The sequence below is a fragment of the Campylobacter sp. CFSAN093224 genome, from assembly GCF_012897395.1.
GTDB classification, from domain to species: Bacteria; Campylobacterota; Campylobacteria; order Campylobacterales; family Campylobacteraceae; genus Campylobacter_D; species Campylobacter_D jejuni.
The window spans coordinates 171,570-286,912 of record NZ_CP040607.1 but is presented as its reverse complement, the minus strand read 5'-3'; the positions used below and the strand labels follow the sequence as shown (position 1 = coordinate 286,912).

General features: G+C 30.4%; 121 protein-coding genes and 4 pseudogenes (2 of these 125 cut by a window edge). 70 read left to right on the top strand and 55 right to left on the bottom strand.

Annotated features, from left to right (window positions below):
• The 4 genes in view from lysA to FBF11_RS01490 are tightly spaced (at most 43 nt apart) and all read right to left on the bottom strand, a layout consistent with a single transcriptional unit that may run on beyond the window.
• On the bottom strand, positions 1-184 hold the beginning of the coding sequence (lysA, locus tag FBF11_RS01505; RefSeq protein WP_002858733.1) for a diaminopimelate decarboxylase. The gene continues 1,025 nt to the left of window position 1, outside the view; only the first 184 of its 1,209 coding nucleotides appear in the window; the start codon lies at positions 182-184; the stop codon falls past the left edge of the window.
• 43 nt (positions 185-227) lie between these two features.
• The gene (locus FBF11_RS01500; protein ID WP_002875401.1) at positions 228-1,286 is read right to left on the bottom strand and encodes an LptF/LptG family permease; all 1,059 of its coding nucleotides are present in this window, start codon (positions 1,284-1,286) and stop codon (positions 228-230) included.
• 1 nt (position 1,287) lies between these two features.
• Positions 1,288-1,833 carry an aminoacyl-tRNA hydrolase gene (gene pth / locus FBF11_RS01495; protein WP_002858659.1) on the bottom strand — a complete coding sequence of 182 codons (546 nt, stop codon included), beginning with the start codon at positions 1,831-1,833 and terminating at the stop codon, positions 1,288-1,290.
• Complete coding sequence (locus FBF11_RS01490; protein WP_002791314.1) at positions 1,830-2,366, bottom strand: 50S ribosomal protein L25/general stress protein Ctc; 537 nt, start codon at positions 2,364-2,366, stop codon at positions 1,830-1,832. Before FBF11_RS01490 ends, pth begins: the two co-directional genes overlap by 4 nt.
• A 133-nt stretch (positions 2,367-2,499) precedes the next feature.
• On the opposite strand from FBF11_RS01490, the gene FBF11_RS01485 reads away from it, so the two are divergent.
• Genes FBF11_RS01485 through bioD form a run of 3 tightly spaced genes read left to right on the top strand, consistent with a single transcriptional unit; the run spans position 2,500 to position 3,770 of the window.
• A complete protein-coding gene (locus FBF11_RS01485; RefSeq protein WP_057097118.1) occupies positions 2,500-2,838 on the top strand; it encodes a multidrug efflux SMR transporter in 339 nt (112 codons plus the stop codon).
• A gap of 2 nt (positions 2,839-2,840) precedes the next feature.
• Entirely contained in the window at positions 2,841-3,155 is a 315-nt protein-coding gene (locus FBF11_RS01480) for a multidrug efflux SMR transporter (protein WP_002857436.1), read from the top strand.
• Between the two features lie 9 nt (positions 3,156-3,164).
• The gene (bioD, locus tag FBF11_RS01475) at positions 3,165-3,770 is read left to right on the top strand and encodes an ATP-dependent dethiobiotin synthetase BioD (protein ID WP_002816248.1); all 606 of its coding nucleotides are present in this window, start codon (positions 3,165-3,167) and stop codon (positions 3,768-3,770) included.
• Here the strand turns inward: bioD and FBF11_RS01470 are convergent.
• Positions 3,757-5,040: an adenosylmethionine--8-amino-7-oxononanoate transaminase gene (locus tag FBF11_RS01470; protein ID WP_002816247.1), complete on the bottom strand. Its 1,284-nt coding sequence runs from the start codon at positions 5,038-5,040 to the stop codon at positions 3,757-3,759. The genes bioD and FBF11_RS01470 overlap by 14 nt on opposite strands.
• Positions 5,041-5,107: 67 nt before the next feature.
• On the opposite strand from FBF11_RS01470, the gene FBF11_RS01465 reads away from it, so the two are divergent.
• The 7 genes from FBF11_RS01465 to FBF11_RS01435 are packed head-to-tail and all read left to right on the top strand — an operon-like array spanning position 5,108 to position 10,287.
• Positions 5,108-6,250, top strand: a complete 1,143-nt coding sequence (locus tag FBF11_RS01465; RefSeq protein WP_002816245.1) for a pyridoxal phosphate-dependent aminotransferase family protein — start codon at positions 5,108-5,110, stop codon at positions 6,248-6,250.
• Positions 6,247-6,858 (top strand): DUF452 family protein, encoded by a 612-nt coding sequence (locus FBF11_RS01460; protein WP_002816243.1) that lies wholly within the window; start codon positions 6,247-6,249, stop codon positions 6,856-6,858. Before FBF11_RS01465 ends, FBF11_RS01460 begins: the two co-directional genes overlap by 4 nt.
• Positions 6,855-7,541: a malonyl-ACP O-methyltransferase BioC gene (bioC, locus tag FBF11_RS01455; protein WP_002816240.1), complete on the top strand. Its 687-nt coding sequence runs from the start codon at positions 6,855-6,857 to the stop codon at positions 7,539-7,541. The genes FBF11_RS01460 and bioC overlap by 4 nt, the downstream gene beginning before the upstream one ends.
• 50 nt (positions 7,542-7,591) lie before the next feature.
• Entirely contained in the window at positions 7,592-8,341 is a 750-nt protein-coding gene (gene modA, locus FBF11_RS01450; protein WP_002857589.1) for a molybdate ABC transporter substrate-binding protein, read from the top strand.
• Entirely contained in the window at positions 8,338-8,739 is a 402-nt protein-coding gene (locus FBF11_RS01445) for a molybdenum-pterin-binding protein (RefSeq protein ID WP_002857328.1), read from the top strand. Before modA ends, FBF11_RS01445 begins: the two co-directional genes overlap by 4 nt.
• Positions 8,732-9,406, top strand: coding sequence for a molybdate ABC transporter permease subunit (modB, locus tag FBF11_RS01440; protein WP_002857391.1), 675 nt, complete (start codon positions 8,732-8,734; stop codon positions 9,404-9,406). Before FBF11_RS01445 ends, modB begins: the two co-directional genes overlap by 8 nt.
• Positions 9,403-10,287 carry a sulfate/molybdate ABC transporter ATP-binding protein gene (locus FBF11_RS01435; RefSeq protein WP_057042179.1) on the top strand — a complete coding sequence of 295 codons (885 nt, stop codon included), beginning with the start codon at positions 9,403-9,405 and terminating at the stop codon, positions 10,285-10,287. Before modB ends, FBF11_RS01435 begins: the two co-directional genes overlap by 4 nt.
• A gap of 84 nt (positions 10,288-10,371) precedes the next feature.
• Here FBF11_RS01435 and FBF11_RS01430 read toward each other — a convergent pair whose 3' ends face one another.
• Positions 10,372-11,145: an OXA-61 family class D beta-lactamase OXA-193 gene (locus tag FBF11_RS01430; RefSeq protein ID WP_002783228.1), complete on the bottom strand. Its 774-nt coding sequence runs from the start codon at positions 11,143-11,145 to the stop codon at positions 10,372-10,374.
• A gap of 219 nt (positions 11,146-11,364) precedes the next feature.
• Between FBF11_RS01430 and panB the strand changes: the two genes are divergently transcribed.
• From panB to panD, 3 genes are read left to right on the top strand one after another with little or no spacing between them, the layout of a single operon-like run.
• Complete coding sequence (gene panB, locus FBF11_RS01425) at positions 11,365-12,189, top strand: 3-methyl-2-oxobutanoate hydroxymethyltransferase (protein ID WP_057042180.1); 825 nt, start codon at positions 11,365-11,367, stop codon at positions 12,187-12,189.
• 10 nt (positions 12,190-12,199) lie between these two features.
• Complete coding sequence (panC, locus tag FBF11_RS01420) at positions 12,200-13,048, top strand: pantoate--beta-alanine ligase (protein ID WP_052775807.1); 849 nt, start codon at positions 12,200-12,202, stop codon at positions 13,046-13,048.
• Entirely contained in the window at positions 13,045-13,425 is a 381-nt protein-coding gene (gene panD / locus FBF11_RS01415) for an aspartate 1-decarboxylase (RefSeq protein ID WP_002857482.1), read from the top strand. The genes panC and panD overlap by 4 nt, the downstream gene beginning before the upstream one ends.
• A gap of 109 nt (positions 13,426-13,534) precedes the next feature.
• Here panD and FBF11_RS01410 read toward each other — a convergent pair.
• The 3 genes and pseudogenes from FBF11_RS01410 to surE all read right to left on the bottom strand — a co-directional run bounded on the left by FBF11_RS01410 (position 13,535) and on the right by surE (position 15,401).
• A pseudogene (locus FBF11_RS01410) lies at positions 13,535-13,992 on the bottom strand (GNAT family N-acetyltransferase).
• Entirely contained in the window at positions 13,976-14,635 is a 660-nt protein-coding gene (locus tag FBF11_RS01405; RefSeq protein ID WP_002860322.1) for a tRNA cyclic N6-threonylcarbamoyladenosine(37) synthase TcdA, read from the bottom strand. Before FBF11_RS01405 ends, FBF11_RS01410 begins: the two are co-directional and overlap by 17 nt.
• Positions 14,625-15,401 carry a 5'/3'-nucleotidase SurE gene (surE, locus tag FBF11_RS01400; RefSeq protein WP_002854555.1) on the bottom strand — a complete coding sequence of 259 codons (777 nt, stop codon included), beginning with the start codon at positions 15,399-15,401 and terminating at the stop codon, positions 14,625-14,627. The genes FBF11_RS01405 and surE overlap by 11 nt, the downstream gene beginning before the upstream one ends.
• A 254-nt stretch (positions 15,402-15,655) precedes the next feature.
• Here surE and FBF11_RS08430 point away from each other — a divergent pair, with 254 nt between their 5' ends.
• The 11 genes from FBF11_RS08430 to FBF11_RS01350 all read left to right on the top strand — a co-directional run bounded on the left by FBF11_RS08430 (position 15,656) and on the right by FBF11_RS01350 (position 25,687).
• Positions 15,656-15,877, top strand: coding sequence for a glycerol-3-phosphate transporter (locus tag FBF11_RS08430; protein WP_002857419.1), 222 nt, complete (start codon positions 15,656-15,658; stop codon positions 15,875-15,877).
• Positions 15,868-16,827, top strand: coding sequence for an MFS transporter (locus FBF11_RS01395; protein ID WP_002857303.1), 960 nt, complete (start codon positions 15,868-15,870; stop codon positions 16,825-16,827). Before FBF11_RS08430 ends, FBF11_RS01395 begins: the two co-directional genes overlap by 10 nt.
• Positions 16,828-17,090: 263 nt before the next feature.
• A complete protein-coding gene (gene peb3 / locus FBF11_RS01390) occupies positions 17,091-17,843 on the top strand; it encodes an AcfC family glycoprotein adhesin PEB3 (protein ID WP_002857286.1) in 753 nt (250 codons plus the stop codon).
• Between the two features lie 96 nt (positions 17,844-17,939).
• Positions 17,940-19,034 carry a lipid-A-disaccharide synthase gene (gene lpxB / locus FBF11_RS01385; protein ID WP_002858730.1) on the top strand — a complete coding sequence of 365 codons (1,095 nt, stop codon included), beginning with the start codon at positions 17,940-17,942 and terminating at the stop codon, positions 19,032-19,034.
• 11 nt (positions 19,035-19,045) lie between these two features.
• A complete protein-coding gene (gene greA / locus FBF11_RS01380; RefSeq protein WP_002858660.1) occupies positions 19,046-19,531 on the top strand; it encodes a transcription elongation factor GreA in 486 nt (161 codons plus the stop codon).
• A 9-nt stretch (positions 19,532-19,540) separates the two neighbouring features.
• Complete coding sequence (locus FBF11_RS01375) at positions 19,541-20,299, top strand: UDP-2,3-diacylglucosamine diphosphatase (RefSeq protein ID WP_323468479.1); 759 nt, start codon at positions 19,541-19,543, stop codon at positions 20,297-20,299.
• Complete coding sequence (locus FBF11_RS01370) at positions 20,292-21,248, top strand: chemotaxis protein (protein ID WP_002851778.1); 957 nt, start codon at positions 20,292-20,294, stop codon at positions 21,246-21,248. The genes FBF11_RS01375 and FBF11_RS01370 overlap by 8 nt, the downstream gene beginning before the upstream one ends.
• Positions 21,249-21,251: 3 nt before the next feature.
• Complete coding sequence (locus FBF11_RS01365; protein WP_002851649.1) at positions 21,252-23,561, top strand: chemotaxis protein CheW; 2,310 nt, start codon at positions 21,252-21,254, stop codon at positions 23,559-23,561.
• Between the two features lie 4 nt (positions 23,562-23,565).
• Positions 23,566-24,087, top strand: coding sequence for a chemotaxis protein CheW (locus FBF11_RS01360; protein ID WP_002826355.1), 522 nt, complete (start codon positions 23,566-23,568; stop codon positions 24,085-24,087).
• A complete protein-coding gene (gene serB / locus FBF11_RS01355) occupies positions 24,087-24,710 on the top strand; it encodes a phosphoserine phosphatase SerB (protein WP_057096843.1) in 624 nt (207 codons plus the stop codon). The genes FBF11_RS01360 and serB overlap by 1 nt, the downstream gene beginning before the upstream one ends.
• Complete coding sequence (locus tag FBF11_RS01350; RefSeq protein WP_057042185.1) at positions 24,710-25,687, top strand: transaldolase; 978 nt, start codon at positions 24,710-24,712, stop codon at positions 25,685-25,687. Before serB ends, FBF11_RS01350 begins: the two co-directional genes overlap by 1 nt.
• On the opposite strand, the gene FBF11_RS01345 is transcribed toward FBF11_RS01350, so the two are convergent.
• The 10 genes from FBF11_RS01345 to FBF11_RS01300 all read right to left on the bottom strand — a co-directional run bounded on the left by FBF11_RS01345 (position 25,688) and on the right by FBF11_RS01300 (position 35,718).
• The gene (locus FBF11_RS01345) at positions 25,688-26,110 is read right to left on the bottom strand and encodes a hypothetical protein (RefSeq protein ID WP_002851686.1); all 423 of its coding nucleotides are present in this window, start codon (positions 26,108-26,110) and stop codon (positions 25,688-25,690) included.
• Entirely contained in the window at positions 26,107-29,376 is a 3,270-nt protein-coding gene (gene carB, locus FBF11_RS01340) for a carbamoyl-phosphate synthase large subunit (protein ID WP_002851917.1), read from the bottom strand. Before carB ends, FBF11_RS01345 begins: the two co-directional genes overlap by 4 nt.
• Before the next feature lie 260 nt (positions 29,377-29,636).
• Positions 29,637-30,386, bottom strand: a complete 750-nt coding sequence (gene mreC, locus FBF11_RS01335; protein WP_002864583.1) for a rod shape-determining protein MreC — start codon at positions 30,384-30,386, stop codon at positions 29,637-29,639.
• Positions 30,376-31,416 carry a rod shape-determining protein gene (locus FBF11_RS01330; RefSeq protein ID WP_002851700.1) on the bottom strand — a complete coding sequence of 347 codons (1,041 nt, stop codon included), beginning with the start codon at positions 31,414-31,416 and terminating at the stop codon, positions 30,376-30,378. The genes mreC and FBF11_RS01330 overlap by 11 nt, the downstream gene beginning before the upstream one ends.
• A gap of 11 nt (positions 31,417-31,427) precedes the next feature.
• The gene (gene clpX / locus FBF11_RS01325; protein WP_002864582.1) at positions 31,428-32,651 is read right to left on the bottom strand and encodes an ATP-dependent Clp protease ATP-binding subunit ClpX; all 1,224 of its coding nucleotides are present in this window, start codon (positions 32,649-32,651) and stop codon (positions 31,428-31,430) included.
• Positions 32,644-33,435 (bottom strand): acyl-ACP--UDP-N-acetylglucosamine O-acyltransferase, encoded by a 792-nt coding sequence (gene lpxA, locus FBF11_RS01320; protein ID WP_002851756.1) that lies wholly within the window; start codon positions 33,433-33,435, stop codon positions 32,644-32,646. The genes clpX and lpxA overlap by 8 nt, the downstream gene beginning before the upstream one ends.
• Positions 33,435-33,875: a 3-hydroxyacyl-ACP dehydratase FabZ gene (fabZ, locus tag FBF11_RS01315; RefSeq protein ID WP_002851782.1), complete on the bottom strand. Its 441-nt coding sequence runs from the start codon at positions 33,873-33,875 to the stop codon at positions 33,435-33,437. Before fabZ ends, lpxA begins: the two co-directional genes overlap by 1 nt.
• Before the next feature lie 93 nt (positions 33,876-33,968).
• Entirely contained in the window at positions 33,969-35,060 is a 1,092-nt protein-coding gene (locus FBF11_RS01310) for an epoxyqueuosine reductase QueH (protein ID WP_002851939.1), read from the bottom strand.
• Entirely contained in the window at positions 35,060-35,515 is a 456-nt protein-coding gene (bcp, locus tag FBF11_RS01305; protein WP_002851665.1) for a thioredoxin-dependent thiol peroxidase, read from the bottom strand. The genes FBF11_RS01310 and bcp overlap by 1 nt, the downstream gene beginning before the upstream one ends.
• Positions 35,512-35,718: a 4-oxalocrotonate tautomerase family protein gene (locus FBF11_RS01300; RefSeq protein WP_002851942.1), complete on the bottom strand. Its 207-nt coding sequence runs from the start codon at positions 35,716-35,718 to the stop codon at positions 35,512-35,514. Before FBF11_RS01300 ends, bcp begins: the two co-directional genes overlap by 4 nt.
• A 174-nt stretch (positions 35,719-35,892) precedes the next feature.
• Here FBF11_RS01300 and ilvE point away from each other — a divergent pair, with 174 nt between their 5' ends.
• The 6 genes from ilvE (at position 35,893) to FBF11_RS01270 (ending at position 42,542) form a co-directional block, all read left to right on the top strand.
• On the top strand, positions 35,893-36,807 hold the full coding sequence (ilvE, locus tag FBF11_RS01295) for a branched-chain-amino-acid transaminase (protein WP_002851928.1): 915 nt from the start codon (positions 35,893-35,895) through the stop codon (positions 36,805-36,807).
• A 12-nt stretch (positions 36,808-36,819) separates the two neighbouring features.
• Positions 36,820-37,908: a prohibitin family protein gene (locus tag FBF11_RS01290; RefSeq protein WP_002854522.1), complete on the top strand. Its 1,089-nt coding sequence runs from the start codon at positions 36,820-36,822 to the stop codon at positions 37,906-37,908.
• An 11-nt stretch (positions 37,909-37,919) separates the two neighbouring features.
• A complete protein-coding gene (locus tag FBF11_RS01285; protein ID WP_002851753.1) occupies positions 37,920-38,450 on the top strand; it encodes a DUF2393 domain-containing protein in 531 nt (176 codons plus the stop codon).
• On the top strand, positions 38,450-38,959 hold the full coding sequence (locus FBF11_RS01280) for a DUF2393 family protein (protein ID WP_002851831.1): 510 nt from the start codon (positions 38,450-38,452) through the stop codon (positions 38,957-38,959). Before FBF11_RS01285 ends, FBF11_RS01280 begins: the two co-directional genes overlap by 1 nt.
• 480 nt (positions 38,960-39,439) lie before the next feature.
• Positions 39,440-40,015: a cytochrome c3 family protein gene (locus FBF11_RS01275; protein ID WP_002854648.1), complete on the top strand. Its 576-nt coding sequence runs from the start codon at positions 39,440-39,442 to the stop codon at positions 40,013-40,015.
• A gap of 10 nt (positions 40,016-40,025) precedes the next feature.
• Positions 40,026-42,542: a molybdopterin guanine dinucleotide-containing S/N-oxide reductase gene (locus FBF11_RS01270; RefSeq protein WP_002871921.1), complete on the top strand. Its 2,517-nt coding sequence runs from the start codon at positions 40,026-40,028 to the stop codon at positions 42,540-42,542.
• Between the two features lie 23 nt (positions 42,543-42,565).
• On the opposite strand, the gene zupT is transcribed toward FBF11_RS01270, so the two are convergent.
• Complete coding sequence (zupT, locus tag FBF11_RS01265; protein ID WP_057096844.1) at positions 42,566-43,441, bottom strand: zinc transporter ZupT; 876 nt, start codon at positions 43,439-43,441, stop codon at positions 42,566-42,568.
• A 192-nt stretch (positions 43,442-43,633) separates the two neighbouring features.
• On the opposite strand from zupT, the gene FBF11_RS01260 reads away from it, so the two are divergent.
• Together FBF11_RS01260 and FBF11_RS01255 are read left to right on the top strand one after the other, a co-directional pair.
• On the top strand, positions 43,634-45,631 hold the full coding sequence (locus FBF11_RS01260) for a methyl-accepting chemotaxis protein (RefSeq protein ID WP_168977447.1): 1,998 nt from the start codon (positions 43,634-43,636) through the stop codon (positions 45,629-45,631).
• An 80-nt stretch (positions 45,632-45,711) separates the two neighbouring features.
• On the top strand, positions 45,712-46,422 hold the full coding sequence (locus FBF11_RS01255) for a class I SAM-dependent methyltransferase (RefSeq protein ID WP_057096852.1): 711 nt from the start codon (positions 45,712-45,714) through the stop codon (positions 46,420-46,422).
• Between the two features lie 5 nt (positions 46,423-46,427).
• On the opposite strand, the gene FBF11_RS01250 is transcribed toward FBF11_RS01255, so the two are convergent.
• From FBF11_RS01250 to eptC, 5 genes are read right to left on the bottom strand one after another with little or no spacing between them, the layout of a single operon-like run.
• On the bottom strand, positions 46,428-49,691 hold the full coding sequence (locus tag FBF11_RS01250; RefSeq protein WP_057096851.1) for a type ISP restriction/modification enzyme: 3,264 nt from the start codon (positions 49,689-49,691) through the stop codon (positions 46,428-46,430).
• A 9-nt stretch (positions 49,692-49,700) separates the two neighbouring features.
• Positions 49,701-50,696, bottom strand: a complete 996-nt coding sequence (gene pyrC, locus FBF11_RS01245; RefSeq protein WP_052822828.1) for a dihydroorotase — start codon at positions 50,694-50,696, stop codon at positions 49,701-49,703.
• Positions 50,697-50,704: 8 nt separating this feature from the next.
• Positions 50,705-50,932, bottom strand: a complete 228-nt coding sequence (locus FBF11_RS01240; protein WP_002870142.1) for a replication/maintenance protein RepL — start codon at positions 50,930-50,932, stop codon at positions 50,705-50,707.
• A complete protein-coding gene (locus FBF11_RS01235) occupies positions 50,929-51,285 on the bottom strand; it encodes a diacylglycerol kinase (RefSeq protein ID WP_002859416.1) in 357 nt (118 codons plus the stop codon). Before FBF11_RS01235 ends, FBF11_RS01240 begins: the two co-directional genes overlap by 4 nt.
• A complete protein-coding gene (eptC, locus tag FBF11_RS01230; RefSeq protein WP_057096850.1) occupies positions 51,282-52,820 on the bottom strand; it encodes a lipid A/FlgG phosphoethanolamine transferase EptC in 1,539 nt (512 codons plus the stop codon). Before eptC ends, FBF11_RS01235 begins: the two co-directional genes overlap by 4 nt.
• A 117-nt stretch (positions 52,821-52,937) precedes the next feature.
• Between eptC and FBF11_RS01225 the strand changes: the two genes are divergently transcribed.
• Positions 52,938-53,696, top strand: a complete 759-nt coding sequence (locus FBF11_RS01225) for an exodeoxyribonuclease III (protein WP_002867799.1) — start codon at positions 52,938-52,940, stop codon at positions 53,694-53,696.
• 18 nt (positions 53,697-53,714) lie between these two features.
• Here FBF11_RS01225 and FBF11_RS01220 read toward each other — a convergent pair whose 3' ends face one another.
• Genes FBF11_RS01220 through moaC form a run of 3 tightly spaced genes read right to left on the bottom strand, consistent with a single transcriptional unit; the run spans position 53,715 to position 55,579 of the window.
• Positions 53,715-54,875, bottom strand: coding sequence for a hypothetical protein (locus tag FBF11_RS01220; RefSeq protein WP_079744467.1), 1,161 nt, complete (start codon positions 54,873-54,875; stop codon positions 53,715-53,717).
• Positions 54,865-55,128: a DUF493 family protein gene (locus FBF11_RS01215; RefSeq protein WP_002852023.1), complete on the bottom strand. Its 264-nt coding sequence runs from the start codon at positions 55,126-55,128 to the stop codon at positions 54,865-54,867. The genes FBF11_RS01220 and FBF11_RS01215 overlap by 11 nt, the downstream gene beginning before the upstream one ends.
• Positions 55,106-55,579, bottom strand: a complete 474-nt coding sequence (gene moaC, locus FBF11_RS01210; RefSeq protein WP_002851725.1) for a cyclic pyranopterin monophosphate synthase MoaC — start codon at positions 55,577-55,579, stop codon at positions 55,106-55,108. The genes FBF11_RS01215 and moaC overlap by 23 nt, the downstream gene beginning before the upstream one ends.
• A 92-nt stretch (positions 55,580-55,671) precedes the next feature.
• Between moaC and FBF11_RS01205 the strand changes: the two genes are divergently transcribed.
• Positions 55,672-55,827, top strand: coding sequence for a highly acidic protein (locus FBF11_RS01205; protein ID WP_002851965.1), 156 nt, complete (start codon positions 55,672-55,674; stop codon positions 55,825-55,827).
• 2 nt (positions 55,828-55,829) lie between these two features.
• Positions 55,830-57,140 (top strand): MFS transporter, encoded by a 1,311-nt coding sequence (locus tag FBF11_RS01200; protein ID WP_052799307.1) that lies wholly within the window; start codon positions 55,830-55,832, stop codon positions 57,138-57,140.
• On the opposite strand, the gene cheQ is transcribed toward FBF11_RS01200, so the two are convergent.
• Positions 57,109-57,588 carry a cheVAW transcriptional regulator CheQ gene (cheQ, locus tag FBF11_RS01195; protein ID WP_002851877.1) on the bottom strand — a complete coding sequence of 160 codons (480 nt, stop codon included), beginning with the start codon at positions 57,586-57,588 and terminating at the stop codon, positions 57,109-57,111. The genes FBF11_RS01200 and cheQ overlap by 32 nt on opposite strands.
• Before the next feature lie 27 nt (positions 57,589-57,615).
• A complete protein-coding gene (gene cheP, locus FBF11_RS01190) occupies positions 57,616-58,473 on the bottom strand; it encodes a cheVAW transcriptional regulator CheP (protein WP_002851703.1) in 858 nt (285 codons plus the stop codon).
• Between the two features lie 481 nt (positions 58,474-58,954).
• On the opposite strand from cheP, the pseudogene FBF11_RS08615 reads away from it, so the two are divergent.
• The 3 genes and pseudogenes from FBF11_RS08615 to FBF11_RS01175 all read left to right on the top strand — a co-directional run bounded on the left by FBF11_RS08615 (position 58,955) and on the right by FBF11_RS01175 (position 60,033).
• Positions 58,955-59,520: pseudogene (locus FBF11_RS08615) on the top strand (FIST N-terminal domain-containing protein).
• A complete protein-coding gene (locus tag FBF11_RS01180; protein WP_168977446.1) occupies positions 59,496-59,642 on the top strand; it encodes a histidine kinase in 147 nt (48 codons plus the stop codon). Before FBF11_RS08615 ends, FBF11_RS01180 begins: the two are co-directional and overlap by 25 nt.
• A gap of 190 nt (positions 59,643-59,832) precedes the next feature.
• Positions 59,833-60,033: a hypothetical protein gene (locus tag FBF11_RS01175; RefSeq protein ID WP_227944531.1), complete on the top strand. Its 201-nt coding sequence runs from the start codon at positions 59,833-59,835 to the stop codon at positions 60,031-60,033.
• Positions 60,034-60,090: 57 nt separating this feature from the next.
• On the opposite strand, the gene rplT is transcribed toward FBF11_RS01175, so the two are convergent.
• Positions 60,091-60,444: a 50S ribosomal protein L20 gene (gene rplT, locus FBF11_RS01170; protein ID WP_002851731.1), complete on the bottom strand. Its 354-nt coding sequence runs from the start codon at positions 60,442-60,444 to the stop codon at positions 60,091-60,093.
• 93 nt (positions 60,445-60,537) lie between these two features.
• Positions 60,538-60,729, bottom strand: a complete 192-nt coding sequence (gene rpmI, locus FBF11_RS01165; protein WP_002777995.1) for a 50S ribosomal protein L35 — start codon at positions 60,727-60,729, stop codon at positions 60,538-60,540.
• A 158-nt stretch (positions 60,730-60,887) separates the two neighbouring features.
• Between rpmI and FBF11_RS01160 the strand changes: the two genes are divergently transcribed.
• From FBF11_RS01160 to FBF11_RS01145, 4 genes are all read left to right on the top strand, one after another.
• Positions 60,888-62,054 carry a hypothetical protein gene (locus FBF11_RS01160; RefSeq protein ID WP_002868387.1) on the top strand — a complete coding sequence of 389 codons (1,167 nt, stop codon included), beginning with the start codon at positions 60,888-60,890 and terminating at the stop codon, positions 62,052-62,054.
• A gap of 136 nt (positions 62,055-62,190) precedes the next feature.
• Positions 62,191-62,592, top strand: coding sequence for a hemerythrin domain-containing protein (locus tag FBF11_RS01155; protein ID WP_002868201.1), 402 nt, complete (start codon positions 62,191-62,193; stop codon positions 62,590-62,592).
• A 177-nt stretch (positions 62,593-62,769) separates the two neighbouring features.
• Positions 62,770-63,951 carry a NifS family cysteine desulfurase gene (locus tag FBF11_RS01150; protein ID WP_057096848.1) on the top strand — a complete coding sequence of 394 codons (1,182 nt, stop codon included), beginning with the start codon at positions 62,770-62,772 and terminating at the stop codon, positions 63,949-63,951.
• 9 nt (positions 63,952-63,960) lie between these two features.
• Positions 63,961-64,932 (top strand): iron-sulfur cluster assembly scaffold protein NifU, encoded by a 972-nt coding sequence (locus FBF11_RS01145; protein WP_002840050.1) that lies wholly within the window; start codon positions 63,961-63,963, stop codon positions 64,930-64,932.
• A gap of 22 nt (positions 64,933-64,954) precedes the next feature.
• On the opposite strand, the gene FBF11_RS01140 is transcribed toward FBF11_RS01145, so the two are convergent.
• Together FBF11_RS01140 and FBF11_RS01135 are read right to left on the bottom strand one after the other, a co-directional pair.
• Positions 64,955-66,838: a mechanosensitive ion channel family protein gene (locus tag FBF11_RS01140; protein ID WP_002859402.1), complete on the bottom strand. Its 1,884-nt coding sequence runs from the start codon at positions 66,836-66,838 to the stop codon at positions 64,955-64,957.
• Entirely contained in the window at positions 66,835-67,470 is a 636-nt protein-coding gene (locus tag FBF11_RS01135; protein WP_002859401.1) for a carbonic anhydrase, read from the bottom strand. The genes FBF11_RS01140 and FBF11_RS01135 overlap by 4 nt, the downstream gene beginning before the upstream one ends.
• A gap of 159 nt (positions 67,471-67,629) precedes the next feature.
• Here FBF11_RS01135 and FBF11_RS01130 point away from each other — a divergent pair, with 159 nt between their 5' ends.
• From FBF11_RS01130 to FBF11_RS01100, 7 genes are all read left to right on the top strand, one after another.
• Positions 67,630-68,325 (top strand): Bax inhibitor-1/YccA family protein, encoded by a 696-nt coding sequence (locus FBF11_RS01130; RefSeq protein WP_002851668.1) that lies wholly within the window; start codon positions 67,630-67,632, stop codon positions 68,323-68,325.
• Between the two features lie 103 nt (positions 68,326-68,428).
• Positions 68,429-68,800 carry a preprotein translocase subunit SecG gene (gene secG, locus FBF11_RS01125; protein ID WP_002873227.1) on the top strand — a complete coding sequence of 124 codons (372 nt, stop codon included), beginning with the start codon at positions 68,429-68,431 and terminating at the stop codon, positions 68,798-68,800.
• Between the two features lie 9 nt (positions 68,801-68,809).
• Complete coding sequence (gene frr / locus FBF11_RS01120) at positions 68,810-69,373, top strand: ribosome recycling factor (protein WP_079264024.1); 564 nt, start codon at positions 68,810-68,812, stop codon at positions 69,371-69,373.
• 2 nt (positions 69,374-69,375) lie between these two features.
• Complete coding sequence (pyrE, locus tag FBF11_RS01115; RefSeq protein WP_002873225.1) at positions 69,376-69,984, top strand: orotate phosphoribosyltransferase; 609 nt, start codon at positions 69,376-69,378, stop codon at positions 69,982-69,984.
• Entirely contained in the window at positions 69,985-70,395 is a 411-nt protein-coding gene (locus tag FBF11_RS01110) for an RDD family protein (protein WP_002851998.1), read from the top strand. It abuts the gene before it with no gap.
• A 13-nt stretch (positions 70,396-70,408) separates the two neighbouring features.
• Positions 70,409-71,431, top strand: a complete 1,023-nt coding sequence (locus FBF11_RS01105) for a ribonucleotide-diphosphate reductase subunit beta (RefSeq protein WP_002860621.1) — start codon at positions 70,409-70,411, stop codon at positions 71,429-71,431.
• On the top strand, positions 71,418-72,791 hold the full coding sequence (locus FBF11_RS01100; RefSeq protein WP_079742840.1) for a nicotinate phosphoribosyltransferase: 1,374 nt from the start codon (positions 71,418-71,420) through the stop codon (positions 72,789-72,791). The genes FBF11_RS01105 and FBF11_RS01100 overlap by 14 nt, the downstream gene beginning before the upstream one ends.
• Here FBF11_RS01100 and FBF11_RS01095 read toward each other — a convergent pair.
• Positions 72,760-73,308 (bottom strand): gamma carbonic anhydrase family protein, encoded by a 549-nt coding sequence (locus FBF11_RS01095; RefSeq protein WP_057042259.1) that lies wholly within the window; start codon positions 73,306-73,308, stop codon positions 72,760-72,762. The two genes, FBF11_RS01100 and FBF11_RS01095, sit on opposite strands and share 32 nt — an antisense overlap.
• An 88-nt stretch (positions 73,309-73,396) precedes the next feature.
• Here FBF11_RS01095 and FBF11_RS01090 point away from each other — a divergent pair, with 88 nt between their 5' ends.
• The gene (locus FBF11_RS01090) at positions 73,397-74,026 is read left to right on the top strand and encodes a protein-L-isoaspartate(D-aspartate) O-methyltransferase (protein WP_002874477.1); all 630 of its coding nucleotides are present in this window, start codon (positions 73,397-73,399) and stop codon (positions 74,024-74,026) included.
• Between the two features lie 19 nt (positions 74,027-74,045).
• Here FBF11_RS01090 and FBF11_RS01085 read toward each other — a convergent pair whose 3' ends face one another.
• The 11 genes and pseudogenes from FBF11_RS01085 to FBF11_RS01005 form a co-directional block, all read right to left on the bottom strand.
• Entirely contained in the window at positions 74,046-75,233 is a 1,188-nt protein-coding gene (locus tag FBF11_RS01085) for an aspartate aminotransferase family protein (RefSeq protein ID WP_079263674.1), read from the bottom strand.
• 3 nt (positions 75,234-75,236) lie between these two features.
• Positions 75,237-76,082 (bottom strand): acetylglutamate kinase, encoded by an 846-nt coding sequence (gene argB, locus FBF11_RS01080; RefSeq protein ID WP_002864194.1) that lies wholly within the window; start codon positions 76,080-76,082, stop codon positions 75,237-75,239.
• Between the two features lie 3 nt (positions 76,083-76,085).
• On the bottom strand, positions 76,086-76,532 hold the full coding sequence (locus FBF11_RS01075) for an N-acetyltransferase (RefSeq protein WP_002851934.1): 447 nt from the start codon (positions 76,530-76,532) through the stop codon (positions 76,086-76,088).
• A 9-nt stretch (positions 76,533-76,541) separates the two neighbouring features.
• The gene (gene argC, locus FBF11_RS01070) at positions 76,542-77,570 is read right to left on the bottom strand and encodes an N-acetyl-gamma-glutamyl-phosphate reductase (protein WP_002868207.1); all 1,029 of its coding nucleotides are present in this window, start codon (positions 77,568-77,570) and stop codon (positions 76,542-76,544) included.
• An 80-nt stretch (positions 77,571-77,650) separates the two neighbouring features.
• Positions 77,651-81,112 (bottom strand): annotated as a pseudogene (locus FBF11_RS08400) (S6 family peptidase).
• A gap of 41 nt (positions 81,113-81,153) precedes the next feature.
• Positions 81,154-82,245, bottom strand: coding sequence for a DNA adenine methylase (locus tag FBF11_RS01030; RefSeq protein ID WP_002857221.1), 1,092 nt, complete (start codon positions 82,243-82,245; stop codon positions 81,154-81,156).
• 38 nt (positions 82,246-82,283) lie between these two features.
• On the bottom strand, positions 82,284-82,802 hold the full coding sequence (gene infC / locus FBF11_RS01025) for a translation initiation factor IF-3 (RefSeq protein ID WP_002851726.1): 519 nt from the start codon (positions 82,800-82,802) through the stop codon (positions 82,284-82,286).
• The gene (gene thrS, locus FBF11_RS01020; protein ID WP_168977445.1) at positions 82,799-84,607 is read right to left on the bottom strand and encodes a threonine--tRNA ligase; all 1,809 of its coding nucleotides are present in this window, start codon (positions 84,605-84,607) and stop codon (positions 82,799-82,801) included. The genes infC and thrS overlap by 4 nt, the downstream gene beginning before the upstream one ends.
• A 130-nt stretch (positions 84,608-84,737) precedes the next feature.
• On the bottom strand, positions 84,738-85,541 hold the full coding sequence (locus FBF11_RS01015; protein WP_002869496.1) for an undecaprenyl-diphosphate phosphatase: 804 nt from the start codon (positions 85,539-85,541) through the stop codon (positions 84,738-84,740).
• A 73-nt stretch (positions 85,542-85,614) separates the two neighbouring features.
• A complete protein-coding gene (locus FBF11_RS01010; protein ID WP_079263604.1) occupies positions 85,615-87,612 on the bottom strand; it encodes an oligopeptide transporter, OPT family in 1,998 nt (665 codons plus the stop codon).
• Positions 87,613-87,795: 183 nt separating this feature from the next.
• The gene (locus FBF11_RS01005) at positions 87,796-89,142 is read right to left on the bottom strand and encodes an SLC13 family permease (protein WP_002854418.1); all 1,347 of its coding nucleotides are present in this window, start codon (positions 89,140-89,142) and stop codon (positions 87,796-87,798) included.
• 247 nt (positions 89,143-89,389) lie between these two features.
• Here FBF11_RS01005 and FBF11_RS01000 point away from each other — a divergent pair.
• From FBF11_RS01000 to purF, 7 genes and pseudogenes are all read left to right on the top strand, one after another.
• Positions 89,390-89,731 (top strand): annotated as a pseudogene (locus FBF11_RS01000) (DUF4878 domain-containing protein).
• Positions 89,715-90,320 carry a YiiX/YebB-like N1pC/P60 family cysteine hydrolase gene (locus FBF11_RS00995; RefSeq protein WP_079744468.1) on the top strand — a complete coding sequence of 202 codons (606 nt, stop codon included), beginning with the start codon at positions 89,715-89,717 and terminating at the stop codon, positions 90,318-90,320. Before FBF11_RS01000 ends, FBF11_RS00995 begins: the two are co-directional and overlap by 17 nt.
• A gap of 63 nt (positions 90,321-90,383) precedes the next feature.
• Positions 90,384-90,731 carry a hypothetical protein gene (locus FBF11_RS00990; RefSeq protein ID WP_002851849.1) on the top strand — a complete coding sequence of 116 codons (348 nt, stop codon included), beginning with the start codon at positions 90,384-90,386 and terminating at the stop codon, positions 90,729-90,731.
• Between the two features lie 134 nt (positions 90,732-90,865).
• The gene (locus tag FBF11_RS00985) at positions 90,866-91,987 is read left to right on the top strand and encodes a hypothetical protein (protein WP_002851609.1); all 1,122 of its coding nucleotides are present in this window, start codon (positions 90,866-90,868) and stop codon (positions 91,985-91,987) included.
• Positions 91,987-93,168: an AAA family ATPase gene (locus tag FBF11_RS00980; protein WP_002868214.1), complete on the top strand. Its 1,182-nt coding sequence runs from the start codon at positions 91,987-91,989 to the stop codon at positions 93,166-93,168. Before FBF11_RS00985 ends, FBF11_RS00980 begins: the two co-directional genes overlap by 1 nt.
• Positions 93,169-93,230: 62 nt before the next feature.
• Positions 93,231-93,959: a 4-hydroxy-tetrahydrodipicolinate reductase gene (gene dapB / locus FBF11_RS00975; RefSeq protein ID WP_057096846.1), complete on the top strand. Its 729-nt coding sequence runs from the start codon at positions 93,231-93,233 to the stop codon at positions 93,957-93,959.
• Position 93,960: 1 nt separating this feature from the next.
• Positions 93,961-95,298: an amidophosphoribosyltransferase gene (purF, locus tag FBF11_RS00970; protein WP_002851896.1), complete on the top strand. Its 1,338-nt coding sequence runs from the start codon at positions 93,961-93,963 to the stop codon at positions 95,296-95,298.
• A 2-nt stretch (positions 95,299-95,300) separates the two neighbouring features.
• Here the strand turns inward: purF and fliI are convergent, their stop codons facing one another.
• The gene (gene fliI, locus FBF11_RS00965; RefSeq protein ID WP_002851735.1) at positions 95,301-96,686 is read right to left on the bottom strand and encodes a flagellar protein export ATPase FliI; all 1,386 of its coding nucleotides are present in this window, start codon (positions 96,684-96,686) and stop codon (positions 95,301-95,303) included.
• Positions 96,686-97,258, bottom strand: coding sequence for a GTP cyclohydrolase I FolE (gene folE / locus FBF11_RS00960; RefSeq protein ID WP_002851990.1), 573 nt, complete (start codon positions 97,256-97,258; stop codon positions 96,686-96,688). Before folE ends, fliI begins: the two co-directional genes overlap by 1 nt.
• Positions 97,259-97,401: 143 nt before the next feature.
• Here folE and tig point away from each other — a divergent pair, with 143 nt between their 5' ends.
• The 10 genes from tig to FBF11_RS00910 all read left to right on the top strand — a co-directional run bounded on the left by tig (position 97,402) and on the right by FBF11_RS00910 (position 106,183).
• Positions 97,402-98,736 (top strand): trigger factor, encoded by a 1,335-nt coding sequence (tig, locus tag FBF11_RS00955; RefSeq protein WP_002851938.1) that lies wholly within the window; start codon positions 97,402-97,404, stop codon positions 98,734-98,736.
• A complete protein-coding gene (clpP, locus tag FBF11_RS00950) occupies positions 98,736-99,320 on the top strand; it encodes an ATP-dependent Clp endopeptidase proteolytic subunit ClpP (RefSeq protein WP_002806309.1) in 585 nt (194 codons plus the stop codon). Before tig ends, clpP begins: the two co-directional genes overlap by 1 nt.
• Before the next feature lie 35 nt (positions 99,321-99,355).
• Positions 99,356-99,883, top strand: coding sequence for a peptide deformylase (gene def / locus FBF11_RS00945; protein ID WP_002851936.1), 528 nt, complete (start codon positions 99,356-99,358; stop codon positions 99,881-99,883).
• The gene (locus tag FBF11_RS00940) at positions 99,880-101,385 is read left to right on the top strand and encodes a YifB family Mg chelatase-like AAA ATPase (protein WP_002851902.1); all 1,506 of its coding nucleotides are present in this window, start codon (positions 99,880-99,882) and stop codon (positions 101,383-101,385) included. Before def ends, FBF11_RS00940 begins: the two co-directional genes overlap by 4 nt.
• 1 nt (position 101,386) lies before the next feature.
• Positions 101,387-102,085, top strand: a complete 699-nt coding sequence (locus FBF11_RS00935; protein ID WP_002826913.1) for an NYN domain-containing protein — start codon at positions 101,387-101,389, stop codon at positions 102,083-102,085.
• The gene (locus tag FBF11_RS00930) at positions 102,069-103,439 is read left to right on the top strand and encodes a bifunctional ADP-dependent NAD(P)H-hydrate dehydratase/NAD(P)H-hydrate epimerase (RefSeq protein WP_002851837.1); all 1,371 of its coding nucleotides are present in this window, start codon (positions 102,069-102,071) and stop codon (positions 103,437-103,439) included. Before FBF11_RS00935 ends, FBF11_RS00930 begins: the two co-directional genes overlap by 17 nt.
• A complete protein-coding gene (purN, locus tag FBF11_RS00925; protein WP_002851620.1) occupies positions 103,430-103,996 on the top strand; it encodes a phosphoribosylglycinamide formyltransferase in 567 nt (188 codons plus the stop codon). The genes FBF11_RS00930 and purN overlap by 10 nt, the downstream gene beginning before the upstream one ends.
• A 71-nt stretch (positions 103,997-104,067) precedes the next feature.
• Positions 104,068-104,787, top strand: coding sequence for a TerC family protein (locus FBF11_RS00920; RefSeq protein ID WP_002851673.1), 720 nt, complete (start codon positions 104,068-104,070; stop codon positions 104,785-104,787).
• Positions 104,780-104,989 (top strand): alkylphosphonate utilization protein, encoded by a 210-nt coding sequence (locus FBF11_RS00915; RefSeq protein WP_002851709.1) that lies wholly within the window; start codon positions 104,780-104,782, stop codon positions 104,987-104,989. The genes FBF11_RS00920 and FBF11_RS00915 overlap by 8 nt, the downstream gene beginning before the upstream one ends.
• 9 nt (positions 104,990-104,998) lie before the next feature.
• Complete coding sequence (locus FBF11_RS00910; RefSeq protein ID WP_002851935.1) at positions 104,999-106,183, top strand: metallophosphoesterase; 1,185 nt, start codon at positions 104,999-105,001, stop codon at positions 106,181-106,183.
• A gap of 12 nt (positions 106,184-106,195) precedes the next feature.
• On the opposite strand, the gene FBF11_RS00905 is transcribed toward FBF11_RS00910, so the two are convergent.
• The 7 genes from FBF11_RS00905 to FBF11_RS00875 all read right to left on the bottom strand — a co-directional run bounded on the left by FBF11_RS00905 (position 106,196) and on the right by FBF11_RS00875 (position 113,937).
• Positions 106,196-107,554 carry a hemolysin family protein gene (locus tag FBF11_RS00905; RefSeq protein ID WP_002851723.1) on the bottom strand — a complete coding sequence of 453 codons (1,359 nt, stop codon included), beginning with the start codon at positions 107,552-107,554 and terminating at the stop codon, positions 106,196-106,198.
• Between the two features lie 98 nt (positions 107,555-107,652).
• A complete protein-coding gene (locus tag FBF11_RS00900) occupies positions 107,653-108,858 on the bottom strand; it encodes a putative transporter (RefSeq protein WP_010891843.1) in 1,206 nt (401 codons plus the stop codon).
• 45 nt (positions 108,859-108,903) lie between these two features.
• On the bottom strand, positions 108,904-109,650 hold the full coding sequence (locus tag FBF11_RS00895) for an energy transducer TonB (RefSeq protein WP_052798727.1): 747 nt from the start codon (positions 109,648-109,650) through the stop codon (positions 108,904-108,906).
• A 1-nt stretch (position 109,651) separates the two neighbouring features.
• On the bottom strand, positions 109,652-110,062 hold the full coding sequence (locus FBF11_RS00890) for a biopolymer transporter ExbD (protein WP_002851714.1): 411 nt from the start codon (positions 110,060-110,062) through the stop codon (positions 109,652-109,654).
• Positions 110,049-110,810: a MotA/TolQ/ExbB proton channel family protein gene (locus tag FBF11_RS00885; RefSeq protein ID WP_002857636.1), complete on the bottom strand. Its 762-nt coding sequence runs from the start codon at positions 110,808-110,810 to the stop codon at positions 110,049-110,051. Before FBF11_RS00885 ends, FBF11_RS00890 begins: the two co-directional genes overlap by 14 nt.
• 11 nt (positions 110,811-110,821) lie before the next feature.
• Positions 110,822-113,089 (bottom strand): TonB-dependent receptor, encoded by a 2,268-nt coding sequence (locus FBF11_RS00880; RefSeq protein WP_002857295.1) that lies wholly within the window; start codon positions 113,087-113,089, stop codon positions 110,822-110,824.
• On the bottom strand, positions 113,086-113,937 hold the full coding sequence (locus FBF11_RS00875) for a ChaN family lipoprotein (protein ID WP_002851704.1): 852 nt from the start codon (positions 113,935-113,937) through the stop codon (positions 113,086-113,088). The genes FBF11_RS00880 and FBF11_RS00875 overlap by 4 nt, the downstream gene beginning before the upstream one ends.
• 221 nt (positions 113,938-114,158) lie before the next feature.
• Here FBF11_RS00875 and FBF11_RS00870 point away from each other — a divergent pair, with 221 nt between their 5' ends.
• The 3 genes in view from FBF11_RS00870 to FBF11_RS00860 are tightly spaced (each overlapping or abutting the next) and all read left to right on the top strand, a layout consistent with a single transcriptional unit that may run on beyond the window.
• A complete protein-coding gene (locus tag FBF11_RS00870) occupies positions 114,159-114,290 on the top strand; it encodes a lipoprotein (protein ID WP_002859376.1) in 132 nt (43 codons plus the stop codon).
• Positions 114,287-115,291 (top strand): Fe(3+) ABC transporter substrate-binding protein, encoded by a 1,005-nt coding sequence (locus tag FBF11_RS00865; protein WP_002880032.1) that lies wholly within the window; start codon positions 114,287-114,289, stop codon positions 115,289-115,291. Before FBF11_RS00870 ends, FBF11_RS00865 begins: the two co-directional genes overlap by 4 nt.
• Positions 115,291-115,343: the 5' portion of an iron ABC transporter permease gene (locus FBF11_RS00860; RefSeq protein ID WP_002852018.1), read on the top strand. The gene runs 1,564 nt beyond the window's last position; 53 of the gene's 1,617 nt are visible here — the first part of the coding sequence; it begins with the start codon at positions 115,291-115,293; its stop codon lies beyond the right edge, outside the window. The genes FBF11_RS00865 and FBF11_RS00860 overlap by 1 nt, the downstream gene beginning before the upstream one ends.

The following is a 115,343-nucleotide window of genomic DNA, read 5'->3' as shown; positions in this document are numbered from 1 at the left end:
CACTATCTAAATTTGCAAGCATTTGCAACAAACTTAAATTTGAATTGGCTTTTACAGCGTAAAAAATTTGAGATTTTCTTGCCTTAAAAGCCTCTTTGAGATTTAAAAAACGCTCTTTTATGAAATCAAAATTGTAAATATAAAAAGGAGTATTAAATTCTTGCTTTAATTGTTTATAATCCATATTTAACCTTTAATTTTTATAATTTTACTACACAAAGCTTAATTTATCGATGCTTATAATACATATAAGCACTTAAACAACCCAAAATTATAATAGGCACTACAATGCCAATTTCACTTGCAATCACACTATTTTCGCTTAATCTAGTAAGCAAAAACAAGACTCCCCAAATCATCAAAGTCACTACAAAAGCTATAAAAGTTACAAAAGCAAGATTAAAAAATCTTGCTATTACAGGAAAAAAATAATACATAATAAGCATTAAAAATGGTGCAAAAAAAGGAGTAAAAACAAATTTATAAAGATTGATTTTAAGAGTATCTGTATTGACATTTTGCGCCTTAAAAAGCTCAAAACTTTCAAGTGCGTCAGATATTGAATAATCACTATTACTAGCAACCCCTTCTATAATCTTTGGTTTAAAACCCTCAAGTGATTTAAGCTCGGAGAAATCTTGTATCTTTAAACCATCATTAGCAAGTTCATAATTTTTAGGTAATAATGTAATATTACCATCTCGCAAAATCCAGCTTTCACCTTCAAAATGGGCATTTTTAGCACTTACAAAAGAGCTTAAATTTAAATCATTAATATTAAAAATTTTTATATTTTGAGCACTATTTTGTCCATTGTTTATCTTTGAAATATAAACAAAATTATTGTTAAATTTCAAAAACACTTCTCCACTTTGATTCATAATAGTGCCATTTTTCAAAATATTTCTCTTATAATCATTTGCATAAGCAAAAGAAGTAAAATTCAATCCTATATAAATACAACAAAAAAATAAAGCCCATAAAAAAGGAAATAAAATAACATAATTTCTACTCAGTCCTAACGCATAAAGACTTACAAATTCATTTGCTCTGATCATAGAAATCAAAGAAACTACCAAAGCAAAAATCAAAGAAATGGGTAATACATAAGGCACTGCCGAAAAAGATAAAAACATAACATAAAGCAAATCAAGATTTGCGGCTTTTGGTAGATCTTTAAAATTTAAGAGCAAATCAATACCGCAATAAAAACCAAGTAAAGAAAAAAATATAATAAAAAAATTTTTTAAATAAATCCCTGAAATAAAACGAAAAAATATCCACATCTTAAGCCTTTAGGCTGTATTTGGATGATATAGCAGACAAATCATCATTTTCAATAAGCTCAAGCAAAGCTTTTTTTGCATGCTCTAAAACTTTGCTTAAAGTTATTTCTTCTTCGGATTTAAATTTACCTAAAACATGGGAAATCACATTTTCACCCTTTCCCACTCCTATACGCACTCTTTCATAGTCATTTCCACATAAAGTATCTATGCTTTTAAGCCCATTATGTCCACCACTTGAACCGCCTTTTTTAAAGCGCAAGGCTCCTAAATTTATATCTATATCATCATGGATAACTATCATTCTTTCGCATTTATAAAAATCATTCACTGCTTTTACGCTAAGTCCTGAATTATTCATATAAGTACTAGGTTTAAGAAGAAGTAAAGAAGAACCTATTTTAAAAAGCTCTCCTTTAAATTTAGAGTTTGTAAGATTTGTAAAATTGCTTTCTTTTAAAAGTAAGTCAATTAGCATAAAACCGACATTATGACGGGTATTTTCATACTCTACGCCTATATTGCCAAGCCCTACGACTAAAATCATCTAGCTTTTTCTACACCTACAACCGCTACTCTATCAGCATCAATCATAGTTACTCCCGCAGGAACTACAATATCACGAACAAGTAAAGCATCACCCACATCAAGTTTACTTACATCAAGTTCGAAGAAATTTGGTAAATTTTCAGCTGCACATTTTACTTTTAATCTTCTTTTTGATTGAATTAAAACACCTTTATTTTTAAGACCTATAGCTGTTCCTGTGATTTTAACTGGAACCATGTATTTAGAAATCACACCTTTTTGCGCAACTTTTAAATCCACATGTTTAAGTTCTGCAGTTACAGGATCTTTTTGATAATCCACAACTACAACGCTTAAAGTTTGAGAACCTACTTTTACATCAAAAATTAAAGTAGTTTTTTTACGAACTTCCTTAATAAACTCATTTACTTTAAAAGCGGCATTGATGTTTTCTAATCCTTTTCCATAGATGTTTGCAATTAGATAACCATCTCTTTTTAAAGCTTTAGCAGCTTTTCTACCGATACTCTCTCTAACGATACCTTCTAACATCTTTTATCCTTTCTTAAAAAATGAGCTTTGATTATATCTAATTTTGGCTTATGGAAAAGTAAATTTATAGCTTCTTTTAATTTCTTTAAGATATAATTTGTTTTACAAATATTATGTTAATTTAAGGCTTCATGTGAATGAAAAATTCAATATCAATATAGCTTGGTTTTTAATAATCTTAGGCGGGATTATAGAATGTTTTTGGGTCAGTGGACTTAAGTATTCTACAGAAATTTGGCACTATATTTTAACAGCCATTGGGGTTTGTATTTCTTTTACTTGCTTTTTAAAAGCTTGTGAAAGACTTGAAGTAAGTATTACTTATAGTGTTTTTGTAGGCATTGGCACTATTGGGGTGGTTTTAAATGAAATGTTTATTTTTAACGAGGCTGTTTCTATAATTAAACTTGTGCTTATAGTGATTTTACCTTTAAGCATTATAGCCCTTAAATGGATAAGCAAGGAAGCTTAAATATGGAATGGTTTTATTTGTTTTTAGCTACTGCTTGTGAAATTTTTGGCGTGGTGATCATGAAAGAACTTGTAAGCACTAAAAATAAGCTTTACCTTTTGGCTTTGATAGTGTGTTTTGGATTTTCTTTTACTTTTTTAAGTTTAAGTATGCAAAATATCGCTATGAGTGTTGCTTATGCTATATGGACAGGAGCTGGAACTGCTGGTGGGGTAATGATAGGAGTACTTTTTTATAAAGAAAGTAAAAGTTTTTTAAAACTTTTTTTAATCACTGTGATTATTGCTTGTACAGTAGGTTTAAAATTTCTTTCTTAAGGATTTTTTGTGCAAATTTATGTGAGTGGAATACATACTGATGTAGGAAAAACACATTTTAGTGCAGCTTTTTGTGCGAATTTTAACTATGATTATTTTAAACTCATTCAAGCAGGAACTCCAACAGATAGTGAGTTTATTGCAAAATTTAGCCCAAAAACAAAGATTTTTAAAGAAGGTATTTTTTTGCAAACTCCAGCTTCTCCTCATCTTGGAAAAATCAAAGAAAAGCTTGATTATAAAGCCTTAGATATCATTTTACCAAAAAGCAAAAACCTACTTATTGAGCTTGCGGGTGGGCTTTTTTCTCCTATGGATGAAAATTACACTATGATTGATTTTGTGAATATTTTCAAACACCCTACGATTTTGGTAGCAAAATACTATCTTGGAAGCATTAATCATATCTTGCTTAGCATTGAAGCTTTAAAGCAAAGAAATATCAATCTTTTAGCCCTTGTAATGATGGGTAAAAAAGATATCTTACAAGATGATTTTATAAAAAATTATGCAAAAATTCCTATAATCAATCTTGATTTTTTTGATGAAAATAGCATTTTAAATAAAGATTTTAAAGAGCAAATGCAAGAAATTTTACAACTTAAAATTCCTTAAAAATCTGCTCTAAACTCTCTAGTACATAAACGATTTGTTCTTTTGTGATGATGTAAGGAGGCATAAAATAAATCGTATTTGCTAAAGGTCTTAAAAGCAAACCTTTTTCTAAGGCTTTTTGAAATACAAAAAGTCCTACGCGTTTATACTTGGTGCTTAAAATATCAAAAGCACTGATCATCCCGCAAGTTCTAAAATTACCCAAAAAGTCAAATTTTTCAAGTCTTGAAAATTCTTTTTTGATAAACTCGCTTAAAATTTGATTTTTTACTAAAATATTTTCATCCTCAAAGATATCTAAAACCGCATTTGCTGCCGCGCAAGCTAAGGTATTTCCCGTATAGCTATGAGAATGTAAAAAAGCCTTTTGGCTTTCATAAGTATCATAAAAAGCATTATAAATTTCATCTCTTGTAAGCACTACAGAAAGTGGCATAAATCCACCCGTTATCCCTTTTGAAAGGCAGATAAAATCGGGGCTTTGTTTGCATTGATGTAAGGCAAACAAAGTTCCTGTGCGTCCAAAGCCCACTGCAATTTCATCAAAAATCACTTGCACTCCAAATTTATGGCAAAGCTTTATGGCCTCATCAATAAACCTTGCTTCATACATATGCATATTTCCTGCACATTGTACCAAGGGTTCAAGTATAAAAGCACAAATTTCACTTGCATTTTTTTCTAAAATATCTTTTAAAATTTCAAGCTCTTTAGTGTAGTCTTTGCCTTGTGGCACAGGCGTGCTTAAACACTCTAAAAGCAAGGCTTTGTAAGTATCTTTATAAAGCGCTACATCGCCCACACTTAAGGCTCCTAAGGTTTCACCATGATAAGAATTGCTTAAAGATAAAAATTTACTTTTTTTCACTCCCTTATTTAAATGATAATGAAAACTCATTTTAAGTGCTACTTCAATAGCACTTGATCCATTATCTGCATAAAAACATTTGTTAAAATTCCTGCCTACTTTTTCGCAAAGTCTTGCAGAAAGCTTGATAATGGGCTCATGTGTAAAGCCTGCTAAGATCACATGCTCTAGCTCATCAACTTGTTTTTTAATGGCATTTGCGATTTTTTCATTACAATGACCAAAAAGATTGACCCACCAAGAACTCACACAATCCATATAAGCTTTATCATCAAAATCATAAAGCCATACACCTTTTGCTTTTTTTATAGGAATTAAAGGTAGGGTTTCGTGATCTTTCATTTGTGTGCAAGGGTGCCAAATGTGTTTTAAATCGAGATTTTTTAAGATTTGATTTTGCATTATAACTTCTTTTTTAAAAATATTTTGGCAAAATAATACTTTAAATTTTTAAATTTACAGGAAAAAAATGAAGCTTGAAAAAATTTTGCAAGATCTAGAGCAAAATCACAATCTAAGAACTCTAACACCTTTAAAACATGAAAATAAATTTGTTTATAAGCAAGATCACAAACTTTTAAATTTAGTAGGAAATGATTATCTTTATTTGGCGTCTTCCAAAGAGTTAAAAGCTGAGTTTTTAAACACCCTAAAAGAACAAGATTTGTTTTTTTCAAGTTCGAGTTCAAGAAGTTTGAGTGGAAATTTTGAAATTTATGAAAAATTAGAAAGTTTTTTAAAGACTAAATTTAAAGATAAGGAAATTTTACATTTTAATAGTGGCTATCATCTAAATATCTCTTGTATAGCAGCACTTTCTAGCGTTTCTAAGACGCTTTTTCTAACCGATAAATTTATTCATGCAAGTATGATTGATGGCTTAAGACTTGGCAGGGCTGATTTTTTTCGTTTTCATCATAAAGATATGAATCATTTAGAGAGTTTAATCCAAAAACATTATGAAAATTATGAAAATATCATCGTTTTAAGCGAAGCTTTGTTTAGTATGGATGGAGATTTTAGCGATTTTAAAACTCTGTGTGAGCTTAAAAGGCGTTATGATAAAATTAAGCTTTATATAGATGAAGCACACAGCGTGGGTTGTTTTGATGAAGAGGGTTTGGGGCTTGTTAAAAAACTAGCCTTAGAAAATGAAGTGGATTTTTTGGTTTTTACCTTTGGAAAAGCCCTTGCTTCCATGGGTGCTTGTATAATATGTGATGAAAAATATAAGAAATTTTTCATCAACAAGGCTAGAGCTTTTATTTATTCTACAGCCTTGCCACCTATTAATGTAGCTTGGACGCAATTTATTTTTAAAAAAATGCCTTATTTTAAGAAAGAAAGAGAAAAATTAGAGCTTTTAAGCACTTTTTTTAAAAGTAAATTGCAAGAAAAAAATCACATCGTTTTAGGCGATGCTTATATTATTTGCTTGCTTTTAGGTGAAAATAAAAAAGCCTTAGAAATTTCACAAAAACTTCAAAAAGCTGGTTTTTTTGCTCCTGCGATCAAAGAACCTACCGTGCCAAAAAATACAGCCAGAATTCGTTTTTCTTTGCACGCAGGACTTAACACAGAAGAACTTGAAAGGATAATAGAGCTTTTATGAAATATGAATTTTTATGTAAAAATCCTGATTCAAAAAAACTTATAGTGGTATTTGGGGGATTTGCTTCACATTCTAGTCATTTTTCGCATTTAAAAAGCGATAAAAATGTGATTTTATTTTATGATTATGAAAATTTTGATTTAAATTTTGATTTCAAAGCTTTTGATGAACTTTTTTTAATCGCTTTTTCTATGGGGGTTTGTGTGGCAAATAGACTTTTAAAAGAGCTTAATTTTAAACAAAAAATAGCCATAAATGGCACAAATTTAGGCATAGATAAATCAAAAGGAATTCATCCTGCAATTTTTAGAAAAACCTTGCAAAATTTCAAATTAGAAAATTTCAAAGAAGCTTTATTTAAAGAACGCAAAAATTTAACTAAAGATTTTATTTTTAAAGATGAAAAAGCTTTAAAAATAGAGCTTGAAAAACTTTTTGACTTTGCTTTAGTAAAACAAGAAGAAAATTTGCTTTGGGATAAGGTTTATTCAAGTAAAAAAGATGAAATTTTTCCACCAAATGCTTTAAAAAATGCTTTTTCAAAACTTATTTTTTTAAATGAACCGCATTTTGCTTTTTTTCATTTTAAAACTTGGGATGAGCTTTGAATTTTTTAAAAGCAAAAGATTATGAAAAACATGCAAAAGTGCAAGATTTTATGGGTTTAAAACTTTGTGAAATTTTAAAAAATTTAAGAATTTCACATTTTGAAAAAGTATTTGAATTTGGTTGTGGCAGGGGTGAATTGAGCAAAAAACTTCAAAATTTTATTACTTTTGATGAGTATTTAAAAAACGATATTTTAGATTTTAAAGAAAATTCTAGTATTTTAATTTTTGATATGAACGAAATTGCAAAACAGGATTTAAGTAAAGAGAAATTTGATCTTATTGTTTCAAATGCAACTTTGCAATGGCTTGATTTAAAACGCATTATACCAAGTCTTAGAGATATGCTAAATCAAAATGGGATTTTACTTCTTTCTACTTTTGCAGAGCAAAATTTAAAAGAAATCAAGCAAAGCACGGGTTTTGGTTTAAATTATTTTAGCTTAAATGAATTAGAGCAAATTTTTAAAGTCTATTTTAATGAAGTAAAAATTACTCAAGAACTCATAAAATTAAGCTTTGATAATGCTTTAGATGTTTTTAGACATTTAAAATTAAGCGGAGTAAATTCTTTAGGATTTTATCCTTTAAATAAAGGTTTTTTAAAAGAATTTGAAGAAAAATTTCAAAACAAACTCACTTATCATCCTGTATTTATTTTATGCAAAAATGATATAAAATGAATTTTTTGTGTTATAATCCAAAAATTAAATTTTTACACAAGGAAAACTAAATGAAAAAGTTTGTAGTATTTTTTGGGATTTTGCTTTTTGTTTCGTGTTTAAATGCGCAAAATTTAAGTATTTTTGTAGCTTCTTCAGCTTCAAAGGCGATGAGTGAAGTTAAAGATGAGTTTTTGAAAACACATCCAGAAGATAAAATAGAATTGGTTTTTGGTGCTTCTGGAAAATATTATGAGCTTTTAAAACAAGGAAGAGAATTTGATCTCTTTTTTTCAGCGGATACTAAATATGCTAAGGCTATTTATGATGATAAAAATGCTTTAATAAAACCAAAAGTTTATGTTTTGGGAGTTTTGGCTTTGTATAGCTTGGATGAAAATTTACTCCAAGGAGGCGTTGAAAATTTAAAAGAAAAGGCAAACAAAATCACGCATCTAAGCATAGCCAATCCTAAAGTAGCTCCTTATGGAGTAGCAGCTAAAGAAGTGCTTGAAAATTTGGGTTTAAATGAGCTTCTTAAGGATAAAATCGTTTTAGGCGAAAATATCTCAGTGCCTGTTTTACATGTAGATAGCAAAAATTCAGATATAGCTATAGTGGCTTATTCTTTAGTTTCTTCTATCAATCATCCTAAGGGTAAGGCTGTTATAATTGATGCAAAGTATTTTAGCCCTTTAGAGCAAAGTTATGTCATCACAAAATACGCTAAGGATAAAAAATTAGCCTTTGAATTTAACGAATTTATTGGCTCTTCAAAAGCAAAAGAAATTTTTAAAAAATACGGATTTAGCACACCATGAACCTTATAAAAGGACAAATTTGTGAGCTTTTAAATCAAGAGGATATAGTTATTGTTAAAATACTTTCTAAAGAAGTGATTTTTAGTGTTTTAATGCTTGAATTAAAATCTTTAGAAAATTTAAAAATTGGTGTGAGTGTAGAACTTCTTTTTAAAGAGCATGAGCTTTGTTTTAGCGCAAGCAAAACTCTTTTAAGTGTTGAAAATTCTTTTTTAGCTAAAATTACAAAAATTAAAAAAGGCAAACTTTTATATCAGGTATTTTTTGATTTTAAAGGTAATGAACTTTCTAGTATTATCACCAAAGAAAAAGCTTTAGAACTTGAAATTTGTGAAAATCAAGAATGGCTTTGTTTTGTAAAAGCAAATGATATTGTATTAAGGAGTCATAGTGCTTGATCCAGCTTTTTTACAAACCCTTTATCTTACTTTTAAACTTGCTTTTATCACGACTTTTATCCTTTTTTTTATCGGTGTTTTTTTAGCTTATTTGTTAAGTTTTGTGCGTTTTCCTTTTAAAACAATCCTTCAAAGCTTTATTTCCTTGCCTTTGATTTTACCTCCTAGTGTTTTGGGATTTTATTTGCTTGTAACTTTTTCGGCTAATAGTTTTTTAGGGCAAGTTTTAAAAGAATATTTTAATCTTTCTTTGGTTTTTAGTTTTGAAGGTCTTGTTTTTGCTTCTTTGATTTTTTCTTTGCCTTTTATGGTAAATCCTTTGCAAAGTGCCTTTTCATCGATCAATCCAAATTTGCTCGATGCTTCTTATAGTTTAGGTAAAAGTAAAATTTATACTCTTTTTAGAGTGATTTTACCTAATTCTAAAGCAGGAATTTTTAGTGCTTGTGCGATGAGTTTTGCCCATACTGTGGGTGAATTTGGAGTCGTGATGATGATAGGAGGACATAAACAAGGTGAAACTTTAGTGGCTAGTATAGCTATTTATGATGAACTTGAAATCTTAAACTATAGCTTAGCCCATCAATATGCTTTTATATTGTTTATTTTTTCTTTTTTAGTACTTTTTAGTCTTTATTTTATCAATAAAAAAATGAGTTTTCAATGATAAGAATTGATATCAATCATCCTATGAATACCGCTAAAGGAAGACTGGATTTAAATTTTAAAAAAGATATAGAATCAGGAAAAATTACTGCACTTTTTGGCGAAAGTGGAGCAGGAAAAACCACTCTTTTAAAAATCATAGCGGGACTTATAAAGCCTAAATTGGGGCGTATAGAAGTAGATAATGAACTTTGGTTTGATTCTTCAAAAAATTTTAGTTTAGCTTTACAAAAAAGAAAAATTGGTTTTGTTTTTCAAGATTATGCGCTTTTTCCAAATATGAATATAAAAGAAAACATCGCCTATGCCGCTAGTTCTAAAGCAAAGGTTAGCGAGCTTTTAGCCTTAATGAAGCTTGAAAATTTAGCTAAAATTTATCCTAAACATTTAAGTGGGGGGCAGGCACAAAGAGTAGCTTTAGCAAGAGCTTTAGCAAGAGAACCAAAAATCTTGCTTTTAGATGAACCTTTGAGTGCTTTGGATTTTAAAATGCGTGCCAATTTACAAGATGAATTAACCAAGATTTTAGAGTATTTTAAAATAAGTACTTTATTGGTAAGTCATGATCTAGCTGAAATTTATAAGTTAAGTCATAGAATTTTAGAGCTTAAAAACGGAAAAATTATTAAAGATTTTCCTAAAAATGAATTTTTTACTCATTCAAATATCAGCGCAAAATTACACTTAAGTGCAACTTTGCTAGAAATTAAAAAAAGTGATATTTTAGTGGTTTTAACCTTGCTTTTAAATCAAGATATTATTAAAATCACTCTTAGTGAAGAGGAATTTCTAAAAGCTTATCAAGATGTAAAAATCGGCGATACGCTTTTGCTATCCATAAAAGCCTTTAACCCTATCATCGTAGGAAAACTTGATAAATAAGAGCAAAAATTTAATTTTTTAATGAGTACTTTAAGTGTACGCAAATCATACAATTAAGTATTTTTGCATTTTACGAAATACTCACTAGCCATCATTTTTAACTTTTTTTACAAGTTCATCTAAATATTTTTCTAAAATTTTTTCTCTTTTATATAAATCTTCAAATTTATCAATATCTAAATTTAGCGCGAAAGCCTTATATTTATTTTCATCTTTTAAATACACAAAACCTACAATCCAAGCAATTTTTTGCTCATCATTAAAACCTGTTTTTCCAAAAAGCTCTAAATTTTCCATATTTTTTAAATAAATCATTTCCTTAACACTATTCATTGCTTCTTGAGAAAAAGGTAAGCTATTTTGTGAAAGTCTAAAAAGCAAAATTGCTTGTTCTTTAGCGCTTATTTTTAGTGAGTTGTCAAGCCAAAAAGTATCGATCTTGGAAATTTTAGCATTACCATAATGAAGCTTGTTTAAATATTCTTGCATAGTTTTGATACCAATTCTTCTTGCCACTTCTTTAAAAGCAAGAACATTAGAATATTTTATAGCTGAACTTAAATTCATATCTTGCGCCCAAGAAGATAAAAATACTTTTTCACCTCTATAGTGATAAAAAATTTCTTTTTTAGTTTTTATCACACCACTATCAAGTGCAATTAGAGCATTAAAAATTTTAAAAGTGGAAGCGGGAGAGAAAGTCTCCATAGCCCTTGAAAAGTCGTTACTCGCCCAAGTTTTTCCATCATAAAAAACAAAAGTGCCGCTTGTATTATACTCTTTAAACCAATTATTTAATATCTTATCTTGCCCAAACACTAAATTTAAGAAAAGTAAAAATAAAGTTATTTTTTTCATAAAATATCTTTCTATTTAAATAATTTTAAACAAAATACTTTTTAAAGCTTTATTTTCTTTAAATATCCTTTAACATGAACTGAAATTTTCTAAAATTGTAACCATTAAAGCAATCCATCGATTAAATATAACTTACTTTATCATTCATTTACTATTTATGAAAAATTATATGCTAGTTTTTTGCTTATTATTTTATAGCTAAAAATTGAGGTATGCAAAATGAGAAAAAGTATGATTAGTTTTTTGGAAAAAAAGGCCAAAAATGAAAAAATAACCATGGTAAGTGCGTATGATTATCATAGTGCAAGAATTTTAGACAATAGCGATATAGATATTATATTGGTTGGAGATTCATTAGCCATGACGGTACTTGGTATGCAAGATACTTTAAGTGTTACTATGGATGAAATGTTGATTTTTACCAAAGCTATTTCTCGCGGAGCTAAAAAGTCTTTCGTACTTGCTGATATGCCTTTTATGTCTTATCAAAGTTCAGATCGTGACGCTATCTTAAATGCCTCAAGATTTATCAAAGAAAGCCACGCAAATGGGGTAAAAGTGGAAGGGGGTATAGAAATCGCAAGTAAGATTAAATTGATTTCCCAATCAGGAATACCCGTCGTTGCTCACCTAGGACTAACCCCACAAGCTGTAAATATGCTAGGTGGCTATAGGGTTCAAGGTAAAGATTTACAATCAGCCCAAAAAATTATAGATGATGCAAAAGCTGTGCAAGATGCGGGTGCTTGTATGTTGGTTTTAGAATGTGTGCCTGTAAAACTAGCACAAAAAATAAGCTCTATTTTAGAAATTCCAACAATCGGCATAGGTTCAGGCAAATACTGCGATGGACAAGTTTTAGTTTATCACGATCTTTTGGGTTTAAATAAAGATTTTAAAGCAAAATTTGTAAAGCATTTTGATAAAATTGATCCTCAAGTAGGAGTTGAAAAATATAGAGATGAAGTTAAAAGCGGTATTTTTCCTTCCCAAGAGCACAGCTTTGATTATTTAGATGATGAATTATTAGATAAATTATACTAAGGATACAAATATGCAAGTCATTACTTCTGTCAAAGAAGCAAAACAAATTGTAAAAGATTGGAAATCACATCAACTTAGTATAGGCTATGTTCCAACCATGGGTTTTTTACACGATGGACATTTAAGTTTAGTCAAACATGCCAAAACACAAGATAAGGTTATAGTAAGTATCTTTGTAAATCCTATGCAATTTGGGCCTAATGAAGATTTTTCTAGTTATCCAAGAGATTTAGAACGCGACATTAAAATGTGTCAAGATAATGGCGTTGATATGGTTTTTATCCCCGATGCAACTCAAATGTATCTTAAGAATTTTAGCACCTATGTAGATATGAATACGATCACTGATAAACTTTGCGGGGCTAAAAGACCGGGGCATTTTAGAGGCGTTTGCACGGTTTTAACTAAATTTTTTAATATCCTAAACCCTGATATAGTCTATATGGGGCAAAAAGACGCGCAGCAATGCGTAGTCGTTAGGCATATGGTTGATGATTTAAATTTTGATTTAAAAATTCAAATTTGTCCTATCATTAGAGAAGAAGATGGCTTAGCTAAAAGCTCTAGAAATGTATATCTTAGCAAAGAAGAAAGAAAAGCGTCACTAGCTATATCTCAAAGCATTTTTTTGGCTGAAAAATTAGTCCGAGAGGGAGAAAAAAATACTTCTAAGATCATCCAAGCTATGAAAGATATTTTAGAAAAAGAAAAACTAATCAAAATCGATTATATAGAATTAGTCGATTTTAACACCATGGAAAATATCAAAAATATCACTGATAATGTTTTAGGAGCGGTGGCTGCTTTTGTTGGAAAAACAAGACTCATTGATAATTTTTTAGTACAAGGATTAAAATGAATATCACTTTACTCAAATCAAAAATACATCGCGCAAGCGTAACAGAAGCTAGGCTTGATTATATAGGAAGTATAAGTATAGATGAAAAATTATTGCAAGCGAGTGGAATTTTAGAATACGAAAAAGTCCAAGTAGTCAATGTCAATAATGGCGCTAGATTTGAAACCTATACCATAGCCACGCAAGAAGAAGGAGTTGTATGCTTAAATGGTGCTGCGGCTCGTCTTGCAGAAGTGGGAGATAAGGTGATCATCATGTCTTATGCTGATTTTAATGAAGAAGAAGCAAAAACATTTAAACCAAAAGTTGTTTTTGTGGATGAAAATAACACTGCTACAAAAATAACAAATTATGAAAAACACGGAGCTATTTTCTAACATCTAGCTATTTTTGTAATTTTTTCTATCTTAGATAAATTCATTTATCTAAGATAGAAAAAAATGATTTTTATATCTTTTAATCCATTATTTTTGCTTATCTTAACTTCTAGTTTTTATAAACCACATCTTTTTTCATTAAAAATTTTTTTAAATTTTGTCCCTCTTTGATAACCTTGTTTTCCCTTATAAGTTCAAAACCATTTTTTAAGAAAAAATCTTTAGCACTTAAGGATGCGAAAGTGTAAATTTCATTATGCAAATAAGTTTTTAAAATAAAATCAAGTAAATTTTGTGCTAAACCTTGTCTAACAAAATCAGGATGAGTAAAAAGCAAATCAAGCAATTTCTGCTCTTGTTTAACACTTATAAAACTTGCGATTTTTCCTCTTTTTTCATAGACAAAGATCTCATCATATTTAAATTTTTCTTCCCATTGTTGTCTATCAATTTTAATCCAAGCACAAATTTGATCTTTTGTATAATCCTTAGCACAAAGTGTTTTTACGCTTTGCTCAAAAAGCGACAAACAAGCATTTAAATTTTAATATCAGCTTTTCTTAGCAAGAACTTTTCTTAATGCCAAGCTGGCTAGGGCTAAACCAAAAGATGCAGTCACACCCATAAAAGATCCAAGATCTTTACAATGCGCTTCCTCATCTGAAAATACCACATCAAAATTTCCCTTAAAGCCTGATTTTCTAAGCTCATAACGAAATTTTTTCGCTAAAGCATCGCCGTGAGTTTTAAAAATACTTGTAGTTTTAATGCGTGTTGGATCAAGCTTTCTAGCTCCACCTGTTGAGGAGATAAAAATTTGTTTTTTAAAATCTATAAGATGAGCCAAAGCTACTTTTGCAGGAATATCATCAATGGCATCTATGATAAGATCAAACTCGCTTAAATCAAAATTTTTTAAAAAATTTTCATCGATTTTACTGACTATACCTTTAACCTTATAAATTCTTTCAAATACTTTAGCCTTTTCTTCGCCTATATTTTCGCTATGAATTTGGCGATTTTGATTAGTGATTTCAAATTTATCCGCATCGATTAAAGTAAGGTTTTTAAAACCACTACGATAAAGCGCATCAACGCAAATTCCACCCACTCCACCAAGTCCGCAAACCAAAACTTTTGTTTGTGAAATTTTTTGAAATTTTTCTTCTCCAACTAGCCATTTTATACGTGTAAATCTATCATTCATCATTTGCCTTTAACCATTTTTTAACTTTTTTCATTCTTTCATAAGCTGTAAGATCCAGCATTATAGGTGTTATTGTAGCGTAGCCTTTTTTAAGTAAGGCAATATCGCTATTTTTCTCATCTTCAAAGTCTAAATTCGCCGCTGCAAGCCAATAGTACTCTACTCCTCTCGGATTGACATTTGAATGGGCTTCAAAATTATAAACCCTTTTGCCTGCTTTACAAATTTTAATGCCTTTGATTTTTGATTTTGCAGGAAAATTGATATTTAAAAATTCTTTTTTTTCCAAAGGAAAACCTTTATCAAAAATATTTTGAATGATTTTTTTGGTAATTTGTAAAGCATTTTTATAGTCTAGTTCTTTTTCGCTTTTTTTATAAAATTGAGAAAGAGCGATAGCAGGAATTCCTTGTAAAACCGCCTCCATAGCTCCTGCGCAAGTTCCTGAGTAGGTAATATCCTCGCCTACATTAGCACCTTTATTAATCCCACTTATTACAAGATCAGGCAAACGCTTTTTGTATAAAGCATGCAAAGCAAGATAAACACAATCTGCTGGAGTGCCATCATCAAGTTTGTAAAATCTTTTTCCCACTTTAACAAAACGCAAAGGTTTGGTTAGGGTTATAGAGTGCGAACAAGCTGATTTTTCACTAGCAGGAGCTACTATGGTGATCTTGGCTTTAAATTCTTTTGTTAACATCTTAATGAGTTTTTTAAGTCCTTCGCTTTCATAACCATCGTCATTAGTGATAAGAATTTCTTTCATTGTCTTCCTTGCAAAAGATAAAAATCTGGATTTTAACATATTTTTTTAAAGCTTCATAGTATAAAATTTTAATTTTTAAATTATATAAATTTCGTATTATTTTTAATTATTTTTTTATTTTATATCGATTAACATTATTTAAACTATAAAAATATAAAGTTAGTAAGGATGGTTTAAATATGTTTGATTTTTTCAAACCTAAGGCAAAAGCTATTAAATTTCCTCTTTAGGAAATTTTACCTAGATATTACAAAATGAGAACTTGGAGTTTAAGTGGGGTTTTTATAGGATATATGGGATATTATCTTGTGCGAAATAATATCACTCTTTCAACTCCATTTATACAAAATCAACTTAATCTCAGTAAATCAGACATCGGAACAATCACAGGCTCAATGCTTATAGCTTACGGGATTAGCAAGGGTGCAATGAGCGTTATAAGCGACAAAGCTGATCCTAAAAAATCATGGCTTTAGGTCTTATTTTATGTGCTCTTGTAAATGTTTTACTTGGTTTTTCAAATTCTTTTTACGCTTATGTAGGTTTTGTTATCGCGCTTGGGGTTTTTCAAGGTATGGGGGTAGGTCCTTCTTTTATCACTCTTGCAAACTGGTATCCTAAAAAAGAGCGGGGAATTTACACGGCCGTTTGGAATATCTCACATAATATAGGAGGCGGGATAGTTGCTCCTATAGTTTCGCTTTCAGGTTTTGCTTTGGCAGCATTATTGGGTGTGAGTATGGCAAATTTTAACGAAACATATTGGCACATGAATCATTTTTATACTCCTGCTGCTTGTGCAGTTATCATTAGTCTTTATGCGCTTTATGCAGTTAAAGGAAATCCTAAAAATGAAGGTTTGGTTGATATTACTGAAATCAATGAAATGCGAGGGATTAAAACAGAAGAAATCAAAGCTATAGAAACTCCAAATTTAAGCAGTTTTGAAATTTTTTATCATTATGTACTTAAAAACAAAAATGCTTGGTATGTGGCTTGGATGGATACTTTTGTTTATATGGTGCGTTTTGGGCTTATTTCTTGGCTTCCTATTTACTTGCTAGAAACAAAAGGCTTTAATAAAGAACAAATAGGTATTGCCTTTTGGCTTTTTGAATGGGCTGCTATACCTTCTACTTTACTTGCAGGATATATTTCAGATAAAATTTTTAAAGGCTATAGAATGCCTCCTGCTATAGGCGCCATGGTTATTATTTTCTTTATGATTATTGGATATTTTACTTCAAATAATCTTTATATGGTTATTTTCTTTGCAGCTATGGCGGGGTGTTTAGTCTATATACCACAATTTTTAGCAAGTATGCAAACTATGGAAGTCGTTCCTGCTTTTGCAGTAGGATCTTGTGTAGGACTTCATGGCTTTATGAGTTATGTAGTCGGCGCTTCACTTGGAACAAAAGCATAGGTTGGGCTGTGGATTACTATGGTAGTTGGAATGCTGGTCTTATCATGCTCCTTAGTGCTTGTATTCTTTGTATACTTTGTTCTACTTTATGTCATTTTAGCGCTAAAAAGAAGCATCAATAACAATTTTAACTTTTGCTTGCAAAAATACCAAGCAAAAGTTAGATTTTAATAATATTTTTGTTACATTATAACTATTTATTAACATACAATTTCTAAAATCTTACCTTCAATCAATAAAAATTTATCATAAAAGGAAATACTATGAAAAAAATTATTACTTTATTTGGTGCATGTGCCTTAGCTTTTAGTATGGCAAATGCAGATGTAAACCTTTACGGACCAGGTGGCCCACACACGGCCTTAAAAGATATAGCAAACAAATATAGCGAAAAAACAGGCGTTAAAGTAAATGTAAATTTTGGCCCTCAAGCGACTTGGTTTGAAAAGGCTAAAAAAGATGCAGATATTTTATTTGGCGCTTCAGATCAATCGGCTTTAGCTATAGCGAGTGATTTTGGAAAAGATTTTAATGTGAGTAAAATCAAGCCTTTATATTTTAGAGAAGCCATCATACTTACTCAAAAAGGCAATCCTTTAAAAATCAAAGGTTTAAAAGATTTGGCTAATAAAAAAGTAAGAATCGTTGTGCCTGAAGGTGCTGGAAAGAGCAATACTTCTGGAACTGGAGTTTGGGAAGATATGATAGGTAGAACTCAAGATATAAAAACCATACAAAATTTTAGAAACAATATCGTGGCCTTTGTTCCAAATAGTGGAAGTGCAAGAAAGCTTTTCGCACAAGATCAAGCCGATGCTTGGATCACTTGGATTGACTGGTCAAAAAGCAATCCTGACATAGGAACTGCCGTAGCTATAGAAAAAGATTTGGTTGTTTATAGAACTTTTAATGTGATAGCTAAAGAAGGTGCGAGCAAAGAAACACAAGATTTTATTGCTTATTTAAGTTCTAAGGAAGCTAAAGAAATTTTTAAAAAATACGGCTGGAGAGAATAAACCTTCATACACGCTTTTTAGCGTGTATTCTTGCATAACTTCTTTTAATTAAGCCAAAATAAGATAAAATGTTTAAAATATTGATAAGGAAATTTTTTGAAAACCTTTTTAGTTTGTGCTTTAGAGCCTTCAGCAAATTTGCATTTAAAAGAAGTTTTAAAAGCTTATAAAAAAGATTTTGGTGAATTTGAACTTCATGGGATTTATGATGAGAGTTTATGCAAAGAATTTGATTTAAATTCTAAACCACTTTATAGCTCACATGAATTTAGTGCTATGGGTTTTATAGAAGTTTTACCTTTGATTTTCAAAGCAAAAAAAGCTATAAAAGAACTTGCAAATTTAAGCTTTACTCAAAAAATAAATGGGATTTTATGTATAGATTCACCCGCTTTTAACATACCTTTTGCTAAAGCTTTAAAAAAAGCAGGCAGTAAAATTCCACGCATTTATTATATCTTGCCTCAAGTTTGGGCGTGGAAAAAAGGTCGCATACCTATCATAGAAAGTCATTTTGATATTTTAGCTTCTATTTTGCCCTTTGATAATCAATTTTTTAACAAAAGCACCTATATAGGCCATCCGCTTTTAGATGAGATAAAAGAATTTAAAAATCAAGAAGACATTAATCATACATTTTCAAAAAAAGATGATGAAAAAACTATAGCCTTTTTACCAGGTTCAAGGCGTAGTGAAATTAGGCGTTTAATGCCTATTTTTAAAGAACTTTCTCAAAAATTTAAGGGTAAAAAAATTCTTTGCGTTCCCTCATTTAATCTTGAAAAATTAGAAGTTTATGGTGATATTAGCGAATTTAAGATAGAAAGTAACACTCCAAAAGTGCTTAAAAAAGCTGATTTTGCCTTTATTTGTAGTGGAACAGCTACTTTAGAAGCAGCTTTAGTGGGAACTCCTTTTGTTCTTGCTTATAAGGCAAAGGCTATCGATATTTTTATCGCAAAACTTTTTGTAAAATTAAAACATATAGGACTTGCAAATATTTTTTGTGATTTCGCTGGAAAAGAAGCTTTAAATCCTGAATTTTTACAAGATAAAGTCAATGTTTTAAATTTATATGAAGCTTACAATAAATATGATTATAAGGCATTTTTTGCTAAAGTTGATTTTTTAAAAGAATATTTACAATTTGGAAGTGCTAAAAATTTAGCAAAAATCCTAAACGAAATATAAAAGGATAAATCATGCAAAAAGAACCAATGAGTCAATTTGGCTATGATAAGTTAGCCGCAGAATTAAAAGATTTAAAAGACAATCAACGCCCTGCCGTTGTAATAGAAATCGATACAGCAAGAAGTCATGGGGATTTGAAAGAAAATGCTGAATACCATGCTGCAAGAGAAAAGCAAGCTTTGATAGAAAGTCGTATTGCAGAGCTTAGTGACTTGCTAGCAAGAGCTCAAGTGATCGATCCTTCAAGCTATGAGCACGATAGTGTGAAATTTGGTTCAAGTGTTGTGATCATGGATTTGGATACAGAAAAAGAAAGCAAATATACTCTAGTAGGAATTTGCGAAGGAAATTTAGATAAGGGTTATATTTCCATCGCATCTCCAATAGCAAAAGCTATGCTTGGAAAAAAAGAAGGAGATGATTTTAAAGTGCGTTTGCCAAAAGGTGAAAGTGAATTTGAAATCCTTTCTATAAATTATGAGCCTTTGAAATTTTAAGGATAAAAAATTTTACTACAAAATGGAGCGATTTTAATCGCAGATGCTCATGAAAATGAACAAAGAAAGGGATTTTGGGAATTTTTACAAGCCTTAAAAAAAGGTAAAATTTCCACCCCTCAACTCATACTTATAGGTGATATTTTCGATTTGCTTATAGGCGAAATCTCTGCTACACATGAATTTGCTAAACCTTACATAGAACTTTTAGAAGAATTGGCCTTAAAAATTGAAATTATCTACTTAGAAGGCAATCATGATTTTAATCTTTCTTGTTTTTTTAAAAGGGTAAAAATTTTTAACTTACAAGAGCAGCCCATAAAGCTTAATTTGCATACAAGTAAAGGTAATAATCTTGTTTTAAATAGTGCTTTTATAAAATTAGCTCACGGAGATATTTTTTTACCACCTCTTTTACAATTTACTCTGAAAACATTAAGAAATCATTATTTGCTTGTATTTTTGAATTTTTTAAATATTATTACTCGTAATTTTATTTCAAATAAAATTCTTCAAAATCAAAACAAAAAAAACCTTTTTTATCAAATAAAAGATTTTGAAAATTTAGCGAAAAAAAGATATGAAAAATATGAAAATTTAGGATTTTGGGTATGTGAAGGACACTATCATCAAAATCATCAAATCAACAAAGAAAACATTAAATATCTTAACTTAGCTAGTTTTGCATATGAGAGAAGTTTTTTTGTAGTAGAATATCAGCAAGAAATCAAATTTCGAGAACAGAAATTGAGGGGTCAAAATGTTTGATGAAAATATCGTGAAAACGGGTTCAAATGAAATGGAGCTTGTCGATTTCCGTATCTTTAAGCAAGGGCACGATAAAGTCTATGAAGGAATTTATGGTGTAAATGTTTCTAAGGTAAGGGAGATTATAAAAATCCCAAGCCTTACAGAACTTCCAGGTGTACCTGATTACATCGAAGGAATCTTTGATCTTCGTGGAGTGGTTATACCTGTAGTCAATCTTGCCAAATGGATGCAAATCACTGAGCCAGAAAGCACTATGCTAAAACCTAGAGTTATTATTACTGAATTTAGCAATATTCTTATTGGTTTTATAGTTCACGAAGCAAAAAGAATTCGTAGAATAAACTGGAAAGATATAGAACCAGCAACTTTTTCTACAGGATCAGGTGCTTTAGATAAAGGTAAAATTACAGGTGTAACACGCATTGAAAATGATGAAGTGTTGCTAATTTTAGATCTTGAAAGTGTTGTTGAAGATTTAGGAATTTACGCTCCAAAAACAGATATAGATTTTGGAAAAATAGAAAAATTTACTGGAACAGCACTTATACTTGATGACAGCATGACTGCTAGAAAACGCGTCAAAGAAATGATGCAACAGATGGGCTTTCAAGTTGTTGAAGCTAAGGACGGCGTAGAGGGCATAAACAAATTAGAAGAATTAAGCCAAATTTATGGTGAAAGTTTAAACGATACTTTAAAAATTATAGTAAGCGATGTCGAAATGCCACAAATGGATGGTTTCCACTTTGCTGCACGCATTAAAGAAGATCCAAGATTTAAAGATATTCCTATAGTCTTTAACTCATCTTTATCAAATGAATTTATGAATGAGAAAGGTGTTCAAGAAGCTGGTGGAGAAGGCTATCTTGTCAAATTTAACGCTAGCGATTTCTTCAATGAAATTGCAAAGGTTATTAAAAAACATCAATCTCAAGAACAGGGGTAAAATATGGAAGATATGCAAGAAATACTTGAAGACTTTTTGGTTGAAGCTTTTGAGCTTGTTGAGCAAATCGACCATGATTTAGTAGAGCTTGAATCAAATCCAGAAGATTTAGAATTATTAAATAGAATTTTCCGTGTTGCACATACGGTTAAAGGATCATCAAGCTTCTTAAATTTTGATGTTTTAACAAAGTTAACTCACCACATGGAGGATGTTTTAAACAAAGCAAGACATGGCGAGTTAAAAATAACTCCAGATATCATGGATGTGGTTTTAGAGTCTATTGATAGAATGAAAACTTTACTTAATTCCATTCGTGATAATGGCAACGATACTGCTATTGGTATGGATATAGAACCAATTTGCGCAAGATTAACAGCTATTTCAGAGGGAGAGTCTCCTGTTGTGGCAACAGATTCAAATGAAAAATCTATTCCACAAGCAGAACTAGAAGCACCAAAACAAGAAATAGCTACTCCAGAACCTGAAGTAGATGTTAATCAATTAAGTGATTCTGAAGTTGAAGCTGAAATAGAAAGACTTTTAAAAGTTAGAAAAGCTGAAGATCAAGCTCGTCGCGCACAAAAGAAACAAACAACAAATGCGGCACCTAAACCGACTAACAATACAGCAAATAAACCTACGGAAAGTGGAGAGAAAAAAGTTCCTGCTTCAGGTAGTAATGCTAGCAGTATGGATCAAACCATACGCGTGGAGGTAAAAAGATTAGATCACTTAATGAATCTAATTGGAGAGCTTGTTTTAGGCAAAAACCGTTTGCTTAAAATTTACGATGATGTTGAAGAGCGTTATGAAGGAGAAAAATTCCTTGAAGAACTTAATCAGGTTGTAAGTCAATTAAGTATTATTACAACTGATGTTCAGCTTGCTGTGATGAAAACAAGAATGCAACCTATAGCAAAAGTTTTCAATAAATTCCCAAGAGTTGTTCGTGATTTAAGTCGTGAATTAGGAAAGCAAATAGAACTTGAAATTACAGGTGAAGAAACTGAACTTGATAAATCTATCGTAGAGGAAATTGGCGATCCTATCATGCATATGATTAGAAATTCATGTGATCATGGTGTTGAGGATCCAGCAACTCGTGCAGCGAATGGAAAACCTGAAAAAGGTATAGTACAACTTAAAGCTTATAATGAAGGCAATCACATCGTTGTAGAAATTACAGATGACGGTAAAGGACTTGATCCAAATGGCTTAAAAGCAAAAGCTATAGAGAAAAATTTGATTACCGAAAGAGAAGCAGATCAAATGACAGACAAAGAAGCTTTTGCTTTGATTTTCAAGCCTGGTTTTTCAACTGCAGCTAAAGTAACAAATGTTTCAGGTCGTGGTGTAGGAATGGATGTTGTTAAAACCAACATCGAAAAACTTAATGGGGTAATTGAAATTGATAGTGAGTTAGGCAAAGGAAGTTCATTTAAACTTAAAATTCCTCTTACCTTGGCAATCATTCAATCTTTACTTGTAGGAACTCAAGAGGAATTCTATGCAATTCCACTTGCAAGCGTTCTTGAAACAGTTAGAGTGCCAATTGATGATATCTATACTATCGAAGGTAAAAATGTATTACGCTTAAGAGATGAAGTGCTTTCTCTTGTGAGACTTTCAGATGTATTTGGAGTTAAACAAGTCCTTGAAAGCGGTGATCAAACTTATGTCGTTGTTATAGGGGTAGCAGAAAGCAAGCTTGGTATTATAGTAGATACTCTTGTAGGACAAGAAGAAATAGTTATTAAATCTATGGGTGATTATTTACAAAATATCCAAGGTATAGCAGGAGCTACAATCCGTGGTGATGGTAGAGTGACATTAATCATTGATGTAGGTGCTATGATGGATATGGCCAAAGAAATTAAAGTTGATATTAAAGCGCAATTAGAATCAAGTGCCAAAAAACCTAAAGAACAACCAAGTGACTATAAAGTCTTAATTGTAGATGATTCTAAAATGGATAGAACTTTAATGCAAAAAGCTTTAGAACCGCTAGGAGTTAGTTTAATCGAAGCAACAAATGGTGTTGAAGCATTGAATATTATAAAATCTGGCGAACATGATATTGATGCAATGCTTATAGATATCGAAATGCCAAGAATGGATGGATACACCTTAGCTGGTGAAATTAGAAAGTATTCTAAATATCGCAACTTACCATTGATAGCAGTTACTTCAAGAACAAGTAAAACTGACCGTTTAAGAGGTGTTGAAGTGGGTATGACTGAATATATCACTAAACCTTATTCTCCAGAATACTTGGAAAATGTGGTTAGAAAAAATTTGAAACTAGGATAAGAATATGAGTAATGAAAAATTAGAGCAAATTTTGCAAAAACAGCAAACTCAGATGGCTGGTCCTGATGTCGATCAAAGAGAAGATGATATCATCCAACTTGTTGGCTTTGTAGTTGGAGATGAGGAATATGCGATTCCAATTCTTAATATACAAGAAATCATCAAACCTATAGAATATACTAGAGTTCCTAGTGTACCTGATTATGTTCTAGGGGTTTTTAATATGCGTGGTAATGTTATGCCGCTCATTGATCTAGCTCAACGCTTTCATTTAGGAAGTTCTAAAATGACACCTCAAACAAGATATATTGTTTTAAGAGGTGAGACAAATGGAACTGGAGTTGGAGGAAATGCTGGTTTTGTTATAGATAGATTAACTGAAGCAATTAAAATTCACAGAAACAGAATCGATCCACCACCTGAAACTTTAGTTAAAGACAAAGGTATGATTTATGGTATAGGAAAAAGAGATGAAAATATCTTAACTATACTCAAAGTAGAAGCTTTGCTTAAGCGCGAATTTTAATGATTAAACTTTGTGTTTTTGACTTTGATGCTACTTTAATGGATGGTGAAACCATCGATATTTTAGCTACAGCGCATGGCAAGGGTAATCAAACAAGCGAAATTACCCGCCATTCTATGACTGGAGAACTTGATTTTTTCGAAAGTCTTCAAAAACGAGTAAGCTTTTTAAAAGGTATGTCTTATAAAAAAGTTTTAGAATTAAGTAGCACACTTCCACTAATGCGTGGAGCACATGAACTTATCCAATATTTAAAATCTAAAAATATACAAATTGTTATTTTTAGCGGTGGTTTTCATGAAGGCATAAATCCTGCTATGCAAAAACTTGGAATTAACCTCGGTTTTGCAAATTATCTGCATCATAAAAATGACATTTTAACAGGGCTAGTTGGTGGGGAAATGATGTTTTCAAATTCAAAAGGCTTAATGCTACAACGATTAAAAAGCTTTTTAAATTTGAAAACAGATGAAGTGATGTGTGTTGGCGATGGGGCAAATGATTTGGCAATGTTTAACGAAAGTGGATTAAAGATTGCATTTTGTGCTAAAGAAATTTTACGTTCTCAAGCTGATATTTGCATAGATATAAAAGACTTAAAAGAAATAATAAAGGTAATATAATGAAAAATTTTTCTCTTTGGTGTGATTTTATAGAAAATAGTTTTTTAGATAATGAATTTTTAAATTTATTATCACATGGAATTAATGGCGCTACTTCAAATCCTACTATTTTTAAAAATGCTATTTTAAATTCTCCAATTTATAAAGATAAAATTCTTAAATTAAAAGAAAAAAAAACAAAAGATATTTATGAAGAATTAGCAATTTCTGATATTCAAAAAGCAGCTGATAAATTAGCTCCTCTTTTTTATCAAAAAAATGATGGATTTATAAGTATTGAAATAGATCCAAGACTTCATGATAACACAACTCTTAGTTTAGGTGAAGCTAAAAGACTTTATAGTGCTATTGGCAAAGAAAATATAATGATTAAAATTCCAGCTACAAAAGCTTCTTATGAAGTAATGTATGAACTTATGAAAAATGGTATTAGCGTCAATGCTACCTTAATTTTTTCTCTTGAACAAAGTCAAAAATGTTTTGAAGCTTTAAATGCAGGTTTAGTCGAATTTAGAAAAAACAATATAGCCTTAAAAGAACAAAACACTAGAACACCACAAGCTGTTATAAGTATTTTTGTAAGTCGTTTTGATAGACTTTTAAATCCTAAGGCTAAGGAGCAAAATCGTATTGGAATTTTAAATGCAAATTTAGCTTATAACAATATCTACTCAAAAAATGAACCTAATATTCGTGCCTTGTTTGCAAGCACCGGAGTTAAAGGAGATGATCTGCCAAAAGACTATTATATCAAAGAACTTCTTTTTGAGAATTCTGTTAATACTGCTCCTCTTGATGCAATAGAGGCATTTAAAGGAAAAATGCATTTTAAAAAACCTTTAATGAATTTTGAAATTTATACAGAACTTAATCAAATCATTTCTCAAAGTGAACGAGAAAAAGCTTGCAATGATTTATTAAGTGATGGCCTAGAGCAATTTTGTATTGCTTTTGAAGATATTTTAAAAGCTCTTTAATTAACGTATTTTTATCATTTTATTCTTTGAAAGTTTTAATATTTTTGATGGGATATTTTCGAAAAATTTCTCATCAAGTATTATATCGGCAACACTTCTAGCCCATTCTTCATCAAATTCTTTTCCATGCTTGTTTGCCGAAGATGAATAAAAATAGCCATTTTTACTTAAAAAATTCGCATGTTTACACTCTTTCACAATACGAATGGCCTGATTATTGGGATAAATAAAAGTTGTTTTTTTAGAACGACGTACTAAATTTTTAAAAGATTTTGGAATTCTTGCTAAACTTTTTAACTCGCAAAATTTCGCAGAAGTGATTAAGCAAGGCTGATTTTTATCTCTACCTTTTAAAGCATTAATCTCTTCTAAATTTTTACTTAAAAATCCTACCGTAGTATCTGTTTGAGCTAAATAAATCAAGATTTAAGCCACTCTTGCAAACTCTTTACATCTAGGCAAGATTTACTCTGTATAGCTTTAATCGATTTTGCACCTGCTAAAGCTGATCGTAAATTTGTAAAATAAGGTATTTTAAAACGAATAATATTTTCACGAATTTTTTTCGTATCGCCTTTAAAACTGTGACTATCGCTTGTATTGATAACTAAGTGAATTTCTCCATTTTTCAATTTATCTTCAACATTGGGGCGTCCTTCTGAAATTTTATGTACAAGTTCGCACTCAAAACCACTTTCTAAAATTTCCTTGCAAGTTCCCCCTGTTGCCATAAGCTTAAAGCCAAGCTTTACATATTCTGCAGCGATTTTTTTGGTATATTTTTTATCCTTATCTTTTAAGGAGATAAATACCACGCCTTGCTCTGGAAGATGATTAAACGATGCAATTTGACTTTTCGCATAAGAATTTGCAAAATCCTTGCTTATACCCATAACTTCACCCGTTGAACGCATTTCAGGACCTAATTCTAAATCACTTCCACTAAGTTTTGCAAATGGAAATACTGCTTCTTTCACGCTCATATATTTTGGAGTTTTAGGGCGTAAAATTTTAGTATCAAAATTAACCACTTTAAAAGTATCATAAAATTTTAAAGCTTCTTTTAAATTTCCTTGCCACATCACACGCGTTGCCACTTTTGCTAAAGGAATACCCGTAGCTTTACTAACAAAAGGTATGGTACGACTAGCTCTAGGATTTACCTCTATCATATAAAGCTCATTATTATGTAAAGCAAATTGTATATTTAAAAGTCCTACAACTCCCAAATTTAAAGCAATATCTGCGGTTTTTTGTGCAATAAATTCTTGCATTTTTTCATCGATATTGCAAGGCGGCAAAGAACAAGCACTGTCACCCGAATGAATTCCTGCTTCTTCTATGTGCTCCATAATTCCTGCAACATAAACATCTTTGCCATCACAAATCGCATCAACATCAATTTCTGTAGCATTGTCTAAAAACTGATCGATCAAAACAGGGCTTTTATCGCTTACATCCACAGCTTCTTGCATATAGAGTCTAAGTTCAGCCTCATCATTTACCACGCGCATCGCACGCCCACCTAAAACATAACTTGGTCTTACAAGCACAGGATACCCTATATCACTAGCCTTAAGAACCGCTTCTTCTACGCTTGTTGCAGTAGAATTTTTTGGCTGATTGATACCTAGCTTTGTAATAAATTCGGCAAATTTCTTTCTATCTTCTGCCATATCAATTACTCTTGCGCTAGTACCTATAATCTTAGCTCCAAAAGCACTTAAACGCTTAGCAAATTTCAAAGGAGTTTGTCCACCAAAATGCACAATCACTCCATCAGGTTTTTCACGCTCAATCACCGCTCTTAAATGTTCGAAATCAATAGGCTCGAAATACAAAATATCACTTGTATCATAGTCAGTCGAAACGGTTTCAGGATTACAATTATACATAATAGTTTTAATACCCATATCTTTAAGCGCAAAAGAAGCATGTACGCAAGCATAGTCAAATTCTATACCTTGTCCTATACGGTTTGGCCCCCCACCTATAATCATCACTTTTTTTTCTTTTTTATCCTTAGCATCGTTTTTACTTTGAGTGAGTTCGCTTACATTGATACTTGAATAAAGATAAGGAGTTAAGGCTTCAAATTCACCCGCACAAGTATCCACTTCACTAAATTCTGCGATGATTTTTTGCTTCATTCTTACATAATAAATATCATTTTGGCTTAATTCTAAATTATCTTTCAAATTTACAAGCAAGGCTATCATTTTATCTGAAAAGCCCATAGTTTTTGCTTTTCTCAAAAGAGCCTTATTGTTTAAAATATCCATATCAATTTGTTCTTCAAAATCTACAATTTCTTTAATCTGTGTTAAAAACCAAGGATCTATTTTACAAAGCTCATAAAGTTCTTCTACGCTAAAACCTTCCCTAAAAGCTTGAGCAACATAAAGTAAACGCTTTTCATTGGCATTGCGAATTTTAAAAACAAGATCATTTCTATCTTCAAATTTTACCCTATCAAAACCACTTAAAGAACGCTCAAGCGAACAAAGTGCTTTTTGTATACTTTCTTTAAAAGTGCGTCCTATAGCCATTACCTCACCCACACTTTTCATAGCTGTACCTAAAGTTGTATTTGCTCCTGGAAATTTTTCAAAGGTAAAGCGAGGAATTTTTGTTACAATATAATCAATCACAGGCTCGAAAGATGCAGGAGTTCCTGTAATATCATTTTTAATCTCATCTAAGCTAAAACCTACTGCCAAAAGTGTCGCAACCTTTGCTATAGGATAACCCGTTGCCTTAGAAGCTAAAGCACTTGATCTTGAAACTCTTGGATTCATTTCTATAACTATCATTCTTCCATTTTTTGGGTTGATAGCAAATTGCACATTACTTCCGCCTGTATCTACACCAATTTCACGCAAAATAGCAAAAGAAGCATTACGCATAACTTGATATTCTTTATCTGTCAAAGTTAATGCTGGAGCTATTGTAATACTATCTCCTGTATGAACTCCCATAGGATCGATATTTTCTATGCTACAAACTATGATACAATTATCCGCTCTATCGCGTATAACTTCCATTTCATATTCTTTCCAACCTAACAAACTTTCTTCAATCAAAATTTCATGAATAGGTGATAAAGCTAAAGCAGTATTGGTAAGTTCTTTAAATTCGTCCATATTGTAAACCACACCACTTCCAGCACCCCCTAAAGTATAAGAAGCACGGATCATCAAAGGAAAGCCGATTTCATCTACGGCTTTTAAAGCTTCGTCATAATTATACGCATACATCGATTTTGGCAAATCCATGCCAATTTTTTTCATACATTCTTTAAAAACCTGACGATCTTCGCCTTTTTTAATCGCCTCAGGATTTGCGCCTAAAAATTTCACATCTCCTAAAAGTCCGCTTTCATAAACTTCCATAGCAACATTTAACGCTACTTGTCCACCCATAGTTGGCAAAATTGCATCAATTTTTTCTTTTTTAATAATACTTAAAATACTTTCTTTTGTTATGGGTTCTATATAAGTCGCATCTGCAAATTCGGGATCTGTCATGATGGTTGCAGGATTTGAGTTGATTAATACTACACGATATCCTAATTCTTTTAAAGTCTTTGCGGCTTGAGTTCCAGAATAATCAAATTCACAAGCTTGTCCTATCACAATAGGACCACTTCCTATAAGTAAAATGCTTTTAATATCTGTTCGTTTTGGCATAAATTTTCCTAAGAGCATAAATTTGGGCTGATTATAACAAAAATTAGTTTTATAAACTTTGAAATTATCGATATAATTTTAAAAAATAAACACTCTGCTTTTAATCTAGGAAATAATACATAAAGAAATTTAAGATTTTTTATAAAATTCTCATTCAATTATAAACATTTATTTGATAATTTAACAAAATTTTTAGCATTAAACAAAGTTATAATAATTAGCAAAAATATAGAAAATTTTTAAAAAGTCTAATCCTTGACTTATAAATTATCAACTACATATAAATAAGCAGGAATACTAATCTTAACATAAGGCTTTACTTCTACACTTTGATACATATCTTCATCATTAACTCTATTCACAATACCGACAGGTATATCTGAAAAGAAAATATTATCAAGTCCACTTGTTAAAATTTCATCTCCGGTATTAATTTTTGCCCATTTTGGAATAAATTTAACCACAATCCTGCCATCTTCACCCTGGATTAAACCTGGAGCTTTGGATTTTCCTATATAAACAGAAAAAACACACTGATCATCACCTTGTAAAAGAGCCATTGCTCTACCATTTTTATTAATAGCTATACCTGCAGTATATCCTTGATATATCAAACCACGGTTTTTACCAACGGGAATTTTGCTCCAATCTAACCATAATTTTTTATAATCATTCAATTGAACATAAGAAATAACTCTAGTTAAAGAAACTTGAGGTAAATATTTTGTAGAATTTTGATCCTCTAAAATACGATTTAATTGATTTGCAAAACTAGTTACCTTTACAGCAATATCTTCTAATTCTTTATTTCTAGCTTTTAGTTGCTGAATTTGATTTGCTTGATTAAAGTGTTCTGAAATTTTTTCTCCCAAATAATCTTTAATATTATAAAAATTACCTATAACAAAATCATTAACACGGAGAACATTTTGCTTAATAAGTCCTCCATAATAAAAAGATATAAAAACCAAAAAGGCTAAGACAAGAACATAAAAAATCTTATTCTTCATTGGTTAATTGTTGCAATAATGAAATTTCCTCTAAAGCTTTACCTGTTCCTTTTGCTACAGCTAAAAGCGGTTCATCTGCGATATAAACTGGCAAACGTACAATTTCACTTAAGTATTTATCAAGACCACGAATCAATGCTCCGCCACCTGTTAAAACTACACCATTTTCTACTATATCACTTGCTAAATCAGGCGGCATCATTTCAAGAACCATTTTTAAAGCATCAGCAATTTCTTTTAAATACTCACGCATCGCTTCTCTTACATCTTCGCTTGTAAGTTCAATACGACTTAAAAGTCCACTTACTTGATCGCGTCCTTTTACCACCATAGAAAGCTCTTTTGGAAGTTGTATTGCTGAACCTATAGTGATTTTGATCTCTTCGCCTGTTCTTTCACCTATGATAAGATTGTATTTTTCTTTTACATAATTAACTATACTCATATCAAGCTTATCTCCAGCCGTACGAATAGACTTTGAAATCACAAGTCCACCCAAAGAAATCACTCCAATCTCAGTAGTTCCACCCCCTATATCTACTACCAAATTTCCTTTAGGCTCTTGTATAGGTAAACTTGCACCAATAGCTGCTGCCATAGGCTCTTCAATCAAAAATACCTCTCTTGCACCTGCGCTTAAAGCACTTTCTCTTACCGCTTTTCTTTCTACTTGAGTTAAACCATAAGGAACAGAAATGATAATTCTAGGGCGTAAAAAACTTTTTCTACGGTGTGTTTTTTCTATAAAATAGCGGATCATTTTTTCAGTCATATCAAAATCTGCAATCACGCCATCTTTCATAGGACGAATAGCTTCGATATTGCCTGGAGTTTTTCCCACCATATCTTTAGCTTCTTTACCTACGGCTAAAATTTTTGCTTTGGAACCATACCTTTCTCTTTCAACTGCCACAACAGAAGGCTCATTTATCACTATACCCTTATCTTTTACCAAAACTAGCGTATTAGCTGTTCCTAAATCAATCCCCATATCACTAGAAAAAAATCCTATAAGTTGATCTAATATCATTTCTATCCTTTTTAACTTATTTTTCTTTTTATTAATAATGCCTTTGCATTGTCTTTAACAACTTCTTTGGTTATTACAATATCATAGTCTTTATACTCTGGTAACTCAAACATTAAATCTACCATCATTTCTTCTATAATACTTCTAAGCCCCCTAGCCCCTGTTTTTCTCTCCAATGCAAGTTGTGCGATAGCTCTTAGAGCATCTTCTTCAAATTTTAAATTTACCCCATCAATAGCAAAAAGCTTTTGATATTGCTTAATAATGGCATTTTTAGGTTCAGTTAAAATTCTTACCATATCTTCTTCATTAAGCTCATTTAAAGATGCAATCACATGCAAACGACCTATAAGCTCAGGAATCAAACCAAAATGAACCAAATCATCAGGTTCAATTTTCTCAAGTAAAGCTTTATTTTCTTCTTTTGCATCATCAAAAAAACCTACAACTTTATCTCCAAGTTTTCTTTTTAAGATAGTTTCCAAACCATCAAAAGCTCCACCACAAACAAATAAAATATTTGAAGTGTCAATTTGTATAAACTCTTGATTTGGATGTTTTCTCCCCCCCTTTGGTGGAATATTTACCAAACTTCCTTCGATAATCTTAAGTAAAGCTTGTTGCACACCCTCTCCACTTACATCACGAGTAATAGAACGATTTTCACTCATTCTGGCAATTTTATCAATCTCATCAATAAAAACTATACCTTTTTGAGCTCTTTGCACATCTCCATCTGCAGCTTGTAAAAGACGTGTTAAAATATTTTCCACATCCTCACCTACATATCCTGCTTCAGTTAAAGAAGTTGCATCACAAATTGCTATAGGTACATCTAAAAATTTAGCTAAAGTTTGCGCCAATAAAGTTTTTCCACTTCCTGTTGGCCCAACAAGTAAAATATTTGACTTAAAAAGCTCTGTATCATCATCTTGAAGTTCAGCTTTAAAAAGTCTTTTATAATGATTGTATACTCCAACACTAAAAACTTTTTTAGCTCTATCTTGTCCTATGACATAACGATCTAAATAAGCTTTTAATTCTTTTGGAGTGATATCTTTAAATTCTGTATTATGACTTTGTTTAGGTTCTTTAAATTCTTTTTCTTCTCCATAAATAATACTATAAGCACCTTCAACGCAATATTCACAAATAAAAGCATCATCATTTTCATTTGCTAAAATTCTTCTTTGTGGATTCTCCACTTCATTGCAAAAACTACATTTTCTAGGCATTATTTTTACCCCTATAGACAGGAATTCCACGCTTTGTTTCTAATATAAAATGACACATTTTTTTAACATTTTCACTTTCTTGATTTTCAAGCAAATTTTTAGCATTTTCTTTTAAGTCTCCTTGTCTAAATAAAGTTTTAAAAGCTCTGCTAAGTCTATCTACTTCATCTTTATCAAAACGACGACGAATACCTACTAAATTTAAACTTCTAATACTTGCACGATTTCCTTCTGCTAAACAAAACGGTACTATATCCTGAGAAAGTGCACTTGCTCCTGCTATCATACAACCCTCACCTACTTTGACAAATTGATGAATAGGTGTAAGCCCGCCTACAACTGTAAAATCTCCAAGCTCTACATGTCCTGCTAAAGTTGCATTATTAGCTAAAATAATATTATTACCTAAAAGACAATCATGAGCAATATGACAATAAGCCATAATAAAAGCATTATCGCCTATACGAGTAAAACCATCTCCTTTAGCTGTACCTGAATTTATCGTTGCAAATTCTCTAATAGTTGCATTTTTTCCTATAACAACACCGCTTTTTTGCTCTTCTTTATAAGATATGTCCTGAGGAATATCGCCTACTATAGCATAAGAAAATACACGAGAATGATCACCTATAGTTGTATCTGAAAGAATTCGAGCACCTTGTTTGATGACAACATTATTACCTATTTTAGCATCTTTGCTTACATAGGCATAAGCTTCTATTACAACATCGTCACCAAGTTGTGCACCCTCTTCAATCACCGCACTTGGATGAATTTTTTTCATTATTTATCCACTATCATAGCTTTAAGCTCGGCCTCTGCAACTAAATTTCCATCTACAAAAGCTTGCCCTTTAAAAATCCACATATTACCACGATTTTTAACCACGCTCATTTCATAATCAAGCCTATCTCCAGGACGCACAGGATTTCTAAATTTTGCTCCATCTATGCCTGTGAAATAAACTACTTTACTTTTTGGATCCACTTTATCTTCCATACTTTCAAAAGCTAAAACTCCACCTGTTTGAGCCATACCTTCTAAAATCAAAACTCCAGGATAAATAGGATGCCCTGGAAAATGTCCCATAAAAACATGGTCACTTATACTGATGTTTTTATATCCTCGAACCACTTCTTTAACTTTTAATTCTGTAATTTTATCTACTAGTAAAAAAGGATAACGGTGTGGTAAGATTTCTTGAATTTGCATTACATCTATCATTATTAAATTAACCTTGAAAACAATTAAAAATTTTATTATATAAAAAAATCATTAAAAATTATATTAACAAAAAAGTTTTTCTTAATAAATTTCTTAAATTTTTACAAGCACCTCTTGATTATCATGATAAATTTCACTTTTTGCTATCACTTCATATCTTGAAGGTAAAATATTTTCAAGGATGATAATAGGACTAAGATTATAAGTTCCAAACAATTTATTACGCCATTTAATTTCTGCTTGAACACTTAAAGGTTTTTTTAAAAAATCTTCAAAATTTTTCCATTTGTTTTTAAAAAATGCATTAAAACGCCAAAATTCCACTAAAACTATTTCATCTTTAGTACTTCTATAAAAGCCTTCTTTTAAATTTTGTTTTAAATTTTCCTCATCCAAAGAAAATCTTGTATAAGCGTTTTTAAAATGCGAATAAAATAAAATATGAGATTTAACGGGCTTTTTATCTAATTTTATCAAAGCACTTAAAAGACGATAATTTAAAAATTTCTCTCTTAAAATTTCAAATTTTATACCTTTTTTTTCCCATAAAACTACTTTTTTATAAAGAGCTATTCTTGCTTCTATACTTACAGGTAAAATTTGCTTATTTACAGGAGACATTAATTCATCAATAAAATTCTTATCTTGTTTTTGTTTTTTAAGCCCATAAATGCAGCCGCAATAGTTTTGATGATAAAGCATTTCCTTTTTTGCTAAAGCAAACTGTCTTTGAGTGCCGCCATTTTTACGAAAATCAGGAGCTAAAAACTCTACTCCATAAGGCTCACATTCTTTTTGTAAAGCATTTTTTAACTGTTCTAAATCTTTTTTAGGGCTGGTTAAAAGCGTAGTAGTAAGCTTTTTTTCTCCTATTTTAGCAGCAAATTTAACACTAGATCCCATTCTTACATCAAAGCAAATTTCACACCTTGCACCCTTTTCAGGCTCATCTTCATAACCACGCACAGCATTAAGCCATTTTTCATACTCATACTCACCTTTATAAAGCTTAATACCAAGTTTATCACAAGATCTTTTTACATCTAAAAATCTTAGTTCGTATTCGCTTAAAGGATGGATATTTGGATCATAAAAGTATCCTATAATTTTTTCATCAGGATAAGTCTTTCTAAGTTCTTCAATAAAATAATGACTATCCACGCTACAACAAATATGTACTAGCATTAAAGACTTTCAAGCACTTTTAAAGCATGATCTTTTACACGAACATTACTATAAATTTGAGCAATCTTACCTGTTTCATCGATAACAAAAGTAGAACGAATAAGACCTTCGTATTCTTTTCCGTAATTTTTCTTAAGCCCCCAAGCTCCATAAGCTTTAGCAACTTCTTTTTCACTATCGCTAAGTAAAATATGTTTTAAATCAAATTTAGAGATAAATTTTTCATGACTTGCCACGCTATCAGGACTGATACCAATAATCACCGCATTTTTACCACCAAATTTATCATAATTTGCACTAAAATCACAAGCTTCTGTAGTGCAACCTGGGGTATTATCTTTTGGATAAAAATACAAAATCACCTTTTTGCCAATAAAATCTTTTAATGCTATTTTTACCCCATCTTGATTTAAAAGCTCAAATTGAGGTGCCTTATCTCCTATATTTAAACTCATTTACTTGCCTTTGCTTTGATAGCTTCTACACTTTCTCCGCCAAAGCCTATGTCATAATTTTCCACATCTTCTAAAACCACAACAACTCTTTCTTTACTTTTATTATATTTCGTGCTTAAAAGTTCGGTAATATCAGCTATAAGTTCCGCTTTTTGTTCCTTGCTTAAAGACGGCTTTGCTAATTTGATATTTACTAATGGCATAATTTCTCCTTTTTAACGATAATTTTTCATAATTATTTCAAAAAATACCTAATATTTTTTTTAACAAAAAACCTTAATTTAATAAAAGCTTATTGTTAGTATATTTTTGATAAAATCCCGATTTATTCTTAAAATAATATTTTTTAAGAAATAAACAACTATAAAAGGTAAAAAATGATCTCAGCAGATAAAATTTGGATGGATGGAAAATTAGTTGATTTTAAAGATGCAACTTTGCACTTTTTAACCCATTCTTTGCATTATGGCAATGCTGTTTTTGAAGGAACTAGAGCCTATAAAACAGATAAAGGCTTAGCAATTTTCAGACTTGAAGATCACACCAAAAGACTTTTAGAGTCTGCAAAAATTACTCTTTTAAATTGTCCTTTTTCTCAAAAAGAGCTTGAAAATGCACAAATTGAACTCTTAAAAGCAAACAATTTTAAAAGCAATGTCTATATCCGCCCTTTGATTTTCTTAGGCGATGGAGTTATGGGACTTTATCATATAAAAGCTCCTGTAAGAGTTGGAATTGCAGCTTGGGAATGGGGTGCTTACCTTGGAGAAGAAGGTTTAGAAAAAGGCATAAAAGTAAAAATTTCGTCTTTTGCAAGAAATAGTGTTAAATCATGCATGGGAAAAGCTAAAGCAAGCGCGAATTACCTTAACTCTCAAATTGCAAAATTTGAAGCTATTGAAGCAGGCTATGAAGAAGCTTTAATGCTTGATGAAGAAGGTTTTATCGCAGAAGGAACAGGAGAATGTTTCTTTATTGTAAAAGATGGGGTTTTAATCACACCTCCAAATGATTTTTCTTTAAAAAGCATTACTCAAGATACAGTGCTTAAAATCGCTCATGATCTTGGTATCACCGTGCTTCGCCAAAGAATTTCAAGAGATGAAGTTTATACTGCTGATGAAGCATTTTTTACCGGAACAGCCGCTGAAATCACACCTATTAATAATATTGATGCAAGAATAATAGGAAATGGTTTAAGAGGATCTGTAACTAAAAAACTTCAAGATGCTTATTTTGATGTAGTTTATGGACGCAATGAAAAATACGCATCTATGCTAACTTATATTTAAAAAAGGAAATAAATGCCAGCTGATTTGAATGATTATTTCAATAAAAAAAATGGAAATTCTAACAATAACGGAAACAACAACCGTCAAAATTTCAATTTCAAAGCACCAGAATTTAATTTTAAAGGTTTTGGGAAATTCTCTCCATTTGTTTATGGGGTGATTATTATTATCTTATTTTTAATCGTTGCAAAACCTTTTATGGTGATAAATTCTGGGGAAATGGGGATTAAATCAACAACAGGTAAATATGACCCAAATCCATTAGAACCAGGACTTCACTTTTTCTTACCTTTTGTACAAAAAATAACCATAATCGATACTAGAGTAAGACAAATCAACTATGCTTCTATAGAGGGAAGTAATGAAAATTTATCTTCAGGTTCAGGTGTTATTAATAAAAATAGTATTTCTGTACTTGACTCTCGTGGATTGCCTGTATCTATTGATGTTACAGTACAATACCGCTTAAATCCTTTGCAAGTTCCTCAAACCATAGCTACTTGGAGCTTAAATTGGGAAAATAAAATTATCGATCCAGTTGTTCGTGATGTAGTGCGAAGTGTTGTAGGAAAATATACAGCCGAAGAACTTCCTACTAATCGTAATACAATAGCCGCTCAAATAGAAGAAGGTATAAGAAAAACCATAGAAGCCCAACCAAACGAACCTGTAGAACTTCGCGCTGTACAACTTAGAGAAATTATTTTACCTTCAAAAGTAAAAGAACAAATCGAACGCGTGCAAATTGCAAAACAAGAGGCTGAAAGAACTAAATATGAAGTAGAAAGAGCTAATCAAGAAGCCTTAAAAAAAGCTGCTTTAGCTGAAGGGGAAGCAAATGCAACCATAATCAGCGCCAAAGGTAAAGCTATGGCTGTTAAAATAGAAGCAGATGCACAAGCTTATTCTAACAAAGAAATCGCAAACAGCCTAAACACCCCTTTGCTAAATTTAAAACAAATTGAAACTCAAAAAGAATTTAATGAAGCCTTAAAAGTTAATCAAGATGCTAAAATTTTCTTAACTCCAGGTGGAGCAGTGCCAAACATTTGGGTTGATACCAAAGATGCTAAAAAGCAAAGTGCTGCCAACATGAACTAAAGGATACACAAGTGGAGAAACTAAGAGAAATCGTGCTTTTTTACACTACTCATTTATATTTAGTAGATTATATGCTGATTTTATTAGTTTTTTTTCTCTTCACTTGTGTTTTACTTCTTTGTGTATTTTTACGCCATAGGCCTATAGCGGCACTTTTTATTATCGCATTTGATATTATTATTTGTTTTTTAGTTTATATCTATGGGTATAAACTAATAGACAATGAAGTAAGAACTCGAAAAACCGCTATTACAGATCAAAAAATGATACAAAGCTCAAATGATTTAATTGTTGATTTTAATATTACAAATAATTCAAAAAATAATTTTAAAGAATGTAAAATTACAGCTAAAATTTTTGCAGATAAAATACCTAATGATAATATCATAGAAGAATATAAAAAGAAATTTATCCCTTTTAGACAAAAAAGTAGAGAAATTAAAGATCTAAAGAAAAACGCAACCCAAGTTCAAAGAATTGCTTTTGAAAATTTTAACTATGAAAATAACTATACCATACGCTTAGTTTCGGAGTGTTTTTAATGCATTTTACGATTTTTCATATTATAGCTTTTATCATTTTACTTATTTGCTTTGCCTTGATTTGTATTTTAATCTTTCTAAAAGTCAAACAGAAAGAAATGGCTTTGATTTCTTATACCATAGCTACTATTTTTACCGCACTTTTGATATATTCTATTTTTCTAACAATCAATCAATTCACCACTCAAGCCGATCTTAGCAAACTAACCTACACAAGAGATCTAAGACATGAAAGCGTTATAGTAAGTGGAAAAGTTCAAAATCTTACTAAATTTGAAATCAGAAAATGTTATTTAATGCTTAGTATATTAAACCAACAACAAGTAGGAGGTGAAATTTTCAATGATAAAAATATCCGTAACGCTAAAATGCAAAATACAAGTGTTTCTTATACTATAGAAATCATAGACACACTCCCGGGTAATACCTATAAAGAATTTAGAGCTAGCGTTCCTTTTCCTCCAACTTTTAATAATCCTGAATTTTATCACACTTTAAAATGTATTTGATTCAAGAAATCAACTAGTAAAAATTCTAAAATACATTAATTATTCACATAATAAAACAATAATTTCGCTATAAATTATATAAATATTAATAATAATTTAAGTTTTATTAATATAATATTTATTAATATACAAGATAAGGAGTCAATCAATCTTTAAATATAAAAGCACTTTGCTAAATGAGAGTTAAAAATGGGAGGGAAAATAAAGCTATAAAAAGCTTATACCTTAAAACTCAACGAGATTAAAATGGGCTCAGAAGTATTAATCTGAGCTCAAAACAAACTTTTTTTATAATTGAAGTTTTATCTTTTCTAAAAAACAATAAGTAAAATATAATTAACTCAAATTTATTATATCAATAAAGAATAATATTAAAGCACTAAAAATAAGTAATCTTAGTAAAAATTATACAATTAAGTAATAATTAAATTGCATAGTATTAAAATACATTTACATCAAATTTATATTAAGGAATTAGTGATGAAAAAGATTTTCATTTCTTTTGTTGTCCTAGCGACATGTTTATGGGCAAAAAATATTGCCTATACTGATGAAGTTGTATCGCTTTATCTTAACAAAGATGATACTAAAGTTATAGGAAGACTTTTACCTACAAATCCTTTTGAAGTCTTAAAGTCTGAGAACAATAAGGTTTTACTAAAAATCGATGGTTATGTAAATCCTAAAGCACCTTCTGTGATTTATTTCAATGACTCTCAAAGAATTATTGTTGCAGCTTTTTCCAAAAACACAAAATTAAATTTCTCTCAAAGAGTAGCTGGAAAAGATGGAAAATGGGATAAAGTAAGCCTTGAAATTTGGGCAGATAAAAAAGAATTTGCCAAAGACAATAAAGAAATGCTAAATCGTGCCAAAGAGCTTTTTGTAAATAACTGCGGAATTTGCCACGCTATCCACAAAGAAAAAGAATTTACAGCTAACGCTTGGCCTGCAATTTTCCGTTCTATGGCTGATAGAACAGGTATTGATAAAAAAGACAGATGGCTAGTTATAGAATACTTACAAAAAAACGCAAAAGATTTTAAAACAAAATAAGGAGAAAAGCATGCTAGATAGAAGAAAATTTTTAAAAATTGGAGCAAGCTTAAGTGCTTTACCTCTCATTCCAAGCTTAAGTGCAGGAAAAACCGTAGAAGCTTCAAAAGTTAGCCTCGGACTTGTAAAAAATGGAGAAGTGATCACCGCAGCACACTGGGGGATTTTAAAACTCACTATAAAAGATGGCAAGATAGTAAAAAGTGAACCTTGGGAAAAAGTTACAAAAATGGATAATCCTTTACAGCACTACACTGCTGATATGGTTTATAAATCTCGTGTGAAATACCCTTATGTGCGTAAATCCTACCTTGAAAATCCTGACAATCCTAAACCTGAACTTCGTGGTAAAGATGAGTTTGTTCGCGTAAGTTATGATGAAGCGATCAAACTTATCGCCAAAGAACTTAAAAAAACAAGAGATAGCAAAGGTGCAAGTGCAATTTTTGGTGGAAGTTATGGCTGGAAATCAAGTGGAAATATGCAAAACTCACGCATCTTGCTTCATAGATTTTTAAATGTAACAGGTGGATTTGTAGGAGCTACAGGGGACTATTCTACAGGAGCTTCTCAAGTGATTATGCCTTATGTTGTAGGATCGATTGAAGTTTATGAGCAACAAACCTCATGGGAAAATATCTTAAGCGATTCTAAATATGTTGTGATTTGGGGTGCTGATCCGCTTTCTACTTTACGCATAGCTTGGACTTCAAACGAACAAAGAGGGTTGGCGTATTTTGAAAAACTTAAAAACAGTAAAATCAAAGTGATTTGTATAGATCCTGTAAAAACCACTACAGCGAAATTTTTAAATGCCAAATGGATAGCTCCACGCCCAAATACCGATGTGGCTTTAATGATGGGTATGGCAAGCCATTTAATCGCTAAGAAAAAAGTCAATTACGAGTTTTTAGACACTTACACCACTGGCTTTGATAAATTTAAAGACTATTTAGAAGGCAAAGAAGATGGAGTTAAAAAAGATACCAAATGGGCAAGTAAAATTTGTGGTATCGATGAAAAAACTATCAAAAATTTAGCTGAAACTTTTTATGATAATCCTACTATGATTATGAGTGGTTGGGGTATGCAAAGAGCACATCATGGAGAACAGCCTCACTGGATGCTAGTTACTCTTTGTGCGATGTTAGGACAAATCGGCACAAAAGGAGGTGGTTTTGGACTAAGCTACCATTATAGCAATGGCGGTGTTCCAACTTGCAAAGGCGGAGTGATCGGTGGTATGACAGCAGGTAGCTTAGGAATTTGGAAAAATGGTAAATTTAAAGGCTTAAGCAAAGCAGAAGCTTCAAGCGAAGGTGCAGAATGGCTTCAAAATGCAGCGAGTTATTCTTTCCCTGTAGCAAGAATCGCTGATGCTTTACTTCATCCTGGAAAAACCATAGATCATAATGGTGCTAAAATCACTTATCCTGATATTGATTTTATCTACTGGGTAGGTGGAAATCCTTTAGTGCATCATCAAGATACCAACACTAATGTAAAAGCATGGAGAAAACCACGCACCGTTGTGGTAAATGAAATTTACTGGACTCCAACAGCTAAAATGGCAGATATTATCATGCCTGTAACTTCATCTTACGAAAGAGATGATATTACCATGACAGGAGATTATTCAAATATGCATATAGCTCCTATGAAACAAGCCGTTGAGCCTGTGGGTGAGAGCAAAGATGATTATGTAATTTTCTCTGATATTTGCAAAATTTATGGAAAAGATGTCTTTAATGCCTACACAGAAAATGGCAAAAAAGCTAAAGATTTCATCAAAGAATACTACAACAGCGCCCTAAAACAAACTCAAAGTTTTGGTGAAGCTTTTGCTACTCCTATGCCAAGTTTTGAAGAATTTTGGGCTAAAAATGAACCAATCACTTTTGAACCAACAGCTGAAAGTTTAGAATGGACTCGTTTTTCAGAATTTATAGAAGATCCTATCTTAAATGCTCTGGGTACAGATTCAGGACTCATTGAAATTTACTCAGAAACGATTAAAAATTATAATTATGATGATTGCAAAGCCCACCCTACTTGGTTTGAGCCTATTGAATGGCTTGGAAATGCAAGCAAAGAAGCACCTTTCCACTTACTTACAAATCACCCAAGAGATCGCTTGCACTCTCAACTTTGCCACACAAGCTTAAGAGATACTTATGCAATAAAAGATAGAGAGCCAATTTTAATCAATTCCAAAGATGCAAAAAAACTTGGTATAAAAAATGGCGATGTAGTGCGTGTGTTTAATAAACGCGGTGAAGTTTTAGCAGGGGCAGTTGTAAGTGATGAAATCATGCAAGGGGTTGTAAGACTTTGCGAAGGTGCTTGGTACGATCCTAATGAAAACGGACTTTGCAAATGTGGAAATGCAAATGTTTTAACCATGGATATACCAACTTCAAAACTTGCCAATGGCAATATCTCTCACACAGGGCTCGTAAACATAGAAAAATTTAAAGGTGAATTACCAAAACTTACTGCCTTTAGCGCCCCAAAAGGTGCGAACTAAATTTAAGAAAGCCGCAAGGCTTTCTATTGTCCAAGCAAATTTAAACTTAAAGCCATTATTGCCATTCCTGCGATAAGTCCATATAAACTATCATGAGCCTTATCATAAGTTTTTGCAGCGGGCAAAAGCTCATCAAGGGATATAAAAACCATAATTCCTGCAATCACAGCAAAACTTATAGCTAAAGTAAGATCGCCTATAAAAGGCAATAAAATCAAAGCTCCAACAAAAGCACCCAAAGGCTCTGCTAAACCCGAAAGAGCTGAATAAATAAAAGCTTTTTTCTTATCTCCTGTAGCATGGTAAATTGGCAAACTCACAGCCAAACCTTCTGGGATATTGTGTATAGCCACAGCTATAGCTATAGCAATTCCTAAAGTAAGATTATCAAGACTTGAAATAAAAGTAGCAAAACCTTCTGGGAAATTATGTATAGCAATAGCCAAAGCTGTAAAAATCCCTGTACGTTTTAAAGCTTTAGTATTGATCTGATGCAACTTTTCTCCAGGATGAAATTTCGGAGGATTTTGTCCTTTTTGAGGCAAGGGACAAATTTTTAACTCGCTTAAATCCTCTTTAGGCTCGTGAGGATTGACATCTTCGGGGATTAATTTATCAATCAATAAAGATATTAAAATTCCACCAAAAAAACAAGCTAATCCCAAAAGCTCAGCCCAATGCGAATCATAGTGATTTTTAAAATCTTTAAGTGCAGTAGGTAAAATTTCCATGAAAGAAATGTATATCATTACTCCAGCTGAAAAACCAAGCCCCAAAGAAAGCACTCTTAAATCATCTTTTCTGGAAAAAAAGGCTATTATAGAACCTATAGCCGTAGAAAAACCTGCAAAAAGAGTCAATAGCATTGCGATAAAAATTTGTTCAAATGTAAATTGCATTAATATTCTTAAATAAATAATATTTTAAAACTCTTTATATTTATAAAAAGTTAATACTTGATAAAAATATACAAAATAATTAAAAATTTTTGATTTTTTATGTAAAAAAGTTCATTTTTTATACACTTTTTCTCTTATTTTTTGCTAGAATAATATTTTTATTTCATTTTCAATATAAATATAGGAGTTATAATGCAATCAATAAATTCAGGCAAATCCGTTGGAATTTCAGCCAAGCTTACGCTATGGGTTGGAATTTTAGTTGTATTAATTTTAGCAATCACAAGTGCTATTAGTTACTTTGATTCGAGAAACAATACATATGAATTGCTAAAAGACACTCAGTTAAAAACTATGCAAGATGTGGATGCTTTCTTTAAAAGCTATGCTATGTCAAAAAGAAATGGTATTCAAATACTAGCCAATGAGCTAACAAATCGTCCTCATATGAGCGATGAAGAACTGATCAATCTTATCAAAGCATTCAAAGAAGTTAATGACTACGATCTAGTTTATGTAGGATTTGATAATACAGGAAAAAATTATCAATCTGATGATCAAATTTTAGATCTATCAAAAGGTTATGATACTAAAAATCGTCCTTGGTATAAAGCTGCCAAAGAAGCAAAAAAGCTTATAGTAACAGAACCTTATAAATCTGCCGCTAGCGGAGAGGTTGGTTTAACTTACGCTGCTCCATTTTACGATAGAAATGGAAATTTTAGAGGTGTTGTAGGTGGAGATTATGATCTAGCAAATTTTTCAACCAATGTTTTAACTGTAGGAAAATCAGACAATACCTTTACTGAAGTACTTGATTCAGAAGGAACAATACTTTTTAATGATGAAGTTGCTAAAATACTAACAAAAACAGAATTAAGTATCAATATCGCCAATGCAATCAAAGCAAATCCTGCTCTTATTGATCCAAAAAATACAGATACTTTATTTACCGCTAAAGATCACCAAGGCGTAGATTATGCGATTATGTGTAATTCTGCTTTTAATCCTTTATTTAGAATTTGTACAATAACAGAAAACAAAGTTTATACCGAAGCTGTTAATTCTATTTTAATGAAACAAGTTATAGTTGGTATTATAGCTATAATCATAGCTTTAATCTTGATTAGATTTTTAATCAGCAGAAGTCTCTCCCCACTTGCAGCTATCCAAACAGGTTTAACTTCATTCTTTGATTTTATCAACTATAAAACAAAAAATGTTTCTACTATAGAAGTAAAAAGCAATGATGAATTTGGACAAATCTCAAATGCTATCAATGAAAACATTCTTGCTACTAAAAGAGGCTTAGAACAAGACAATCAAGCCGTTAAAGAATCAGTTCAAACCGTATCAGTTGTAGAAGGTGGTAATTTAACAGCAAGAATTACTGCTAATCCAAGAAACCCACAGCTTATTGAACTTAAAAATGTTCTAAATAAACTTCTTGATGTTTTACAAGCTAGAGTAGGTTCTGATATGAATGCTATTCATAAAATTTTTGAAGAATACAAAAGCTTAGACTTTAGAAATAAATTAGAAAATGCTAGCGGTAGTGTAGAATTAACTACTAATGCTTTAGGTGATGAAATAGTTAAAATGCTAAAACAAAGTTCAGACTTTGCTAATGCTTTAGATAATGAAAGTGGAAAATTACAAACTGCTGTTCAAAGCTTAACCACTTCTTCAAATTCTCAAGCTCAATCTTTAGAAGAAACTGCAGCAGCTTTAGAAGAGATCACTTCTTCTATGCAAAATGTTTCAGTTAAAACTAGTGATGTTATCACTCAATCTGAAGAGATTAAAAATGTTACAGGTATTATAGGTGATATTGCAGATCAAATCAATCTTCTAGCTTTAAATGCAGCTATTGAAGCAGCTCGTGCTGGAGAACATGGTAGAGGCTTTGCAGTGGTAGCTGATGAAGTTAGAAAGTTAGCTGAAAGAACTCAAAAGTCTTTATCAGAAATTGAAGCTAATACTAATTTACTTGTTCAATCTATCAATGATATGGCAGAAAGTATTAAAGAACAAACTGCAGGTATCACTCAAATCAATGATAGCGTAGCTCAAATTGATCAAACTACTAAAGATAATGTTGAAATTGCTAATGAATCAGCTATTATTTCTAGTACAGTAAGTGATATAGCTAATAATATCTTAGAAGATGTTAAGAAGAAAAGGTTTTAATTAATCATTCAAGCCCTTTCTTTGGGCTTGAATTTTAAAAATTTATGCTATGATTTTGTATATTTTATCAAGGAAAATATATGAATTTATGGGATAAAAAGGCTAAAACTTACGCAAGATATCAAAACACTTTAAACACCATACAAAAGCAAACTTTTGAATATTTACAAAATTTAAAGATTTCTTTTCAAGATAAAAGCATTATAGATATAGGATGTGGAACTGGGGTTTGGACTTTACACTTAGCTAAAGAAGCTAAAGAAATTTTAGCTCTAGATAGTGCAAATGTTATGCTTGAAATTTTACAAGAAGATGCAAAAACTCATGCCATATCAAATGTAAAAACCCTGAATTTAGACTTTGAAAGCTTTTATAAAAATAATAACGCAAAATTTGACTTAGCCTTTTTAAGTATGTCTCCTGCTTTACAAAATGAAAAAGACTATAAAGCTTTTTTAAACTTAGCTTCTAAAAAAGTGTATTTGGGCTGGGCAAGTAGGCGTAAAAGTAGCTTTTTAGATCCTATATTTGAGCATTTTAACACGCATTTTAAAGGTTTTTATGAAAGTGATTTGCAAGGTTTTTTAAATACACAAAATATCCCTTATGAGTATGAAATTTTTAACGAAACTAGAGTGGTAAAAAGAGACAAACAAAGTGCGGTAGAAAATGCTTTGTGGCATTTAAGTATGAATGGTATTAATACAAACAAACAAGAGTTAGAAAGCTTTGTAAAAGATGAAATAGAAGAGATTATAGAAGCTAAGATAAAACTTTTAATCATTAGCTAGTTATACTAGCTAAGATTGATTTTTGAAATTTCATCTTGAATTTTTAAAGTTTCATCTAAAGTTTGTATGATCAAGGTAAAATGCTTATGATCTATGTCTTCTTCTTTGTGGCTTTTTAAGTATTTATCTAGCACAGCATAACCACCTATTTTAAACTCATAAATTTCAGGACTTACTTTATTAAAATACAAACTTTCGTTTATAAAAAGTTCTTTTGCGTCTTTGTTGTATTTGATTTTTTGTATTTTGAAATTTTTATTTTTGATACTTTTAAATAAAGCTTCACCCGCATTTGAATTTAACTCACCATTTTTTAATAAATGTAAATTTACAAGTTTTAAGCCTAGTTTGCTTAAATTTTTAAAAATTTTTTTATTTTCTACAAAAGGAATTTTTGGAAAATCAATTTTTAAAAAATCAAGGTATTTTTCTCTATAAATTTTATGAAAAAGCACCGCATAAATATAGCCTAGTATGTCTTCTGGTGAGAATTTTTCTTTGTAAAGCTCATCTATGAAAGTTCTAAAGCTTTCTTTGAAATTTTCTATTTTTGAGGTGAAATTTTCTTCGTTAAAATTTGGATTTTCTTTTTTTAGGAATTTTTTACTTCTAGTTGTAGGGTAAAGATAAAGCGGGAAGATCTGTTCTCCACCTCTTCGATAAAAATTTAAATCTGTAATTTTATCTGTGCAAAAAACTATATCAAAAATATCACTTCCAATGGCACTAAATTGTCTCCCAATCATTAATCCTATATTTTCATTTTCTAAAAAATGCTCAAAAATATCATAAACAGGACGAGCCATAAACCCGCAATTTTTACCAGTATAACAAGTATATTTAAAATCAAAAGGGCGATAATTAACTTTGTATATAGAATTTTCAAATATTATGTTTTTAATGTCTCTTATAGCCCATTCAAGTTTCCAGCCACCGCTATCTTCACCAATATCATAAATTTTATATAGATCATCTTTAGTTTTTGTATTAAAGTCTTTAAGTAGTTGCATTAGATTTTCTTTTTTATTATGAAAAACTATATTATCTCTTTTTGAGCAAATTCCTACACCTGATACCATAAAAATATCTTTTACACTTATGCCTTTGTTGTATTCTTCTAACAAGTCATTATTTTGTGGTAAGAAAAGATAAAAAGGCTCGTTGTTTTTTACCAAAGTCCATTTTATAGAATTTAAGTTATTTTCATATAAAAATTCGTATTTATCTTTTCTTTTGCCGTATAAATCATGATAATAAATCTTTGTATTTTTAGCTTTTGAATTTTGTTTTATAAAGATATTTATACTTACTCCTTGCATGATATCAAAGACATTATCATCTTTGCTTCCATCAGGAGCTTTTTCTTTTTTTCTAGTATCGCCGTGTAAATTTAGTATATAAATTTTATCAAAGCTTTGCATTAGAGAATATCTCATACCTCTAAAGGTAGGATTATCTAAAAAGCTATTATTTGAAATAAAAGCAAAAATTCCATTTTCTTGAGAGTCGATTTTACTTTGTGCAAAGCGTATGAATTTTACATAATCATCTAAAAGCCATTTTGGATTTTTTTCATTTTCTAGTTTGTGTTTTTCATATATGGCTTTAAAAGTTTTTGTATTTTGCTTTGTTTTTTCTTGAAAATATAAATTTATATATTCTTTTTGCTCTTTGCTAAGATTTGCTTTGCTTGGTTCTAAACCATAGCTTATTTTGATCTCATCTTCGTATAAACCTTTGTTACTACTTGCTCCACTATAAGGCGGATTGCCTGTGATGATTAGAATTTGTTCTTCTTTTATTTTTTGTGCTTTTTTAAATTCGTTGGTTAAATCAGCAAGCGTAAAAAGTGTATTTTGTGAATTTTCTTCTTGGGTTATGCTTTTTGAATATAGGGTGTTTGTTAGAGCTATTTTAAGACTTTCATTATCATTTAATGGAGAGTTAAATTCTTCTTTGAAGCTTTGAGAAAGTTTTAAGTGTGCTATGGTGTAAGGGGCTATTAAAAATTCAAAACCACAAAATTTGTCTATCAAAGCTTTTGGATTGTAATTAACGCTATTTTTATTTATAGGTTCTAAAGCTTTTCTAAAAGCTTCAAGTAAAAAGGTGCCAGTGCCTGTGGCAAAATCAAGCAAGGTTATATTTTTATCTAAAGCTTCGCTTAAGCCTTTTTTGTGATTGAAATCTTGTTTTAAAGCTTCATCTATGGCATTTATGATGAAAATTACTACAGGCGCAGGAGTATAATACACTCCCCTTACTTCTCTAAGCTTTGGATCATAGCTTGCTAAAAATGTTTCATAAAAGTGCAAATAAGGATCTTTGTGAGTAGATAAAATAGTAAGACAATTAAATAAGTCTTTCTCGCCTGTTTTGTTTAATTCTTTAATAATGCTTGTAATGTCTATGTGATTTATAATGCTTATGATTTCTTCTAAAAGCCATTTTATATTTTCTAAATTTTCAAAACTATCATCTAAAAATCCACTCATAGAACGGATTAATGGAAATGATTTTGGTATGAATTTTTTAGCATTGTTTAGATCTATTTCTTTTGCGGTATCATTATTTAATTTTGCTAAGAATAAGCTATAAGTTAAAGTTTGCGCAAAAGAATCGCAAAATTCTTCATAGGATAATTCTTTATAAAGTGTTTCTTTAAAGGTGTTAAATAAACTTAATAAAGTTTCATTTTTGCTTGATAATAAAAGCTCATCTTTTAAAATTCTTGTTCTTAGGCTTAGATGGTTTGCAAAATCTAAAGCTGAATTTATGGGATTTGGGATTTTAGAAAAAAATATGCTAAAAAGTTCGTTTAACTCTTGTGTTTTAGTATCTAGTAAAGATTGATTTTTAACAATGCTTTTAATCTCATCAAGAGAGCAAATTTTTACTTCTTTACAAATGATAATTTCATTTTTATCATTTAAACTTAATAATATAAATCTTAAATAATCTGTGAGAATGATATTTGGGCTTAATTTTGTGTATTTTAAAATTTGATCACTTGTTATGATGTTATCAAGATTTGCATTTACTCTTTTGTTTTCTATGTAACCTAGTGTTAAAAAATCTTTTGTAATCAAAAAATCCGGAGCACCTCTACCTTCTTTGTCGTTATTTGGTTCTTGTTTGATAGAGATTTTATTTTGCTTGTCTTGATTATCTTTTATAGCTTGCAATAAATTTTGCAAAGCTGTTCTATGTGTGTGTTCTTTATCGTTTGTAGAAATATCTTTTATGTTTTCTAGATAAGCTTTTAGCATTAATTTCCTTTAATTTGCGACTTTGAAATTTAAAGTTTTCCCTGCCATAAATGGCACTACATCGCCGTATTTTTGCGCTACTTGCCATTCTTGTTTTTCTAAGATGACGATTTTATCTTTTTCAAATTTAAGATTATGGATTTTGCAAGCATTATCTGAAATAAATTTTTGTAAATTTGTTTCATTTGAATGTTTTTCAAAAAGTTCAACTAATACAGGTAAAATCACCGGTGCGCTAAAAACTCCAGCCGCACAACCACAACATTCTTTAGTGTGCAATGGATGAGGCGCGCTATCGCTTCCAAACATAGCCTTTTCATAGCCACTAAAAGCAAGCTCACATAAAGCGTCTTTATCTTCATAGCGTTTTGCAATAGGCTTGCAAAATAAATGCGGATCCATTTTACCACCCACTACATCATCAAGCGTTATCATTAAATGATGCAAAGTGATAGTTGCGTATAAATTTTCATAATCTTTTAATAAACCACACAAAACCTTAGTGGTAATATGCTCCATTACAATTTTTAATTTTGGAAAGTTTTTAGCTAATTTTTCATATATTTTGGCAAAATTTGCTTCTCTATCCATGACAAAATCATTGGTTTCTCCATGCACAAGTAAGGGTATGTTTAATTCGCTCATAGTAATTAATGTAGGTTTTAACTTTTCTATATCAAAACTTGAAATTCCATTATCTGAGTTGGTAGTGATACCTGCAGGATAAAGTTTGATAGCAAAAAGCTCGTCTTTAGCTTTTTCTAAAAATTGCTCATCATAGTCTTTGAAAAATAAAGTCATCAAAGGCGTAAAATCTTCATTTTTACATGCTTTTAAAATGCGTTCTTTATAAGCTTTTAATACATCTATTTCAGTAAGCGGGGTGATTAAATTTGGCATGATAACCCCTGCCTTAAAGTCTTTTGCACTAAAAGGAGCTACAAGCGCAAGCATACTTTCATCACGTAAATGTAAATGCGTATCCAAAGGGTTTTTAAGTTTCATTTTATCTCCTATATTTTTAGCTGATAAAATCCATTTTTAAGACGCTTAAAAAGCTTTTTTTCTTCTAAAAATTTAAAAGTAGCGATGATAGTGGGCTTGCTTTGGTTTAATTTTTCTTCAAGCTCACTGATTTTAATCATAATAAAACCATTTTCATCGGCATTTTCGCATAAAAATTTTAACAATTCAAAACGCTTTTTTCCCAAAATTTCTTGTATTAATTTTTCAAATTTCATAAGTAAATGCTATATAAAATAAAACTCCAAACAAAAAGAGCTAAAAGCACACTAAAAAACACTGCCGTACTCGCACAATCTTTAGCAATTTTTGCCTTTTCATGCCATTCATTTGTAATCAAATCAACACAAGCTTCAATAGCCGAATTTAAAGCCTCTATAATTAAAATAAGCATTAAAACACTTACCAATAATAAATGCTCCAAAAAACTAACTTTTAAGAAAAAACTAAAAACTATCGCAGGGATAATAATACAAAGTTCAATTCTAAACGCCATTTCATTTTTAAATAAAGCAAAAATCCCTTCTAAAGCATATCTTGCATTATTTAAAAAATGATATTTAGGCTTCATGGATTTGCCTTAAGTTTAGGATTTAATAAATCATATTCTGGCTCATAAACACTTGTTTTTACATCAAAATATCCTAAAAGAGTACTAAAAAGATTATCTTGAGAAAGTTTTAAACCTTTATGCTCTTTAGCTAAATTCATTAATTTTTCATCATTGCTCCAAAAAATAGCAGGAATACGGGTTTGATAACTTGGCGCTATAGCATAAGGCATACCATGAAGATAAATATTATTTTCACCCAAACTTTCACCATGATCTGAAAGATAAAACAAAGAACTTTTATAGCTTTTTTGCTCTTTTAATAGTTTTATAATCTCACTTAAAAGATAATCTGTATAAAGTAAAGTATTGTCATAAGTGTTGATTAAAGCCTCGCTATCACATTTTGAAAGCTCATTAGTATCACAAGTTGGAGTGAATTTTTTAAATTCACTTGGATAGCGTTTATAATAAGTTGGCCCATGAGAACCTTGCAAATGAAGAACTATTATATTTTGATCACTTAAATGATTTAATTTTTCTTTAAAAGGGGCGAGTAAATTTTCATCCAAATCACTAGAAAGCTTTTGCTTATAAGCTAATCTATCACAAACCCCTTTACAACCACCAGAATTATTATCAAACCATACAGCATCTACACCTGTTTTATAAAGCACATCCATCGCATTTTCTTGAAATTCTGAACTTGAATAATTTTCACGCTTAGAAATAGAAAACATACAAGGTAAACTTACCGCTGTTGCTGTTCCACATGATGAAAAATTATCAAAAAACACTACATTATCTTTTTTGGTATAAAAATTGGTATCATTTTTAGCATATCCACCCAAAGAGTAATTTGCCGCTCTAGCGGTTTCACCCACTACCAAAACTAAAAGTTTTTTAGTGTGATTGTTTTCTCTATAAGCATCATTAGCTATAGTTTTAAATTCTGGCTTAGCTTTTACAAAACGAACATAATAGCGATATACGGCATAAATTTGATAAAAAGGGGTATTATACATTCTTATTTCATTATAGTTTCTAAAAAAAGGCAAGAAAGTTTTACTTAAAGGGATTAAAACCGCACAAACAACAATCAAACCTGATATTATATTGATAATTTTAATTTTTAGATGGGATTTAAAACTACCATAATAATCAATTTTTACTTTAACAACATAAAAAACCAACAATAAAGCCAAAACAACAAATAAGATTAATTTTAAATTTAACAAATCTTTTACTTCTTTGATATCTGTTTGAACAATATTTTGTATCATATCAGAATCTATAAGCACCCCATAAAAACTAATAAAGTAAACACTTAAAAAAGATGATATTATAAATAATATAGAAAAAAATTTAGTAAAAAACTTTATAAAAAGCAAAGAGCAAATCACGTGAACAAGGGCAAAATAGGCCACAATAAAAACAAAAGTTATAAGCCAGTTTTGTGTATTTTTTTCATACACAAAATAAAATAAATTAAAATTCAACAATACAATCATCAAAGAATTAAAAAAAGTAAACTGAAGCCAAGTTAATCTAAGCATATAAATCCCACCTCCAAATTTAAGCTTTTAATTTTATTGAATTTTTTTAAATAGATTGTAGTTTTAAATCTTTTTATGTTATGATTTACACTTTTAATGAAAATTTTAAGGAAAATAATGAAACTACTTTCATGGAATGTCAATGGCTTAAGAGCTATTTGTGATAAAAATGCACTTGATTGGATAGCACAAGAACAAATTGATTTTATAGGTTTTCAAGAAATCAAAGCACATGAAGATAAATTTCCTAAAAAAATTTATGAATATCCTTTTAAACACATGTATTTTAATTCTGCTAAAAGAGCGGGGTATTCTGGGGTAATGAGTCTTTGTAATTTTAATAGCGAAGTAAAAAAATGCGAATTTTTTGATGATGAAGAAGGTAGGGTTTTAGAACACCGCTTTAAAAATATTGCACTTTTTAATATCTATTTTCCAAATGGTCAAAAAGATGAAGAGCGTTTAAATTTTAAGATGAAATTTTATGCAGATTTTTTAGTGTATTTGGATAAGCTTTTAAAGGATGGATTTGAAATTATCATTTGCGGCGATGTCAATACCGCTCATAAAGAAATCGATCTTACTCATCCAAAAGCCAATGCCAACACTTCAGGTTTTTTACCTATAGAAAGAGCTTGGATTGATGATTTGCTAAAGCTTGGTTTTATAGATACTTTTAGAGAAATTAATGGTGAAATCAAAGAAAAATACTCGTGGTGGAGCTATAGAATGAAAGCAAGAGAAAGAAATGTAGGCTGGAGGATTGATTATTTTTTCATTTCAAAGGGTTTAAAAGATAAACTTAAAAACGCTTTCATAAGAGATGATATTTTTGGCTCTGATCACGCACCTGTAGGTATAGAAATAGATATTTAATATCCCAAAAATGGGATATTATTTTTTAACGAATTTTTTTGCTTTTTCCCAAAGTCTTACACCGAGCTTTTTAGCTTTTTTGGAATTTAAATCTTTGTATTTTTCACTAGCAATTTTTTCTAATTCAAAAATTTCTTGTTTAAAACGATTTAATTTTCTTTGAGTAAGTTTGTTAAAATCATTAATCTTTGGATTTTTCTTAATATCATTTAAAACTAATATTAGTTGCTCTCTGCTTTCACCTGCAAGACGTCTAAATTTAGCAAAAAGATTATCAAGTTCATGTTCTAGCAAATTCTCAACTATACTCTTACAAGGATCATTTTGTAATTGAATCTCTTTTTTTAAAAGAGCAATAAAATCATCTTCTATACCTATTAGTTCTTTGCTTTTTAAACTAACATCTTCTTCAAAATTTGTATAAGTTAATGAAGCTTTAAATTTTTCCATTGCCAAAACAATACCATCCCTTGTGCCTTTAATCACGCCTAAACAAAGATCTTTTGCATAAGCCATAGATTCATTAGCTATTTCAAAAGCGGTATTTAAAATAATACTTGAAATTTTTAAAATTCTTTCTTTTTCAAAATGAGCTTCACAAATGGCATTATATACAAGATTTTTAGCTATTTCACTACTTGTAAGTTCTATATCTTCAGCCTTTTCTAATGTAGTTAAAAAAGCACTTTCAGCAGTTTCTTTTAAAATTCCAAGCATTTCTATATCAAATAAAATAGCATCATTTAAACCGCCACTAAATTCATCACAAAAAGAACATTCTTGTAAAATATTCTCGAATTCAAAAAAATTATCGCTGATTTGATTTTTAATCAAATTCTTTTGATTTTCAATCTGTTTGTTTAATAATTCAGCTTCGCTAATATACTCATAAAGTGAATTTTGAGCATCTACAATACTCGCCTTAACCAAAGCTTTGATAACCTTTGTAACATTTTCATCATCAAAAAAATCAAGTTTTTTCAAAATAGTTAAAAATTCAACCAAAAGAGAATTTAAAACTTTTTTTGTTTCATGAGGATTATGTGAAATTTGCTTATACGCAAGATTAAAACTCAAGTCTTCAAGTAAATCACTTGCTTCATCTTTACCGAGATTTGATAAAGAATTTTCAAAAATAATTAAAGTATTTTTCATTTTTCCTTCTTTCTTAAAGTACAAATTTTGCTTTAGCTTTTAATTTATCAAATATATCCAAACGATCTTTTTTGCTATCAACATAAACATTTAACAAATAACTTTGATATTTTCCACTCGCACTTGAATTCGAATGTTTAAATTTATATTCTCTTTGACCTAAAATTTCTTCAAAAATTTCACTTGCCTTAACATGCACCTCAAAAATCACCTTATAATCCCAAAAAGTAGGATAATTGATCTGAGGTTCTTTTTTAAGATCGCACAAATTTACCACTTTTACCTCCTTCTTTGCTTTCAAGCACTATATCCGTAATTCTCATTGATTTATCTATAGCCTTGATCATATCATATATAGTTAAAAGTCCTATACTAACTCCACTTAAAGCTTCCATTTCAACACCTGTTTTACCTTCACACTTAACTGTTACAATAAGCTTAAATGCACATTCTTTAACAAATTCCACAATATTAGTTTCAACTTTAGAAAGCATCAAAGGATGGCACATAGGAATAATTTCACTTGTTTTTTTAACCCCCATTATAGCCGCAACAATAGCTGTTTGAAGAACAGGACCTTTTTTTGCGGTATTGTTTTTAATTACATCAAAAGCTTCTTGACTCATATATATTATACCACTAGCTGTGGCTATTCTTAAAGTAATATTTTTATCGCTTACATCTACCATTTTAGGATGATTTTTTTCATCTAAATGACTTAATTTCATAAATTCACCTTTTAAAAAATTATAAAAATTATAGCAAAACCAAACAAATTTAAGATAAAATAAGCTTTGTATTTTTATTTAAGGAGAAAACAATGGCTTATGAAGATGAAGAAGATTTAAATTACGATGATTATGAAAACGAAGATGAAGAATATCCACAAAATCACCATAAAAATTATAATTACGATGATGATGATTATGAATACGATGATGATAACAATGATGATGATTTTTATGAGATGGATTAAGAATGAGCAAAACCCTTAACCAAAAAGATATAAAAGTTTTAGGACTTTCATCATTAGGTGGAACTTTAGAATTTTATGATTTTATTATTTTTGTATTTTTTGCAAATTATATTTCAACAAACTTTTTTCCAAAAGATTTAAGTAGTTTTTGGCAAATGTTTAATACTTATGGAATATTTGCAGCTGGATATTTAGCACGTCCTTTAGGGGGTGTGATACTGGCACATTTTGGAGATAAATTTGGACGCAAAAGAATGTTTATGATTAGTATTTTGTTAATGGTTATTCCAACTTTTACTCTAGCTTTTATTCCAAATTATGAAAGTATAGGTTTTCTTTGTATTGTGCTTTTAGTTTTTATACGCATTTGTCAAGGTATAGCTATAGGCGGGGAACTCCCTGGAGCTTGGGTTTTTATATACGAACACGCACCACAAGGTCAAAAAAGAACTTATTTGGGAATTTTAACCGCTTCGGTTGTAGGTGGAATTTTATTAGGTAGTTTAGTTTTTTTAATTATGAATAAAATTTATACCCAAGAAGAACTTCATGAATGGGCTTGGAGAATTCCATTCTTTTTAGGTGGAATTTTTGGGATTATTTCTGCTTATTTGAGAAAATTTTTAAGAGAAACTCCTGTTTTTGAACAAATGAAAAAAGACAAGGCTTTAGAAAAATTTCCTTTAAAAGAAGTGTTTAAAAAAGCTAAAATGGGAATTGTTCTTTCTATGATGATTACTTGGGTTTTGACAGGTTGTATTGTTGTAATGATTTTGCTTATGCCTAGTTATATGGCAAAAATACTTCAAATTAATACTTCTATACAAACCTATCTTCAAATAGGTGGAATTTTGCTTATTTGCCTAGGGTGTATTATAAGTGGAATTTTAGCGGATAAAATAGGCGTTATTAAATCTTGTGTATTTTTTAGTGTTTTTTTTGGAATTGCAAGCTTGCTTTATTTTAATACTTTATATAGACAAAATGCTGATTTTAACCTAGTAGCTTGCTTATATTTACTTGTATGTTTTTTTAGCGGAGTGATGAATTTTTGCCCTTTAATAATGAGTGAAGTATTTGATGCAAAAATTAAATTTTCAGGACTTTCTTTTTCATATAATATTGCTTATGCTATAGCTGGAGGTTTAACTCCGCAACTTGCTTTTTTCTTGCATAGTTTTGCCTTAAATAATTTAAGTAATTTTTGGCGTTTTTCTTTGGGACTTTATGTTTTCTTTTTGGCTATTATAGCTTTGCTATGTGCATTTATTTTTTCTTATCTTAATAATACCCAACGCACATACTCTCAGTGATTTTAATACGCTTTTCAAAAGGAGCTGGGCTAAAAAAATGGCATTTTTCTATATAAATATGCTGATGATAATTTAGCCCTAAAAAATCATAAAATTTTTTTAAATTAACAAATTTAATCCCACAAATTTCCTTAAGCTCTAAAAGTTTATAAATAGAAGAATTATTTTTTTCCACTAAATGAGAGGGAGCTAATCCAGTAAAAGAACAAAAAGCACTTGCCAATACAAAACCATTTAAACCACTACATTGCCTTAAAGCTTGCTGATGTTTTTCTAAAATGCAATTTCTATGCAAAAATATAATTCTTGTTCCTTGATATCTACCTATTTCTGCATTTTTCCAAAATTTATAAGCATTTTTTGAAATTCCAGCAAAACGATGAAATTCAGCGTTTAAAATATAGTGATCTAAAAATTCATTAGGAGGTAAGATTAAACTTTTCATCACTACAATTTAGAGCCTTAAAAAGGCTCTTTAATCTTCTTTGTTTAAATTTTCCTTAGCTTTGTTAGGAAGCTTAGATAAAAGATTGTTTAAATCAAAATTAATTCCTTGAGTTTTTGCCTCTTTAAGTAAAGCAACTGCAGCTTTTGCGTTAAATGGAGAAGAACCATCATGCGGAGCAAAAAGATGATCTGTTATTGCTAAAGCATAAGCGGATTTTTTCACTTTTTCGCGAGCAGCATGAGGAGTGCGAACAAAACATATACTTTCAATCAAAACATCATCAAAATTCCAACGATGTAACAAAAATCCCAAGAAAGAAATATGATCTACGCCTAAAAATTCATTCTCCGCTAAAGCAAGATTTTCATTTTTATTTAAAAAAGCTAAAAAATCCTTATCCTTATGATTTTGTATAAGAAAATTTGAAAAAATAACAATACCAAGCCTTAAAAGCATTGCACAAGGAACTAAAAGATGAGAAAGTTTTTTATCTTCATCATTAAGCCAATTTGCGATAAAAGTTGCCTCTTCATTGCACGTTTTTAAAAAATTTTGAGTATTTAAACCATAAGGTGAAACGTCTATTTTAAAATTATCTCTAATGGAGTCAGCCATAACTATATTGATGATATTACCAACGCCTAATAAAGTAATCACTTGATTTATGGTTGTAATTTCTCTTGTAAAACCATAATAAGGAGAATTTGCTAATTGCAAAAGCTTAGCCGTCATCAACGGATCGCTTGAAATGATTTCAGCAACTTTCATAGTTTCTATATTTGAATTAGCCTCGCTCACATATTTTCTTAACTTACTTACAGTATCAGGTAAAGGTGGCAATACTTCAACGCTTTTTAATAAAAGCTCATTCATATCTCCAATCATATTTAATTTATCCTTAATTAATATTATTATAATTTGCAATTATATCTAAATTTTAATTTACTTATTGCATTTTTTATGACTTAAGGTATAATAAAAATTACAAATAAATGTCGAATTTATGGTGTCTTGATTTAGTTAACTAGTAATTAAAAAATAGTTTTAATGGAGTAAAATTGATGTTTTTTTAATTTTAAAAATAAAAGCTCAACAAAAAAAGAAGAAGTAAAAAAGTTTTAGAAGCTCTATATCTTCAATAAAATGAACTTGAAGAAAAATTAAAAAAAATAAACATCAAGCCAAAATTAATTATAGGCTTTGTGTCAATCAACTTAATCTAGCGATCATAGGAAATAAGATTCAAAATTCTATAAATGAGCAATGTAATATCATCTTAAGCAGTGCTACTGATTTATTATGCAACCTTGATTCTAACTCAAACATTGAAAACAGTCCTTATAAACAAAATATCCAAGGAATAAGCTTGATACTTTTTAGTGAAGATATGATAGAAAATCTTTGCACAAATAAAATCAAGCTTTTTAGTGACATAAAAGATTATACAGAAAGAAAAAAACTGATAGAAAAAGAAGTTTTATTTATAAATATACCTTTTGAAGCACACTGCATAAATACTTTGCATTATTTAATTTATGATGGTTTAAGTCAAAGCGAAAGTTCTCTTTTAGAACTTTTGTACAAACACAACCCCTATCCTTGTGCTTTAGTAGGGGGTGGGTCTAGCGGAAACATGGACTTTAGCGGAGCATTTATATTTTATAACGGAGAAATATTAAAAATCAAGCTTTAAGCATACATGTTCAATTTAAACCTAAATACCGTTTTAATTTAATGAAGTCTCAAAATTTCAATCCTCAAAGCAATATTACCTTTACCATACTTGATGTAAGCTTATATGATAAAACCGTACGCGAATTTATTAATAAAAAACCTTTCAATCCATCAACGCGGTTGAAGCTTTATGTAATTATTTTAACTGCACTTTTGAAGAACTTAAAAATAAAATGCAAGAATATACTTTTGCTTTAAAAATTGGAGAAGACTATCTTATTTCCCCTATGGAAATCAACCCAAATAAAACATTATTTAGTTATTGTGATGTAGAAAGCGCTCAGGAATTAAGCTTGCTTAAAAAAACAAAATTTTATTGAAGCTATAAAAAAAGATTATGAAAAATTTTCTCTTAATAAACCAAAACCACTAGGAGCAATTTTTAACGATTGTATCTTAAGAAGACTTCACAACAAAGAACATTTAAATCAAATCCATTTTAATGATTTTCCCATAGTTGGTTTTTCTAGTTTTGGAGAAATTTATGGAGCGGGAATTGCAAAAAGTTTAGTGGCAATATTTTTTTATGAAGTTGAAAATTTTAATGATTTCAAACCTAGATATTTAAAAACTTTCATACAAAAATACAGTGATTTTAAATACTATTATCTTAATATAAAAGGTCAAAAACTAGAAATGACAAATGAGATTAATAAAATAATCTTAAATCAACTCAAATGTTATGAAGATGTTCTAGCTAAATTAAATTAATACTAAAAAATTAAGAATTTCAAGAATCAAAAACCTTGAAATTCTTACACTAAAAAATTAAAGTGCTTTTTTTGCGGCCTCTGCAATTTTTGCAAAAGCAGCAGCATCATTCATAGCTAAATCTGCTAGAATTTTTCTATCAAGTTCAATACCTGCTTTTTTAAGACCATTGATAAATCTTGAATAACTTAAATCATTGAGTCTACAAGCAGCATTGATACGCACAATCCAAAGACGGCGGAAGTCTCTTTTTTTACGGCGTCTATCACGATAAGCATAGACTAGACTTCTTTCTAATTGTTCTTTTGCTTTTCTAAAATGTTTGCGTCGTCCACTATAAAAACCACGCGCTAATTTTAAAACTTTTTTATGTCTGCGGCGTCTAACAACACCTGTTTTTACTCTTGCCATTTTTATTTCCTTTCATAAAGTGGCGTCCAAATTTGGAGCTTGCCCTTGAAATTTTATCTCAGAGGGGAGTTTGAATGACTTTTAGTCAAAAACTTAAATTCCTAGCATTTTTTCAACAGCTTTTACATTTGTGCTATGCACATATTTAGCTGTGCGAAGATCACGCATTCTTTTTGCAGGTTTTTTAGTCAAAATATGACTTCTAAAAGCTGAGCCTCTTTTGATTTTATTTTTACCTACTTTGAAGCGTTTAACTGCGCTTTTAACGCTTTTCATCTTTGGCATACGCTTTCCTTATTTAGATAAATTTTTATTTTTCAAACTTTAAAAGAAAAGATAAATACTATCAAATTTTTTCTAATTTTTGACTGAATTTAATTTTTAAAAAACTTGGCACACATTTTGCTTATAAAAAAATCAGCAATATTTTGGAAAGATTTAAAATGACTATAAATTTGGCAAATCCATATCAAAATTTAACCTTATCTAATCCTTTGCAGAATAGCTCTGCTCTAAATTTGATTAAAGATAGCAAAGCCTTAGATCAAAAAGGAAATGAAAATAGCTTAGAACAATTAAGTTATATTTTTAATAATATCACTTATGCTAGTGAATTTGGATTTAGAATCAATGAAGAAGGTTTTTTTGATAAAGATTTAAATAAAATTGCAAATATACCAGAATCTTATGATATCAACATTAAAAGCGTTAGAAGCATAGCGAAAGAACTCGCAAAACAAGATGAAAATTTAAACTACAATAAAATTGATCTACCTTATCTTTTAAATAGCTATCATAGTTCATTAAAATCTATAAATTCAGAATTTTTACAAGATGATAATGCTTATTTAAGTCGCGATCTTATTTCAAAACTATCATCAGGTTTTTCAACAGATAATGGAGAATTTTTAGGCCAAATTTCAAGAATTTACAACAATCAAGAAGAAATTGATTTGGCATTAAGTAATATCACAAATTTAAATACTTTAATGTTAGATAATAAAATAACTAATTTTCACTTTGATAAAGCCATAGAAAACACTTCTTCTAATGAAATTTTAAAACCTTATTTAACTAAAAATGCAGAAGTATCAAAATCTGGTCTTTTAATGAATTTTATCTACCATGATATAAAAACTCAAAACGAAAAAGAATTTAACTTTTTTATGAAACCTGCCACTTTAGAACTAAGCTCTCATCAAAATTTACAAAAAATTCTCAAGGGCGAAACAGATATAGAAGATTACATCAAAAAAGAAAATGAAAAAAAGATGAGTTTTGATCTTTATCTTTATGTGAATGGCGTAGATAAAAAAACAAGTACTCAAGATAAACTATCTGTATTTTTTCAACAATATATTAACTACCAAAAAGATATGGATTTAAGAGAATTTGCAAATTCAAGTTCAATATTTCAAATTTATATCGATCAAAATCGCAATGATTTTGATGCTCTTAAAAAACAATATCAAAACCAAAGTCAAGATACGCAAAGATTAGAAGAAGCAAATCAACTACGTTCTAGCTCTATAGAAAATTTTTTAGATCGTCGTCAAAAACAAGCAAATATAAATAAAATTTTAAACTCTTATATGTCTGTGATGGTTTAAAATAATTTTTTAAAAAATATATAAATTATAAATACTTTAATAATAATAATTTTTATATAATTAATTAATAAAATTTTAAGTATTATAGCATTATAATCCGCTCTCGAAAAATATAAATATAAAAGTACTCAAAACCATGATTTATAATGAAAAAATTATTTCAATGAATAATGATCTTTTAGATCATCAACATAAAGAACTTTTTGAAATTTCTAAAAAACTCTCTTTAATGAACCAATGTCATATTGGAACAAAAGAATTAAAAATTGTCTTAAGAGAGTTGTTGATAATGATCAATAGACATTTTTCAGATGAAGAAGCCTTTATGAGAAAAATAGAATATCCTTATATCAACCATCATACAAGAATTCACAGAAAAATTATCTTAGAAATTGAAGAAATTATCATCAGTGAAGCTAAATTTGTAAATATAATGACCGAAAAATTAAATCTCGTTGTTCAAGATTTTATCTTTAAACATACAGCCAAAGAAGATTCAAAAATAGTAAAGTATTACGAAGAAAAATTTAAGAAATAGTATTTCTCATTTTTGCTATATAAAATTCACAAAATATTTCACTTTAAAATTTTACTTTAGCATTTTATTTTTGTTATAATTTTTAACCTAATTTTTATAAATTTTTGTTATTATCCGTTTTTAAATAAAGATAAAAAATATCCTAATTAAAATTAAGGATAAATTAAGGATTTTAAAGTGAAAGTATATTTAGATAACAACGCAACGACAATGCTTGATCCTAATGCTTATGAGTTGATGCTACCTTTTTTAAAGGATATGTATGGAAATCCAAATAGCCTTCATCAATATGGTAGCGCAACACATCCTGCCTTAAGAGAAGCTTTGGATAAACTTTATGCAGGACTTGGAGCAAATGACCTAGATGACATAGTTGTAACCTCCTGTGCGACAGAAAGCATTAACTGGGTGCTTAAGGGTGTGTATTTTGATCATATTTTAGATAAAGAACGCAATGAAGTGATTATTTCTAGTGTAGAACACCCTGCTGTTACTGCTGCTGCTTATTTTTTAAAAAGTCTTGGAGTAAAAGTTATAGAACTTCCTGTAAACGAAGAAGGGGTTTCTACTGTAGAAGATTTGCGTAAAGTGATTAGCGATAAAACAGCACTTGTAAGTGTTATGTGGGCAAATAATGAAACAGGTATGATTTTTGATATTAAAGCGATGGCAGAACTTGCGCATGAATTTGGTGCTCTTTTTCATACAGATGCTACTCAAGCAGTAGGTAAAATAAAGGTTAATTTAACTCAAGTAGGAGTTGATTTTGCTTCATTTTCGGCACATAAATTTCATGGACCAAAGGGTGTGGGTGGACTTTTTATAAAAAAAGGACTTAAACTTACTCCACTTTTACACGGTGGAGAACACATGGGTGGTCGTAGAAGCGGAACTTTAAATGTGCCTTACATAGTGGCTATAGGCGAGGCTTTGCGTATTGCAAATACTATGCTTGATTTTGAAGATTCTCATATACGCCGTTTAAGAGATAAACTAGAAGATCAAATTTTGGCCTTGCCCGATACAACAGTGGTTGGAAAAAGGGAACACCGTGTGCCTAATACAATCTTAGCAAGTATTAAAGGTGTTGAAGGCGAAGCAATGCTTTGGGATTTAAATAAAAATGGTATAGCTGCAAGTACGGGCTCAGCCTGTGCAAGTGAAGCTTTAGAAAGCAATCCTATTATGGAAGCTATCGGTGCGGAGCATGATTTAGCGCATACAGCTTTAAGGCTTTCTTTGTCACGTTTTAACACTGAAGAAGAAATTGATTATGCAGCAAAACAAATTAAAAATGCAACACAGAGATTAAGAGCAATTTCTTGTACTTATGCTTATAATCCAAATAATTACAAATAAGGATGAAAAATGGGAAAAAATAGTTTAATTGGTGGATCCATTTGGGATGAGTATTCACAAAAAGTTCAAGATAGAATGAATAATCCTCAACATATGGGAGAATTTAGTGAAGAAGATGCTAAAGCACGCAATGCAAAATTGATCGTAGCTGATTTTGGTGCAGAAAGTTGTGGCGATGCAGTAAGACTTTTTTGGCTTGTAGATGAAAAAACTGATAAAATTATCGATGCAAAATTTAAAAGTTTTGGTTGTGGTACAGCTATAGCAAGTAGTGATACTATGGTGGATCTTTGTATAGGAAAAACTGTAGATGAAGCAGTAAAAATCACAAATTTAGATGTGGAATTTGCTATGCGTGATAATCCAGAAACTCCAGCTGTTCCACCTCAAAAAATGCACTGTTCGGTTATGGCTTATGATGTAATCAAACAAGCAGCAGCGCATTATAAAGGTATAAGTCCTGAAGATTTTGAAGATCAAATTATAGTTTGCGAGTGCGCTAGGGTAAGTCTTGGAACTATTAAAGAAGTGATTAAACTTAATGATTTGCATAGCGTAGAAGAAATCACACAATACACTAAAGCGGGTGCTTTTTGTAAATCCTGTATCAAACCAGGCGGACATGAAAAAAGAGATTATTACCTTGTAGATATTTTAGCTGAAACTAGAGCTGAAATAGATAGAGAAAAACTCAAAAATACAATGAAAAGTGATGTAGCTTTTGATGAAATGACCGTAGTGGGACAATTAAAAGCAGTTGAAAGTGTTTTAGATGCTGAAATTCGCCCTATGCTTCATAATGATGGCGGAGATTTGGAAGTGATTGATATACAAAAGGCTGAAGGTGCAGCAATTGATGTTTATATTCGTTATCTTGGTGCTTGTAGTGGTTGTTCTAGTGGAAGTGGTGCAACACTTTATGCTATTGAAACAATTTTACAAGAAGAATTAAGTCCAAATATACGCGTTATGCCGGTTTAAAAAATAGCAAGATAAAATCTTGCTATTTTATAGCTTTTGCTTGCAAATCAAGGGGTGGTAAATTTTCTATATAAATACTACGACTTGGGAAAGCAAAGGTTAAACCATTTTTTTCAATTATACGCATAAACTCAAGCATTAAACTTTGTCTAGCTTCTCTAAAATCTTTTCCACCTATTTCTTTGATATAAAAATAAAGCTCTATATTAATACTACTATCTGCAAATTCGCTTAAAGCCACATAACAAGCATTTTTATAGCCTTCTAAATCATTAATAGATACAAGATTTTGACGATATTTTGTTGTATGATCGCCATATTTTAATGCGCTATCCTCATCGTGAGCTACTAAATCACTTGTATGTAAAAATTCTCTTAAATCTTTTACACATTGTTCTAGTTTTTCAGGAGTAGCATCATAACCAACACCCAAATACATTCTAACATGGCGACCCATGCGTCTTTTGCTCCAATTTTTGATATTAGCTCCCATAATAGTTGAATTTGGTAAAAATACAAGACAATTATCAAAAGTTCTAATAGTAGTTTTTCTAAGTCCTGTTTCAACCACGGTTCCTTCTATGCCTGAAACCTCTACCCAATCTCCTTGATTAAAGCTATTATCAAAAAGTAAGAGTATAGAAGCAAAGAAATTTGCAATGATATCTTTCGCCGCTAAAGCAACAGCTAAACCACCAATTCCCAAAGATGCAATAATAGCCGAAATATTAAAACCAAGTTGAGCAAGAATATATAATAAAGCTATGATAATAATGACAAAATATAAAATTTTAATAATTAAATTTACAACTTCTTTTTTTCCACTTTTTTGAGCAAGTTTAGAAACCAATACCACGCCATAACCATCAAGCATTCTTAAAATAAGCCATGCAATTAAAACTGCATAAACTATATGAAAAAAATTACTTAAATTTACACTCAAAGGTGCAGGATAAGTTGCTATAGTAAGACAAAGAGAAATAGCATAGACAATCAACAAGAAGCCTACAGGTTTTTTAATATTCTCAATAAAAATGACTTTAATATCATCTACATCATTTTTATTTCTATAAAAAAACTGAACAAGGAAAAAATATACTATATTTGCAAAAAAACGTCTTAAAGATATAAAAAATACTAAAACCAAAGCAGAAATTACTATTTTTCCGATATTAACAAAACTTACCCCAATTGCCTCATTTATACGATCTATCCAAACTTGAAGCTCGAGTAATGAAAAAATATAATTACTTTCAAGCAAATCTGCATTTGAGCGTAAATACTTAAGAATTTCAGAATAAGAATCTACAGCATTACTGATATATCTTTCTTTTAGGGTAATTTTTTCTAATTCTTCTGAATTTGTAATTTTGCTTTTAAAACTATCTAAATTAACATTAGAAGAATTTTGTAAATTTTCCATTGCCTTATCAACAGTAGCAATCAAATCTTCACTGCTTGCTGTATTTTTAAAAAGTTTTTCCACTTCAAACAAAGAAGAATAAAAACTTTCCACAATATTAAAATAAACTAGATTAAGAGTGGCATCTGTATAAATATAAGGCTTATTAATATTCTTTTTTTGAACATCTAGTAATTTTTCTTTTGCTTTTAAAAATCTAGCCACTGCCTCTTCATTAATCTTTTGTCCTACTATCATATCGGGTATTTTTGCTAAAATAGTCTTTTTGTCTTTTTCAAATTCACTTAAAATACCATTAAAAGTGCTTGAATTTTCATCATTGTTTTTCTTAAATTCTTTAATTTGATTGTTAAGATCAACATATTTTTCAACTAAAGCATAAATTCCTTCATCCTCTTTACTAATATTTGCATCAATAAATTTAAATTCTTGTGCTCCAAGGTATAAAATAAAAAAACATAAACTAAAAATAATTTTCTTCATTGAACTTTCCTATCCTGTATTAAAGTAAAAATTTTTGCTTTAAAATCATACTCATAAATTTCACCTGTCTCTATAATATAATACCAAGCATGTACTTCTATTTTTCCTTCATCTAAAGCTTCTTGCACGCCTGGATAAGTAAGTATATTTTGCAAAGAATTTACTAAATTTAATTTTTCTGTAAGCCATGAACGCATAGCCAAATCGTCTCTTGCAAAAATCATCACATCTTTTTTTATCGGATCTAACATAGTAAGCCATTTTTTCACGTTAGGAATTTTATTTAACTCTTCATCAGAATAATAAAGAGCATTGCAACCTCCACAATTACTATGGCCACAAACGACGATATTTTTAATATGCAATGAATTTAAAGCATACTCTATTGCTGAAGTTGTCGCTAAGTAATCTTCCCCAATGCGATAAGGTGGAACTATATTTGCAATATTTCGTATTACAAAAAGCTCACCTGGACCCGTATTGGTGATCAAATTTGGAATTACTCTAGAATCAGAACAACCTATAAAAAGAGTATGGGGATTTTGCTTATTTTTTAGACTTTCAAAAAGTTCTTCATGCTCCTTAAAGTCTTCTTGCATAAACTTAATCGCACCACTAATAAGATTTTCCATAAAACCAACCTGAAACTAAAATCTTGAAATTATAACAAAATTTCAGCAAAGATTTCATTTAAGCATAAGATATTATATAAATTAACTTTTTATTTAGTCTAATATGTTAGATTTCGCTCAAGATTTTAAAAAATCTAACAATTTTGCAAGGAGAATTTTATGAGTCTTTATGATAGAGACTACTCAAGATCAAAAGAATTTGAAAATACACGCTCAAGCGAATTAAGTATTTTTATTAAACAAACTTATCAACTTTTTGCTGCTTCATTATTAGCTGCAACAGTAGGTGCGTATGTAGGAATTTTTGCTTTAGCATCATTTTTTATACAATCACAAGTAACTTTTTGGATCCTTTTTGCTGTTGAAATCGGACTTTTATTTGCTTTGCAATGGAAAAAAAGAGAAGCTCCATTAAATCTTGTTTTACTTTTTGGTTTTACTTTCTGCTCAGGTTTAACGCTTACACCTTTGCTTATTTCAGTGTTAGCTCTACCAGCTGGAGGAATTATCATCGCTCAAGCTTTTGCTTTAACAACAGTTGCTTTTGCAGGACTTAGTGTATTTGCTATGAATACAAAAAAAGATTTTACTGTTATGGGTAAAGCTTTATTTATAGTATTAATCGTTATTGTAGCAGCATCTTTACTAAACCTTTTCTTCCAAAGCAGTATAGTTAATCTAGCTATTTCAGCAGTAGCTGCAATATTATTTTCATTTTACATTCTTTATGATACGCAAAATATTATCCGCGGAAATTATGAAACTCCAATCGAAGGTGCAGTAGCACTTTATCTTGATTTTGTTAATCTTTTCGTATCTTTACTTAATATCTTAAGAAGCTTCAATAGCAGATAAATTTTTGTGGGATTTTTCTCACAAAAACTTTTCAAGTTTCAAAACTTTTCAAGTTTTATTTAGCTAAAATAATCATTTAAAAATTAACTTTTAGGAATTTTCAATGATCACTCTTTTAATCATTTTACAATTTATCATCGTTGTAGTTATTTGTATAGCAGTTTTACTTCAAAAAAGTTCAAGTATAGGACTTGGAGCTTATAGTGGAAGCAATGAAAGTTTATTTGGCGCCAAAGGACCAGCTGGATTTTTGGCAAAATTTACCTTTGTTATGGGAATTTTACTTATTGCAAATACTATTGGTCTTGGTTATTTATACAATAAAGCTAGCAAAGACTCTCTAGCAGAGAAAATTAAAGTAGAAAACAACAATACTACTATTCCAAGTGCTCCTATTGTGCCTGCTACCCCAAACACAAATTCTATCGCTCCAAGTGCACCACAACTTCCAAGCAATGTTAATTCAAGTAAATAATTAAAGGAAATGATAATGCTAAATGAAATTTTTAACAAACAAAAAACCCAAAGTGAAAAATCTTTAGAAGCCTTAAAAAAAGACTTCACCACTTTAAGAACTGGAAAAGTTAATACCCATATTTTAGATCATATTACAGTGGATTATTACGGAACTCAAACTCCTTTAAATCAAGTAGCAACTGTTTTAGCAAGTGATGCTTCAACTATTAGCATCACTCCTTGGGAAAAACCTTTACTAAAAACCATAGAAAGCGCTATTGCAGCTGCAAATATCGGTGTAAATCCAAACAATGACGGCGAAAGTGTAAAATTATTTTTCCCTCCGATGACTAGAGAGCAAAGAGAAGAAAACGTAAAGCAAGCTAAAGCTATGGGTGAAAAGGCAAAAGTTTCTATAAGAAATATACGCAAAGATGCCAATGATGCAGTTAAAAAACTAGAAAAAGATAAGGCAATAAGCGAAGATGAAGCAAAAAAAGCTTATGATGAAGTGCAAAAACTTACCGACGCCTATACAACAAAAATTGATGAGAGTGTAAAAAGTAAAGAAAGTGAACTTTTAAAGGTTTAACGATGAATTTAGAGCAAATTTATAAAGATTGTGGTGCTTATTTAGAAGGCCATTTTTTACTAAGTTCAGGTAAACATTCGCAATTTTATCTTCAAAGTGCAAAAGTTTTAGAGAATCCAAAATTAGCAGCAAAACTTTGTAATGAACTTGCAAAGATTATTGCAAGCTATAAGATAGAATTTGATAGCATTTGTTCTCCTGCTTTAGGTGGAATTTTAGCAGGTTATGAGCTTGCGAGAGCTTGTAGTAAACGTTTTATCTTCACTGAAAGAGTAAATAAAGAAATGACTTTAAGACGTGGTTTTGAGGTGAAAAAGGGTGAAAAATTTATAATTTGTGAAGATATCATTACTACAGGTGGTAGTGCTTTAGAGAGTGCAAAAATCATTGAAAGTTTAGGTGGTATTGTTGTAGGTTTTGCAGCATTGGCAAATCGTGGTTTTTGTGCAGTAGAAAATTTAAAATCTCCAAGAAAAGATAATGCGAAATTACCTGAAAATTTACCACTCTTTACTCTAGGAAATTTTGAATTTGAAATTTATAATGAAACAAATTGTCCACTTTGTAAAAAAGGGAGTAAAGCTATAAAACCAGGAAGTCGTGGAAATTAAATGAAAACTAAAGCAAAAATTAGCTCTAGATGGCTAAGATTTAGAGCTTTGCTTATAGATATTTTTCTTATTTATGTTCCTATTTTGTATTTATTTTATTTTCTATTAGGCTCTAAAGAAGCTTTTTTAAACAACCATTTTATCACAACTTTATGTACTTTTTTATTTGGTTTGATTCAAGCTATTTTTTTAACAAAAAAGGCACAAAGCCCAGGTCTTAAAGCATATGATTTATATCTTATTGATATAAAAACGGGAAAGAAACTAAGTTTTCTTAGAATTTTACTAAGATATGTGATATTTATTATAAGTTTTGGCTTACTCTTTGGTTTATTTGTCAGTTTTGTAAGAAAAGATCGTTTAAATTTACACGATATTTTAACTCAAAGTTGTATAGCTACTAAAGCATAAAGAAAGGTTAAAAATGCAAAGAAAAAGAATTTACAATCCAAGCTCAAACGAAACCCTAGGAGATCGTAAAATTTTTGATGGTAACCCACATGGAATTTTAAATTTCACTAAGGCAAAATATACCTGGGCTTTAAAACTTTGGGATTTAATGGAGGCAAATACTTGGTTTCCAAAAGAAGTGGATACAACTAAAGATGCACTTGATTATCGCTGTAATTTAACTGTAGGTGAAAAAAGAATGTATGATTTGGTTTGGAGTCAGCTTATTTCTATGGATAGTTTTCAAACCAATAATTTAGCAGATAATATCAACCCTTACATCACAGCTCCTGAAATCAATGCGGTTTTGGCACGCCAAGCTTATGAAGAGGCAAACCATTCAAAATCTTACGCTGTTATGGTTGAAGCGATTTGCGATAATACAGATTTGATTTATGAAATGGAAAAGCATGATGAAACTTTGCGTGAAAAAAATGACTTTATTTCAAGCATTTATGAAGAATTAGCAGGCGATGTAGATGATAATAAACTTCTTTTGGCTATGGTGGCAAATCAAATTTTAGAAGGAGTATATTTTTATAGTGGTTTTACTGCCATTTACGCACTTGCACGTGCAGGAAAAATGCTAGGTTCAGCACAAATGATCCGCTTTATCCAAAGAGATGAAATCACACATCTTTTATTATTTCAAAATATGATCAATTCAGTACGCAAAGAAAGACCTGATTTGTTCCATGATGAAAATATTAATAAAATTTATGATATGTTTAAAAAAGCTGGAGATCTTGAGATCAAATGGGGTAAATACATCACTCAAAATCAAATCATGGGCTTTACTGATGATATCATAGAAGAATATATCCATTATCTTGTAGATCAAAGATTAAGCGCGATCAATTTAGATAAGTTATACAATGCAAAACATCCTATTAAATGGGTAGATGATTTTTCAAAATTTAACGATCAAAAGAGCAATTTCTTTGAAAGTAAAGTAACGAATTATTCTAAGGGTAGTATAAGCTTTGATGACTTCTAAAACTTCTTTAGCCTTGCTTTGTGATTTTTATGAATTTACAATGTCTCAAGGCTATTTCAAAAACAATAAAAAAGATCAAATTTGTTATTTTGATATATTTTTTAGAAAAATTCCAGATTCAGGATCTTTTGCTATTTTTGCAGGTCTTGAAGATATTTTAGACTTTGTTGAAAATTTGAGTTTTGATGCAGAAGATATAGAATTTTTAAGAAAACAAGGTATTTTTGATACAGAATTTTTAGATTTTTTAGCTAACTTTAAATTTAAGGGTGAAATTTATGCTATGCGTGAAGGAGAAGTGATTTTTCCAAACGAACCTTTACTTTGCGTTAAAGCTACAACCATAGAAGCACAGCTTTTAGAAACTTTTTTACTTTTAAGTTTAAACCACCAAAGTCTTATTGCTACCAAAACCAATCGTATCGTGCGTGCAGCTAAAGACAGTAAAATTTTAGAATTTGGTTCACGCAGAGCACAAGGAAGTGAGGCAGCCTTAAAAGGAGCAAGAGCAGCTTTTATAGGAGGTTGCATAGGAAGTGCTTGTACTTTAGCAGGAAAAATTTATAATATCCCTATCAATGGAACTATGGCACATTCTTGGGTGCAAATGTTTGAAAATGAACTTGAAGCTTTTAAAGCTTATGTGAAAATTTATCCAAAAAATCCTGTTTTTTTGATTGATACTTATGATTGTCTAAATAGCGGACTTAAAAATGCGATTAAAGTTTTTAAAGAATTTGGTATTCAAGAAGGCGGCGTGAGAATAGATTCTGGAAATTTACTTAAGTTGAGTTTGAAAATCAGACAAGAACTTGATCAAGCAGGACTTCAAAAATGTAAAATCATAGTTTCTAACGCACTTGATGAATGGAGCATTAAAAAACTCAAAGAACAAAATGCACCTATTGATATCTTTGGTGTAGGTGAAAGATTGATCACTGCTTCAAGTGACCCTATTTTTAGTTGCGTTTATAAACTCGCAGCCTTAGAAGATCAAGGCATAAAACCTAAAATCAAAATCAGCGAAAATAACGAAAAATCAACCCTACCTCATTTTAAAAAGCTTTTTAGGGTTTATGATAAAAACACGCAAAAAATCCTTTTTGATGAACTTTATGTTTTTGACGAAAACCCAAATCAAGATGAAAATTTAGAACGCAAAGAACTTTTAAAATTAGTCTACAAAGAAAAAAGACTTCTTAAAAAGTCATCTTTAAATACTATTCAAGATTATACAAAAGAGCAAATTTCAAAACTCGATGAGAATTTTTTAGATCTTGATCGTTTTGTGAAATTTGAAGTAAAACTCTCGCCTAAACTTCAAAATATCACTGAAGATCTTTTAAAAACTCGTTTTTAAAATCCACATAATTTAAAGCGGATTGTTTTAGAAAGTTTATTTCTTCATTATTTAATTCACGCACAAATTTTGCAGGATTTCCAAGTATCAAAGAGCGTGGCGGAAATTTTTTACCCTTTGTTACAACGCTTCCAGCACCCACTATGCTATCTTCTTCTATCAAAGCACTATCCATGATAACAGTATTCATTCCGATTAAAACACGATTTTTTATCACACAAGCATGGATAACGCAATTATGTCCTATAGTTACATCATCTCCTATTATCGTAGGAAAACCAGCATCTTTTAACTTTCCTTTTTTATCAAATTCCCTATGCCAAACATGTACCGTGCTAAGATCTTGAATATTGGTTCTTTTGCCAATTTTTATAAAATTAACATCGGCTCTTAAAACACAATTAAACCAAATACTACTTTCATCTCCTATTTCTATTTCTCCTATGATTTTAGCGCCCTCTGCAACAAAAACATTTTGACCTAGTTTGGGACTATGATTTTTAAATTTTATAAGCATTTTTTTCCTTTTTATTTAAGTATAGCTAAGTTTAACTCTATTTCAACTTTTTTAGTTACAATTTTTATTTAAATTTATAGGAGAAGTAATGAACACATTTGAACAAAAAAGATGTCAAAATATGGCTGAAGAAATTGCACAAAAAGTTTTTATCAATGAAGAACTTTTTAATGCTTTTTGTCAAATTCCACGTGAAATTTTTTCTCCTTTAAAAGCCCATGCTTATCGCCTTGATGCTTTGCCTTTAGCAAATTCTCAATGGATTAGTTCACCTTTAACTGTAGCTAAAATGACTATGGCTTTAGATTTTAAAAATGCTGATAGTATTTTAGAGATAGGTTGTGGAAGTGGCTATCAAGCTGCGATTTTAAGCAAAGTCATAAGGCGTGTTTTTACCATAGAACGCATAGAAAATTTAGCCAAAAAAGCCGCTCAAACTTTCAGAGAATTAGAACTTTTTAATATCAATGTAAAATTTGATGATGGGCAAAATGGCTGGAAAAATTATGCTCCTTATGATAGGATTTTATTTTCTGCTTATGCGACACAAATTCCTGAAATTTTACTCGATCAATTAAGCGATGATGGTATTTTAGTTGCTCCTATTTTACACAATGGCAAACAATTCATCACACGCCTTAGAAAAAATGGCACAAATTTACAAAAAGAAATTTTAGAAGAATGTTTATTTGTGCCTATAGTAGATGGGAAAGAATAAACTTTTTTTACAAAATTTATCAAAAACTCTTTAGAGCCTTTCTTAACTTTTCACTCATTTCATCAATATGTTCTTTTTGCAAAATCAAAGGAGGTAAAAATCTCAAATCATTCTCCCCGCAACTTATCAGTAAAAGTGCATTTTCTTGGCATTTTTGAATGACCTTAGCTACTTTTACATTTTTATCAAGACTCAGCCCTTGCATAAACCCTAAGCCTTTGCGTTTTTTACAAAAATCAAATTCATTTATCAACTCATCTAAACTTTGCTCTAAATAAGGCGTGAGTTTATTGACATTTTCTAAAATTTTTTCTTCTTTAAAAATTTCAAAAACCGCATTCACTCCTGCACAAACTAAAGGATTTCCACCATAAGTACTACCATGATCGCCTGCTTCTAAAGAATTGCTTGCTACCTTTTGATTTATTACAAAAGCACCCACACTAAGCCCACAACCTAAGGCCTTAGCTGAAGTCATGATATCAGGCAAAATTTGTGCGTGCTCATAGGCAAAAAATTTTCCACTTCTACCCATGCCACATTGAATTTCATCAGCGATTAATAATATATCTTTTTCATCGCAAAGCTTTCTTAAGGCTTTGTAAAAATCTTTATTTGCAGGATTTATTCCACCTTCTCCTTGCACGCTTTCTAAGATAATGGCACAAGTTTTTTCATTCACCAGTTTTTCAACGCTTGAAATATCATTATATTTTGCAAATTTAACCCCTGAAATTAAAGGTTTAAAAGGCTTTTGATATTTTTCATTAGCAGTAAGCGATAAAGCCCCTAAAGTACGCCCATGAAAAGAATGCTTAAAAGCGATAAATTGTCCACCCTTAACACCTTTGTTAAAGGCGTATTTTCTAGCTGTTTTCATCGCTCCTTCTATACTTTCTGTACCAGAATTTGTAAAAAAAACACGCTCTAAAGCACTAGCTTTGGCTAAATTTTTAGCTGCAGCAGCTATATTTTCATTATAATATAAATTGCTAGTATGCAAAAGCTTATCCACTTGCGCTTTGATTTTAGCATTAAATTTAGCATGATTATATCCTAAAGCACAAACACCTATGCCACTTGAAAAATCAAGATATTTTTTAGCCTTATCGTCAAAAAGATAAACCCCCTGCCCTTTTTCTAAAACTATATCAAAACGCTTATAGGTAGGGATAATATGACTTTGTTCTTTATAATCCATTTTCATCCTTTAACCCACCAAAGTGCCTATACCTTCATCGGTAAAAAACTCAAGCAACAAAGAATGTTTCACACGCCCATCTAAAATATGTACCTTTTTGACTCCATTTTCACAAGCATCAATGCAAGATTTTAATTTTACATGCATACCACCTTCTATTTTAGGAGCTAAAATTTTAGCCTGTTCAAGGCTGATTTTAGAAATTAAAGAATTTTTATCATTAAAATCCTCATAAAGCCCTGCAGTATCAGTTAAAAAAGCAAGTTTTTCAGCCCTTAAAGCCTTAGCGATCGCACAAGCTGCGTCATCAGCGTTGATATTATAAGTATTAAAATTCTCATCCATGCCAATAGGAGCAATGATAGGTAAAAAATCTTTTTCCAAAAGCTCTTCTAAAATTTTCGAATTTACCTTTTGTATCGTGCCAACAAAAGCTAAATTTTCATCTTTTTTCACACATTCTAAAAGCGCGCCATCTTTACCACAAAGCCCTATGGCTTTAACTCCTAAATTTTGCAAACTATGGACTAAATTTTTATTGATATGATTTAAAACCATGCTAGCTACTTCAATAGTGGCTTTATCACTAACCCTAAGACCGTTTTTAAACTCACTCTTTACGCCTAATTTTTCACACATAGCAGAAATATCTTTTCCCCCACCATGTACAATAATAGGCTTTAAACCCACGAGTTTTAAAAGAGCTATATCTTGCATCACACAATGCTTTAGCTCTTCATTTTCCATAGCTGATCCGCCGTATTTTATAAGTATAATCTTAGAATTAAATTTGCGTATATAAGGCAAAGCTTCGATTAAGACATTAGCTTTTTCTAAATATTTTTGCATGATCATTCCTTAAGCATTAAAGCTAGTTTGATTATACTCATTTAAAGAAAGATCGTAATAATTCGCATCCTCTCTTAAAGTAAAACCATAATGTTTCCAAAACTCATTGCCTAAATCATTGTTTTTAAAAGCGATTAAGGCGATTTTATTAATCTTTTGAGCTTTTAAAGCCTCAAGACAAAATTTTGCCATCTCGTGCGCTATGCCCTTTTTTCTATGATCTTTATGTACACATACATGATAAAATCCTCCTGTGCGTCCATCATGCCCGCAAAGTATACTTCCTACAATTTCTTCATCAATCACTGCTACAACGCTAAGATTTGGGTTTCTATCTAAAAAATTTTCTATATTTTCTTTGCTATCATCAATGCTTCTTATCCCAAAGCCTTTTATCTCACACCAAAGCTTATAAACGGCTTCATAATCGCTTTTTTGCATAGCTCGTATTAACATTTTTATCCTTTACAAATTTGCAAAGAATTTAAGTCCTTCATCTTCATCAAAATCAAACATTAAATTCATATTTTGAACAGCTTGTCCTGCTGCACCTTTGATTAAATTATCAATAGCACCAAGCACAATAACACGCTTTGTGCGTTGATCTACACTAAAATTTATATCCGCAAAATTGCTTGATTTAACCCACCGAGTCTGCGGAAGCGACTGCGGCGGTAAAAGCCTTATGAATTTATTGTTTTGATAGTATTTTGTATAAATATCGCGTATATCTTGTTCTTGCAAGTCCTCTTTTAAATTTGCATAAGCACTGATTAAAATTCCTCTTTGCATAGGCACAAGATGAGGGGTAAATTGTAGAGTGATTTTCTCTTTGGCCGCATAGCTTAAATGCTCTTCAATTTCAGGAGTATGGCGATGCAAAGCTAAATTATAAGCTTTGATATTTTCATTAACTTCACAAAAAAGATTTTCCACCTTTGCACTTCTTCCTGCTCCACTTACTCCACTTTTTGCATCAATAATAACTGAGCTAAAATCAATGATCTTTTCTTTAAAAAGCGGATAAAGACTTAAGATAGAACAAGTGGTATAACAACCTGGATTTGCCACTAAACTTGCTTTTTTTATCTCTTCTTTATAAAGCTCACAAAGTCCATAAACCGCATTTTGCAAAAGCTCTTGATTAGGATGAGTGAATTTATACCAAAGCTCATAATCTTTAGGATTTTTAAGACGAAAATCCGCACTTAAATCAATGATTTTCATCTTTTTTAATAAATTCTCATTTAAAAGTTTAGCACTAAATTCATGCGGAGTAGCCAAAAACAAAAGATCAAGTTCAAGTTCATCTAAATTTTTATTTTCAAAACATAAATTTAAAGGGGTGTTAGGATAAAGATCTTGATAATTTTGCCCCACGCTAGAACTCGAACCCAAATAAGAAATTTCAACCTTGGGATGATTAAGCAAAATGCGAACAAGTTCATTTCCCGCATAACCACTCGCTCCTAAAATCCCAACTTTTATTTTCATCTTTATCCTTTAAATGTAAAAGCAAGTATTATAAACAAAAAAGCTTAAAATAAAAATACAATTTTTAAATTATTTTTTATTTAAAAACTATATCTTAAATTAGCATTTGCACTCCAATCTACATTTAAATCGCCAAAAAATGTCTTTTCAAATTCAAAATTAAAGCGTGTTTTATCGTTAAGCTTATAATCATTTCCTAAATTTATAAACATTCTTTGATCTTTTTTCCTTCATATCTTCTCTGACTTGCTTGATCCTCTAAAATTTGATCTCCTGCTTTAATCGGATCCGCATACAAACCAAGTCCTGTTCTAAAATTTAAATTTTAATTTTGACTTCCTATGAAAAATGCTGTTTTTACGACTAAAGGAATATAAGAAAATCGTTTTAAACTAGCAATATCTCCTTTTAGATCCATAGCTCCTACATAACCACTGATAAATTCCAAATCGGCTCAAGATAAAATTTATCATAAGCTTTTCTATAACCTAACTCAGCACTTAAGATAATATTATGCGAACCATCATTATCATCTAATCTACCTTGATTTCCTGGAATAAAATTTGCATTTATTTCATTTTGATAATAAATATATCTAAAACAAAATCACTATAAAAACCTTACTCCACTGTAAAGCTCGAAATTCGAATACTCGTTTAATTTATCATGTCCGCTTTGAATTTCAAAGTATTTTCCACTATTATACTCATCACTCGTACCCCATCCAAAAGTTCTTAACCATACACCACTTTCATAAGGATTATTGCGTAATTCCCCCATTCTTTTATGCATATTATTCCACTCCTATCATGGAGCCTAAAATAGCTTGAGCAAGTATAGATTTAGTTTTTACAATAGCTTGAGTATTATCATTAGTAAAAAAATATTCATCTTTAATCTTAGAATCAATTTTTTCTAAATTCCACTCTGGGCAAAATTTTCCTCATTATGAGAAAAAACAACATTTGGGGTATACGTACTAAAACCTTGCTCACATTTGGCATAGTAAAAAATTCCTTTGTTAAATGTTTATTTTCATCTTTTAAATGAGCTAATAAGATATTTAAACCCGCTTTTTACTAGGATTATTAAGAAAAATTAATACTAAAGTATTATTTACTCCTTGTGTGCTTTCCTTAGAATTAATATAATCTGATTTAGAATTTTCAAAATCCGCATTGATTTTAAATATTGTATTATTTGCACTTAATTTTTTTGCATCAACTTTCCTATAAATAGCACTTTTTTCTACTTGAAGATTGCTCATTTATATATGAGACTCAAGCAAAGAATCTTTAATCGCAAGATTTTTTTTGCGTATCATTGATACCTTTGATATTACCACTAAAAAATGTGTTTTGCAAAGTAACATCAGAATGATCAAGATTTAAATTTACACTAAAATAAACCTTTTCTATCTTAGCATTTTGGGTATTTTAAAGCTTTTGCTCAAAAGCCATTTCTTTGCCAACTCCTGTTTATACAACATCTCCATAAGAATAATCATCAGTCTTATCAATAATATTTTCCCCATCTTTTTCATCGATCCACAAATTTTTACTTCCAAGCTCTATTTTGGAATTTTTAGCATTAAGGTTTTCTACTTTTAAGCTTACATTACGCCCTAAATAAAACTCGCTTTTTTTCTAAATTAAGCTCTTTTAAAACAAAAACCCTATCTTCCCAATCTTCTTGTGTAAAACTTACAGGCTTAGTTAAAGCACTTAAACCATGTTCTTGAAGTTTTTTAGCTTGTTCTTTGCTTACATAAGCGTGTATTCTAGCATGTCCTTGAAAATTTAACTTGGCATTTTCTGTCCTAAAAACACCTTCTTTATTGTAAATATTACCATCAAAAATCAAAGCTTTGTCTGTATTGGCACTCATTGTTACAGCTTCATCTGAAAAGATATTGCCATGATAAAGATAATCTTGCTTGTTTTCTAAATTTAAATGTATTCCTGATTAAGAACTTGTGATAAAAACATTATTAGAGTCAGTTTTAATTTGATCAAAATTTAATGTTAAGCCTGATAAATCCAAAGTTCTGCCATTCATATAAATTTCGCTAAAACTTAAACCTTCACCCTCAAGACTTACCTTGGTCCTCACCCATTCTAAGTCCTGTATCCACACTTTGACTTTTGACAACAAGCTCTCCTTCACCCATTTTATTAAAGAAAATCATCTTTTTTGGTTTTAACATTATATTCTACCTTGAACCCTTATCAGCATAAATTCCGCCATGTATAAGCCATTTATCGCCTGTTATTTGCCAATTTGAATTTTTATCAAATTTAAAACACTAGCGCCTAAATCCACATCGCTATTTAAATTTATACTTCCATTTTGAGAAAAATACAAATCCTTGCTATTTTGCATTTCTTCAATTCTCTTATCACAATTATTTTATCATCAAAAGAATTTTTATAGCTTACATAACCCACATTAGTCTTAGAAATCAAACTTACATTTTCTATTTTTTTACCATCTTTCATCAAACCATCGCTACTAAGTGTATAAGTTCCAGATCCTATGACTACTTTATGAGCATTTTAAAATTCATTGATCTTTGCTTGATTGATCAAAGCATAATCAACCTGCAAACAAGTATATCCATAGTAAAATGGACATTACAATTACTCGTACTTACTACACCTACTAAATACCATTTTTTATCCATCTTATCATAAACATAAACTCTACTTCCAGAATCCCCGGATATTGAAGAACTTGTAAAAGGATTTCTTTTATCATTGGTATAATTAAGAAATTGCAACTTAAAACGCTTATCTTCAGTATTTTTAGGAGTTAAACTGACAAAACCTCCTAAATTGATTTCATTAGAATCAAAAATCTTAATGGGTACTTTATTTGTATCTTCAAAACCTAAAGCTACAATACCACTTCCCTCTCTTGCAAAGTACTCATAACCCGAACTATCAAAAAGCTTGCCTTTACCTTTTGAATAATCACATTTTCCACTTTGACAACTATCCCAAAATGGATCCTTGTATTCATAAATATCTCCACCATCGCCAGAATTTTTTCAATAAGATTTAAATCTTTACTCAAATTTGCACTTTTATTGAGACTAATCTTACTCATTTTTAAAACAGCAAAATCCACATTTTCTTTTTTATAAGTAAAATTATCACTTGAGCTTACGATTCTATTTGCTACCCCTCCAAAGTGTAAAACACTACCTTGTTTCACATAGTCTTTATTTACTTCCCAGTATTTAAACTTGTACTCATATGAGAAGCGCTGACTATATAAGATTGTCCTATATTGGTAAATTCTCTTGGAATTTTCCTCCACGATTTGAAGTAGAAAAATCAATCATAGGCACATTAAAAGAGATATTTTGACTAGGATTTTTTGCTAAAATTTAAAAGCCAATTTGACCTACTTGAAATTTGCCTTTATTACTGGCAAAATCAAGATATTCTTGAAAATAACTTTGGATCAATAGCTGAAGCAAAAAGATAGTTAGAAAAACCAAATGCCATTAATGTACAAAAAGATAATTTTAGTTTCATAAATCCCTCCTCATTTTTAAGTGCAATTTTAGCACGAAAAACTAATTTTTAACTAAAATATAAAGTTGCTCATGAAGATGGATATTGCGATTTTTAAGATTGCGAGAAGCTCTAAAAGTATTATATTTTTGCTCTAAAATCCGGCATTTTCCAAGAGTGCTTAAGCGCTTTAAAAAAATTTCTTTTTTTACAAAACCTTCACAATTATAAGAAAGTAAAATCACTCTTGCTTTTAAATCATTAATAAGTTCAAATAAAGCATCTTGGGCAAATTTTGACTTATTAAAAGTACTGCGGTTCCAATCCTTTGGAATGCCACTGATTTTAGAAATTTCTTCAGGTTTTTTATAATTTGCAATTAAATTTAGCATAAAATAATTAGAACTATAAGGGTGCTGATTATAAGGGGGGTCAAGATACACTACATCAAAAAAATCAAGTTCTTTTGCAAGCATGTTTGCATCCTTTTGCATCACTTCAAATTCACAAGAAAAATTTGAAAAAATAGGCATTTTAAGCTCTATTTCTCCTTTAATGCGTTTAAGTGCATTTTGTCCTTCGCCACCAAATTTTCCGATGCCATCCTTACCCTTATAAAAACCTTTAAAAACTCCGCTAGTATTTGAATGAACACTGGCTTCATAAATCAAAGGAGCTATAAAGAAATGCCTCAATTCTTTTGGAATTTCATTTTCGATTTTTTGCCTTATAGTATCAAGATATAAAGCATTTTTAAAAGTATAAAAAACCCTTTCATTTTTTTTAATATCATCATCATCTTTTGGAGCATAAAGCTCACTGATAAAACCTTTTTGAAAATCTAAATTTTGGATTAAATTTTTATAATACTTTTTTATATTTTGAAGTAAATCTTTGTCTTTATTAGCAAGATAACACTCATTGATGAGTTTTGAATAATCTTCTAAATCATTGGCTAAAATATAATTTGAGTGTGCTTTTGCAAAACGACTTACAACACCTGAGCCACTAAATATATCACAAAAACTAAATTTATCTTTACCAAGTTCTTTTTTAGCTACCTTAAAGCCATTATTTAAAAAACTTAAAAGTGCTCTTTTATTTCCGAGATAAGTTATAATTTGCTCTTTTAAAAAAGAAGGATTTTCTTTCAAAATTTAAAACCTTTAAAAGCTTTATCCACAAAAGTGGATTAAGCTTTTTTTGGAGTTACAAGCATATTTACATAACGACCTTCAAAATTTGGCTCTTTGTCACGATTAGCTTCATTTTCTATCATAGTCCAAATTTTTTCAAGCAAAGCTACACCTGCTTCAGGAGTTGCCATTTCACGTCCTTTTAAGAACACACGAAATCTCACATGCTTACCTTGTTCTAAAAATTCTAAAGCATGTTTTACCTTGTAATTAATATCATTTTGAGCAATTTTTACAGAAAGTTTGATTTCTTTTATATCAATCACTTTTTGTTTTTTCTTTGCTTCTTTTTGTTTTTTCTCTTGTTGATAACGGAATTTACCATAGTCCATGATCTTGCAAACAGGTGGCTTAGCATCTGCAGCTATCATTACAAGATCAAGTCCTAAACGATTTGCAATTTCTAAAGCTTCATCACTACTGATAATACCATAAACTTTGCCATCATCGCCAACACATCTGATTTCATCCGCTCTTATTTCTTCATTGAGCAATACTTCTTTTTCTTTACTCAAAAGTGTACCTCACTCATTTTCTCCTTAACTAATTTAATAAATTCGTCCAAGCTAAGATTTTTTTGTTCTTTAGCTCTTCTATCTCTTAAAGCAACGCTACGCTTTGCCACCTCATCATCGCCTAAAACTAAAATCATAGGTAATTTTTGCTTTTCAGCGATACGAATTTTTTTACTTAAGCTCTCATTTTTTTCATACACCTCGCTATCGATATTAAGCTCTAATAATTCTTTTTGAATTTCTTTTGCGTAAGCAATATGTGCTTCGCCTATTGGCACTATACCCACCGCAGTTGGTGCGATAAAAAATGGAAACTCACCCGCACAATGCTCGGTTAAAATTCCTATAAATCTTTCAAAAGAACCTAAAATCGCACGATGCAACATTACAGGTTGTTTTTTTTCATTATCACTATCAGTGTATTCAAGTTTAAAACGACTTGGCAGGTTAAAATCTACTTGTATAGTTCCACATTGCCACTTTCTTTTTAAAGCATCAGTGATTTTAATATCAATCTTTGGCCCATAAAAAGCCCCGCCACCTTCATCGATGCCGTATTTTAAACCTTGTTCATCTAAAGCTTCTTTTAAAGCCTTAGTCGCCACTTCCCAAATTTCATCATCACCTATGGCTTTTTCAGGTTTAGTTGAAATTTCCATTTCATAGCTAAAATCAAATAATTTCATCAAATTATCCACAAAAGCTAAAATTTCTAAAACCTGCTCTTTAATCTGACTTGGCATACAAAAAATATGTGCATCATCTTGAGTGAATTCTCTCACTCTAAAAAGTCCATGCAAAACGCCACTTTTTTCATGACGATGTACCACGCCGTATTCAAAAAATTTCAAAGGCAAATCACGATAACTTCTTACATCACTTTGATAAATTTTAATATGTCCCACACAGTTCATAGGCTTAATGCCATATTCTTGTTCATCAATTTGTGTAAAATACATATTTTCTTTATAGTTTGCATAATGCCCACTGATTTTCCATGCATCTGCTTTTAAAAGTTCAGGCCCACGCACAGGCTCATAACCACGTAAACGATGGATCTTATAAAGCATATGTTCAAGTTTAGATCTAAGTCTTGCACCGTTACTCAACCAAATAGGAAGACCTCCTCCGATCTCATCATCAAAAGTAAAAAGCTTAAGCTCTGTTCCAAGCTTTCTATGATCGCGTTTTTTAGCTTCTTCAATAATGGTTAAATACTCTTTTAAACTTTCCTTATCTGCAAAAGCGGTACCATAAATTCGAGTAAGCATTTCTCTTTTTTCATCGCCACCCAAATACGCTCCTGCAACACGAGTGAGTTTAAAAAAGCGTAAAAATTTCGTATTTGGCACATGAGGACCACGACACAAATCTTCAAATTCACCTTGTTTATAAATACTTACAGCTCCATCAGGAATACGCAATAAAACTTCTTGTTTTAAATCATCATTTTGAAATTTAGCCAAAGCTTCGCTTTTTGTGATTTCATATTTTAAAATTTCAATCTTTGCTTCAGCAAGTTCTTTCATCTTTTTTTCAATTTTTACTAAATCTTCTTCGCCAATCTTACTTTCCACACGAAAATCATAATAAAATCCATCTTCTATAACAGGACCAACGAAAAATTTAGCCTCAGGATATAAACTCTTAATCGCCTGTGCCATTAAATGCGCACAAGAATGACGGATTACTTCTAAACTTTCTTTAGAATTATCAAAATAAATTTCTTTTAAATTTGTATTTTTCACACTTTGAGAGTCAATTATTGTCTCATTGTCCAAATACGCAATAACTTCTTTTTCCATATTTTTAACCCTTTGTCGCTCACTTACCCTGTGAGTGTTTATAAAGTTCTAATTTTAACTTTCTAAGACTTAATTATTTTTGAAATTCAGCTTATTTTTAAAAAAATCTTAGAATAAATTTAATATTTATTTATAGCTTAAATTCACTTCCAGCATTTAAAATCCCACTATAATACAAATAAAAGAAAACAAATCCTAAAATAATACGATAAATTCCAAAAGGGATAAAGTCGAATTTAGAAATAAATTTTAAGAAAAATTTTATAACTAAAACTGCAACAATAAAAGCAGTGATAAAACCTATGCCTAAAGGAATTAAAGAATTTGCATTGCTAAGAAGCTCAGGCTCTTTATAAATGCTATAAGCTGTAGCGATAATCATCGTTGGAATGGCAAGCAAAAAACTAAACTCAGCCGCAACTTTTCTATTAAATCCTAGCAAAAGTCCACCAATAATACTTGCTCCACTTCTTGAAGTACCAGGAATCATGGCTAAAGATTGAAAAATACCTATGCAAAAAGCTTGTTTAAAACTTATTTCTTCTAAAGAATTGATACGATATTGTTTATTTTTATGTGCAAGTTCTATAAGAATAAACACAACACCGCCAAAAATGAGCATTCCAACCACAACCCAACCATTAAATAAAGCATTTAAGTATTTTGCCACAAAAAGCCCTATAACTCCGGTAGGAAAAAATCCAACTGCAAGTTTTAACCAAATATCAAGCCCTTGAAACAATTTACGCCAAAATACAAAAATGACCGCCAAAATAGAACCAAGCTGGATGATAATCAAAAAGCTTTTCCAAAACTCATCTATATCGATACCTAAAATAGTCGTACCTAAAATCATATGTCCTGTTGAAGAAATAGGTAAAAACTCAGTCAGACCTTCTATAATTCCAAGTATTAAAGCATATAAACTTTCCATTTTAATCCTTGAATGATAATTGCAAAAGAAAAATTATATCAGAATGGATTAAATGGGGTTTTAACCCCAAAAATTAAGCATCTTTTTTAACAATACGCTTAATGAAATATAATACAACTCCCACAAAAAAGATAAGTGCGAAAAGCTCGCTATCATGAAAATTTGCTAAATTTAAAGCTAAAGGATTTTCACTACCACCCATACTTACTGAAAATACAGTAATTCCTGCGATAATTACCCCAAAAATACTTTCACCCACTATAAGTCCTGAAGCAAAAAGCGTGCCTCTTTGCTCACAACTTGCAAGTTTTTCTTCTTTATGAGAATTTTTTGCATATTTTTTAGTCAAGTGTTGCATTACAATATATTTTAAAATTCCACCTATAACTAAAGGTATATTTACAGCAGGGGGAAGGTAAATACCTATTCCAACGGCTAAAGGCGGCAAAGACATTTTCTGTGTTCCTTTTAAAATTTTATCTATAATAATCATTAAAATTCCTACAAATACACCAAAAGCCATATAACCCCACTCTATATTGTGATGAAAAATTCCTTGGGCGATAGTGCTCATTAAATTTGCTTGCGGTGCTGCTAAAGCTGATGAAGCATCCATACCTTCTCTTGGCATTGCTCCGACAAAACCATAGGCTTGATAAAGCAAATTTAAAACAGGAACTATAGCCAAAGCACCAAAAACACAGCCTACAAGTAAAGCAACTTGTTGTTTCCAAGGAGTAGCTCCGACTAAATGTCCTGTCTTTAAATCTTGTAAATTATCATTCGAAATAGCAGCTGTAGCTAAAATAACACTAGTAGTAAAAATAGCTAATGCTACTGCAAATTTAGAAAGCATAGGATCTTGAAAAAGTTCCACACCTAAAACCAAAAAAACAATAGAAGAAATAATAACACCAATAAGTCCGATTCCAGAAATAGGACTAGAAGAAGATCCTACAAGTCCTGCCATATATCCGCAAGCTGCTGCAACAAAAAAACCTATTAAAACAGAAACTAAAGTTCCAACAAATGAAAATAGCATTTGATAATAAATACTTAAGTTAGCATCTTCAACAAAACTATAAAAAGTAATAAATAAACCCACAACCATTAAAACAAAAAGTATAAAAATACTTTTTAAAGAAAGGTCTATATTTGTTCTTTCATTTTTTTCTTGATTAGTAATTTTAACATTTTTAACAATTTCTTTAATACCTTCAATAACGGGTTTTAAAAGTTCTATTAAAGTCCAAAGCGCTGCTATAGCAATAGCTCCTGTTCCTATAAGCCTTACTTTAGAACTCCATACACTAGAAGCTAAATCTACGGCATTTTTTGCACTATCGAATTCAAAATTTGAAAGATAGGGAGTAAAAATACCCCAAGCTAAAAACATACCTACAAAAAGAGCTATAGCACCTGCTAAACCAACTAAATAACCTGCCCCTAAAAGTGCCAAAGAATATCCCATAGAAAAACCAAAAGCCATTTTATTCCAAATAAAAGCAAAATTACTCTCACTTGCAGCGAGTTTAAAACCATTGCTTAACAAACTAAAAATAGCAGCTATAAAAGAGCCTAATGCTATTTCTTTAATGCCTTGTTTTCCTTTTTTACTACTCTGATCTTTATTGGCTACTTTTAAAATTTCAGCTGCAGCTCTACCTTCAGGATAAGCAAGCTTGCTTTCAACCACCATAGTCCTTCTTAATGGTATAGTAAAAAGCACTCCAAGTCCGCCACCACAAAGACATATCATAAAAGTTTGCCAAAGTGGAAATTCACTCCAATACCCACACATAAAAAGCCCTGGGATAACAAAAATAACTGATGATAAAGTTCCTGCTGCTGAAGCTTGAGTTTGAACCATATTATTTTCTAAAATATTTGAAGTCTTAAAAAGACTCAAAACCGCCATGGAGATGACCACAGCTGGAATTGATGATGAAAAAGTAAGTCCCACTTTTAACCCTAAATATACATTTGAAGCTGTAAAAATAATAGTTAAAATACTTCCCAAAACCAAACCCCTTAAGGTAAGTTCTGGTAAATTTTGTTTTTTGTACATCATTTCTCCGTTTTAAAATTTTACTTTCAACTTAAAAAATATTCTTATAAGTTTAAATTTATAATTTTTCTCTAAAGCAAAATAAAATAATACAAAAAAACGCTTATATTTTTATAAATTTTTGACTCAAAAATATCATAAAACAATGAGCTAATCATTGAAAAATCAAAAGTTCTTTTATTTTAATTATATTATCCCAGCTACCTCAGCAAAAATCAAGCAAATAATACTTATACCCCATATATAAAAAAAGCTTCTTTTGATATGATCTCTAATATTAACCTCTGCTAAACCACAACCTAGCAAAGTTGCAGGCACAACAGGAGAAATAAATGTCGCACAATTTCTTGCTATCACCATGATAATAGCTATAGTCAAAGGTTCAGCACCAAAAGCCTTAGTTACACTCAAAACTATAGGCATCACTCCATAAAAATAAGAATCCGTACAAAAAATAATTGCCATTGGAACAGCCAATATCCCTACCATTAAAGGAATATAAGTACCTAAATAATCTGGAACGAAATTTAAAATCAAAACACCCATTTTCTCCATAATACCACTTTTATCAAATACGCCTATTAATATCCCAGCACCAATTAAAGTAATATACATAAGCATTGCACCAGCACTTGCACGATCTAAAACTTTTTTAGCTATTTTTAAATTAGGATAATTAAGCGGTAAAATTATTACAAGCCCTATCATAAAGCAAATATAACTAGGAATAATACCACTAATTAAAAGCCCAATAACCCCAATAGTTACAAGTAAATTTAACCAAAACCATTTTTCATTATGGTGCTCGCTTTTTTCTATATTTAATTTTATTCCCGACAAGTTACCTGCGCCTGCGCCTCTTTTTATTTCTATCTTAGCAATCCAAATTGCCAAAAGAAGGGATAATACTAAACCTACAATCTGAATAGGTATAATATGGTGCCAAAGCAAATTTGCATCCATTCCTATATTAGTAGCCGCTCTTAAAGTAGGACCACCCCAAGGAATAACATTCATAACCCCCATAGCTGAAGTAATAATCAATAACATTGAAGTCTTTCTTATACTTAAACGCTCATAAATAGGTAATAATGCAGGTATTACAATAAGAAAAGTAGAAGCACCCGAACCATCTAAATGTACAGCAGCAGCAATAAAAACAGTAAGAATGCAAACTTGATATATATTAGCTTTCATTTTTGATAAAAATGCATTTAAAATTTTAGTAAAAAAACCACTTGCATTTAAAACACTAAAAAAGAGTATAGAAAAAACAAACAAAGCTGCCGTATCCGTTACGCTTTTGACTCCATCTTTAATAAAAACAACCAATGTTTTAATATCAAAAACACCTCCTTTAACCCCTAAAGCTACACCCACGCCAAAACCAAGCCGTTCAAGAATAAGTAAAATACAAGCTACACTAATACTTACACTTATAAAAGCTAATGCTGGAGTAGTATAATCTTTTAGCAAAAGCCAAACTATCAATCCTAACGAGAAAAAACCCAATAAAGCTAAAAAAATTTCCATATCCTATCCTTTTGTATCATTTTTATTCGATAATAAAATAGGATATTTTAACTCCAACTTATATGTGTTTAAATTTATAGCTTTTTAAAAAAAATATATTTTCTAATGTAACCATTATATATAAACAAGAATAAAAAAATAATTTTGAATTATTTTGCTATAATTATGAATATTTTAATTTATACTATCAAAAGAAAAAAATGAAATTTTTTAAACTTTCTTTCTTGGCTTTAGTTGCCTTTTTTTAGTGGCTTGAGGTTCTTCAAATCCTGAAGATTTAGCTAAAAATTTTACAAAAGATCTTTACAGTGGTGATACTAAATCTGTTATGAGTTACATTGATCTTAGCGAAGCTAAAAGCGATGAAGAAAAAACATTTGTTAGTGATAAAATCACTCAAGTTGTTACTGAAAATGCAGCCAAAGCAAAAAGAATGGGTGGTGTTAAAGATATTCAAATTGAAGAAAAAACAATCAATAAAGATTCTGCTAAAATCAGAGTTTTAGTGTTATTTAACAATGATAATAATCAAAGCAGCAATGTTTTTCTTGCTAAAAAAGATAGAAAATGGCTTGTTTTACTTAAATAAAATTTTATATTTTTTCTTAATTTTATTTTTATTGATTGGAATTTTGGGTTTCTTTATAAATTTCAATCCTTCAAATCAAATCATCAAAAAACCCTATCTACCTTTTCTTGAAATAGGTGATCTTGTCTTTCGTGCAGGAATAGGAAGTGAAAGTTTTTTAATAGAAAATTTAAGTCAAAGCCCTTATTCTCATATCGCTATGGTAGTTAAAACTTCTCCAACTATACTCATACATGCTACAACAGATGATGACAAAAATGCTAAAAACCAAGTTATCTTAAGCTCTATGGATGATTTTTTAAAACTGAGTCATAAAATTGCTATTAAAAGATTAAAATTTGATGAAAAAACCAAACAAAAAATAGTTGCTAAAGCTTTGGAACATTTAGGCAGAAAATTTATCATAAGTACAGATAAAGATGCTTTTTACTGCACTACTTTTTTAGAACAATCTATTAACTCCATTACCCCATTTCATCTTCAATATACTCTAATCAAAGCTCCTTTTAATGAAGGTTTATATCTTTTTCCACAAACTTTTTTTGAAAATAATCAAAGCGTATTAATTTATGAAAGTCAAAATTTTTAATTTCACATTCACTTCACTTAAAAATTTTATAATGTCATCACTTTACATTAAGGAGAAATAATTATGAAAAAAAGTATTTTATTCGCATCAGCACTTTTAGCTAGCTCAATGCTTTTTGCAGATAGTCTAAAACTTGAAGGTACTATTGCACAAATTTATGATAACAACAAAACCTTGCTTATTGACTCTATTTATGGCGGACAAATGGCTATAAAAGTTCTACCAAATACCGAAATAGAAATGGATGATTGTGGTATTTTTGGAACAGATAAAGATGGAACTTTTAAAGATTTACAGGTTGGAAATTTTTTAGAAAGTAAAATTTCTTATGGAACACCTGCTACACCAAATACTCAGGCTATTCCAGTAGCTAGAAAAATTGAAATTCAATGTTATAAAAAAGCTTATTAATATAAATCCCTTAACAAGGGATTTATAAAAATCATTCTTCGGCAAACTACTTCATTACTCTTAAATAAAAATTTAAACTCTTTTTTAACAAGCAATTTATAAAATAACACTTATATTTTCATCTAAGGCAAATAATGAAAAAATGGATTTTTATTGTTTTTTGTTTTATATTAGGTTTTATTATTCATATATTTTATATAGGATACACTAACGAACTTTTATTTAATAAATTTATTAAAAATAGCAATCCTGATTATACAATTACAGATATTTACTTCAAAAAAGGTTTTTTAACCTCTAAAGGAAGTTTTACTTTAAATCACTCTCATACACAGCTTTCAACCAAAATCAACCTTAAATTTAATAATTATTTTTTCTTAAATAAAATTATAAAAGGAAATTTTACAAATCCTTTTGATTTTTTAGATGAAGTGTTAAAAAACAATAAATTAGGAACTTTTACTCTCAAATTACACGATAATAACTCTAAAATATTTCTAAATATTAAAGATATAAATTTAAGCAATGAAGGCGGAGATACCATCATAAACGGCGGATATATTGAAGTTTTAATGAATAAAAATTTAGAAATTAAAAACATGAAAATACATTTTGATATGATTAATTTTTCTCAATTTTATACTAAATTTGTATTACAAAATTTAAATTACGAACAATTTTTTAACAATCCTGTACAATTTTATGAGTTAAATTTATTTAGCGATAGCCAACAAGAGATCAACTTTGATTATCTTGTGCTAGATAACAATAAAATCAATTCTTTTTACAGCAAAAACCAAGTAAATTTTAATGAAGAAAATTCAGCAGTAAACTTAAACATACAAGGAAAATCCAATGAAATTGATCTTAAATCTTTATTGGGTCAGAATTTGAATTTTGACAAAACAAAATTTAATATAACCATAAACAAATTTTTTAATTCAAATTTCAATATCTCTCATTTTATTCAAAAAAATCTTGATCTAAAAATACAAAATTTAATCCTTGAAAAAAATAAACAAAATATCAGTTTACAAGGCAATTTAAATATTAACAACTCTTATCAAGCAAAATTACAAGTTATCAGTTCAGACGAGCCTGATGAAATTTTTCCTTGGACAAAGGATTATGGAGGTTTAAATCAATATTTTTTAAAAGAAAATAATAACTTTTTTCTAAATTTATCTTATGATAGCTTGGCCAATCCTCAACTAAAAATTAATGGTAGTGAATTTTCAAATATGGATTTAAATTAATGAGCCTAGCTTTGACCTTTCGCCCTGAAAATTTTGATGATATTTTAGGACAATATGAGCTTATAGAAATTTTCAAAAAATTTACTGCTTTACAAAAACTTCCTCATAGTATTTTTTTTGGAACAGCAGGTTCTGGAAAAACAACTTTTGCTAGAGTTGTAGCAAAAGAATTTGGCTTAGATTTTTATGAATTTGATGGAGGAAATTTTAAACTCGAAGAACTAAGAAAAATTTTAGATAATTATAAAAATAGTCTTTATAAGCCTTTAATTTTTATTGATGAAATTCACCGCCTTAGCAAAACCCAACAAGAAATGCTTTTAATTCCTATGGAAAATTACCGTTTAATTTTAATTGGTGCAAGCACTGAAAATCCCTATTTTGTTTTAAGTTCTGGTATAAGAAGTCGTTCCATGCTTTTTGAATTTAAATCTTTAGGGGCAAAGGAACTTGAAACTTTACTCTTACGCGTACAGGAAAAAATGAAATTTAGTATTGATAAAGAAGCTAAAGATTTTCTACTTAAAAGTGCTGATGCAAGAGCTATGCTAAATTTGCTTGAATTTGTCTTGGTTTTAGATGAAAAACATATCAGTCTTGAAAATCTTAAAAAACTTCGCAACACCATAAATAGTGAAGGTGTTAGCTCAAAAGATACACATTATATTTTAGCAAGTGCAATGATAAAAAGTTTACGCGGAAGTGACGTTGATGCAGCTATTTATTATCTTGCAAGACTTATTGATGCAGGAGAAAGTGCGGATTTTATCGCTAGGCGTTTGGTGATTTTTTCAAGTGAAGATGTCGGAAATGCCGATCCAAATGCTTTAAATTTAGCAGTTTCGACTCTAGATGCTGTTAAAAATATAGGTTATCCTGAAGCAAGAATTATCCTAGCCCAATGCGTAGTTTATTTAGCAAGCACAATCAAATCCAATGCAAGCTACAAAGCTATCAATGAAGCTTTAAACTATGTAAAAAATAATGAAGCTTTAGAAATACCTAATTATCTTAACAACAATCATCAAGAAAAACAAAACTATCTTTATCCACATGATTTTGGTGGCTGGGTAGAGCAAAAATATCTTAGTAAAAATTTAAAATTTTATCATAGCAAGGGCTTAGGAGAAGAAGCAAAATTGTTAGATAATTTATATAAATTAAAAAACCATAAAGCTTAATTTTATTATTTAAAATTTACAAAATAAATGCTAAAATCAATATTTTATTTTCAAGGAAAAAGATGATTAAAATAGGAATTTATGGCGCTAAAGGACGAATGGGAAAACAGATTGAAGAATGTTTAAAAAGCGAAACACAAGCACGAATTTCGATACTTTATGATAAGGGTGGAAATTTAGGAGAGCTTTTTGAAAAAAGCGATGTGATTATTGATTTTTCTTCCCCAAGTGGAACTCATGAGCTTTTAAATTATGCAAGAACTATGCCTAAACCTTTGGTAATAGGTACAACAGGGCTTGATGAGAAAATTTTACATTTGATGCAAAGTGCTAGTGAAGTGATGCCGATTTTTTATGCGACCAATATGTCTTTAGGTGTTGCGGTTTTAAACTATCTTGCTAGTAAAGCCAGTCAAATGCTAAGAAATTTTGATATAGAAATTTTAGAAATGCATCATCGCCATAAAAAAGATGCCCCAAGTGGTACAGCTATGACTTTAGCTCAAAGTGTAGCAAAAGCTAGAAATTTAGAACTTGAAAAAGTAAGAGTAAGTGGAAGAGATGGCATTATAGGTGAAAGAAGTAAAGATGAGATTGCCGTGATGAGTTTAAGGGGTGGCGATATAGTAGGACACCATACGGTAGGTTTTTACGAAGATGGTGAGTTTTTAGAACTTAATCATACCGCTACTTCAAGGGCGACTTTTGCTAAAGGTGCGATTAAAATCGCTATTTGGCTTAGCAAGCAAGAAGCAAAAATGTATTCAATCAATGATTTTTTAGGAATTTAAAATGTGTGCAGTTGTAGGAGTTATCAATTCAAAAAATGCTAGCACTTATGCGTATTATGCGCTTTTTGCTATGCAACACCGTGGGCAAGAAGCAAGTGGCATTAGTGTGAGTAATGGTAAAAATATTAAGACTATTAAAGCTAAAGGTGAAGTGAGTCAAATTTTTAATCCTGATAATCTAAAAACTTTAGAAGGTGAAATCGCTATAGGGCATAATCGCTATTCTACAGCAGGAAATTCAAGTTTAAATGACGCTCAGCCCATAGCAGCTACTTCGGTTTTAGGTGATATTGCTTTAGCGCATAATGGAAATTTAGTCAATAAAGAAGAGGTAAGATCAAGACTTATTCAAGATGGGGCTATTTTTCAAACCAATATGGATACAGAAAATGTTGTCCATCTTATCGCAAGAAGTAAGCAAGAAAGTCTAAAAGATAGATTTATTGAGAGTTTAAAAGAATGTATAGGAGCTTATTGTTTTGTTTTAGCAAGCAAAGATAAACTTTATGTTGTAAGAGATCCTCATGGGGTGCGTCCTTTGTCTTTAGGGCGTTTAAAAGATGGAGGCTATATAGTTGCTAGTGAAACTTGTGCTTTTGATCTTATAGAGGCTGAATTTATTCGTGATGTTAAACCAGGGGAAATGCTTATTTTTACTCAGGGAAATGATAAATTTGAAAGCATAGAACTTTTTTCTCAAACTCCTAGAATTTGCGCTTTTGAATACATTTATTTTGCTAGACCTGATAGTATAGTAGAAGGCAAAAGCGTGTATGAAGTGCGTAAAAAAATGGGCGAAGCTTTAGCTAAAAAATTTGCTTATAAAGCAGACTTTGTCGTGCCTGTGCCAGATAGTGGAGTAAGTGCAGCTATAGGTTTTGCGCAATATTTACAAATCCCTCTTGAAATGGCAATAGTAAGAAATCATTATGTAGGAAGAACTTTTATAGAACCAACTCAAGAGCTTAGAAATTTAAAAGTAAAATTAAAACTTAATCCTATGCGTAAAGTTTTAGAAGGCAAAGAAATCGTAGTCATTGATGATAGCTTGGTGCGTGGCACTACTTCTAAAAAAATAATTTCTTTGCTTCGTGCTGCAGGAGCGAGCAAAATCCATCTTGCCATAGCTTGTCCTGAGATCAAATTTCCTGATACTTATGGCATAGATACTCCAACTTTTGAAGAACTTATCAGTGCAAATAAAAATGCTGAAGAAGTGCGTGAATATGTAGAAGCTGATACGCTAAGTTTTTTAAGCATAGAAGAGCTAACTCAAAGCATAGGCGATGAAAGGAAATATTCTTTAATCAGTTTTGATGGAGATTATTTTATTAAATAATTTTATTTTAAATTAGGATTAGGCAAAGTTGCACTTGCACTTCCTACATTTATATTTTGAGTTGGTGGCAAAGGAGTATTTGGTGTATCAATTTGACTTAAAAGCTCTAAAGTTTGATTAAATTCGAAGCTTTCTTCAGGATTTTGTCCTAAGAATTTTTGCATAAATTCTTTTTTAGAAATAGCTTCATCAAGTTCTTTATCACTTCCTTTCTGATAAGCACCGATGCGAAGCAATACTTCATTTTCTTTTAAAAGCGAGTTTAAACGCTTAAATTTTCTTGCCCAAAGTTTATGCTCAGGACTTATAATGTCACTCATCACCCTTGAAGCAGAGTTTTGTATATTAATAGGAGGATAAATTCCAAAGTCTGTTAATTCACGGCTTAAAACAATGTGTCCATCTAAGATAGAACGACTTTGATCGGCGATTGGATCGCTCATATCATCACCATCCACTAAAACGGTAAAAAAGGCTGTTATAGTGCCTTTACCTTCTTCTTTACCGGTTCTTTCCATGAGTTGAGGCAAAAGACTTAAAACACTTGGTGGATAACCTTTGGTTGTAGGAGGCTCTCCAAGAGCTAGTCCAATTTCTCTTTGTGCCATAGCAAAACGCGTTACACTATCCATGATAAAAAGTACATCTTTGCCCTGTTCTTTAAAGTATTCTGCCACACTCATTGCGCAAAAAGCACCGTATTTACGCATCAAAGCACTATCATCACTTGTAGCAACAATAATCACTGTATCATCGAGCTTTCCGCCTAAATTTTTTTGTATAAATTCAGGAATTTCACGCCCCCTTTCTCCTATGAGTGCCACTACTTTTATAGGAGCTTTGGAATTTTTAACTATCATTCCCATAAGAGTGGATTTTCCTACCCCACTTCCTGCAAAAATACCAAGTTTTTGTCCTACACCACAAGTTAAAAGCGCGTCTATGGTTTTAACACCCACGGGAAAAACTTCTTCTATAAGCCCTCTTTTCATTGCATCAATAGGTGCACGCATTATAGGCATATATTTGGTTGCTTCTATAGCTCCTTTACCATCTTTTGGACGCATAAAAGGATCTACTACCCTGCCTAAAAGTTCATCGCTAACGCCTATTTGCATACCTGCATCACTTATAAAAGCACGATCGCCTATTTTAAAACCTTCTATAAAAGAAAATGGGCTTAAATAGCTAAATTGTTCTTTGATTTCTACAACCATAGCTAGAGTGTTTAAATTTTCATTTTCATTAGAAACTAACTTCACTATATCTCCAACCCCTGTTTTAAGCCCACGAATTTCTATACTTGTAGCAGAAATTTTTGTAATCTCTCCAAAAATAGCACTTAAATTTTCTTTGCCAAGTTTGGAGCGTAGTTTTTCAAGATTCATTAAAATCTTACCTGTTTAGCAGAGTTTATGAGAGAAAAAAATTCCTCTCTGGTTTTTTCATTTTTTAAGAAAATTCCACGTAAAGCTGAAGTTGTAGTGGTGGAATTAGCTTTTTGCACTCCACGCATTTCAACACACATATGTCTTGCTTCTATGACTACACCCACACCTTTTGCATCGACATTTTCCATTAAAGCTTGTGCGATTTGTTCAGTAAGTTGTTCTTGAATTTGAAGTCTTCTTGCAAACACTTCTACAAGGCGTGGAATTTTGCTTAAACCTACTACTTTTTTATTAGGGATATAGGCTACATGAGCACGCCCAAAAAAAGGCAAAAGATGATGTTCGCAAAGACTGTAAAATTCTATATCACGCACTAAAACCATTTCATTATTAGAACTTTCAAATAAAGCGTCATTTAAAATTTCTTTGACATTTTGCGTATAACCACTAGTAAGAAATTCATAAGCTTTAAAAACACGATTTGGCGTTTTAATAAGCCCTTCACGATTTGGATTTTCTCCTATAATTTCAAGCATGGTTTTAACACAATCTTCAAATTTTTTTTGCACATTTTTCTCCAAAAATATTTTTTATATTTTAATAATAATGTAATATTGCAATTTTATCATAAATTACTTTAAAATTTTATGCAAGTAATAAGGAAAAATTTGCTATCATTGAAGGCAAATTTTATTTTATAAGGAAAAAAACTATGGAAGTAAAGGCAAAGCAACTAGATTCTGTTAATGCGACTGCTAGTGTAAAAATTCCTTCAGGAATGATCAAAAGTGAAGTAGAAAATTTAGCAAAAAAAGCTTCTAAAAGTGTAAAAATGGATGGGTTTAGACCAGGAAAAGTTCCTGTAAGTGCCGTACTTAAAAGATATGAAAGAGAGCTCACTCAAGATGCAGAACAAAATCTTTTTAAATCCGCTGTAAATAGCGCTTTACAAGAACTTAAAAAAGAAAATAAAGAGCTTGTAGGTGAGCCATATTTTGAAAAATTTGATCGTAAAGATGGAGAAATTATTGCTGAATTAATACTTTCTTTTAAACCTGAAATCAAACTTGAGGGTTATGAAAAACTCATCCCTGAATATCAAACTCCAAAAGTAAGTAAAAAAGAAATTGATGAGAAAAAAGATGAGCTTTTAAAGCGTTTTGCTACTCCTGAAGCTATAAAAACAAAAAGAGCTTTAAAAGAAGGTGATTTTGCAAAATTTGATTTTGAAGGTTTTGTAGATGATAAAGCTTTTGAAGGTGGTAAAGCTGAAAATTATGTTTTAGAAATTGGTTCTAAGCAATTTATTCCAGGTTTTGAAGATGGTATGGTGGGAATGAAAATAGGTGAAGAAAAAGATATCAAAGTAACTTTCCCTAAAGAATACGGCGCAGCGCATTTAGCGGGTAAAGATGCAGTATTTAAAGTAAAACTACATGAAATTCAAGAGCTTAAAATTCCAGAACTTGATGATGAAATGCTTAAAAAACTTTTACCAGGAGAAGAAAAAGCTAGTGTTGAAGTTTTAGATGAAAAATTAAAAGAGCAAATCAAAAATGAAAAACTTTTCAAACTTGTAAATGATGAATTAAAAGGCAAATTTGCAGATGCTTTGATTGAAAAATATAATTTTGATTTACCTAAAGGCATAGTAGAACAAGAAACTGATATGCAGATGCGTGCGGCTTTTAATACTTTTAGCGAAAAAGAAATTGAAGAGCTTAAAGCAAGTAAAGAAAAATATCAAGAAAAACGTGATTCTTTTAAAGAAGAAGCACAAAAAAGTGTAAAACTTACTTTTATCATTGATGAACTTGCAAAATTGCGTAAGATTGAAGTAAATGATCAAGAATTGATTCAAGCGATTTATTTTGAAGCATATCGCTATGGTATGAATCCAAAAGAGCATTTAGAAAACTATAAAAAACAAGGAGCTTTGCCTGCTGTGAAAATGGCTTTAATTGAAGAAAAACTTTTTAATGATATTTTTATACCAAAAACAGAAAAATCAGAAAAAGTGAGCAAAAAAGAGAAAGAAGATAAATAATGTTTATTCCTTATGTTATTGAAAAATCTAGTCGTGGTGAAAGAAGTTATGACATTTATTCACGCCTTTTAAAAGATAGAATTATTATGCTAAGTGGTGAAATTCATGATGAACTTGCCGCTTCTATCGTAGCACAACTTCTTTTTTTAGAAGCTGAAGATCCTACAAAAGATATTTATCTTTATATCAATTCTCCAGGTGGTGTAATTACAAGTGGTTTTAGTATTTATGATACTATGAACTATATCAAACCTGATGTTTGTACGATTTGTATAGGACAAGCTGCTTCTATGGGAGCATTTTTGCTTAGTTGTGGCGCAGAAGGAAAACGTTTTGCTTTGCCTAATTCACGTATTATGATTCATCAACCTTTAGGTGGAGCTAGAGGTCAAGCCACAGATATTGAAATTCAAGCCAAAGAAATTTTAAGACTCAAAACTATACTTAATGATATTTTGGCAAAAAATACTAAGCAAAAAGTTGCAAAAATAGCAAAAGATACAGAAAGAGATTTTTTCATGTCAGCACAAGAAGCTAAAGAATATGGGCTGATTGATAAGGTTTTGGAAAAAAGTTTTAAATGATTTCTTTGGAGATCATTTAAAACAAAGGTTTTTTAATGGTTAGAAAAATTATCACCTATCCCAATCCTAGACTTTTTTTAAACTCTGAAATTGTAAATAAATTTGATACAGAACTTCACACCTTGCTTGATGATATGTATGAAACTATGATAGCAAGTAATGGAGTAGGTTTAGCAGCTATTCAAGTGGATATTCCTTTGCGTGTTTTACTTGTAAATATTTTTGATGAAAACGATGAACAAAAAAAAGAAGATTTGCTAGAGATTATCAATCCTGAAATTATTCCTTTAGATGAAGAAATGATTACTTGCACAGAAGGGTGTTTGAGTGTGCCAGATTTTTTTGAAGAAGTGAAACGCTATAATCATATCTTGCTTAAATATCAAGATCGCTTTGGAGAATTTAAAGAACTTGAAGCAAAAGGTTTTTTAGCTGTGGCTATTCAACACGAAAATGATCATTTAAATGGACATTTATTTATAGAAAAAATTTCCTTTGCTAAGCGTCAAAAATTCGATAAAGAATTTAAGAAAAAGAAGAAAAATCATAAAAAAGAGAAATGAAAAAACTAAAGTGCATAAGCTTTCATGAAGGCTTAGACATTATAGAGGTAGAATCCACTTTTACAAGAGGTTTGCCAAATTTAAGCATAGTAGGGCTTGCAAGTACAGCGATTAAGGAAAGTGTCGAACGCATCAAAGCCACACTTTTAAGTTGTGATTTTGCTTTTCCTGCTAAAAAAATCACTATCAATCTTAGTCCTTCAGGCATCCCAAAAAAGGGATCGCATTTTGATTTGGCTATCGCTTTATTAATCCTTTTGCAAAATGAAGAATTAGATGACTTTTTTGTAGTAGGAGAATTAGGACTTGATGGAAGTATTAAAAGCACAAATGAGCTTTTTTCTTTGCTTTTGTTTCTCTCTGCTAAAATTAAAAAAGCTAAGATCGTTGTTCCAAAAAGTATAGCACAAAAAGCTTCCATGATACCAAATTTAGAGGTTTATGGACTTGAAAATTTAAATGAAGCAATAGAGTTTTTTAAAGAAAAAAATTATGAAAATTTTCGCTTTTCTCACAATCATCCTTTATTTGCAAACCCTTTACAAATAGAAAATGAAATTTTTTTACAAAATATGGATTTTAAACTTGATTTTAAAGATATCAAAGGGCAGGAAAAAGCCAAAAGAGCTTGTATGATAGCTGCTTTAGGTATGCATAATATCTTATTTGAAGGAAGTCCAGGAAGTGGTAAAAGCATGTGTGCTAAACGCCTTGTTTATATCATGCCCCCTCAAAGTTTAAGTGAAATTTTAATGCAAAATGCTTATATGTCTTTAGATTCAAAAGATTGTGAATTTACTAAAATTCGTGCTTTTCGTCATCCTCATCATACTTCTACAAGAGCAAGTATTTTTGGCGGAGGAACAAAAAATGCCAGAATTGGAGAAGTAGCACTTGCAAATGGTGGAGTATTGTTTTTTGATGAATTTCCACATTTTAACAAGCAAATCATAGAGAGTTTAAGAGAACCTTTAGAGGATCATAAAATTCATATTTCAAGAGTAAATTCTAAAATCACTTATGAAACAAAATTTAGCTTTATAGCTGCCCAAAATCCTTGTCCTTGTGGAAATTTATTCTCCAAAAATCTTTCTTGTGTTTGTAGTGAAAATGAGATTAAAAAATACAAAAATCACATTTCAGCTCCTATTATGGATAGGATTGATCTTTATGTAGCTATGGATGAGATCAGCAAGGATGATAAAACGAGTATAAGTTCTAAAGAAATGAGTGAAAAAATTTTACAAGCTTTTATTTTTAGTAAAAAACGGGGGCAAAAAGAATTTAATGGGAAATTAAAAGATGAAGATTTAAGTCGTTTTTGTGTATTGGAAAAAGATGCCAAAGATACGCTAGATTTAGCAATTTCACGTTATAATCTTTCTTTGCGATCGCTTAATAAAATTTTAAAAGTTTCAAGAAGTATAGCGGATTTAGAACAAAGTCTTAATATTAGCAAAACCCATATTTTAGAAGCTTTAAGCTTTAGAGCAAGGAATTAAAATGGAAAATAAAAGTATAGCTATCTTTATAGATGCAGAAAATATCCCTGCAAAATACGCTAAAAGTATTTTTGATATCGCTTCAGATTACGGAGAGGTTATCATTAAACGCATTTATGGGGATTGGACTCAAAAAAATATACAAGGTTGGAGAGAGCAAATTGCTGAATATTCTTTAATCGCTATGCAACAATTTAATTTTGCAGCCAACAAAAACTCAAGCGATATGTATTTAATCACTGAAATTATGTCCATATTTTATGAAAAAAATATAGATATTTTTGTTATTGTTTCAAGCGATAGTGATTATACTTCACTCATTCAAAAATTAAGAGAAAATAAAAAACAAGTTATAGGAATGGGGCTTGAAAAGTCTATAAAATCTTATGTAAATGCCTTTAGTGAATTTTTTTATTTAGATAAAGATGAGAGTAAAAAAGAAGATATTTTAAGTAAGGATTATTTAAGAGCTTTAATCAATATCACCGAACAACTTATCGATGAAAAAGGGCGTGCCGAATACGCACAAATCCGTACTAATATGAACCGCAAATACTCGGATTTTCATCCGCAAAATTATGGTTTTAAGAATTTTCGTGCTTTGATCCAGAAATTTTTACCTAAAATGAAAAAATTTGAAGAAGAAAGAGAAAAAAATATATATTTTTTGGTGAAAAAAGATTATGAAAGCTATTATTGATAATATAAAAATTTTAGAACAAAATGCTATAAATAAAGGCTTAGATGAGCTTATTTTAATGGAAAATGCGGGATTAAATTTAGCCAAGCTAATTAAAAAAGAAGCTAAAAAAATTCGCATTCAACGCAAGATTAGAAAAGTAAAAATACTTTTTTTATTAGGCGGGGGTAACAACGCTTCAGATGGCTTGGTGGCTTTAAGAAATTTAAAACACGCTAAAGCTTATAAAATAGGCTTTAAAGAAAATACGCTTTTTAAAAAACAAGAGCAAATTTTACAAAATTATGCTTTTAAATTTTGTAAAAAAGAACCCAATTTTAAAAAATTTCATATTATCATTGATTGTATTTTAGGTACAGGTTCAAATCGTTGTTTAGATGAAAAAACAAGTTTAATTATTCAAAAAGTTAATCAAAGTAAGGCTTTAAAAATAGCTTGTGATATACCTACAAATTTGGGATTTTATCCTTGTTTTAAAGCTGATATTACATTTTGTATGGGAGCTTTAAAGGAAATTTTACTTGAAGATTTTGCTAAGGAATTTGTAGGAAGGATTAAAATAGCCAATTTAGGCATTAGATCTAAGAAATTTTACCCTAATTCTCAAGCTTTTTTGCTTGAAAAAAAAGATTTAAAAACTATAGATAGAAAAATCAACGCCAATAAAGGAAATTTTGGCCATATTTATATAGTTGCCAATGCAAGTGCTGGAACTTTAGCAGGACTTGGAGCCTTAAATTTTGGAGCAGGTCTTGTTTCTTTAGTAGCACAAAAAAGTTTCTCGCCTCTTTTGATGTTAAAAGAAAAAATTGAAAATAATGCAAGTGCTATTGCTTTAGGTATGGGGCTTGAAAATTTGGATTTTCTAAAAGATGAAATTTTGCAAAACACTCCTTTGATCTTGGATGCAAACTGCTTTTTAAGTGAAGCTTTGCTTTGGTATTTAAACAGAAAAGATGTTGTTATAACCCCTCATCCAAAAGAATTTATAAAACTTTATAAAATGTGCTTTGATGAGAATTTAGATATAGAAACATTGCAAAAAAATCGCTTTTTCTATGCTAGAAAATTTTCACAAAATTATGATTGTGTTCTTGTTTTAAAAGGAGCAAATCCTATTATTGTGCAAAAAGAAAAATTATTTGTTGTAAATTTAGGAAATCAAGCCTTAGCTAAAGGTGGGAGTGGAGATGTTTTAAGTGGAATGATTGCTGCACATTTAGGTTTTGGTTTTAGCGCTTTAGAAGCAGCAAAAAATGCTACTTTAGCTCATGGACTTGTTGCAAAAAAATATAAATTTAATAAAAATAGCTTTGACGCTTTAAAACTTATCAAAGGATTAAAATGCTTGTAAAATTAGCTGTACTTTTTAGTGGAAATGGAAGTAATTTAGAAAATATTTTAGAAAAACTTCATAAAAAAACCATAGGGGAAAATACCTATGAAGTAGTACTTTGCATTTGTAATAAAAAAGATGCTTTTGGTGTACAAAGAGCAAAAAAATTTGGTCTTGATACTGTCATTGTTGATCATAAGGCTTATAATACTCGTGAAGAATTTGATACGATTTTGGTACAAAAAATCAAAGAAAGTGGAGCAAATCTTACTGTATTAGCAGGTTTTATGAGAATTTTAAGTCCTGTTTTTACAAAAAATATTAAGGCAATTAACCTTCATCCTTCTTTATTACCCCTTTTTAAAGGAGCACATGCGATTAAAGAAAGTTATGAAAGTGATATGAAAGTAGCTGGTGTGAGTGTGCATTGGGTCAGTGAAGAACTTGATGGTGGAATGATTATAGCTCAAAAAGCTTTTGAAAAAAGAAATTTGAGTTTTGAAGAATTTGAAGAAAAAATTCATAGTCTAGAACATGAAATTTTACCCTTAAGTGTGATTGAAATTTTTTCTTAAAGAATTAAAGGTATTTGCTTTAAAACTATAAAATATCGCTTTAAAAAATTTTAAAATTTTCAAGGAAATTTATGTTTGAATGGATATTTAGTATTGATGCTTGGATTACTTTAGCTACTTTAAGTGCTCTTGAAATTGTACTAGGGATAGATAATATCATTTTTTTAGCTATTTTAGTAAGCAAACTACCCCCTGAACATCGTGATAAAGGACGTATCTTAGGTTTAGCTTTTGCAATGATTACAAGAATTTTACTTCTTTTATCTCTTTTTTGGGTAATGAAACTTGTAACACCTTTGTTTAGTGTATTGGGCAATGAAATTTCAGGAAGAGATCTAGTTCTTTTACTAGGTGGGCTTTTCTTGATTGTAAAGTCTATTAAAGAAATTAAAGAGCAAATTTCTCATCAAGAAGAAAGTCAAAGTCATTTTAAAGCAAGCAATAAACTTTGGATAGTTGTAGCTGAAATTGCTGTGATTGACATAGTGTTTTCGCTTGATAGTGTTATTACCGCAGTAGGAATTGCTCAAGATGTAACCATCATGATTATCGCTGTTATTATCGCAGTAGCTGTGATGCTTTTTGCTTCTAAACCTATAGCAGATTTTGTTGAAAAATATCCAAGCATTAAAATTTTAGCCTTAGCTTTTTTGGTGCTAATAGGCGTAGTTTTAGTTGCTGAAAGTTTTGATATTCATATTGATAAGGCATATATTTATACCGCTATGGCTTTTGCTTTAGTGGTGCAAATTTTAAATATTTTAGATCAAAGAAAGGAAAAAAATGGCTAAAGACGCTAATGGAATAGAACTTAACACAGGTGATAGCGTGAGTGTAATAAAAGATCTTAAGGTTAAAGGTGCAAGTACAACTTTAAAACGTGGAACTACTATAAAAAATATTAAGCTCACTTCTAAAGAAGGTGAAATTGAGGCTAGAGTAGATAAATTTGGCGTTATTGTTTTAAAAACTGAATTTTTAAAGAAAATCTAGGCAAAGAATGTGCGAATCTTACTTGTTTTAAGAGGGAATTATTACGCAGGACAAGAAGAATTTATCAAAAATAATAAACTTCAAAATTATACACTTGATTTAAATGCTTTGCGTCTTTTATCAGGAAGCGTTAAAAATATAGTCAGTGAATATAAAATTTTAAATGTTAAAAATGATGAAGATTTGAGTAAAATTTTACTCAAACTTCTAGAAATGCGTATGCAAAAAGGTGAGTTTAGCATCATAAACGCTTACAACGAAACATTAAAAATTTATAAAGACTTAGCTAAACAATATCGCTATAAAATATATGTTATTGTTTTTGATAGCTCTTTAAAACAATGTCAAGAAAAAAATCTTTTAGAAGCTAAAAAAAATGGATATATCATTCCTTATGCTCTTTTGGAAAAAACTCAAGATTTGCTCAAAAAAAATCCAAAAAAATACCCAATTTTAGACTCAAGAGACTGGAAAAAATGTCTTTACCAAATGCCAAATTTAAGCAAATACAAAAAAATTCATCATATAGGAGATTTACAAGGTTGCTATAGTGTTTTAAAAGAATACATTAAAACAATCAAAGAAGATGAATTTTATATATTTTTGGGAGATTATATCAACAGAGGTATAGAAAATGGCAAAGTAATAAAATTTCTTTTAAAAATTTGCGAAAAAGAAAACGTATGCTTATTAGAAGGAAATCACGAAAGACATCTTATAAAATGGGCTAATGGAGAATTGTCAAATTCCAAAGAATTTAATGAAAATACTTTAAAGGATTTTAGAAAAGAAAAACTTACTCCAAGAGATGCTAGAAAACTCTATCCTCATCTAAAAGAATGTTTATACTACAAATTCCAAAATAAATTCATATTTTGTTCACATGGAGGAGTAAATTTTATACCCTCCAAACCTGAAAAAATAAGTTTTATACCAAGCCATGACTTTATTTATGGTGTAGGTGGATATGAAGACAGTCAAAAAGTAGCAAATCAATTTTGTAATTTCACCTCGGACAATCTTTATCAAATCTTTGGACACAGAAATAAAGAAAAACTTCCTATGAAAATAGCCAAAAGAGTATTTTTATGCGAGGGTAAAATAGATGATGGTGGATATTTACGCGTAGTTACACTAGATGAAAAAGGTTTTGAGTGTATAGAAATTAAAAACCAAATTTACAAAAAGAAATAAGCCTAAAGAGGCTTATTCTTCATCTTTATTTGTTTTTTTAACCACCTTAACACGCTCTATAGAATTCCCATCCATTTTTTTAACTTCATAGTAACAAAGTTCATCTTCAATGCGATCTCCTACCATAGGCAAGCGTCCTAAAAGATTAAATACATAACCACCTATAGTAACTTGTTCTAAATCCTCATCATAGTTTATTACAAGCATTTCTTCAACAGTTTCTATATCGCATCGTCCTTGAAATTCATAGATATTTTCAGCAAGTTTTTTATAGCTGTCTTCTTCATGCTCGCTTTTAATTTCGCCAATAATTTCTTCCATGATATCTTCCATGGTTAAAATTCCAGCAGTTCCACCATACTCATCAACTACTAATGCAGTATGAGAGCGTTCTTTATTCATCATTACAAGTACTTTTGAAATGCTGATATTTTCAGGAACCAAAATCAAAGGTTTAACAAAAGTATCTAAATTTTGACTTTTATGGTTTAATTCATTTTGTATTATATCTCGTATGTGTATCATACCTAAAATAGTATCTTTAGAGCCATCAATATAAGGAAAGCGAGTATGTTTATGCTCACAAATGATTTGCATATTTTCTTCGTAACTTTTTTGTTTATTTAGACAAATCATATCTTTTCTAGGAGTCATAATCTCTTTAGCAACAGTATCTGAAAAATCAACAGCATTGCGTATGATCTCTGTTTCAAATTCATCTAAAACTCCACCTTTTTGACTCTCACTTGCTATGATTTTAATTTCTTCTTCGCTATGAGTTAGCTCGCTTTCTTTAGCAGGTTTTATTCCAAAAAGTTTCAAACTTATAGCTGCTAAAAAATCGAAAATTTTAATACAAGGCAAAAAGAGCATCCAAAACCAATGAAGCGGTCTAGCTATAAATAAAACCGCTTTATCTGCAACTGCAATAGCTATACTTTTTGGCACAAGTTCTCCTAAAACCACATGTAAAAGAGTAATAATGCTAAAAGCAATAATGAAAGCCATAGTATGGATAATAACAGTGCTAAAACCAAGATTAATAAGCGGAATTTCTAGCATTTTTGCAATAGCAGGCTCACCTATCCAACCAAGAGCTAGAGAACTTAAAGTGATTCCTAATTGACAAGCACTAAGATAAGTATCAAGTCTTGAAGTAACCTCCAAAGCTTTCTTGGCACCAGCTTTTTTTTCTTTTACCATCTCTTCAAGCTTGGAACGACGTACTTTAACAATACTAAATTCAGACAAAACAAAAAAACCATTTAAAAACACTAGAGCAAGTGCAACAACAACCATAAGTATAGAATATCCTGCATCAAAAGATGCTGTAGAAGTTTGGTTTAAATCCAAAACCTGACTGGGGTCCAATGAAGCTCCTTAAGAAATAAAATATTATTAAACCTTATTATACACAATTAAAAGTAAATTTAATATTTGAATTTTTTCTTGTATTTTATAAGAAAAAACTAAGACTTATAAGAAATATTTTTCTCAAATTCTTTTAAACGCTTATATATACTTCTAAGTTGAGTGATAGTTGTCCAGTTTGTGATAAAAATACTAAAAGAGCTTCGCACTTGATCAAATGCATTATTAATCTGCATTACAATACCAAGTCCTATAGCTCCAGCAAAAAGCCCTGGTGCCATGATTAAAAATGGCACTATAACTATCATTTGCTCAAATAAAATGAGCCAAATATTAAAATATCCATAATGTAAAAAAAGTCTTTTATAGTTAAATTTAAGCCCTGTAAAAAGCTCTATCATAGTCTCATTTTTAGCGTATTCTTTGCGATTATCCTCAGCATAAACAAGCTCTTTTCTAAAAGCTGCTTCAGCTTTTTGATTGTTATATTCAAGTCCAGGAAGCTTAATACCTACAAACCATGACACAACCAAGCCTCCTAAAGAAATCAAAAGTGCAATATAAACAAGCAAACCATCAATGTTTTTTAAAAAATAAAAAAAAGAATTTTCGCTTAAATTTGCAAATAAAGCTTTACTCACAACATCACTTAAACTCCATAAAATCGGAATAAATGCTACAAGGGTCATCAAAGCTTTTATAAAACTAAGTCCTAAACTCTCTACGATTTTAGAAAAATTATAAGTATCTTCTTGAATTCTTTGCGAACTTCCTTCTATATTATCATCTTTATTTTTCCAAAATTTTAAATAAGAAAAAGTCATAGCCTCACGCCACTTAAAAGCATAGACGCTAGCAAAATAGATATTAATTGTAGCGATTAAAACATAAGGAATAGCAATAGCCAAAAAAACTAAAATCAAAGCATAAAAATCACTTGCTGAATAATTTGGCTTTTCAATCATAGCCCTAGAGTTGAAAAAATATTCTAATAAATTTTGATAATAATACAATGCGCCTTTATTGATAAAATTAGCTTTTTGGAAATTTTGCTCAGCTCTTTGATTAGCCTCTTGGATTAAAGTGGCATTATTTTCAAGATTTTCTTCTATTTTTTGCGTAGAATTAGAATCCAAAAGTTCTATTTTTGGCTTTTGTAAAACATTGTAAAAATCACTATACCATGAATTGATCGCAACATTTAAGCTTGTTTGTATATATAAGAAAAATAACAGTAAAAAAAGTCCCAAATAAGCCCATAAAGCCCATTTTTTACTTTTAAAAAACGAAGAGAACATAATCATCACCTTTAAAATAAAAATTCTAATAAACTTTTTTTAATGAAAAGTTTATTTTTTACCTAAATAGTCTTTAATATTGTAATCAATAGGCATAACAAAACTGATTTTATCACCATTTTTTAACATTTCTTTAGGCGGTTTTGGCAATGGAGAAGCTCTTTTAAATAAACTTAAAGCTTCATCATTGAGCGCTGCATAAGGGCAAGATTTTTTAAGCTCTTTGCTTAAGACATTTCCGCTTTCATCAATGCTTACGCGAATTCTTACAACGCCTTCTTGTTTTTGCATTATCGCTTCTTGAGGATATTTTTTAAATTTAGTCAAATGAACCATAAGCAAAGCTTGATAGCTTTTAACTTGTTCTTTGGCATTGCCACTTACTATAGTTTGTGTTTTATCTTCATTACTTTGTAGCGGAGCACTGAGCGATTCATTTTTAAATTTTGAATTTTCACTTGCATTAGCTATTTCTTTTTGAGCTTGGTTTTCATCTTGCTTTTCAATCTTTTTTTGAACTTTTAATACAGCATTTTTATCTTGAGAATTAAAACTTATTCTTTCGTCTTGTTTTTTGTTTTTATCTTGAGAATTACTCTTTTTTTGATCAATCGAAACTTCTTTTAATTCCCCGATAGGAAACTCTGATACCATCATAATGGAAGTAAATTCCGCTCCTTGTTTAAAATCAACACCACTTGATTTTTCTTGAGTATAAAAAGAAAAAAGGAAAAACATTAATACTAAAGTATGCAATATCAAACTTAACACAAACCCAAAAATCACACTAGACTTCATACTAATCCATCTTTTTACTTGAAAGAGCTATTTTTCCATAGCCATTCTCTTTTAATTTTTGCATTACTTGCATAATATCTTCATACTTTACACTTTTATCGATATGAAAATAAATAATTTCTTCTTTATTGCCTTTGGTTTTTATATCTAAAGCACTTGAAAGATTTTCTAGGCTTAATTTATCATCATTAATAGCCAAAGTATTATCAGTATTTAAATAAAGTATGATGGGATTTTTAAGCTTATCCTCTGCTTGCTGCGAACTCTTGGGTAATTCTATTTTGATAGAACTTGTGATAAGAGGAGTAACAGCCATAAAAACAATCAATAATACAAGCATAATATCTATAAAAGGAGTTATATTGATCTCACTTAACTCCTCTTCTTTGTGAGCCATTTCAGTTTTTATCATTAAAATAACTCCTATGAAAAAGTATATAGACAAAATTTGCAAGCTCATCTAAATGGTGCATAAGTTTTAAATTTTTTCTTGTAAGATAATTATAAAAAAGCACCGCAGGGATAGCAGCTATCAAGCCAAAAGCTGTAGCAAACAAGGCTTCAGCTATACCAGGCGCAACGACTGCCAAAGAAGCATTGCCAAGATTTGCTATACCTATAAATGCATTCATAATTCCCCAAACTGTTCCAAAAAGCCCTATAAAAGGTGCGCTAGCACCTATGCTCGCAAGCAAACTCAAGCCATTTTTGCTTGCTGTGATTTGCTTTGAGATGGTATTTTGCAAACGCAATTCTATACGCTCTTTTATGTGATCATTTTTATATTCACTTTTTTCAAGCTCATCTTGAATTTCTAAAGATAAAACACCTGCAAAATCTTTTGTCTGATCTAATTCATTGAGATTTTTTAATTCTTTTATCTTTTGTATAGACAAGTCTAGATTTTTTTTCATAAAATAAAATTGCATAAGCTTAGAAATAAAAACTGCCCATGCTAAAATGGAAAATAAAACCAATATATAAATAACACCTTTTACCACCTCATCAGCATTTTGATAAAGACTAGAAAGAGAAAGCTCTATTTTAGGTGCTTCGGTTTCTATCTTAGAAGAATCAAAAGATAAATTTGTATCTGTTGCATTTGCTTCTGCATTTAAATTTAACAATAAAAAAACAAAATAAAAACATTTTTTTAACATTTGTATATTCCTTAATATTTATATTCAAAACTTACTATAAAAGTACGACCGCGAGCAGAATTGCTAAAAAGATAGATAGGATCACCTGCTCCATTATATTGAAGCTGATTATCTAAGGAATTATAAGCATTTAAGGCATCCATGTAGTTTTTATCAAATAAATTTTGCACCTCTGCTCTCATTGTGAGGTTTTTAAACCATTCTATATTCCAATATAAATCTACTATAATAGGAATTTTTGGTAAGTCTTGTGTGGTTGGTTTAGGATAATAAGGATTGTTTGGATCCTTATTCCAATCATCTGTATTTGGATTTACCCTTTTTGCTTTGCCTGTGTATTTTGCTATACCACCAAAGCTTATTTTATCATTTAACCTAAAGCCAAGCTCTACATTTGCATAATCTTTTGGAAGCTCCATGATTTTACTTGCCGAAAAAGAGCCAAGAAGAGGTCCTGAAGTTTGAGAAATAGTCGAACTTGTATCTTGTCTTGAATACATAGCTTTAGCATAAGCAAAACCCAAGTCATAGCTTAATTCTAACTCCACACCCTTAAATATGGTATCATCAGCTGAATTTAAGTGCATATAAAATTGCGAGCTTGGAGGATCTTTACTTGGATCTTCAAGATAAAATTGTTCATTATAAATATAATCTTTTATTTTTGTATGATAATACACGGCTTTAAAACCAAAGCGATCATCATCTTTTAAAAGTCCATGTTTAAAAGAATTAAAACCTATTTGCCAAGTATTGGCTTGTTCTGGTTTTAAGAAAGAATTGATACCATTGCCTTCGTTATTTGAGAAAAACATTTCTTGCACATTAGGGGCTCTATTTGTTCTCGCAAAACTTACAAAGGGTGTAAAAAGCTCGTGTATGGCAGCTGAAAGCATGACAGAAGCATTCAGGCGAAGTCCATTTTTATCTATATCTGTCGCCGCTTTTGGAAAACACATAAAATTTACTTCATCGCAAGCAGGTCTGTGTCCTTTGATATTCCAATCTAAAAGATTCACATTGGTATCAAGTGTAAAGATACCATAATTTAGACTATTATCAAGATAATAAGTAAAAAGATTTTGTTTTCCACGAGGCTGAAAAGGTATAGAATTTACTCCTTGAATTGATGTATTTAAGGTATTTTTATAATCATTAAGCAAAATATTTGCTCCAAAGCGTGTGTTTAGATTAAATCTATGCCATTCACCCTCTAAAGTATCACTTATATCAAAAGTAGTGGCAGTATTTTTTGCCTTTGTGTTAGCTATGGCATCGTTTGCCGCAAAAGTAGATTTTGATCCATAGGTTTGTATGCCTTGATTGTAGGCAATAAGCGTATTTACATTAAGCCACTCATTAGGGTTGTGCCAAAAATCAAGTTGATAATTGTCATTGTGTATTTTTCTACCGGCAAGTTCGTTTTGATATCTACGATAAGAAAATATAGTATTTGTAAAAGAATTTGGGACATATTCGAGTTTAAAAAGTTGAGAGTTTGGTTTTTGGGTTAAAAAATCTGGATCAAAAGGAGCGATATTGGTATCAGCTATACCATCTCCATCAGTATCAACCATACTACTACCTATCTTGCCACCCCCGCCTACAGTGTAATTTTGAGTAATTCTCTTTGCGCTATAACCAAAAAGCGCGCCCACATATCCATTATTTTCAAGTTCAGTCTTTCCAGCCACTGCACTCATATAACTTGGTCCGATTCCATTGCTTCCATAAGAAAATCGTCCTAAAAATCCAAAGATATTGCCATCATGTACAATATCATTTATACCTATGGTCTTAAAATTTGCTGATCCCATCAAGGCATTTGCTCCACCTACTCCTTCAAAAGTTCCCCTTGTAACATCAACTCCGATTAAGAAATTTGTATCAATAACAGCTCCAAAAGCTGAAGTTCCCGTTTGTGAATGAAATCTAGCTGGATCATCTGATGCACTACCATAAAAAGTTTGAGTAACACCGTCAATCATGGTATTAACACGCCCAAAACCACTCATACCACGAATATTTACTTGAACTGTGCCTTGAGCTTGATCTGTGTTTGTGTAGGTTCCAGGTATACTACGCACTATAGAATCTATACTTTGTGTATCTGAACCTATACCCTCTCTTGTGCTTGTTGCCCCAGGAGTTACAAAAGGTTTTTCATCGTTTTTGATTTTTGAACCTGAAATTTCAAGACTATCAAATTCTAATTCTTCAGAAAAAGCAAAACTAGCAAAACATAAACCTACAGCACAAAATAAACTTAATTTTTTCATTCCTCCCCCTTATAAATCAAAACATAATCACTGTCTTTTAAATCTATTTCTCCATAGCTTAAATTCACTACAACTATTTTTTTACTGCTTTTAAAATCTTGTATATGTAAAGGAATTCCTATTTTTTTACTTGTATGATAGCTTCCAGCTAGCAATAAAACTTTATTTACATGATGAACCAATACATCAGCCATACGCCTGTCTTTGAATTGTTGAATTTCCACCAATTTATCTAGTAATTCTTTATTTTCTTCAGGATTTAGCTTATGGCTTAAGGATATAATGTCAAAAAGTTGTTTTTTTACTTCATTTGTGGTTGAAACATAACCCTTTAAGGGCTGAGCCCCATTATAAATGCTTGTAATTTCTGAGCGTGAAAGATTTGCACCTAATATTTTTGACTTTGAATAAAAAACCACATTGACAAATTGCTCATAATCTTTCCATTTCCAGACCTTATCCCAATTTAATGCATTAGTAAGTTCATTGGCTTTAATGGTTTTTTTATTTTTAAAAGCTTTATCTAAGTGATTTTGCTCTGTGCTTGCTAACATTTCTAAAGCTACATCAAAGTTTATATTTTGAGAACTTAAATTTCCTTCTAAGGCATTAAAAATCATAACTTGACTTATCTTATGTTTAACCTCATCGTGTTTTTCGCCAAGCAGTATCACATCTGCTTTTAGCAATTCTAAAATCATATCTTCAAAAGAAATCTTTTTTTGAGTATGCGTATCAAGTATATAAAAATCTTTATTTTCTTGAAGTGGAGATGATTTTTGCAAAACAGCACAAGCGCTCAACATAAAGCTTATAAATAGAATGCTTAAAATAGTATAAAATTTCATTATTATTGTTACTTTCTTAGTGGTTTATTTTTGATATTGAATATTAATATTTTATATATAAAAATACTATTAAATATTTATATTAAAATTTAATTATTTATAATTATTATCAAAATTTATTATAATAAAATGAAAATATTTATCAGTTATAAAATTATTAAGTTACTTTATATTTACTTTTTAATATTAATATTTCTTATCAAAATATCTAAAAGGAATTAATGTCTATGAAAAAAATAATTTTATTTTTACTATGCGTTGGCTTTGCTTTTGCTTGCTCTGAACATTCTCATACCGATTTTAAAGATCTTAATAAAACCGAGTATAATTCTCAATTAAAGGATAAAATATGAAAAAAATCTTCTTTATGTTTTTAACAGCTGTTTCATTTTTAGGTGCTCGTGAGCTTAATATTTACTCAGCAAGACATTATAATGCTGATTTTGAAATCATAAAAAAATTCGAAGAAAAAACAGGTATTAAGGTCAATCATACTCAAGCTAAAGCTTCAGAACTTATTAAAAGACTTTCTCTTGAAGGAAGTAATTCTCCTGCTGATATTTTCATCACAGCTGATATTTCAAATCTTACAGAAGCTAAGAATTTAGGACTTTTATCCCCTGTTTCATCAAAATATTTAGAAGAATTTATACCCGCTCATTTAAGAGATAAGGATAAAGAATGGTTTGCGATTACAAAAAGAGCAAGAATTATTGCTTACAACAAAAACACAAATATCGATATTAGCAAAATGAAAAATTATGAAGATTTAGCAAAAGCTGAATTTAAAGGAGAAATTGTTATGAGAAGTGCTACAGCTCCTTATAGCAAAACTCTTTTAGCATCTATTATAGCTAATGACGGAAATAAAGAGGCTAAAGCATGGGCTAAAGGTGTGCTTGAAAATCTTGCGACAAATCCAAAGGGTGGGGATAGAGATCAAGCCAGACAAGTATTTGCAGGCGAAGCTAAATTTGCAGTTATGAATACTTATTATATAGGGCTTTTAAAGAATTCTAAAAATCCAAAAGATGTAGAAGTGGGGAATTCTTTGGGTATTATTTTTCCTAATCAAGACAATAGAGGAACGCATATTAACATTAGCGGTATTGCTATGACAAAATCAAGTAAAAATCAAGATGCGGCTAAAAAATTTATGGAATTTATGTTAAGTCCTGAAATTCAAAAAATTCTTACTGATAGTAATTATGAATTTCCTATAAGAAATGATGTAGAATTAAGCCAAACGGTAAAAGATTTTGGAACTTTCAAAGAAGATCAAATCCCTGTGAGTAAGATAGCAGAAAATATTAAAGAAGCGGTTAAAATTTACGATGAAGTCGGTTTTAGATAATGTATAAAACCTTAAAATACTATAAACTCGGGGCAATTTTACTTGCCCTTTT

Excerpts from the sequence above, each read along its gene's own strand:
- cheP (WP_002851703.1), bottom strand. The coding sequence starts at position 58,473 with ATGATTGGAGATATGAATGAGCTTTTATTAAAAAGCGTTGAAGTATTG.
- FBF11_RS00920 (WP_002851673.1), top strand. The coding sequence starts at position 104,068 with ATGTTTGAATGGATATTTAGTATTGATGCTTGGATTACTTTAGCTACT.
- zupT (WP_057096844.1), bottom strand. The coding sequence starts at position 43,441 with ATGCAATTTACATTTGAACAAATTTTTATCGCAATGCTATTGACTCTT.
- FBF11_RS01445 (WP_002857328.1), top strand. The coding sequence starts at position 8,338 with ATGAACCTTATAAAAGGACAAATTTGTGAGCTTTTAAATCAAGAGGAT.
- FBF11_RS01205 (WP_002851965.1), top strand. The coding sequence starts at position 55,672 with ATGGCTTATGAAGATGAAGAAGATTTAAATTACGATGATTATGAAAAC.
- fliI (WP_002851735.1), bottom strand. The coding sequence starts at position 96,686 with ATGAATCTTGAAAAACTACGCTCCAAACTTGGCAAAGAAAATTTAAGT.
- FBF11_RS01130 (WP_002851668.1), top strand. The coding sequence starts at position 67,630 with ATGAGTCTTTATGATAGAGACTACTCAAGATCAAAAGAATTTGAAAAT.
- FBF11_RS01480 (WP_002857436.1), top strand. The coding sequence starts at position 2,841 with ATGGAATGGTTTTATTTGTTTTTAGCTACTGCTTGTGAAATTTTTGGC.
- FBF11_RS01460 (WP_002816243.1), top strand. The coding sequence starts at position 6,247 with ATGAAATATGAATTTTTATGTAAAAATCCTGATTCAAAAAAACTTATA.
- FBF11_RS01145 (WP_002840050.1), top strand. The coding sequence starts at position 63,961 with ATGGGAAAAAATAGTTTAATTGGTGGATCCATTTGGGATGAGTATTCA.
- FBF11_RS01310 (WP_002851939.1), bottom strand. The coding sequence starts at position 35,060 with ATGCTAGTACATATTTGTTGTAGCGTGGATAGTCATTATTTTATTGAA.
- FBF11_RS01465 (WP_002816245.1), top strand. The coding sequence starts at position 5,108 with ATGAAGCTTGAAAAAATTTTGCAAGATCTAGAGCAAAATCACAATCTA.
- FBF11_RS00890 (WP_002851714.1), bottom strand. The coding sequence starts at position 110,062 with ATGATAAAAACTGAAATGGCTCACAAAGAAGAGGAGTTAAGTGAGATC.
- purN (WP_002851620.1), top strand. The coding sequence starts at position 103,430 with ATGCTTGTAAAATTAGCTGTACTTTTTAGTGGAAATGGAAGTAATTTA.
- argC (WP_002868207.1), bottom strand. The coding sequence starts at position 77,570 with ATGAAAATAAAAGTTGGGATTTTAGGAGCGAGTGGTTATGCGGGAAAT.
- peb3 (WP_002857286.1), top strand. The coding sequence starts at position 17,091 with ATGAAAAAAATTATTACTTTATTTGGTGCATGTGCCTTAGCTTTTAGT.
- panD (WP_002857482.1), top strand. The coding sequence starts at position 13,045 with ATGAATATCACTTTACTCAAATCAAAAATACATCGCGCAAGCGTAACA.
- FBF11_RS01370 (WP_002851778.1), top strand. The coding sequence starts at position 20,292 with ATGTTTGATGAAAATATCGTGAAAACGGGTTCAAATGAAATGGAGCTT.
- argB (WP_002864194.1), bottom strand. The coding sequence starts at position 76,082 with ATGATCATGCAAAAATATTTAGAAAAAGCTAATGTCTTAATCGAAGCT.
- FBF11_RS01490 (WP_002791314.1), bottom strand. The coding sequence starts at position 2,366 with ATGTTAGAAGGTATCGTTAGAGAGAGTATCGGTAGAAAAGCTGCTAAA.
- carB (WP_002851917.1), bottom strand. The coding sequence starts at position 29,376 with ATGCCAAAACGAACAGATATTAAAAGCATTTTACTTATAGGAAGTGGT.
- FBF11_RS00870 (WP_002859376.1), top strand. The coding sequence starts at position 114,159 with ATGTCTATGAAAAAAATAATTTTATTTTTACTATGCGTTGGCTTTGCT.
- FBF11_RS01095 (WP_057042259.1), bottom strand. The coding sequence starts at position 73,308 with ATGCTTATAAAATTTAAAAATCATAGTCCCAAACTAGGTCAAAATGTT.
- FBF11_RS01160 (WP_002868387.1), top strand. The coding sequence starts at position 60,888 with ATGACTATAAATTTGGCAAATCCATATCAAAATTTAACCTTATCTAAT.
- FBF11_RS01085 (WP_079263674.1), bottom strand. The coding sequence starts at position 75,233 with ATGAAAATGGATTATAAAGAACAAAGTCATATTATCCCTACCTATAAG.
- thrS (WP_168977445.1), bottom strand. The coding sequence starts at position 84,607 with ATGGAAAAAGAAGTTATTGCGTATTTGGACAATGAGACAATAATTGAC.
- FBF11_RS01275 (WP_002854648.1), top strand. The coding sequence starts at position 39,440 with ATGAAAAAGATTTTCATTTCTTTTGTTGTCCTAGCGACATGTTTATGG.
- FBF11_RS01155 (WP_002868201.1), top strand. The coding sequence starts at position 62,191 with ATGATTTATAATGAAAAAATTATTTCAATGAATAATGATCTTTTAGAT.
- FBF11_RS01015 (WP_002869496.1), bottom strand. The coding sequence starts at position 85,541 with ATGGAAAGTTTATATGCTTTAATACTTGGAATTATAGAAGGTCTGACT.
- FBF11_RS00865 (WP_002880032.1), top strand. The coding sequence starts at position 114,287 with ATGAAAAAAATCTTCTTTATGTTTTTAACAGCTGTTTCATTTTTAGGT.
- FBF11_RS01010 (WP_079263604.1), bottom strand. The coding sequence starts at position 87,612 with ATGATGTACAAAAAACAAAATTTACCAGAACTTACCTTAAGGGGTTTG.
- FBF11_RS01395 (WP_002857303.1), top strand. The coding sequence starts at position 15,868 with ATGGCTTTAGGTCTTATTTTATGTGCTCTTGTAAATGTTTTACTTGGT.
- FBF11_RS00935 (WP_002826913.1), top strand. The coding sequence starts at position 101,387 with ATGGAAAATAAAAGTATAGCTATCTTTATAGATGCAGAAAATATCCCT.
- FBF11_RS01405 (WP_002860322.1), bottom strand. The coding sequence starts at position 14,635 with ATGATGAATGATAGATTTACACGTATAAAATGGCTAGTTGGAGAAGAA.
- FBF11_RS08430 (WP_002857419.1), top strand. The coding sequence starts at position 15,656 with ATGAGAACTTGGAGTTTAAGTGGGGTTTTTATAGGATATATGGGATAT.
- FBF11_RS01200 (WP_052799307.1), top strand. The coding sequence starts at position 55,830 with ATGAGCAAAACCCTTAACCAAAAAGATATAAAAGTTTTAGGACTTTCA.
- fabZ (WP_002851782.1), bottom strand. The coding sequence starts at position 33,875 with ATGATAGATGTAATGCAAATTCAAGAAATCTTACCACACCGTTATCCT.
- FBF11_RS01470 (WP_002816247.1), bottom strand. The coding sequence starts at position 5,040 with ATGCAAAATCAAATCTTAAAAAATCTCGATTTAAAACACATTTGGCAC.
- FBF11_RS00940 (WP_002851902.1), top strand. The coding sequence starts at position 99,880 with ATGAAAAAACTAAAGTGCATAAGCTTTCATGAAGGCTTAGACATTATA.
- FBF11_RS01105 (WP_002860621.1), top strand. The coding sequence starts at position 70,409 with ATGCAAAGAAAAAGAATTTACAATCCAAGCTCAAACGAAACCCTAGGA.
- eptC (WP_057096850.1), bottom strand. The coding sequence starts at position 52,820 with ATGCTTAGATTAACTTGGCTTCAGTTTACTTTTTTTAATTCTTTGATG.
- bcp (WP_002851665.1), bottom strand. The coding sequence starts at position 35,515 with ATGAGTTTAAATATAGGAGATAAGGCACCTCAATTTGAGCTTTTAAAT.
- FBF11_RS01255 (WP_057096852.1), top strand. The coding sequence starts at position 45,712 with ATGAATTTATGGGATAAAAAGGCTAAAACTTACGCAAGATATCAAAAC.
- dapB (WP_057096846.1), top strand. The coding sequence starts at position 93,231 with ATGATTAAAATAGGAATTTATGGCGCTAAAGGACGAATGGGAAAACAG.
- moaC (WP_002851725.1), bottom strand. The coding sequence starts at position 55,579 with ATGAAATTAAGTCATTTAGATGAAAAAAATCATCCTAAAATGGTAGAT.
- FBF11_RS00885 (WP_002857636.1), bottom strand. The coding sequence starts at position 110,810 with ATGTTAAAAAAATGTTTTTATTTTGTTTTTTTATTGTTAAATTTAAAT.
- secG (WP_002873227.1), top strand. The coding sequence starts at position 68,429 with ATGATCACTCTTTTAATCATTTTACAATTTATCATCGTTGTAGTTATT.
- frr (WP_079264024.1), top strand. The coding sequence starts at position 68,810 with ATGATAATGCTAAATGAAATTTTTAACAAACAAAAAACCCAAAGTGAA.
- FBF11_RS01435 (WP_057042179.1), top strand. The coding sequence starts at position 9,403 with ATGATAAGAATTGATATCAATCATCCTATGAATACCGCTAAAGGAAGA.
- pyrE (WP_002873225.1), top strand. The coding sequence starts at position 69,376 with ATGAATTTAGAGCAAATTTATAAAGATTGTGGTGCTTATTTAGAAGGC.
- FBF11_RS00915 (WP_002851709.1), top strand. The coding sequence starts at position 104,780 with ATGGCTAAAGACGCTAATGGAATAGAACTTAACACAGGTGATAGCGTG.
- def (WP_002851936.1), top strand. The coding sequence starts at position 99,356 with ATGGTTAGAAAAATTATCACCTATCCCAATCCTAGACTTTTTTTAAAC.
- FBF11_RS01300 (WP_002851942.1), bottom strand. The coding sequence starts at position 35,718 with ATGCCATTAGTAAATATCAAATTAGCAAAGCCGTCTTTAAGCAAGGAA.
- FBF11_RS01135 (WP_002859401.1), bottom strand. The coding sequence starts at position 67,470 with ATGGAAAATCTTATTAGTGGTGCGATTAAGTTTATGCAAGAAGACTTT.
- FBF11_RS01140 (WP_002859402.1), bottom strand. The coding sequence starts at position 66,838 with ATGAAGAAAATTATTTTTAGTTTATGTTTTTTTATTTTATACCTTGGA.
- FBF11_RS00895 (WP_052798727.1), bottom strand. The coding sequence starts at position 109,650 with ATGAAGTCTAGTGTGATTTTTGGGTTTGTGTTAAGTTTGATATTGCAT.
- FBF11_RS01075 (WP_002851934.1), bottom strand. The coding sequence starts at position 76,532 with ATGTTAATACGAGCTATGCAAAAAAGCGATTATGAAGCCGTTTATAAG.
- rplT (WP_002851731.1), bottom strand. The coding sequence starts at position 60,444 with ATGGCAAGAGTAAAAACAGGTGTTGTTAGACGCCGCAGACATAAAAAA.
- mreC (WP_002864583.1), bottom strand. The coding sequence starts at position 30,386 with ATGAAGAATAAGATTTTTTATGTTCTTGTCTTAGCCTTTTTGGTTTTT.
- FBF11_RS00880 (WP_002857295.1), bottom strand. The coding sequence starts at position 113,089 with ATGAAAAAATTAAGTTTATTTTGTGCTGTAGGTTTATGTTTTGCTAGT.
- clpX (WP_002864582.1), bottom strand. The coding sequence starts at position 32,651 with ATGCCTAGAAAATGTAGTTTTTGCAATGAAGTGGAGAATCCACAAAGA.
- FBF11_RS01225 (WP_002867799.1), top strand. The coding sequence starts at position 52,938 with ATGAAACTACTTTCATGGAATGTCAATGGCTTAAGAGCTATTTGTGAT.
- clpP (WP_002806309.1), top strand. The coding sequence starts at position 98,736 with ATGTTTATTCCTTATGTTATTGAAAAATCTAGTCGTGGTGAAAGAAGT.
- FBF11_RS00990 (WP_002851849.1), top strand. The coding sequence starts at position 90,384 with ATGAAAAAAAGTATTTTATTCGCATCAGCACTTTTAGCTAGCTCAATG.
- FBF11_RS01270 (WP_002871921.1), top strand. The coding sequence starts at position 40,026 with ATGCTAGATAGAAGAAAATTTTTAAAAATTGGAGCAAGCTTAAGTGCT.
- FBF11_RS00930 (WP_002851837.1), top strand. The coding sequence starts at position 102,069 with ATGAAAGCTATTATTGATAATATAAAAATTTTAGAACAAAATGCTATA.
- FBF11_RS01280 (WP_002851831.1), top strand. The coding sequence starts at position 38,450 with ATGCATTTTACGATTTTTCATATTATAGCTTTTATCATTTTACTTATT.
- FBF11_RS01240 (WP_002870142.1), bottom strand. The coding sequence starts at position 50,932 with ATGAAATTTGAAAAATTAATACAAGAAATTTTGGGAAAAAAGCGTTTT.
- FBF11_RS00980 (WP_002868214.1), top strand. The coding sequence starts at position 91,987 with ATGAGCCTAGCTTTGACCTTTCGCCCTGAAAATTTTGATGATATTTTA.
- purF (WP_002851896.1), top strand. The coding sequence starts at position 93,961 with ATGTGTGCAGTTGTAGGAGTTATCAATTCAAAAAATGCTAGCACTTAT.
- FBF11_RS01500 (WP_002875401.1), bottom strand. The coding sequence starts at position 1,286 with ATGTGGATATTTTTTCGTTTTATTTCAGGGATTTATTTAAAAAATTTT.
- greA (WP_002858660.1), top strand. The coding sequence starts at position 19,046 with ATGCAAAAAGAACCAATGAGTCAATTTGGCTATGATAAGTTAGCCGCA.
- rpmI (WP_002777995.1), bottom strand. The coding sequence starts at position 60,729 with ATGCCAAAGATGAAAAGCGTTAAAAGCGCAGTTAAACGCTTCAAAGTA.
- panC (WP_052775807.1), top strand. The coding sequence starts at position 12,200 with ATGCAAGTCATTACTTCTGTCAAAGAAGCAAAACAAATTGTAAAAGAT.
- lpxA (WP_002851756.1), bottom strand. The coding sequence starts at position 33,435 with ATGAAAAAAATTCATCCAAGTGCGGTGATTGAAGAGGGTGCACAACTT.
- FBF11_RS00985 (WP_002851609.1), top strand. The coding sequence starts at position 90,866 with ATGAAAAAATGGATTTTTATTGTTTTTTGTTTTATATTAGGTTTTATT.
- FBF11_RS01260 (WP_168977447.1), top strand. The coding sequence starts at position 43,634 with ATGCAATCAATAAATTCAGGCAAATCCGTTGGAATTTCAGCCAAGCTT.
- FBF11_RS00900 (WP_010891843.1), bottom strand. The coding sequence starts at position 108,858 with ATGATTATGTTCTCTTCGTTTTTTAAAAGTAAAAAATGGGCTTTATGG.
- FBF11_RS01250 (WP_057096851.1), bottom strand. The coding sequence starts at position 49,691 with ATGCTAAAAGCTTATCTAGAAAACATAAAAGATATTTCTACAAACGAT.
- FBF11_RS01180 (WP_168977446.1), top strand. The coding sequence starts at position 59,496 with ATGCAAGAATATACTTTTGCTTTAAAAATTGGAGAAGACTATCTTATT.
- FBF11_RS01090 (WP_002874477.1), top strand. The coding sequence starts at position 73,397 with ATGAACACATTTGAACAAAAAAGATGTCAAAATATGGCTGAAGAAATT.
- serB (WP_057096843.1), top strand. The coding sequence starts at position 24,087 with ATGATTAAACTTTGTGTTTTTGACTTTGATGCTACTTTAATGGATGGT.
- surE (WP_002854555.1), bottom strand. The coding sequence starts at position 15,401 with ATGAAAGAAATTCTTATCACTAATGACGATGGTTATGAAAGCGAAGGA.
- FBF11_RS01350 (WP_057042185.1), top strand. The coding sequence starts at position 24,710 with ATGAAAAATTTTTCTCTTTGGTGTGATTTTATAGAAAATAGTTTTTTA.
- FBF11_RS01290 (WP_002854522.1), top strand. The coding sequence starts at position 36,820 with ATGCCAGCTGATTTGAATGATTATTTCAATAAAAAAAATGGAAATTCT.
- modA (WP_002857589.1), top strand. The coding sequence starts at position 7,592 with ATGAAAAAGTTTGTAGTATTTTTTGGGATTTTGCTTTTTGTTTCGTGT.
- ilvE (WP_002851928.1), top strand. The coding sequence starts at position 35,893 with ATGATCTCAGCAGATAAAATTTGGATGGATGGAAAATTAGTTGATTTT.
- panB (WP_057042180.1), top strand. The coding sequence starts at position 11,365 with ATGAGAAAAAGTATGATTAGTTTTTTGGAAAAAAAGGCCAAAAATGAA.
- pth (WP_002858659.1), bottom strand. The coding sequence starts at position 1,833 with ATGATTTTAGTCGTAGGGCTTGGCAATATAGGCGTAGAGTATGAAAAT.
- tig (WP_002851938.1), top strand. The coding sequence starts at position 97,402 with ATGGAAGTAAAGGCAAAGCAACTAGATTCTGTTAATGCGACTGCTAGT.
- FBF11_RS01110 (WP_002851998.1), top strand. The coding sequence starts at position 69,985 with ATGAAAACTAAAGCAAAAATTAGCTCTAGATGGCTAAGATTTAGAGCT.
- FBF11_RS01430 (WP_002783228.1), bottom strand. The coding sequence starts at position 11,145 with ATGAAAAAAATAACTTTATTTTTACTTTTCTTAAATTTAGTGTTTGGG.
- pyrC (WP_052822828.1), bottom strand. The coding sequence starts at position 50,696 with ATGAAACTTAAAAACCCTTTGGATACGCATTTACATTTACGTGATGAA.
- FBF11_RS01330 (WP_002851700.1), bottom strand. The coding sequence starts at position 31,416 with ATGATATTAGATCAACTTATAGGATTTTTTTCTAGTGATATGGGGATT.
- FBF11_RS00875 (WP_002851704.1), bottom strand. The coding sequence starts at position 113,937 with ATGAAATTTTATACTATTTTAAGCATTCTATTTATAAGCTTTATGTTG.
- FBF11_RS01360 (WP_002826355.1), top strand. The coding sequence starts at position 23,566 with ATGAGTAATGAAAAATTAGAGCAAATTTTGCAAAAACAGCAAACTCAG.
- FBF11_RS01365 (WP_002851649.1), top strand. The coding sequence starts at position 21,252 with ATGGAAGATATGCAAGAAATACTTGAAGACTTTTTGGTTGAAGCTTTT.
- FBF11_RS01005 (WP_002854418.1), bottom strand. The coding sequence starts at position 89,142 with ATGGAAATTTTTTTAGCTTTATTGGGTTTTTTCTCGTTAGGATTGATA.
- FBF11_RS01235 (WP_002859416.1), bottom strand. The coding sequence starts at position 51,285 with ATGAAGCCTAAATATCATTTTTTAAATAATGCAAGATATGCTTTAGAA.